The following is a 115343-nucleotide window of genomic DNA, read 5'->3' as shown; positions in this document are numbered from 1 at the left end:
GCTCGTCCTGTGGCATCGGCACTGTGAATGATACGCCTATGACTGTGGCCACCTTCGCGGGTGAGGTGGTAATCATCAGAATCTTGATTTTTGGTAAAATCGACGCCAATATCGATCAGCCACTTAATTGCTTCTTTACTATTGCGAACCGTGAATTCAACGGTATCGCGGTGGCATAGGCCACCACCTGCCGCCAAGGTATCTTGCACATGAGAGTCTATCGTATCCTCATCGTCTAATACGGCGGCGATTCCACCCTGTGCATGCCAGGTCGATCCCTCGGTAATCTCACCCTTACTTAGCACGGCAACTTTAAACTGTTGCGCTATATTTAGAGCGAGTGTCAGTCCGGCAGCGCCACTGCCGATGATGAGGACGTCAAAATTGTAGGCGTTTTTTTTCACGGACAAGATAGTTATCTCTAATGGCTTTAGAATTGATGTTCTTCAAAAGACAGTCGTTTAATCGTTGATGTTATAATGATTTGCTTGTCATAAAATTTCAATAAAGTATACATGCTTTTGTATGATCTTAGCAGCAAGCTATTGATTTTTATAAAATTGCCTACACTATATGGAACGGCATAAGAGCTTGTACCCTGAAGCCATTTCATAACTGCTGGACTTGTCGATACGGCGTTAAAAATAACCTCAAAATGCTCATTTACTTCATGTAAACTGCGTTTTCTCGGTTATCTTTGCCCTGTCTCGCCTGCGTTTGCCAGCGATGAAACTGCTTCTAGGAACTTTTCAAAAGTGTATATATCTATTAGAGCTAAATCGTGCTTGCCCAAATGGTAAGACAAACGATTATTTTTTTATTTCTTTTTTGGGGACAACTGGATGACGGCGCAACCGGCGCAAGATACGGATCATGAGTTAGTTAAGCGAGTACAAAAAGGGGACAAACGTGCGTTTGATCTTTTGGTTCTCAAATATCAACACAAGATCATTTCTATTATTGGCCGCTATATTAAAGATTCGTCTGAAGTTTACGATGTGGCTCAAGAAGCTTTTATCAAAGCTTATCGGGCTATCGGTAATTTTCGCGGCGATAGTGCTTTTTATACGTGGATCTATCGCATTGCGATTAACACTGCGAAAAATCATTTGGTTTCTCGAGGGCGACGTCCTCCTGCTAGTGGTGTTGAAGTAGAGGAGGCCGAATACTACTCTGGTAATGAGCAGTTGAGAGATTTGGCTTCGCCGGAAGGTCAGCTAATGCGCGATCAACTAGAAGGGGTGATCAACCGAGCTATTCGCGATTTGCCAGAAGATTTACGAACTGCGGTAACACTTCGGGAAATGGAAGGTCTTAGCTATGAAGAAATCGCGGCAGTCATGGATTGCCCGGTGGGAACCGTGCGTTCAAGAATTTTTCGTGCGCGCGAGGCCATTGAAAAGCAAATGACGGAAATTTCTTAGCTAAATCTAACTGTATACGTAAGTAATTTGAGAATTGTGCAAATAAAGTGAAGTTTTTGAGATAACTATGAAACAATTCTCGTTTTTACCGGTCAGACTAGTTGTAGCGAATGTAGCTTGCGATAAAGCGAACAATCTGGCACGATTTTGCACCAGATTGATCTTGCGAAAGTTTTGCGTAACTGTGTCGTTTATGCAATTTATAATTTATACACTTTATAAAAGTTCAAGGTAATAATTAGGCTGTTAATATATGACTCAAACTTCAAGTTCAACGCTTAAAGAATCCATTTCAGCATTGGTTGATGGTGAAAGTAACGATCTAGATCTACAGCGCGTATTAAAAGCTATGGATAGTGATGATGAAGCCAGGAAGAGCTGGTCTAATTATCACGCTATCGGTGCAGTTATGAGAAGCGAAGCACAGGTGGATATGTCAATTGATTTATCTGCTGCGATTAGTGAAGCTATCGCTGATGAAACACCTGAGAAAGTTGTCAACACTTACGGTGGTATGGGGCGTTTGTGGAGTGGACTTGGTAAAACAGCTATCGCTGCGACCGTTGCCTTTGGTATGGTCTTTTCTGTACAGCAGTTTTCCGGTGAAGCGGAAGTTGATAACACCATCGCAGCTGGCCAAGCAGATGAAGCTAGTAACGATGCCGTCAATGGTGCTGTTGTGCCTCAAGGTTTTGAATTGCCACCTCTGTCAGCCAGAACTGTCAGTACCAATACTTTTGCTCCGAAATCGAATCTGCCTCGCTCTTCAGTGAAGTTTGTTCCTCAAGGAACCGTAGTGTTGAACAGTAAGAGCGAGTTCCAAGAGCAAGTAAATCGGCTTATGTATAAGCATGCAGAACAGAATTCTTCTTCTAGTGCTATGGGAGTGATTCCTTTCGCTAGAGTTTCCGAGCTAAATGAAGAGGAAAAGGGTCAATAAAGAATGCCAGCCTTGTTACGAGGTTTCTTTTTAATACTGCCCATGTTCTTTGGGCAGTATTCCACCGCTCAATCTGAAGCCCCCAATGTTAAACAACTTCTCTCTAATGTTGCTCATGCTATGCGCAGTACTAGCTATCGTGGTCGTCTGACATATGAGCACTCCGGCAAGCTGGAAGTATTAGAAATTGCGCACAGTGTTATCGATGGTGTCGAATATGAGCGGGTGTTCTACTTAAATGGGCCCGACCGTGCGGTTGTGAGACAAGGACGCCGTCCTGACTGTGCAACTCATGGGGGAATTCTTCTCAGTGGCGGGCGTATTCAGCTGTCTGATGGCTCTTTGTCGAAATTGGAGACCCATTATAAATTTAATTTGATTGGCGCTGAACGTATTGCTGGCCGCGATTCTTGGATGGTGCAGTTGGCGCCGAAAGACCAGTATCGATACAGTGTTATCTTATCTATTGATATGGCTTCTTATCTGCCGACAAAGGCATTATTTGTCGGTAATGACAGAAAAGTACTCGAACGTTTGCATTTTGTTTCCCTTGAAACTGATGTAAGTTTTACACCGGAAGATTTCGAGCGACCATTGGCAGGATCTTATCTGGCTGGTGAGCACAATTGCAGTGATGGGAAGGCCTTGATGAAGGCATCCAGTTGGCAGCCTACTTGGACTCCTCCAGGTTTTGCACTTTCTGGATATCAGTATTCTGCTCAAGATGGTCATATGGAAACCTATACCGATGGTTTGGCCTCATTTTCTGTATTTGCTAAAGTCATTGGGGATGACGATGACAATGGCAATACCCCGCCGATATCTACTAATTACAAAAAGGGCGCTACGGTTGTTATGATGCGCTTGATTTCTTCTGAGTCCTCTAAAGCTGTGCATGTCTCAGTATTGGGGGAAATTCCGAGCAGCGCTGCCAGCCGCATTTTATCCTCCATAAAAGCGACACAGCTTTAAGGTGCACAATCCGTGTTGAAAGAGACAGGTCGAGTTGTTGCCGTCGAGGATGATGGTCTTTGGGTAGAAACATTAAAACAATCTACCTGTGGCGCTTGTGCAGCGAGGCATGGCTGTGGGCAAAAACTCCTTATGACAGCCGACAAATCTTCTAATATGACTTTCATTAAAGCTTTATTTGAGGGCCAATCACGAAGCCACGATTGGACTGTGGGTGATAATGCAATTTTGGGTATTAGTGAAAATGCTTTAGTATGGGCTGCACTCATTGCCTACGGTATACCGCTGCTATTTATGATAATCGGCGCTTATGCGGGAACCAATTTAGGGTCTGGCGGCTCTCATGAACTGATGTCTGCTGTTGGTGCCTTATCTGGACTTTTAGTAGGTGGTCTAAGTGTGAGAATCCATCAGCGCTTTTCACGAAAAAAATCTTTTTATCAGGCTTATGTTATCGGTAAAGCGCTAGCTTCCGACGCATAGATGTTTATGTGATTATGGAGAACATGCTCATATGATACGCGTTTCAGTATTTGCGACGATTTTTTTATTTTTGTTAACAATAAACTCTGCTCAAGCTGCCAGAGGTCTGCCGGATTTTACTGATCTAATTGAGAAGACCTCGCCTGCTGTGGTGAAAATTAACACAACAACCAAATCCCAAAGAGGCAATTTGCAGCTGCCACAGGGACAAGAAATCCCCGATATTTTTCGTCGCTTCTTTGAACCTCGTGGAGAATTGCCTGAACGCAACCTTCACTCTATGGGGTCCGGCTTTTTTATATCTGCAGATGGATATTTACTGACCAACAATCATGTGATTGAAAATGCCGATGAAGTTGTTGTGCGTCTAACTGATCGTCGAGAGTATGACGCGGTAGTGGTGGGTGTTGACCCTCTATCGGATCTCGCGCTTCTTAAAGTAGAAGAAAAAGGTCTGCCATTTTTAAAGCTTGCTGATGGTGACTCTTTGAAAGTAGGCGAATGGGTGGTGGCTATAGGTTCTCCTTTTGGTTTGGACTTCTCTGCTAGTGCAGGCATTGTCAGTGCGAAAGGTAGAAGCATCCCCAACGGTTCTAACGGTAATTATGTGCCTTTTATCCAAACAGATGTGGCGATTAACCCCGGTAATTCCGGCGGTCCCTTATTCAATATGGATGGCCAAGTAGTTGGTGTTAACTCTCAAATTTATACGCGTTCTGGCGGCTCGATAGGTCTATCTTTTGCGATTCCATCGAGTATGGCTATTAATGTTGTCAAGCAGCTTAAAAAGAAAGGGCGTGTGGATCGAGGTTGGTTGGGCGTTGTTATTCAAGAAGTGGATAAAGACCTGGCTAACTCTTTTGGTCTGAAGAACCCTCGTGGTGCTCTAATTGCCTCAATGGAAGAAGATGGGCCTGCTGCATCTTCTGGCTTAAGGGCGGGCGATATTATTATTCGCTTTGGCGATGATGAAATTATTGAGAGTGCTGATCTGCCTCACGCTGTGGGGATTACTGCGCCAGGTGAAAAAGTGAGTGTCATCGTTATGCGCGAAGGGAAGCGTAGAGAAATTATGGTTAAAGTTGGAACCCGTGGCGGCGAAGTCGATCTTGCTAGTACGTCTTCAGGTGATTCTAAGCCTAAGAGTGGTGCTAATGGCCGCTTGGGTATTTCTGTTGCTAAGGTGGAATCTGCTGAGCTTAAGCGTTTGGGTATCAAAGGTGGCGTTAGTGTCGTAGAAGTGGATGCGGATGGACCTGTTGGCAAGGCAGGGGTTAAAGTCGGCGATGTTATTGCTCAGTTGGGTTTCGAAGAAATTACTAGCGTCAAAAACTTTGAAAAAATCGTCAAAGACTTGCCTTCTGGCAGTCTTTTACCAATACGATTTTTCAGCAACGGCCTGCCGGTATTTAGAACCATTACTTTAGAATAATTTAAAACGCTCAAATCCTCTGCGATCGAAGGGGGTTTGGCTCATCACCACAGTATTAATGTATGTAAGGGGCTGTTATTGGCCCCAAAATTGATAAGATTCTAGCGCCTTTTTGCTGCCAATCACTTGATTCTTAAATACTTTGCTGAAATTGTTGATCTATAACGGGTATAATGCGCCGCTTTCGCGTAACTGCATTTGATCCAGTAAAGTACATCATCTTCCGATGATGCAGTTAGTGCTTATTTATATATTTATAAAAGGTGCTAACTAGGAATAACTGTTACGCTCATGGATAATGACATCCCATGATATGGCACTGTAAAGAGTAGTAGCGTTTTGACAGATAAAATCGACAACATTAGAAATTTTTCCATTATTGCCCACATCGACCATGGTAAGTCTACCCTGGCCGATCGTTTTATCCAGTATTGTGGTGGTCTTGAAGCACGTGAGATGGAAGCACAAGTGTTAGACTCAATGGATATTGAGCGTGAGCGCGGCATTACTATTAAAGCGCAGAGTGTCACCCTCGATTACAAAGCCAAAGACGGCAATGTCTATCAACTCAACTTTATCGATACGCCGGGTCACGTAGACTTTTCCTATGAAGTATCTCGCTCTTTAGCTGCTTGTGAAGGTGCGCTTCTGGTTGTGGATGCAGCACAGGGAGTAGAAGCTCAGTCGGTAGCCAATTGTTATACGGCTATTGAGCAAGGCTTGGAAGTGATTCCTATTTTAAACAAAATGGATTTGCCGCAGGCAGAGCCAGACCGGGTAGCACAAGAGATTGAAGATATTATCGGTATAGACGCTACTGATGCTGTTCATTGTAGTGCCAAATCGGGCCTTGGAATTGAAGACGTATTAGAGCGCCTAGTAGAAGCTGTACCAGCTCCTGCAGGTGATGCAGAAGCGCCTCTGCAAGCCCTTATTATTGACTCTTGGTTTGACAACTATCTTGGTGTTGTCTCTCTAGTGCGCGTCACTCAGGGGACGCTAAAAACTAAAGACAAAATTATTTCCAAATCTATTGGCAAGAGTCATATTGTGGATATTGTCGGTGTGTTCACCCCTAAACGCCATGACACTGGTATTCTCAAAGCCGGTGAGGTGGGTTTTGTTGTTGCTGGTATTAAGGATATTCATGGCGCTCCTGTAGGCGATACCCTTTGCCATACTTCCACTCCTGAAGTTACTGCACTTCCTGGCTTTCAGAAAGTTAAACCACAGGTTTATGCTGGCCTTTTCCCCATTAGCTCAGATGACTATGAGTCTTTTCGAGAAGCACTAGCCAAACTCACCCTCAATGATGCATCGTTATTCTATGAGCCAGAAAGCTCCGATGCTTTGGGCTTTGGTTTCCGCTGCGGTTTTTTGGGTATGCTACACATGGAAATTATCCAGGAGCGTCTGGAGCGGGAATACAACCTTGATTTGATCACTACAGCACCGACGGTGATATATGAAGTTGAAACCAAAAACGGTGAAGTAGTCTCGGTGGATAACCCCTCCAAACTGCCGGATTTAGGCATTATCGAAGAGATGCGCGAGCCGATTGTGGAAGCCAATATTCTGGTACCGCAAGACTACTTAGGTGCGGTGATCACCCTTTGTGTTGAAAAGCGTGGTGTTCAAAAAGATATTGTGTATTTGGGGTCTCAAGTCTCAGTGAAATATGAGCTTCCTATGAACGAAGTGGTGATGGATTTCTTTGACCGCTTGAAATCTGTTAGTCGCGGGTTTGCTTCATTGGACTATAGCTTTGTAAAATTTGAAGCAGCACGTCTAGTAAGATTGGATGTGCTTATAAACGGTGAAAAGGTAGATGCTCTAGCGTTGATTGTTCACCGCGACAATGCCCAATTTAAGGGGCGTGCTTTGGCTGAAAAGATGAAGGAATTGATTCCAAGGCAGATGTTCGATGTTGCAATTCAAGCCGCTATTGGTGGTCAGGTTGTAGCACGAACAACAGTTAAAGCATTGAGAAAGAACGTTACCGCCAAGTGTTATGGTGGTGATATTACTCGTAAGAAAAAGCTTTTAGAGAAGCAGAAAGCGGGTAAAAAACGTATGAAGCAAGTGGGCAGTGTGGAAATACCTCAAGAGGCTTTCCTGGCTGTGTTAAAAGTTGATAATTAGACGGTATAGTAAAAACAGTAAACATGGATATTAATCTACCTTTAATCTTATTTTTAGCTGTAGCCTCCACAGGTGTCATTTGGCTGGTTGATTTGGTGTTATGGCAGCGCAAGCGCCAGCTAGCGATCAACGCGGTCGATGCAGAATTTGCATCTTTGTCAGAAACTGAGCGCAATGAAAATCAAAAATATCAAGTGGCGATGGAAGCGGTGGCAACGGAACCGGCTATTGTCGAATATTCGAAATCGTTTTTCCCCGTGCTGTTACTGGTTTTTGTCTTCCGTTCATTTATTGTTGAGCCTTTTCAAATTCCTTCTGAATCTATGTATCCCACTTTAAAAGTTGGCGACTTTATTCTGGTGAACAAATTCTCCTATGGTATTCGCTTGCCTCTCATTCGCAATAAGGTTGTGGATATAGACGATCCAAAGAGAGGTGATGTGATGGTATTTTTTCCGCCTCATGAGGATCGATATTTTATTAAACGTGTTATTGGTTTGCCTGGAGACACGGTTCGCTATCGGGCCAATACTCTGTATATTAATGGTAAAGAAATGCCGCAAACAGCGGTTGCAGGGAATACTAAACTCGACCGCGAATGCATTAATAAATACGGTCAAAATGTTGTTGTTGATGAGCATTTTGGTGATCGCTCGCACAAGATGCGCAAATGTGAGTCTGAGACATCCAATGCTTCAGATCAAGAATGGGTGGTGCCGGCGGGCCATTACTTCATGATGGGCGACAATCGCGATAATAGCTTCGACAGCCGGTTCTGGGGGCCTGTGCCTGAAGAGCGAATTGTAGGTAAAGCTTTTGCTATCTGGATGCATTGGGAGAGGATATTAAGTATTCCTAGCTTTTCTCGTGTAGGCACGATATAAGCGTATCTGTGCGGTGGCAACGATGTCGTAATAATGTGAATCAGGGCTAGTGAAATAGGGTATACAGCCTTGTTCTTTTGCTGGAAAATAAATTGTCGGCGCAGTGTATTGTGTGCCGAATATTTTTAAGGTCTGTTCGCAGCGCTTAGAAACCATAAACACATTCTATCTCCGAGGGCAAAATGGCAACACATAAAAAACAATCAGGTTTTAGCACTATTGGCTGGTTAGTAGTGATATGTATAGTTGTTGCTTTTTCGACAGTAGCTATAGCGATTGTGCCTGCATACGTTGAGAATATTTATGTCCAAGAGGGTTTGAAGTTTCTCGTTAAGAACAATACAGACTTGCCAAATGTCAGTGCCTCAACGTTAAAAGGCCAGCTTGGAAAATATATGGCGATCAATGCTCTTGGTGATGTACAGAGCAAGAGTTTCAAAGTGAAGCGCTACGATGGGCGATTAATTGTCAATAGCATATATGAAGTACGAGAGAATATCGTCCACGATATTGATGTCGTAATATCCTTTAAAAATCAACTGGATACTAAGAATCCTGATGCCTGCTGTGAGTATTTGATAGAAATTTGGGATGAAGATAAAAAATAATCAACTTATCCGACGTCTAGGATATGAGTTTAAAGACCCCAGTCTTTTAAAAAGGGCGCTGTCTCATCGCAGTGTCGGCAAAGATAATAACGAGAGGCTGGAGTTTTTGGGTGACTCCCTTCTGAATTTTATTATTGCTGATGCACTTTGTAAGAAGTTTCCAAGCAGTCGGGAAGGTGATCTCAGCCGCTTACGTGCCACCTTGGTTCAAGGTAAAACCCTCGCTGAGCTGGCCCGTGAATTTTTGCTCGGAGACAATCTGATTCTTGGCGAAGGTGAGATGAAAAGTGGTGGTTTTCGCCGTGATTCGATTCTTGCCGATGCGGTTGAAGCTATAATCGGTGCGATCTATAGTGACAGCGATTTTATTAGGTGCCAACAAATAGTGCTTTCTTGGTTTGACTCTAGACTTGATAACATTACCTTAGAAAATACCGATAAAGACCCGAAAACGCGATTGCAGGAACACTTACAAGAAAACAAAAAACCATTGCCAATCTATACTGTTATAGAAACCCGTGGTGAAGCCCATGCTAAAGAATTTGTAATTGAGTGCAGGCTGGAGTCCGTCGCACAGGTCTTTGTTGCGGTCAGTTCAAGTAAACGAGCAGCAGAAAAACTTGCCGCTGAAAAAATGCTAAACCATCTTAAAATATAAATTGCCGGAAACGGCAATTAAGTGTGAGCTGTGATGTCAAACGATACCAACACCCGATGCGGCTATATTGCTATTGTAGGCCGCCCTAATGTAGGCAAATCGACCTTACTTAATCATATTGTTGAGCAGAAGATCAGTATTACCTCTCGTAAGCCTCAAACCACGCGCAATAACGTGATTGGTATCAAAACTCAAGATGCGGTACAAATGGTGTTTGTGGATACTCCAGGAATACACCAAGGCCATAAAAAAGCAATTAATCGTTTTATGAATCGCTCGGCTTCCTCTGCTCTACAGGGGGTTGATGTAATTATTTTTGTGGTCGATAAGGATCATTGGACACAAGAAGATGATGTGGTTTTGTCTCAAGTAGTTAATGAGTCTTGCCCTGTGATTATTGCCGTTAATAAATTGGATCAACTTCCAGATAAGAACGATATCCTCCCACATCTTGCTAGCCTTCAAGAAAAATTGCCAAAGGGTGAAATAGTACCGATTTCTGCACTAAGAAATCAGAATATCGACCGTCTGGAATCTCTTGTGTCTGACGCGTTGCCTCACTCTGAGTTTTTCTACCCTGAAGATCAAATTACTGATCGAAGCCTTCGTTTCATGGCGGCAGAGATTATAAGAGAAAAAATTACTCGGCAATTGGGCGCCGAGTTGCCTCATCAAATTGCTGTGGAAATCGAGGAATTCAATGAAGATCCGGATCTTATTACCATTAGTGCATTGATCTTAACCGAAAGAGAAGGGCAAAAGCGTATCTTAATTGGCGATAAAGGTGAAAAGGTTAAAAATATCGGCCAACAGGCAAGACAAGATATTGAAACATTAGTGGAATCGAAGGTAATGTTAAATCTCTGGGTGAAAGTGAAGTCAGGATGGTCTGATGATGAAAGAGCTCTGCGCAGTCTCGGCCTTGATGAGTAGAGCGAAGGTGCACTTTGATGTCCGTCGAAGAGCAAGCAGCCTATTTGCTGCACTCTCGTAAATATACCGATACGCGGATTATCGTTGAATTATTAACACAAGAATACGGTCGTGTTTCTGCTGTCTTTCGTAAAAGTAAAAAAAATGTAGCGAACCTGCAAGCCTTTACTCCGCTGTTAGTGAATTGGCGTGGTAAAGCTTCCCTTAAAACAATTACTCATATTGAACCCCAAGATAAACTTATTGTATTAAATGGAACCGCATTATACTGTGGCTTCTACTTGAACGAAATATTAATGCGTTGTTTGCCCCAGGAAGACGCTGTCGAGGCTATTTTCCATCTTTACAAAAAAACGCTGAGCAAACTTGGAGAGAATCGCGCCCCGAAAATTTCAATGACCTTGGAAAGGGAGCTTCGATTGTTTGAATTAACCTTACTTGAAACACTTGGTTTCGGTATTAACTTTTACCAGGATGCCGATGAGCAAACAATAGACAAGGCTAATAACTATTATTATCACTTTCAGGAAAGTATTGGCTTCATAAAAACTGAAAACATAACAGCAAAGTCTTTTCCCTCTGAGGTGATTATTGCTATTCGCGAAGGTGATTTACACGATCGTACTAACCTTAATTACGCTAAAAATCTTTGTCGTATTGCTTTAAAAAGTTTGCTCGGAGACAAACCCTTAAAATCTCGCGAGTTGTTTCGTTGAGCCCATAGGCTACTTCATAACTTGAGAATGTAGCAGTTATGAAATAGCTTCTAGTTACTCAAAGTGTAATAGCTTTATGTATTATTGGCTAACTTTTTTTGTAAAAGTTTCTCCTCGCTAATTTTAAACATTGTGATGACGGCTAAGTTGATTGAGTCTCCATTATTCCCATCTAGATTATCTTTTCTTGGGATACAGCAGATAACGCGAACATGTGTTTTTTCATCGCTATCCTCTTTTAATTTCAGTGTTCCATCGATACTAAATGTCGGTTTACGTTCACCGTGATGGTATTCGTTAAATGACGCATCAATGCTGATAGAGTGGTTTAGAATACTGTTAACTGTGGAAAATACTAAATGTTTATCACTATTTTTTCCTTTTGAAAACCCTCCACTTGTTAGACCTTCTTCTAGTTCTTCAATTAAATCTTCATGTCTATTTTCTACGTGTCGAGTTAAATTCTTTTTTTCAAAAGCTGGGTAAAATTTTATATTGTTATCGCCACCCAATAAAATTGGTGGTGTTTTCATATCGCACTCATACTTTTGTGTAAGCATAGATCTATTATCTTTTATCAGATTTTTTACTTGGGATATTTCTTTGTCTCTAGTGCTAGGTGAAGAGTTGTGCACAACAGAAGTGTCTAAGCCATCTGTGGGTTTTTTTAATGGTTTTTTCTCATTGCTCTTGGCTTTCCCTTTTTGTTCTTTAGGCTTTGTGCGATTAATTTTAGGTTTTTCTAATTTAATTTCGTTCTCAAGTTTTTTAGCCTGTTCTTCAGCTAATTTCTCTTTTTTTTGTAGTTTTATTTGTTCTTGTTGATCTACTTCACCTGTTTTTTCTTTCACTTCTTGCGCAAGCCTTGGGTAGTGTTTGGATCTAGGCCATTGTTCAGCCATCGAAGATAAATCTTCTTCTGAGAATTCACTATTCATATATTTTTTAATAAATTCCAGACGTTTATCTATTAATTTTCCCATCTCTTTATCTATGTCGGACACCTCTTTAGATAAGCCGGCTTTGCGAATCTGATGGGTAACTCTACTCATTGCTTTTGGGCTTGGCTCATAGCCCAACTTATCACTTACACTGTAATGAGTGTCCATTGTATTTGTTTCCATATCATACATAACCCTAACTTTTCCTTCCGGCAGATCTTTTTTCTTAACTTTCTTAGAAACAATATTGGACAGAGCACTTGAGTACTTTTCAACAATGCTATCGATTTCTTTCTCTATATTGCGGATTCTTATTTCTGCCATAACTTGTTTGGTTAAAAAAAGCTCACTTTCTAGCTTGGCATCTTGAGAATAACGAACTTGGTTCTCTGTGTTTAAGTTATTTGAAGAGTTACTATCTGTGTGTTCTTGGGAAAAACAATTCAAAAAATGATTAATACAGCGTAAGATATAATCCTTTCCGTTAAACTGTAGACTTTGCCTGTTATTATTTCCTACATGTTTTCTATAGATATCGCTTAAATTGTTTGCCGCTGAGTATGGGAACTCAGATGCTATTCTTTTTTCTAGCATAGCACAAAAGACTTTGTTACAGTTAGGTAAGCTTTTTAGTTCTTCCAGCTTTTTTTGATATTGTGTGATTTTTTGATATTGCATTTCCATATTTTCAAGCTCAGTTAGGAGCTGTCTACACATATCGTAGTAATTTATTTCTTCACGGCTAATAATTTTTTTTAGGCATTTAAGTACTTCCATATCACATGAAAATGCGCCGTAATTATCATGAGTGGAATGCACTTTCTCCAATTTTTGGAGTGATGTAGGCAAGCTTTTAGGCCTCGAAGCACTTGTTAACGATTGCTCGCACTTTCCACTTTCTGTCATTATTGGAGAAGCCGTAGTAGACGATGATGGTGAAGAGTTGTCCGCGTATCCTATTTTTATTCTGTCTTGAGAAGAAGATGGTAGTGTTAGGTTGTATTTGTTCATATATGTTATTTACGAAGATTTAATATGCTATATAACTACTAGACATTGCCGGCTTTAAGTATTCTGTCGATCGCAGGAATTTAGTAGCTGTGACAAGCAATTTGTTCAATTAGGAAATTCAACGCCGAAGACAATATGATTAGGCCGAGATTGTCGTTATTTCAGTGAAACTATTCACAATGATCTAGTCGGTCTGCGGATCTTTTTCAACATGGTCAGAGATTTATACATGGCTAATTATTATTGATAGCAAACAAAGCATTTATTACTTACATTTTAACCTCTAAAATTAGAAGAAGTTTGATATGCAAAATGCAATACGTGGGCCTTGGTCTGCGCGGGTTCTAGTTCCACTTATTCGTCTGGTTACCATCCTTATAATTACTGGGCGTTTGGTTGTTGAGCTATATTATAAAGTTGGGCCAACAGATAATGAAAAGGAACTTAGCTTCCTTAGATGAAAGTGTAAAAAATGATTTTATTGAAAAATTTATTTGAGGGTAGATTTTTTTAGCCCGTTATTTTATTTGTCAAGGATTAGCTTGATAGAAAAAATGTTGGAATCTGCTAACTAAATATAAAAACTATAGTTTTTTCCCTATTGGCGCTATCTATTTCGGTAAACGGTGCCACTTGCCTGCTCTAAGATACCCATTGATAGAGCCTTCCTATTATCAACAAATCTATTTATTGCGATTGGTTAGGCCGATAAAACTTGAAGGAAAGGCCGAACTCTATAGATGATTTAGCCACTATTAATCTTATATAAGTATGCGCAGTTTAATGTTCAATATGCCTATTGTTTGGGTAAGAGAATAATAGCTTTATCTTCAAGCTAAATAAACTTACATAAGAGATAAAAACATGCCGAGTATAGGCTTTCCGATAGTTGCCTTTTTGCATAAGTTAGGCAAAGTAGCTACTAAAACAATCGATGGGCTTTTAAATTCTGGGCTACCCAGCCGGCTGATGTTTCCTAGTGCTAGCCACAATATGGCATCGCCAGTTCATCAGGTTTTGACGCCGTTCCCTCCTATAACACAGCCCCTTCCAACTTATTCGCAACGTCTCCAAAATGGGAATTCTAGGTATTCTCAATATGAGTTAGCTAGGCTAGAACTTGAAGCGAGAATGAGCAAGCCCTTACCTGACTCAGGTAATCCTCTGGATGAGGCGCCAGATGCTCAAAAGAATCGTAGACTTCGATCCTAAACGTCCTTGAATTAGTCTTACCAAAAACTAGCAGTAGTCGCAGTTTTTTAGGCCAGAGGGTTCCCGGTGGTAACACAATGTAAACTTCAATTGATGGTAACGCATACTCATCGAGTATTTTCTCTAGGGATTCGCCATTTACTTTGGGGGTAGTGTCGTAATTGGGTATGCGGGAAAATCCGTGACTGTCTTCAATAAAGGCGGTAAAAGCGAACAGGCAATGAGAAGTAGATTGGTTAGTAGTGTGAACTGTTTGTGTTAAAGTAGGGGGCGAAAAAGGTATATATACTCATCAATAGTATGCTATCTATCTTCGATGAAAAATAAATACGGCGCATAAAGCACAGAATTCAATGATGTCATCTTAAATAATCCTTGAGGATAAAATAATGCACTATGATGTACGCGAGCCTTGGGAAGCATGGGCCTTAGTGCCTGCTGTTATTGGTGTAGTAGCTATACCAATAATAATCGGACATTTTATACTCGAGCTTTATTATAAAATTAGACCAGCACAAGAAAACGAAAAAGTGAGTTTGTCTACATTGGGTGATAACAATAAAAGCGACTTCTTTAAAAAGTTGCTTATCGGATGGTTGATTTGTGCTCCGATCTTTTATTGGGTGCATTCTCTAGTTTATTAGCGTTTATATTATCGTTAATAAAATACGTATTCAAAGAATGATGCGTGAATCTTTAAGGCGCTTTCCTTGTAATCATTATTGCCAGATTAAAAGAGTAAGAAGCGAATTAACACAACACTAGTGAATTCTCCTCATGATATAGGTAACCCTTTAGACTCAGCCTTAGGTACTTAATAGAACCTTAGATGTTAACCCTAAGCGATTGTATTAAGACTAGTTAGATAAATGTTAATACGCTCTAATCTTAATAAATACGTCTTAAATAGTCTTGCAAAAAATCTAGCAGTAGTCGCAGTTTTTTAGACGAGGCGGTTCCCGGTGGGAACACAGCGTAAACTTCAATTGATGGTAACGCATAATCATCGAGTATTTTTTCTAAGGTTCCGCTTTTTACTTTGGGGGTGGCGTCGTAGTCGGGGATGCGAGCTAATCCGTGGCCACCCTCGACAAAGGCAGTTCTTGCTGCGGCATTGTTGGTAGATACTGCCCCTTCTACTTTGATGCTGTAGGAACGTTCACCTTTAGTTAGTTCTAGCTGGTTGGAGCCTAATTTGTATATCACCCATTGGTGATTGTTAAGATCCGTGGGCTGTTTTGGTCTGTCGTGTTTTCTAAAGTAAGAGGGCGCACCATATAAACTTGTTGTCAGACTTGCTAAATGTTTGGCCTGCAAACCGGAATCCATTAGCGGCGCTCCACGAATCGCCAAATCAATACCCTCTTGCATAATATTAACTACATCATCTGTTAATTGTAGATCTAGTTGTATTTTGGGGTATAGATTTCTAAAGGTATTGAGTGAAGGCACAATCAGTTGCAGGCCTGCGTTTACCGGACACGTAATCGTTAGTTTGCCTTCGGGCTCGCTTCTTAGGCTGTCGATCTTTTGTTGCACCATCATCATTTGTTCTGTGATGATGTGGCAACTTTCATAGTATATTTTTCCTGCCTCAGTTAGTGTCAGCACTCTTGTGGATCTATTAAGTAGCTTTATACCCAAGCGCGATTCTAACTTTTTAACATGATAACTGACGACAGCTCGTGTTAACCCTAATTGTTTGGCGGCTGCATTAAAGTTACCTTGCTCGATAACTTGAGCAAACACCAGCATACTCCTCGCCTGTTCTAACGTCGCTTTCATTTATGGATCTTACATGGTGAATTTTGCCTATTGTATTAATAATTGATACACAATAGTAGAAAAAGTCATGATTGTCTGTTTATTTTGACTCCCTATAATATTGATACATCTAATCACTGGAGAATATCGATATGGTAGCGAAAAAAATACTTATGGTGTTGACCTCCCATAATGAGCTTGGCAGTACAGGAGAGAAAACAGGCTTTTGGGTAGAGGAATTTGCTGCGCCTTATTATACTTTTTTAGACGCTGGTGCTGAGATTGTTTTGGCTTCTCCAGCAGGCGGTCAACCACCTATTGATCCTAAGAGCGAATTACCTGATTTCCAAACTGATGCAACACGTCGCTTTGATGACGACAGTGCTGCAAAAGATAAATTAGCATCAACAATGCCCTTAGCACAGATAAATGCTGCTGATTATGATGCGGTATTTTATCCAGGTGGTCATGGGCCGCTGTGGGACCTTGCTGTAAATAAAGACTCTATTAACTTGATTAGCCAATTTTTACTAACCGATAAACCTGTTGGTGCGGTTTGTCATGCCAGTGCAGTATTTCTCAATGTTAATGATAGTGCTGGTAATCCAGTTGTCAAAGGTCGTGCAGTCACCGGTTTTAGTAATACTGAAGAAGCCGCTGTTGCGCTAACTGATATAGTGCCATTTCTGGTGGAAGATGAACTGGTTAACAAAGGTGGAGATTATCAGAAAGTTGAGGACTGGAATGCCTTTGCCATTCAGGATGGCCTGATCATAACCGGACAGAACCCGGCCAGTTCGGCATTGGCTGCTCAAAAGCTCATTGCACACTTAAGTAAGTAAAGTGAGGTAAGTAAAGTTAAGCAAGCAAAATTAAATAAGTAAAAGAGTGAGTGCGGTAGATGGGGTCTGCCCAAAACAACTACCGCGCTACAAATGTTACTCAGAGAATAACACATCTAAATCATGGGAGTCGTGCCACTTGATTAGGTCTCGGCAGTGAGTCATAAGGCAATTTAGCTGTGGCTCGCACACATCGTAGTGTTTATCTTTCAACGTTTTATCCAGTAGTGCACTCGACTCCAATAGTTTTGGGACACCGCTGTAACAGGCTCCACCATGGATTCTATGTACCACTTGATGCAAGGAGTCATAATCTTTATTTTGCCAATATTTTTCTATTTCCGTCACTTCATTTGTTAATGAATCAAGGAGCATTTCTAACATGTCCTTGGCAAGATCATGCTTGTTTTTGGCCAGCTCTAGGCACTTTGATATATTGACCGGTTGTGCGCCATTGCTCGCAGGTATGCTCTTAAGCTCCTGTTCTGGCTGGTGTTCAATCGTTGTTGGCGCTTCATGTGTTTGAGGCTTCTGTTCTGGTGAATATTTTGTCCACCTAGACATAAGCTCTTTAAGCTCAGTCTCTCCAATGGGCTTACTTAAAAAATCATCCATTCCTGATTTCAATAGTGTGGACTTTTCTTCCTCTACAGCGTGGGCTGTGAGCGCCACAATAGGGGTGCGAGCACCGTTGGTTTCCATATCTCGAAGACATTTGGTAGTTTCAAAGCCATCGAGCCCTGGCATTTGGATATCCATCAATATCAGTGAAAATGATTCCTGTTGGCATAGTTCTATAGCCTGCTCTCCAGAGCTGGCACTTTCGGTTTCTACGCCTATGTCCGCCAGTAGTTCGCATACCAAGCGGCGATTAGAGGGATTGTCGTCAACTACTAATATTTTGTTATGAAATCTTTCTCCCACATCAGCTTCGTTGTTATCTGTATTAGGTTGTCCTAGAAGGAGAGTGAAGCAAAATGAAGCCTCATGGGGTTTTATCACTAGAGCAATTTCGCCATACATACGATTGACCAGGCCCTTAGCGATAATGAGTCCCATATGATTTTTACTGGTAAGCTGTTCGTTATCAGGCGAAGGCGCGATCAGTATTTTTTGAGCGTCTGCGAGCCTTTGATTATCTTTAAATTGTCCTTTGGCTGTAATTGTGATTTTTAATGTGACTTGATTGTCATCGCGATCTTCAATATCCACATGTGTGGCAATACTATTTGTTGGGCATAGATCAATCGCATTAATAAGTAAATTGTTGTAAACCTGCTTAACTCGAAGTGGGTCGCCAAGTAATTTAAGGGGCGTGTTGTAGCTAAAGTTTATTGGCAGCTGGGTGTGGCACTCGGTATTGTTGGTCAGTACAAACCCTTGGGTCTCTTCGACAATGCTTCGTATGTCAACTGGTTTATAGTCAAGGTTTAGTTTGCCAATTTCCAAACGCGAATAGTCTAAGATGTCGTTAATATTAAGTAGCAATATATTGGCTGACTCTTCTATTGTGTCAATATATTCTCGCTGTTTATCGTTGATTTGAGTTTTGCGAAGTAAGTTTGCAAAGCCAATAATACCATTAAGCGGCGTGCGGATTTCATGACTTGTACTGGCTAAAAATTCAGATTTAGCCTGGTTAGCTTTAACTGCATTTTTACGGGCAAGATCAATTTCAATATTTTGTATTTCTACTGTTTCTAATGTTTCTCGCAATTCCGTTATCGATTGATCAATGGTGTTTTTTAAATCTTGATTTGATATATCAAGTTCTTTGGATAATTGATTAATTTCATTTATCAGCGGTGAGAATATACTTGTCCCATTTTCTATGGTGCTGTGCCCGTAGTTTTTTTGGCGTAATTGGCGAATATTTTCTGACACTATTTGAGTTGGTCGTAACAATTGTTCTCTAAATTTTTTGGTTAGAAAATTAATAAGTACTAGGATGCATACACATAAAATGACGAGATAAATAAAGCACTGATAAAGCCAAATTGTATCGTTGTGGGACGATCTCCCAATAAGCAGTTTGCCCGAGAAATGTTGTTTACCATCAAAATAATTAACTGGAATGGAAAAAAATAGTTTATCCCCTAGATTTACTGTTTGACCATCATCGATAGAAATATGATTGATTTGCTCAGAGTTAACAGGTGTACCTCGCGAAGCAATTAATGTTTTATCAGAATCAAAAAGAGTAATAGAATAATAAGCGCCTGAAACCAAGAGGGCATCAGAAATAAGATTAAAGGCGTCTTTATCTTGTAGCTGAATATTATTGTAGATCGACTTGATGAAGTTTTTTTGGCGCGAATTTTCTCTTTCGTAGAGAAGGTTGTAAAGCACTAACGATATCAATACGGTGACAATACAGCTTACTAATGGTGGTAAAAAACCGAGCAAAAAGAGATGTTTATTCATCAACTTTTTATCGATAAGCATATTTATTCCTTTATATTTATTTACTATTCCTAGCTGTTTGATTCTCAGCAGCTACTTACTTGTTAAAATCTATACCGTTACAATTAATACACCAACCTTTCATCGCGGAAGAGTGCTACTGTCACAAGGTCAATAAGTACAAAGCACTTTACTTTAGATAAAACTTATCAATAAGTACAAACTATTGGCGAATAAATCTATCACAGGTTAATGATTGATTGAAGTCTAACGAGGGCCTGAATAGGCTTAAATGTTTATTAGATGAGATGAGTGTCATCTAATATATTATTTAGCTTAGTTATAGCAGGTAGATTCTATGTAACATCTTTGTTGTCATGGTTGCATGACAAATAATGAGTAGTACCTTAAAACCGCTTTTTTTATAGAAAACACTATAATCGTTGCTGGTGTTGTTATTCTCATACTATCATTGTTTATAACTATCTATCGCTTTATCACCATTATCGATATCAAGCTGTTATTTGGCATTCATAGTCAAGCAGAAAACAGTTGGAGATCTAGGGCCTGTATGTGGACGGAACGCCTGACGATAATGTTTGTCTCTAAATCGTATAGCTCGTTACTTAGTTGATGATGTGGTGTGCTCAATGTCGCTTGGTTGATAGTTGACCAGAGCATTGTTTTAGCACTTAAAGAAGTAGTTTTATTCGCTAATCTATTAACGAAGGAATTTATTTAGCTGTTAGAATAACGATTATGGTAGTAGTTAGTATCTGTCTTTGAGTCGAGCGAGGTTGATTTGCATACAAACCCGCATTGAAACTCTTTACTGTTAAGCTATGCCTATAGCTGAAATTAGGCAACAATAAAATAAATACGTAGTTGTTCACTGTAGCTGGCAAATTAAGCGCTATGGATGATAACTGCCTCAATGGTACTGCTGCTATAACAATTATAATGGAGCAAACAAGTCTTACATGAATTTTCCGACAATCGAATCTTTTATTGGCAATACTCCCCTGGTGAGATTGCAGCGTCTGCCAGGTACTGAGCGCAATACTATTTTGGCGAAATTAGAAGGTAATAACCCCGCCGGCTCGGTCAAAGATCGCCCCGCACTGTCAATGATTTTGCGTGCAGAAGCCCGTGGAGACCTTAAGTCTGGTGATCGCTTGATCGAAGCCACTAGTGGTAATACGGGAATCGCGCTAGCGATGGCTGCTGCCATTAAAGGTTACAAAATGACTTTAATTATGCCGGATAATTCTACCGAAGAACGTAAAGCTGCCATGATTGCTTACGGTGCTGAACTTATTTTGGTTAGTAAAGAAGAAGGTATGGAAGGGGCGCGAGATCTCGCCAAGGAAATGGAGCGCCAAGGTAAAGGCCGGGTACTGGATCAATTTGGTAATGGTGATAATCCACTTGCACACTATCATGGCACAGGGCCAGAGCTATGGCAGCAAACCCAGGGAGAGATTACACATTTTGTCAGTTCTATGGGAACAACTGGCACTATTGTTGGTACTTCCCGCTTTCTTAAAGAGAAAAACCCCGACATCCAAGTTGTTGGTTTGCAGCCTGAAGACGGTGCGCGTATCCCAGGTATTAGACGTTGGCCAAAAGAGTATATGCCCGGTATTTTTGACGATAGTAATATTGATCGTGTCGTTAACATGAGTCAGGACAAGGCTGAAAATACAATGCGTGCTATGGCACAAAAGGAAGGAATTTTTTGTGGTGTCTCTTCAGGTGGCTCGATTGCTGCAGCGTTGGACATCGCTCAAGAAGTTGAGGGTGCGGTTATCGTGGCGATTGTCTGTGACCGAGGTGATCGCTATTTATCTTCTGGAGTTTTTAACCCTTAAGTACTTGTTCTACGATAATTAAAACCTAGGCGATAGCATGGTTAAAGTTCGCGAAGACCGTCCACTTGATGTGCATGGTGCATTAGATATTTCTAGCTGGTTGGACAAGATTTGTTCGACCTCTCATTTAGATGATTCCGCTAAGCCGATCCTAGAGAAAGCGTGCAATATCGCTAACCAAGTTGAGCGTGAAGAGGGCAATAATCTTACTGGTTGGGGAGAAGGTTATACGACTTACTCAGCTGGCTTGGAAATGGCGGAAATTTTGGCCGACCTGCAAATGGATAAATACACCCTTGCAGCGGCAATTTTATATCGCAGTGTGCGTGAGAATAAAGTTGAAGTAAGTGATTTTGCCGAACAGATAGGGGACACAGTAGTTAGCCTCATCGATGGTGTGCAGAAGATGGCCTCTATTAGCGCTATCTCTAATCACACCGATGAGGCGGTATTTGGACTGCAAACGCAAGAGCAAGCCGAGAATGTACGTAAGATGCTTGTCGCTATGGTCGATGATGTGCGTATTGCGCTGATTAAACTTGCCGAGCGAACCTGTGCTATCCGCGCGGTGAAAAAGGCTGCGGTAGATAAGCGTAAAAAAGTCGCAAAAGAAGTGTCGGACATATATGCACCGCTGGCTCACCGGCTCGGTATAGGCCATATCAAGTGGGAATTAGAAGACCTTGCGTTTCGCTATCTCAAGCCCTATGACTACAAGTATATTGCCAAGCTTCTGGATGAGAAACGCCTTAATCGGCAGACTTACATTGAAGATGTAATTGATATTATTCAGGGCAAACTACGGCAGGATAGTATCGAAGCAGAAGTTTATGGTCGCGCAAAGCATATCTATAGTATTTGGCGCAAAATGCACCGTAAAAATATTGGCTTCTCCGAAGTATATGATATCCGTGCCGTGCGAGTATTAGTGGGCTCTGAGCGTGATTGCTATGCCGTTTTGGGCCTTATACATGCGTTGTGGCGCAATATCCCTCATGAGTTTGACGATTATATCGCCAACCCTAAAGAGAATGGCTATCGTTCCTTACACACCGCCGTGGTTGGTCCTTATAACCGTGTATTGGAAATTCAAATACGTACACACCAAATGCATGAGGAAGCCGAGTTCGGTGTTTGTGCCCACTGGCGCTACAAAGATACAGACAGTGATAATGGCAGTGATAGTCGCGACAGCTATGAGAAGAAGATCGAGTGGCTGCGACAGGTGCTTGAATGGCATGATGAAGTTGGTGGCAGTCCGTGGGAAGATGAGATGCCAAAAGGCATTGCTCAGGATCGTATCTACGTGTTTACGCCAGATGGGCATGTGGTGGATCTTCCTGAAAATGCCACACCGGTAGATTTTGCCTTTCGCATACACTCAGATGTCGGTATTCACTGCCGTGGCGCTAAAGTTAATGGCCGTATTGTGCCGCTTAATCATGCTTTGAAGACTGCGGATCAGGTTGAAGTATTAACCGGTAAACGCGCTTCTCCCAGTCGTGATTGGCTCAACCCTGCTTTAGGTTATGTCACCACTTCCAAAGGTCGAAGCCGTCTGCACCAATGGTTTAAAGAGCAGGATTGGGATCAAAATGTTGCCGACGGACGGGCCATGCTTGATCATGAATTTAAGCGTTTAGCGGTAAAATCTCTCGACTATGAAGCACTCGCTAAAAAACTCAACTTGAAAAGCTTAGAAGATCTCTATGCCGCAGTAGGGACTGCGGATATGAGTGTAGAAAAGGCTATTGGGGCCGCCCAGCGCTTGATTAGCGATAATGATACTTCGCGCACAGTGAGTTCACTAGTGGGGCGTGCTTCGGTTGAAGATAATGATGCAGAAGTCTATATCAACGGTGTTGGTAATCTATTATCTCATCTAGCCCAGTGCTGTAAGCCGATACCTGGCGATAGTATTTCAGGTTATATCACTGTTGGTCGAGGCGTCTCTATTCATCGTAAGGATTGCCCTAGCATACTGCAGCGGCAGAACGAAGAACCAGAGCGCATTATCGCAGTAGATTGGGCGGAAAAACCTAATAGCTTATATGCTGTGGTGATTCAGATTGAGGCCTTCGACCGTCACGGTTTGCTGCGCGATGTTTCTACTTTGCTCGACCGCGAGAAAGTTAACGTAACCTCCATGCTTTCCCAGTCCAATAAGGAGCGTAATACTGTGGACATGAAGCTCACCATCGAAATTGCGGATTTGGGAACCTTGAGCCGAGTATTTGCCAAGCTTAATCAGTTGCCTAATATTTCATCAGTTAGGCGCGATGGATAAGTTGTGCTGCCCCTTATATTTTGTTTCCAGCCACTGCTATCTTTAGGCACTTCTACTTCAAGTGCCTTCATTTCAAATACTTTCATTGCTAGGTAATCAGCATTATGTCAACACGCTCTTATAGTCTTGAGGATCTTCTATACCTTATGCAACGTCTGCGTGACCCTGATACCGGTTGCCCATGGGATATTAAGCAAGATTATTTGTCTATCACGCCTTCTACAGTGGAGGAAGCTTATGAAGTTGTCGATGCCATTGAGCGAGAAGATTATCAGCATTTAAAAGAAGAACTAGGGGATTTACTCTTTCAAGTCATCTTTTACGGGCAGCTTGCCAATGAAGAAAACCGTTTTTCTTTTGCCGATGTTGTCGACGAACTGACAGCAAAATTGATTCGTCGCCACCCTCATGTTTTTCCACAGGGCACACTGGAAAGCAAACGTGAAGCAGGGCAGGTGGCGGACGATACGAGCATTAACGCCTCATGGGAAGCGATCAAGCAACAAGAACGAAAAAATAAGGGCAGTGGTGGTATTTTCGACGATGTTCCAAGATCCTTACCAGCGCTAACACGAGGCGTAAAGTTACAAAAACGTGCAGCAAAAGTAGGCTTTGATTGGGCCTGTAGCGAGCAGGTGTTGGATAAAATCAAAGAAGAAGTGGATGAGTTGCAAGAGGCCATGGCTAAACAAGACAGTGCTGAAATAGCTAATGAGTTAGGCGATGTAATGTTCAGCTGTGTCAATCTTGCTCGCCATTTAGGGCAAGACCCTGAAGCCCTCATGAGGGTGGCTAACAGTAAATTTGAGCGACGCTTCAATCAAGTACATAAGCAGATGGGGGCGCAAGGTAAAAGCCAATACAGCGCCGAGGAGCTCGAAGGCTTTTGGCAGCTAGCGAAAGACAGTGAGTAAGCTGGCTGATCGAGCCGTATAGTTTTTGTGTAGAGAGCGCCCGCCGTACAAGTAAACTTTAGATATTGTTACCTAACTTACAACTAAGTTACGTTGCGAAAACGTTATGATCGATCCTGTTAGCATACACTATTGGTCTTAGGCCCTAAGTAAATCCTTGTTTATCCTCTGTTGGATGTGTATCGTATGCCGCCCATATGTTACAGACGAAAATCGAGCTGGCATCGTCAGTTCGCCTAACATCCGTTATCAGTGCTAAATATATATAATTAGAGGAATTTTCATGCGTGTAATTTTGTTAGGAGCTCCCGGAGCCGGTAAAGGAACCCAGGCTAAGTTTATTATGGAAGCTTTTGGCATTCCGCAGATCTCCACAGGAGACATGCTCAGAGCTGCAGTTAAGGCTGGGACTCCGCTGGGCCTTAAAGTTAAGGATGTTATGGCTTCAGGAGCATTGGTGTCCGACGACCTTATGATTGACTTGGTCAAAGAGCGAATTGCTCAAGACGATTGCAAAGACGGGTTCTTGTTCGACGGCTTTCCTCGCACTCTTCCTCAAGCCGAAGCATTAACAGCTTCAGGTATTCCTATTGATCATGTACTGGAAATTTTTGTCGAAGACGAAGAAATCATCTCTCGCTTAAGTGGGCGGCGTATGCATGAAGCATCTGGACGGGTTTATCATATTGTTCATAATCCGCCACGTGAAGAAGGCATTGACGACGAGACTGGTGAACCTCTTATATTACGTGACGATGACAAAGAAGAAACTGTTCGCAATCGTTTAGATATCTATCACACACAAACTGAACCTTTAGTTGAGTACTACAAAAATGCTGAAGGTATTGTTTTCCGTCAGGTGGGTGGTGTTGGTGCCCTCGATGAAATCCGTACAAAAGTTGTAGAAGCACTCAAATCATAGTGCTCACATGACGGGCATATACTCCTTAAGTATTGCTAGTTAAATATCATGGATAGCCTCAACCGAATATTGGCAATTGACGCGTCAACAGAGCATTGTTCTGTGGCGCTTTGTGTTGACGGGCAGCGCCTGGCTGATGTCTGCGAGACGCCAAAATCCCATGCTAATGTGCTATTGCCGATGGTAGATAATATCCTGTCTGAGGCTGGTATTTCATTGCCTGAGCTCCAGGCCATAGTGGTTTCTCTTGGGCCGGGGTCGTTTACCGGAATACGTATCGGTATCGGTGTTGTGCAAGGCTTGGCCTATGGTGCAAAGCTACCCGTTATCGGCTTTTCCTCTCTTGAAACATTGGCTTGGCGTGCTATCGCCAGTACTCAATCTACTAGTGGCAAACCAGATCATGGGACGATTATCTTGCCCTGCCTTGATGCCCGAATGGATGAGGTTTATTGGGCGGCATATGTTTATGGTATCGATACTATTAGTGAAGTGTTGCGTCCTAGAGTCAGCAGTATTGATGAGCTGAATACATATATACAGCAGCTCGATACTTCTTGTATTGGTGCCGGCCATGGTTGGCTGGTGCCTAACGCAGTTAATGTAGAGGTTTGTGATTCAAAATTGTTACCAAATGCGGCAGCTATGCTCGATTTGGTTGAGCAGTATCAGCATCATCAAAAGCCTTTATCAGAGTTCAGTGCTGCCAGTATTGAGCCTTTATATTTACGTAACGAAGTCACCTGGGTGAAACGAACACGCATTCGAAAAGAGCAACCCATTTAATCAGGATTTGATTAAACCATGGATCTTATTCACGTTATTATCCTTGCCTTGATTCAAGGTATTACAGAATTCTTGCCTATCTCTAGTTCAGCCCACTTAATCTTGCCCAAGGAAGTTCTCGGCTGGCCTGATCAGGGATTAGCATTTGATGTGGCTGTACATGTGGGAACGTTAATGGCGGTTATCGTCTATTTTCGGAAAGATGTACTCGATTTATTATCCGGCTGGTCGTTGTCACTCGTGGGCAAAGGTTTGAATGACGATGGGCGTTTGGCGTGGATGATTGCCTTGGCCACCGTGCCCGCCTGTCTTTTTGGCTTGCTGATGAACGATATTATTGAGGCGCATTTGCGTTCCATTAGCGTCATCGCTGCAACTACCATAGTCTTTGGTATTCTCTTGGCTTTGGCTGACAAGCGATCGGATAGGGCGAATAAAACACTGGTATCGATGACGCTCACGGCTGCTTTGGTGGTTGGTTTTGCCCAAGCTTTAGCACTAATTCCCGGTACTTCGCGCTCAGGTATTACTATCACAGCAGCTTTATTTCTTGGGTTTTCAAGAACAGATGCTGCGCGTTTTTCATTTCTACTTTCTATTCCTATTATTTTGATCAGTGGCGCTTATAAAGGTATTGGTTTAGTAGAGCAAAGCGCCGTTGACTGGCAAAGCATCTTTATTGGTATTGCTGTGTCAGCCGTCAGTGCTTATCTTTGTATTTACTATTTTTTGAGCTTTATTAACCGTTTGGGCATGATGCCATTTGTTATATATCGGATAATACTCGGAGCTATTCTTATAGTGTTAATCATTTAAGAGCGATTGATTGAATGAGTGAACAATATATTCGTGATGCCTTAATAGACTTTTTAAATGCGTCTCCAACACCTTATCATGCGACCGCTCAAATAGCGCAAATGCTTGTAGATAAGGGTTTTTCTGAGTTAAAAGAAGATGAATTCTGGGATTTGACGCTAGGCCAGCGTTACTATTTTGTGCGTTCAGATTCTACCATTGTGGGCTTTGTTTGGGGCTTAGATAATTCAGTAAGTAAAGGTATTCGCTTAGTTGGTGCCCATACCGATAGTCCCTGTATCAAGCTAAAGCCTCAGCCTGAAAAAAATATCAAAGGCTATCAGCAGTTGGGCATTGAGGTATACGGTGGCGCCTTACTTAACCCTTGGTTTGATCGTGATTTGTCTTTAGCTGGTAAAGTGTGTTTCTTACGAGATAGTGGCGAATTGACCTGTACTTGTATTAATTATCGTGATCCCATTGCCGTCATACCAAGCTTAGCGATACATCTAGATCGTGAAGCGAATAAAAAGCGCAGCATTAATCCTCAAACAGATATGAATCCTATTTTGTTCCAAGGGAGTAACGATTTTTCTTTGCGCACAATGCTACTTGAAAAGCTGCATGAGGATGGTATCAGCGATGCTAAAGAAGTATTAGATTTTGACTTGAGTTTTTATGATACACAAGGAGCTAATACCATTGGTCTTCACCAAGAGTTTCTTGCCAGTGCCAGGCTTGATAATTTGTTAAGCAGCTTTGTTGGTATGCATGCCCTTGCCAATGCGGACAATCAATATACATCTATTATGGTATGTAATGACCATGAAGAAGTAGGTAGCCAATCGGACATCGGAGCACTAGGGACTGTTGTAAAAGATCTACTCGCCCGGCTTTATCCCCAAGAGCAAGAGCGCCAAGTGGCAATAAGACGCTCGTTGATGCTGTCGGTAGATAATGCCCATGGAATTCACCCCAATTATGTGAATAGACACGATGAAAATCATGGCCCACAGCTGAATGCTGGGCCCGTACTTAAGTTCGACGCTAATCAAAGCTATGCGACTTCGTCTCACAGTGCTGCTTTTGTCAAGCAACTAGCTAGCATGGAACCGAAAGTGCCAGTGCAAACTTATGTTACGCGGGCTGATATGCGATGTGGTAGTACTATTGGGCCTTTAACATCTTCACAAATAGGTATAAAAACTCTAGACCTCGGTGTTGCCACCTTTGCCATGCACTCAATTAGGGAATTAGCTGGAAAAGATGATATTAATTATCTACACCGTCTATTGAGTCGCTTTTATAACGCTGAAAAAGTCGCAATATCGGGGTAAAATAAATAGCGTCTTAGATGTATGGATATTATTGCAATTGAAGGAGTCTTATCTGTTTTGTTAATTTTAGTTTCATAATAACGTCGATTAGACAAGAGGTTGTTGACATTGGATATTAATGCACTTAAGAAATTTGTTCCGTTTAGTGAAATAGAGGACAAATATCTCGAGGATGCGCTCAAACACATATCCCTCAAGACTTTCAATAAAGGTGATATGTTATTTAAACGCAACCGCTCTGTAGCGGAACGTTACTATTTGATTTCAGGGCGGGTTGATCTTATCGATGCTCGTTTCGAATCCACTCCTGTAGAAGCTAATACCGCTAAAGTGACTAATGCGCTAAATCTTGAGTCGCCAACGGTGTGTTCCTGTATTGCTAAGTCAGGCGTTGAAGCTTTCACCATAGAGTTGGAAATGCTCGATCGTATTGTTTCTTGGCGGGAATCTGCTGCCTACGCCAATGAAAGCGACGACACTGAAATGGTGACAGGTGAGATTGAGGTTAGCAATATTGCCGATCATGATGCTACCGACTGGATGTCCTCACTGTTGCAATCCCCCTTATTTACAAAAATTCCCTTAACACAAGTACAAGATTTATTTTTGCGCTTCAAGGATGTGCCCGCTGAAGCTAAAGAGGTCGTGATTAAAGAGGGTGAAAAGGGCGACTTCTTCTATGTGTTAGCCTCCGGTCGTGCCAGGGTGACAAATCGCTCCGAGAGTGTGGATGTGGTATTAGAACCCGGAAGTTATTTTGGCGAAGAAGCTCTACTTGGTAATACGCCGAGAAATGCCACGATTACTATGACTGAATCTGGCCACTTAAAAAAACTCGACGCACAAGATTTTGAGGCGCTTTTAAAAGAGCCTGTCTTGCAATATGTTGAGCAAGATGAGCTTGGAACACTAGGTAAGCCGCATAAAATGCTCGATGTTAAAATGCCTATGGAATACAGAATGAATCATGTTCCAGGTAGCATTAACGTTCCCCTTGCGCGTTTGCGCTCATCGATTAATGAGTTGGCGAAGTCGTGTGCTTATGTGGTGCCTGATGATGCTGGTAGCCGCGCAGATATTGCCGCACACTTACTCTGCCAAGCTGGTTTTGATGCCTATATCCTAAGGGCGCAAAGCGAGAATCGATAAGCATTTTGTTGTAGTTTTGAATGATTTTTCTTTGATCGACTAACATAAGAAGTGAAAATCCTTCTTTTATCTCCTTATGATGCCAATAGCCACCAATATTGGTGGCGTTTATTAAAAGCGCATTTTAGTGGCTATAACTGGACTGTGCTCACCTTGCCCGCCCGCTATTTTAATTGGCGTATTCGCAGCAATAGCCTGACTTGGTCGCAGCAACAGCAGCACGTCTTGCAGCAGGAGTATGATCTTTGCATCGCCACGTCCATGACGGATCTCGCTACTCTAAGAGGTTTATTGCCCTCTCTGGCGGCTATTCCTACACTATTGTACTTTCATGAGAATCAAGTTGCCTATCCATTGTCTAATAAAGCCGAACAGCGTCAAAACATTGAGCCGATCATGGTGCAAATATACAGCAGCTTGGCGGCTAATCATCTGAGCTTTAATAGTTGTTACAATCGTGATTCTTTTTTTAGCGGATTAAAACAACTATTAAAAAGATTCCCTGATGCTGTACCACCGAATTTGCTTGTTAAGTTAGAGAAAAAATCCAGCGTGTTAGCAGTGCCAATTGCTTACCGAGGCACCATATTGGTTAATCCAGGGTTGGTTAATCCAAGATCGATTAACACCAGCTCGGTTAATAAAATGCCGGCTAATAATAGAAGCCTTAACATGCTAACTAATCACGGGCAAAAACAATATCAGTTAGTATGGAACCATCGCTGGGAATATGACAAGGGCTGTCAACGGCTGCTGGCTTTTATACAAGCAATGCCTGCGCAAACCGCGTTGACTTTACATGTAGTTGGGCAAAGTTTTAGGCAAGTTCCTCCGGAGTTTGAAAAGATCAAAGCCGAGTTATCCAAGCGCGGTTGGTTGGGGCAGTGGGGCTATCTTAAGGATATTAAGGAGTACCACCAGCTTCTTGAGCAGAGCCATTTCGTGCTCTCCACTGCTGAGCATGATTTTCAAGGGCTCTCTGTATTAGAGGCTGTCGCCCGAGAATGTATCCCCATTGTTCCTGATCGCTTGGCATATTGTGAGATGTTTGATGATCGTTACCGCTATGCCAGTGATAGTGACCTTACAGTAGAGGCGCAATCCATGGCACAAAAAGTTCAATATTTTCTTGCGTCTGAAAATATTCCTCATGCCGATGTGAGTAGATTTTATATGGATAACTTAGCGACAGAATATGAGCAACTGTTTGCCAGTTTAGTGAACAGTGCATGAGTTTAGCCATAGTAAGTTGCTGCCATGGCATGTCATAACAAAGTCCCCATTGTTTGATGGCAGCACTATTGGAAATTGCGGCCTATGCATTTCCAATAGTGTTGTGGAAAGGTATTATGCCTGCACTAGCGTTTTGCTCTAGTGAATTACGGATCATGGGTGAATAAATGACAAAAGAACGAATTTTAACAGGCATTACTACCACAGGTACGCCGCATCTGGGGAATTATGTGGGTGCTATTCGACCAGCAATTGCATCGAGTAAAAATGACAATGTGGAGTCATTTTTGTTTCTTGCTGACTTGCATGCCTTGATCAAGTGCCAGCAGCCTGAGCAAATTAATCAATCCACTAAAGAAATTGCAGCCACTTGGCTAGCTCTAGGCCTCGACCCTGATAAAACGGTTTTTTATCGTCAATCCGATGTTCCAGAAATCAGTGAATTGTGTTGGATTCTCACTTGTATGACTGCTAAAGGTTTGATGAATCGTGCCCATGCTTATAAAGATGCGGTTGATAACAATGCTAATAATGGGGAAGATGCTGACTTTGGTATTACCATGGGGCTGTTTAGCTATCCGGTGTTAATGGCTGCTGATATTCTTATGTTCAATGCAGATAAGGTGCCTGTCGGTCGAGACCAAACGCAACACTTGGAAATTGCCCGAGATATTGCACAACGCTTCAATCATACTTACGGGGAAGTTTTTAAGCTTCCAGAAACAGTGGTTGATGATAGTGTTGCTCTGCTAAATGGTTTAGATGGCCGTAAAATGAGTAAAAGTTACAATAATACTATTCCTCTTTTTTTAGGCCAAAAGCAGCTCAAAAAGCATATTAATAAAATTAAAACGAATTTACTTGAACCCGGCGAGCCTAAAGATACAAGCGATTCAACGGTTTTTCAGATTTGGGAGGCCTTTGCCGATACATCCCAAACCGACTATATGCGCAAAGAATTTGCTAACGGGATTGCATGGGGCGAAGCGAAAAAACAGCTATTTGAATTAATCGATGCAGAATTGAGTGAACCTAGAGAGCGCTACAACAGCTTAATGGATGATCCTGCTGCAATTGAGAAGATTCTAAAAGCCGGCGCTGAAAAAGCTCGTGAGCATGCCAGACCCTTGCTGGCCAAAGTTAAAAAAGCGGTGGGAATTGGCGCACTATCGTGATGGCAACATCTATCCATCAATAGCCATTTGTTTGTTAACTTTTATTTTCTAAATTAACGCTCCTTTAAAATCGCTAGTATTTTCGGGGAGCGTCAAATCATTTTTAGCTATCCTTAGTAATTATTTCCCTTAAACCTGCGGTGACTAACCAAGTCGCAGTTGTTTATGATGTGTTTTGGCACATATTTCAATCTATCCGAGCTTGAGATGTTAACTGGCGAAGCGAGACATACGCGACTAGTCTATAAGTGTGTGTGACTTATGCTGTTATCGTATCTTCGGGGTGGTGAGTGAGTAGTTTTTTGTCGAATATTGGTGTGCTGTTAGGTATAGCCCTGGCTGGAATTGGTATCTCATATTGGGCGGACTCCCTCTTCATCGCTTACGCCACTATGCTGGTGTTAGTGGCTGTAGCTGCCTTTATTCTACTTCGCACCAACCAGGGTGACAGTAGTAACGAGGATATTGACTATACCACCCATACCTCTTTAAAAAGCAGTACGGAAAAAATAGACGGAACCTTATCTCCCTTGTTTGACGAAGTGGATGGTATGTCTAAAGAAATTCGTCATCTGGCAGAAGACTCAAGTATTCGTTTGCATGCAAGTTTCCAAGGCCTTACCGATTCTGCAAAAGCAGGCAAAGACTTAATGATGGGCATCGCTAACCAGCTGACACCTGATGGATCTGATCCAAATAACGTCTCCCTTAAAGGTTTTGCCAAGGAAGTTGGCACCATATTAGATGACTATGTCAGTTTATTTGTCGATATAAGCCAAAAAAGTGTGCAAGCCGTTCACAACATCCAAGATATGGTGACCCATCTAGATGGTATGTTTGGCCTAATTAACGACATACGTGGCATTGCTGATCAGACTAACCTGTTGGCTCTTAATGCTGCGATTGAAGCTGCGAGAGCTGGTGAAGCAGGCCGAGGCTTCGCTGTTGTTGCCGATGAGGTTCGTAAGCTTTCTCAAGACTCAAATGACTTAAACGAGCAAATTCGTAAAAAAGCGGAAACAGCTAAAGAAACAGTAACAAATGTCGAAAAAGTAGTAGGTGAAATCGCATCTCTTGATATGAATATTGCTATAGACGCGAGAGGACACTTAGACGGCATGTTAAATGAATTGGAGTCGGTAAATTCAAAGGTTTCCGAGAGTGTTGTCCGAGGCGCTGAAATTGGAGAAGAAATAAAAAATGAAGTGGCTCGTGCGGTCACTGCGTTGCAGTCTGCCGACAGAGTTTCTCAATTTGCCGAACAAATTATAGCAACGACGGAACATCTCACAGAGGTGTTGACCAAGTACCGCACCACCATAACAGGTCATAATAATGCGCATGCAGCACTGTTAGCCTCGATATCAGAGCTCGATAATACGGAAGAATTTAAACCTGCGCTCTCTGGGTTGGTGGCTAATACGGGAGACGATGTTGATCTATTTTAACAAAGTTCCTGATCACATTTTCTTTAAATATATGAAACCTTAGTTAATCTGAGGAGGGGTTATTTTGCCTATTCAAGTTGAACGTAGTAATGATAATCATATGTCGGTAGTTTTAGATGAACGTTTTGACTTTGAGTCAGTTGATCCCTTTCGGCGTAGTTATGAAAGTTTAGAGAACGTTAGAAATAAGTTTATTGTTATTGATTTTAGAAATACACGTTATATTGATAGCTCCGCACTTGGTATGTTGATAAATGCTAAAAATCATTTCGATGACCTAGGCGCTAAAATGAAATTAATAAATACCAATGATCAAATTAAGAAGATCTTTAGTATTTCAAGGTTTGATAAAAAGTTTGATATTTCTTAATACGTAAGAGTCAAATTATGAAGCTTCTCGTTGTCGATGACCATGAATATAATCGCGAGCTGTTATCTTTTATACTAGAAGATGAAGGTTATGATGTTGTCTACGCAGAAAATGGAGAAGAAGCCTGCGAACAGGCTCGCAATGACTCTGATATTAATCTTATTCTCATGGATGTCACTATGCCTGTCATGGACGGCATTGAGGCAACACGTATTATAAAAGAGGAATATGGCGAAAAACTAGTGCCTATTATTTTTGTCACAGCACTTGATGATAGCGAAGTTTTAGCAAAGTGCCTCGACGCTGGTGGTGACGATTTTGTACCTAAACCCATTAATGAAAGTATACTTCTGGCAAAAATTAAAGCCCACGCTCGAACTCAGGAAATTTATCGAAATTTAGAAAAAGCGAATGAAAGGTTGCAGTATCATAAGAAAGTCATGGATCGAGAACATCTTATTGTTGAGCGGATCTTCGAGCGCGGTGGTAATAGAGTTAAAACAGACTGCTTAAATGTAAAAAAATATACGTCACCTATGTCCATGTTTAACGGTGATATTATTTTGGAAGCTCCCTCTCCAACGGGTGGTATTTATAATTTAGTTGGAGATTTTACTGGTCATGGATTAGCTGCCTCGATCGGTACATTGCCGGTAACAGAGATTTTCTATCGCTTGTCTGAGCAACAGGTGAATATTGGTTTGTTTGCTAAAGAGATCAATAAATCTCTGGTTGATCTTTTGCCTGGAAACATGTTTTTTTGCTGTGCTATTACCTATCTTGATAGTAAAGGGAAAACCTTATCACTTTGGGCCGGCGGTATGAATGATGTGCTAAGAGTCTTAAACAATGCTGAGCGCGAAATCATTAAAGTCCCCTCGGAGCATATGCCCCTTGGCATACTTAAAGAGGAGGAATTTGATGAAACGCCGCTCTCTATTGAAGTGACTCAAGGGGAAAGAATTTATATTTATAGTGACGGTATTAATGAAGCCACTAACGAGAAAGACGAGGAGTTTGGTCTTGAGCGTATAGAAGCAATTGTCAGACAAGATAAAGACAATTGCATGCAGATTCTTATTGATGAAGTACATGATTATCAAAGTGGTGATGGCCAAAGTGATGACATATCACTTATTGAGATTACTATCGATAAGCCTGTTCATGTAGATAAGAAAACACAAGAAAAAATAGATATATTAGAGCGAGATAATTCGTCCGAAGCTTTTGCTTGGAATTTTTCCATGAAATTACAGGGCGAAGAACTAAGAATTAATAGTATTGTTGATCAGCTTATGGTTTTCGTAGGTGGAATCCAGGGTGTTGAGTTACATAGAGAGAAGATTTTTACTATTGTTAGTGAGTTATACAGTAATTCACTTGAGCACGGAGTTCTAGGTTTAAAGTCTAGTTTAAAAGATACTGCTGATGGATTTAGTCAATATTATAAATTGAGAAAAGAAAATCTGGAGAAGGTTGGAAAAGAGGATTTTATTGACTTGGAGTTTTGCTTTTGTAAGAGTGATTCTAATTCGATAATATTAAAAATTACCGACAGTGGTAAGGGGTTTGATTTTGAGCATACTATGAAGCGACTAGCTGAAAATGAAGATTCTCATGGTAGAGGTTTGCCCTTACTCTATGACTTATGCTCTTCCTTGGAATATTCCAGCCAAGGAAGAACCGTAACGGCAGAATATAGCCTCAAGCTTTAGCGCTGCATTTTAAGCGTGTTTTTCGTAGTTGATTTTTTAGTTATGAGTAACACTCTCTGAGCACCGCCTCAATTTTGGAGGTTAGCATAGTAATATCATCTTGCGTTGAGATAAATGGCGGCATCGTATAAATTAATTTCCCAAAAGGACGCAGCCAAATACCATGTTTAACAAAAAGTGGCTGGATCTTTTTCATGTCTACAGGCTGGTGTAATTCCACTACACCAATTGCACCCAATACTCTAACATTATTCACACATTTAAAATCTTCGCAGGTGCTTAATCCTTCTTTTAGCCAGCGAGAAATATTCATAACTTGTTGTTGCCAATTATTTTCTAGCAATAGCGTAATGCTTGCGTTAGCCACAGAACATGCCAAAGGGTTCGCCATAAAGGTAGGGCCGTGCATAAAAACACCAGCTTCCCCCTGACTGATAATATTTGCCACAGTGCTATTGCATAAAGTGGCAGCCATGCTCATATACCCTCCGGTTAAAGCTTTGCCCAAGCACATAATATCAGGCGAAATATCGGCATATTCGCAGGCGAATAATTTTCCTGCACGGCCAAAGCCGGTAGCAATTTCATCGGCAATTAATAATATTCCATAGTCATCGCACAGCTGCCGTACTTTTTTAAGAAAGTTAGGTGAGTAGAATCGCATACCGCCAGTGCCTTGTACAATTGGCTCAAGAATGACAGCAGCAATTGAATCCTTGTGTGCCTGTGCCTTGTGTAAAAAATTTTCAAAAAAGCTATCGTCCCAGGTTTGTTCGAAGCCACATTGTGGCGCTTCAGCAAAAATATTTTCTTGCAAGAATCCAGAAAATAACTGATGCATTCCCGTTACTGGATCACATACTGACATTGCACCAAAGGTATCACCGTGATAACCATTCTTAATTGTTAAAAAGTGACTGCGTTGTTGCCCTTGTGAATTCCAATATTGAATTGCCATTTTGAGGGCAACTTCCACTGCGACAGAACCTGAGTCGCAGAGAAAAACCTTATCTAAACCTGCTGGTGTTAACTGGGTGAGTCTAACGGCTAAGTCAACGGCAGGTTGATGTGTGAGTCCACCAAACATAACATGCGACATAGTGTCGATTTGTTGATGTAAGGCTTGGTTTAAACGGGGGTGGTTGTAGCCATGAATGGTGCTCCACCAGGACGACATGCCGTCGAAGAGTTTTTCACCTGAATGTAGGTTTAGGTAACACCCTTTTGCTGAAGCCACAGGAAATAGCGGCATATCGCTATTAACACGAGAATAGGGGTGCCATACGTACTGCCGATCTTTCTCCAACAGTTGCTGGGTGAAAAGTTTATCGCTATCTTTCACAGGGTTACCTATATTTAAAAGCTGCTATTGTACATTGATCTATTAACCTGGCAATCAAATAGTTCTTTCACAACTATGTGATTAATCTGTAGGTTAAGGTTTTCCTACTTTACGCTATGACTCAAGAAAACATAGAAAGCAATTTTGCCCTATTAATAGTAATATGTGGTCAAATCATCGCTTAAAAAATAAGGTATACGATCTTTGATCGACGATATATTTAACTATGGATGTGGAACAAACAAAACAGTATTGCCGAGCCTTCCAAGGAGTTTTAGAGCAGAATACGGGACACCCGTCTAATGTGTTAGTTTTTCGAGTGGATAAAAAAAATTCGCCTATTTTAAGACAAGTGCACCGGAACAATGGCGATTTAGCATACGTGTTGATCCTGATTTGTATCTAGGCCTTACCGATCAGCCTGGTATCAAACCCGCCCGTTATATGCATCGTTATCACTGGGTGACAATAATCAACGTACAAGCCGTTGATGAGCACTTTTTAAAAGAATTAATTTGCTGGTCATATGAAAAAGCGTTAGTGAGCTTGTCAAAGAAAACACAAAAAAATCTTTTAGAGAGTAGTTCCAGTAACATTAACCGACATTAAAATACGTGATTTCTTGCTTTATATGTTCGAGTTTCTTTCGAGTTTATATAATTATTATAGGTTTTTGGTGATTGTGTGCAGAGGCTATAGCAACTGCTATCTTCTTTTAGCGCATTGATAAAACTATCGAGTTGGACAAAATATTTATTATCGTGTGAGGCGATAGTAAAACGTATAAGTGAGTGACAGGATGGACTGCGTTCAAAACTCACTCTCCTTATTTCACATTTAAGCTGCATGCGAAATGCTTTATTGAATTCCAGATAACATTGACAACGCTCAATATTTGCCAACATAGGCCTAATATCTGGGCCATAAAATTCGGCCAGTGCACCATGTGCACTCAAGTTCTTGATATACCCAACAATGGGGATTTGGTGGGGTACAGTCACTGAAATTTTTGGCCCGCGCCTGTTCTCAAAGTAGATACGGGAAAACCACCGTTGGTTGTTGCTAAACCTGTGATCTAAAAGTCTGAGAGTATATAAATCGTAGAGATTATCAGCGATCTCACATTGGAGGTTTAAAAACTCTTCGCCAGTTTTTAATTGTAACCAGAACGGTGAACTCTCAAGAGACTTGAGTACCTTATGACAGACAGGCGGGTGTAAGCCGTCAATGAGTATTGAATTTTCGTAATAATTAAAACCTAATAGTACGCTGTGGTGAATCTGTGGGCTGTTGTTTAAATAAATTGTGAGTTTGGCATGTTCTTGTTGTGCATCTAATAACGCTCTTAGCAGCTTCTCATTGCCTTGGTGAACTCGATCGAATTGTGATGATGAATTAGTTTGATTCCCCACGATGCACACTCTCCTAGGATAGTTTGAACTCGGATAGATTAAATGAGAGCCTGCTAATACGGTTTGAATTGCACCTGCCAGTAGCCCCTTGATTATGCTCTGAGACAGTAGCTCTCATAAACTCTTACAATTACTTCAGCAAAAGCTATGCCCACAGTCTCTGTTTTATGCATTTTTAAGGATGTCTATTAGCTTTCAATGGCTAAAACCTATGTAACATACGCGCGAAATAGGCATAGAGCGCAGCCTTGTATGATTTGTGTTTAGGTGGTTGTTGGCTCGTAATATTGTGCTTTGTCGCCTATTTTTCTTGGAGGGGAGCTTATCTTACGGAAGCTTACTGCCTTTATTGCCGCTAGATGATTGCTATTATCGGGCTGCAGGCAGATAATTTCCTCTTCGATTGCATTTCATCATAGGTGTGAAAACCGTACAATGTGCGCCTTTATATATTGTACAAAGGTAAATACTCGTGGTACCCGATCGCGACCAAAGAAAACCCAGGCTTGAATTTAACAAATTGCACAAACGCTTACGCCGTAATGTGGGCAAGGCCATCTTAGACTATAACATGGTCGAAGAGGGTGACCGTGTTATGGTCTGTTTGTCAGGTGGTAAAGACTCCTATGGCATGCTCGATATATTATTGAGTCTCAAAAAATCTTCCCCTGTAAAATTTGAGGTTATTGCCGTCAATATGGATCAAAAGCAACCAGGCTTTCCCGAACATGTCTTGCCTGAGTACTTGGATTCTTTAGGGGTGGAGTACCATATTGTAGAAAAAGACACCTATAGTGTGGTGAAATCTGTTATTCCTGAAGGTAAGACCACATGCGGGTTATGCTCCAGGCTAAGGCGGGGTACCCTCTATGGTTTCGCCGAGAAAATTGGCGCCACCAAAATAGCCTTAGGCCATCATCGCGATGATGTGGTTGAGACCTTATTTCTCAACTTATTTTACGCCGGCCGCTTAAAAGGGATGCCCCCTAAGTTATTGTCCGATGACAAGCGTAACATTGTTATTAGGCCACTGTTTTACTGCTCGGAAAAGGACTTACAGAGCTATGCAGATTATAAAGAATTCCCCATTATTCCCTGTAACCTCTGTGGCTCTCAAGAAAACCTCCAGCGTCAGGTGATCAAGCAAATGCTTGCCACATGGGAGCGTGAGCACCCCGGCCGTGTGGAAACGATCTTTTCTTCCTTGCAACGAATATCCTTGTCACAGCTGGCAGATAACGAGCGTTTTGACTTTAAAGGTCTTACCCTTGACCGCACTGCGCCGCTTGAGGATAGTATCGGGATACCGGCAATAGATGATAGTGTCGCCTCGCAATTGGTTAAGGCGATCAATATTTAGGGCTTGTTGTTCTATGAATATGCTGCAAAAACAGGAATATTAGTATAAAGAAGCTAAGATTAAGTATTAGGGTCTATCCATATTCATTTTTAATATCACTGTTTGGCAGCAAATACGCCACCTGTTTGAGCTTAAGGCGTTAGTATAAATGGTGGTAATAAAGCCAGTATTAATAGCTTCTCGGGGCTTGCTAAAACAACGCTGAAAAGGCCCAAGTTCTATGGTTTGCTTGTTAACAGGGAAAACCATGTCGACATAGGTTCTACAACTAACTATAAGGTATGACGTGCAAGGTTTCGCTCAAGGAATATCATTCAGATTAGCAAAAGTTGGTGTTGTTATCGCGTTTATTGTTGGTATTTTGATGAGCGCTGTGCAAATGTATATCGATTACCAAGTACAGTCTACTGAAATTACTAGTCTTATTTCTCGTATTACGGAAGTATCAACACCTCCGGCTGTGCGTGCGGTGCATACCCTTGATGATAAACTTGCACGTGAAGTTGCCACAGGCTTGATGCGTTATGACTTTATTATTGCGGTAACAATTGAAGATGAGGAGGCCAACGAGCTTGCCTCTGCCAGTAAGCCGCGACAAGAGTCTAATACCCATTGGTTTACGCAGTTTTTCACTGATGATCTAAAACTATACAGTTCGTCTTTATTTATTCCTGGTGAGGTCAATGTTAGTGGCCATATGCTTTTTGTGGTGGATTTAGATATTGCCTACCGACCTTTCTATCAACAGTCTGTCGTACTTATCAGTTCGGGCTTAATTCGCAGCTTTTTTTTAGTGTTATTTTTGTTCATTGCCTTCCACTACATGCTCACTAAGCCTCTGATTAACTTGTCTGTTCAGATGAAGCAGATTAATCCTGGTAGTCCCGGTGAACAGCGCCTTAATCGCCCTCATCAGACAGATGATGAACTGAATCAACTGGTGCAGAGTGCTAACCAACTTCTGGATACTGTAGATTTGGCGCTGGCGAAGCGGCGTGCGGTGGAAGTGGTATTGCGTAAGAGTGAAGAGCATGTACGCCAAATTATCGATAGCTTGCCCGTCTGGGTAGGGGCGCGTAATTGCGACGGTTATTACATTTTTGCCAATAAAGCGCTATCGGGTTTTCTGGGGACAACACCCGATCAGATGCGCGGCTCTCACATCGGTGAGTTTGAACAGTATTCGGCTATGTCGCCGTCGGAGATTGTTGCCCTTGATGCGGAAGTCATTAAAAACCGCCGTCCTGCCCAAATATGGGAAGAAAAGTGGGTGGATATCAACGGCAAACCCCATCAAATGCACACCTACATCATGCCCATGGAATTTTATGATGAGGTAGTCGCCTTAGTTGTATCATCAGACATCACTGAGTTGAAGAATACCCAAGAGCTGATGGAACATATGGCCTACCATGATCCGCTGACAGACTTGCCAAATCGCAGCTATCTTCTAGAGCGTCTGGAAGAAGAACTGTCTCGCGCCACCATGCAGAAGGTTATTGGCGCTTTGTTGTTTATCGACCTGGATCAGTTTAAAAATATCAACGACTCGTTGGGCCACCCTGTGGGCGATGTAGTACTTAAACGTGTGGCTGAGCGCTTAACCTCAGTCACCGGTGACAATGATGTGGTGGTACGTCTAAGTGGCGATGAGTTTGTAATAATTCTCACAGGCTTAGGGGATCATCTGGATGATGCAGTGCTGCGTGCGGAAGCTGCTGGGGAGCGAATTAAAACCTCGATTGCAGAGCCTTATTACCACAATGATTTTGAGCTACACGTTACTTGTAGTGTAGGCGTTGTTATGTTTCCTGATGATGATGCTGGCGTACATGAGCTTTTACAATATGCCGATACAGCCATGTATCAAGTCAAAGATCATGGGCGCAATGCGATTCAATTTTTTAATCGCAACATGGCTGACAATGCACGCAATGTCTTAGTGATGGAAGGGGATTTGCACAAAGCCTTGGAAAACAAGCGTTTTAGCTTGCATTTTCAACCTCGTGCAGACTCTCAAAGCTCAGAAATTGTGGGTGCTGAAGCCTTGTTGCGATGGTATCACCCTGAACGAGGCATGGTATCGCCCGCTGAATTTATTCCCGTCTTGGAAACCTCTGGTCTCATTGTAGAAGTGGGACAATGGGTCATTAGTGAGGCAATTAAACAAGTGAAGCAGTGGCAAGCGCAGGGGCTTTGGCACGAAAATATGCGTATCGGTGTTAATATTAGTCCTCGTCAATTCCGCGCCGCTAATTTCGTTGATGATGTTATTAAAATCTGCACCCGAGAATCCTTCCCTCCAAATTTAATTGAGATGGAAATCACTGAAGGCATTGTAATCCAAAACCTTGATGAAACCGTCGGTACGATGGCCGCTTTATGCGCCGAGGGTATTAATTTCGCTTTGGATGATTTTGGTACGGGGTATTCTTCTATTAGCTATCTTAAACAGTTACCTGTTTCGATTTTAAAAATAGATAAGAGTTTTGTGCGAGATCTTACGGTAGATCGTAACGATAGGGTGCTTGTGGAAACTATTAGCGCAATGGGTAATATGTTAAAGCTAGACGTGGTAGCTGAAGGGGTAGAAACTGCTGAACAGCTAAAGTGTGTACAGCAATATAAGTGTCGATATTATCAAGGCTATTTTTGCAGTAAACCATTATCTCCACGAGATTTCGAGCGCTTACTGGTTAAAGGGAAAACCGCTGTACAGTTAGTTTAAGTGATCGTCGCCAACGATATTTAAAATTTAAATAACTTTGCCAACAGTACTGGCACAGCTGTTTCAACTTTCAAGATGCGTGCACCTAAATGGACAGGTGTAAATTCCCGCTCAACAAAATACGCCACTTCTTTTTCTGTAAATCCGCCTTCTGGGCCTACTACAAGACACGTATTTTTCTCATCACTCACCTGTGGACAAGACTGTTGGGTACCTGGGTGAGCAATAAAACGGTTAGAATTAGCCGCCAGTGTCGCTAAGTTATCTTCTACAAAAGGCCTAAAACGTAAGTGTTTTTCCACAATTGGCAGCTGGGTGGCCATGCCTTGTTCCAAACCTAATAACAACTGTTCGCGAATTGCCGTATCACTTGCAGCAGGAGATTGCCAAAAGCTTTTTTCCACTTTTCCCGTCTGTAGAAAACATAATTTTTGTGCGCCCATGGTTGCTACAGTCTGTAAAATACGTTTTAGCATTTGCGGGCGCGGCATGGCGAGAATTAATGTTAGAGGTAAATTCTTTGGCGGTTGCGTAATTAAATCGATATCTTTAATTGTCACCTCTTTACCAGTTTCATCTATAACGCCACTACCCATTAAGCCGTTAATTTTTCCCAGTTGAATTCTTTGTCCCGGGGAAAATTTAAGAATCTCACAAATATGACGACTTTGGCGCAAGTTTGCTATAGCTGTTGTTGGCGAGGTAAATTGATGGTCTTCAAGTAACAATAAATTCATGAAATTATAATGGCACGCAAAGCAAGTTATTGTAGCGCTTATCACTTTGTCTGTTAATAAAAATCTTAAGCAAGTATATGTTAGGAGGGGTTGTTAACATGCTCTGGCAAAAAGTAAGTGGTTTTTTTCATCGTTGAAGCTATGATACTCGTAAAAACTAAGCGGTACTTCTAACAGGAGTGACAGCGGTGACATCTTACAACTTAGAAGGGCGATAGATTTGAGCAGTAAAGAGTTAGCAGATGAAACAATTTTAGCCGGTGGCTTGGGCTTTATGGATGACAGTTATCGAGGTGTTATTCCAGGCGTTTATCCAAGTACTACTTATGAAAGAGCAGAGGATAATTCTTATCCTAGCGGCAAAATTTATACACGTGATCACAACCCTAATTATCAACAACCAGAAGCTGTACTGGCCGCTCTAGAACATGGCGAACAGGCCATGCTTTTTTCGTCGGGAATGGCCGCCGCCACAAGTGTTATAATGGCGCTTAAACCTGGGGATCATATCGTTGTACCAAAAGTGATCTACTGGTCTTTTAGAAATTGGCTGCAAACCTATGCTAGTGATTGGGGTATCGAAACCACCTTTGTTGATAATGGCGACCTTTCTGAACTGAAAGCTGCCATCAAGCCCGGTAAAACAAAATTGCTTTGGTTAGAAACGCCAGCGAACCCTACCTGGGTTGTAGACGATATTGCTGCATGGGCAGATATCGCTCGTGAAGTTGGTGCTAGATTGGCAGTGGACAACACCGTGGCTACACCCCTGTTGTGTAACCCTTTAGATTTGGGTGCGGATATTGTCATGCACTCTGCTACTAAATATCTCAATGGCCATTCTGACGTATTAGCTGGTGCGTTGGTGACTAAAGTCGTTGACGATCATTGGCACCGTATGGCAAATATTCGCGCCTCCGGTGGTGCGGTGTTGGGGCCGTTTGAAGCGTGGTTATTAATGCGTGGTATGCGTACCTTAGCGGTAAGAGTGAAACAAGCCTCGAACAACGCGTTAGCCTTTGCAAAGGCGATAGAAACCCATCCCAAAATACATGCGGTTATGTATCCTGGCTTAGAAAGCAGTGCTGGCCATCGTATTGCCAAAAAGCAAATGAAAGGTGCCTATGGCGGTATGCTCAGTATTCGGGTAAGAGGTGGAGAATCAGCAGCTATTGCCTGTGCAGCTAAACTGGCTATTTTTAAAAGAGCCACCTCTTTGGGTGGGATTGAGAGTTTGGTCGAGCACCGTGCGAGTGTTGAGGGTGAAGGGACACCATGTCCGGCCGACTTATTGCGTTTGTCGATCGGCATTGAAGATGTTAATGATTTAATTAACGATATGAAACAAGCGTTAGAAGGAAGTTAACGACTTATCTTTATATCTCTATCTTTGTTTCTTTAAATGAGTGCCTACTTATTAGCGGGGCGAAAATAAAGAGTACACATCAGTACCAGACCTTCAGAGGCAGGACGCCGACGTAGAGCGTACAAGGATGTATTCACAGCGTGTCTGGTAATGATGTGTCTTCTTTTCAAGTACCTTGGTAGTAAATAGGCGCTCATTTACATTAATTTTATAGTGTCCACTGAAACCCAACACGGTACACTGCGCCTCTTTGTTCATAGTAGCGCAAGAGGTTTGGCATTCCTTGAAAAAAAACAAATTCATTTTCGCCAGTAATATTGTCGCCCTCAAGATATATATCCAGGTTTTTTGTTACGGAAAACTTTGAAGAGAAACCGAGTTGACCATAGTCGTCGGTGACTTCTACCAATCCACCTCTGCCTCGGTTTGCCCGCACAAATCCTTCTCTAAAGTTGTAATGGAAACCCAAATAAAAATGATTTTTTTCGTAGAAAACAGAAAGGTTGTAGATATTATTCGAAAGGTTTTCTAAGGCTTGTTTAGTATTCATTGCATTGCTAGAAAGTATATCGGTATATGTATAGTTCATCTGATATCCTAGACCTGATTCGAACACATATTGCCAAGCTAACTCCACACCACCTATTTTTGCCGCAGCAAGATTTTCTGGACGGCGCACGTTGATGCTTGGTGAGGTGTTAGCTTTTGTCAGATGATCGGTTAATATCCTATCTGAAATTACATCCTTAATATCTTTAATAAAAATAGCCGCACTAGCGTGAGCAACATCCCCATACCATTCCAAAGATAAATCTGTATTCGTCGAGCGCATCGGCCGAAGTTTTGTGTTACGCACTCGGTTAAACATAGAATTACCATCAAACAAAGTGATCTCGACTGTGCTTAGTTCCAGAGGATCGGGGCGGGCAATAGTTTTTGATGCGGCAATGCGAAAGCTAATATTTTCAGAAAATTTAAAGCGAGTATTAAACGCCGGTAAAATATTCCTATATCTGTGCTGATCAGATATTGGCAACAAGTTTTCAGTATTTCTTTGTGATGGATTGGGCGCCGCTGTAAAAGGTCTTAGTTTCGCACCAACAGATTGTAATCTTGTGTCAGCAATACGAATCCCGATATTGGTATTCCACGAGGTATTTTTCCAATTTCCATTAGTATTTAATTGCAGGTAGATAGCATTTATCGTTTCCGTCAATTCATTAGACAAATGCTCCCGTAGCAAGGGTGTAAATATGCCAAGTTCTTCTATCCTGGAATGTTCTGAAAAAGAATGGAAGTTACCTGTAGGGTTGCCTTCGGCATCGCGTACCGAGTCACCTTGTTGGATATTGGCAAATATATCTTTAAAACGTTCTGTATCAAAAGCAATAAAATCTGCTGGCACATTGGCGCCACTATCTTGTAAGAAGTTGTGCGCGGGAAAATCAACTAAAGCACTATCGAATACCTGAGGACTAAAACCTCGTATAGAATATTCGTAACCACAAAATAGGCATTCACGATCGGAATTGTCAAACACCAAAACATGCTTAGTGCGAGTAATATGATCCAAGCCTAGCTCTAGGGAAGTATTATTATTAAATGACCTCGAGCCATCAAGTTTAATGGTGTTTACCGTATCGGTAATTTTATTAAAAGAAACTTTCATAAAATGCGCACCAAAACTGCGCGGATTTAATCCTCGTCCTGTTTGATCAGCGCCAATATGGGGTAAAGTCGAGTCGGCACTGGCAAGGGAGGAGTTATAGGGTGCTAGTGCTATACTGACATCCGGCACTACACGTCCAGTGTGTTGATAGAATTGCTGAGTATTTGTTTGTGAGCCAATAACAAAAAAATTCCCTTCTAAAGAACGGTGATCTGTATCATCTCGGCGACCATAGGCTTTAGAGTAGGAGATATCTGCTGTAAGTTTAAGCGACGAAGTTGCTTGCCACTGAGTATTGCTACCAAATTGCCAGGTTTTCGTATTGGATTCTAGCCCGCGCGATACAAAATCGGTATTTCCATCCCAAGCATACTGGCTTAATACTTTATTTTCTGCGACAACAATATTAGTCAAATCTCCATTACAGGTACAGGGAAAGTGGGAGCTACTATAAGCCATTCCTGGGCTTGCAAAATCGGAGTACAAAAAGTCAACCGTTGTTTCAAAACTTCTGTTGGGTTTAAATTGGAAAACTAGGTTTCCTCCAGTGCGTTCATGTTGCTCGATAAATGTGCCAAAGTTTACTGAGCTGTGAATAGCCGTTCCAAGTAAACGAGCTTCTGCGGGTAAGTTGATAATATTATTCTGCGAGTCTATTTCTGCCCGAGCTTGCCAAGTCTGTAATGGTGACTCGCCTTCCCGAACTAAACCGGTATTTGTCATATCGTAAATGTCGCTGGTAAATGTACCAATAGACTCAGCGACGTCTACTCTAAAGTTTGTTTTCGAATAATTAAATCCTGCTGATATACCAAGGCTATTATTTAAAAATAAACCATGGGTGAGTCCCGACGAATTGACACTATTATCTTGAATTAAGTTATTACGCGAAACCTCGAATAAAAACTTTGATTGCACTGGCTTTTCATCGAAGGGTTTATACGGTACTAAGTTAATTTGCCCCCCGATACTTCCATCTCCCAGTGAGGTAAGTGATGTTTTGTACACTTCCATACGAGAGAAAGAATCATTTGAAAAATTATCAAAGCTCAACTCTCGACTGCGATTTTCGGTGGCTAACAAACGTCCGTTGTATCTCACCGTATTGAAAGAGTGACTGATGCCTCTTAGTGAAATAAAACGGCCACTACCCCCACGACTTCGACTTACGGAGACTCCCGGAGCATTAGTTAGAGCTTCTGCAGGATTAGTCGCTAAAGACCTCCCTTTATCCTGTGTATAGACAACATCAATAACACTTTTATCGAACTGTTGTTTGAAATTAATATTGTTTATAGAATTATTACGAGATCCTCTGACAAGGACCTCTTCTTCTTGTAATTGCTCGCTTTCTCTAGGGGTGGGGGTAGGTTTTATATATATTTCACTAAGATCATTGATAATAGGTGGTCGGATAACGATTATATCGCCGGGAGTGATCGTATAAACAAGGCCTGTGTTCTCTAGCATCAACTCAAGTGCTCTCAGTACCGAAATTTTTCCTGAAATTGAATGTGATATTTTATTTTGAAGATACTCTGGGAGGGCTGTTATTGATTCATTACTTTTTTCGGAAAGGACAAGTATCGCTTTATCTAATGATTGAGCGGGGATATCCAGTTGAATAGTAGATTTTTTTCCTGTTATCTTATCAATCCTATTTTGAATGTGAGATTCTGCGTATATTTTATTCGTAATAAGTAAAAAAACACACAGATAAAGAGAATAAAGGAAGTAGGTGTAATTTTTATCTTTGACAATTACAAGGTTTTTACTGCTAGAAGCTCGATCTACTATATTCATGGTTAGACAACACATATCCTTATGTAACATGGTATCAGCCGTTTACAGCTCTGAAGCAATAATTATCCTGTCTGCCCGCTCTTTATATACTTTTACCGGTAACAGCAAGGGGAGGGATTCTAGCATTTGACCAATCTGAGCAGCGTTAAAAGAGGCGGTAATTTTCATATCGCCTAAGGCTTCTTCATTCAAGAATATCTGGCCATTGAAAAATCGATTAGCGTCCTCTATAACGTCACGAAGGTATGCATCACGGTAGCTTAGACGTCCAGCCAGCCAGTCGCTTAATAAGCGTGTATCTACTTTTGTTTTTTTACTTAATCTGAGTTCTTTTTCTTCAGAAACGATAGTTATCTGATCGCCGCCAGAAAGATGCTTGCCTGAAGTAGAATCGGTATCGGATATATTAACATTAACATCGCCTTCGACAACGCTAACTCGGATGTTTCGATGTCCAAGTCTGATATCAAATTTAGTGCCTAATACCCGGGTATCAATGCCACCTGCTGATACAACGAAGGGACGCGAAGGACTTGAGGTGACATCAAAAAAAGCCTGGCCGCGCTGTAGCTGAAGTTTTCTCATACGCTCTGTGTAGATCACCTCTATAGAAGACGCTCCACTAAGTGTCACAATGCTGCCGTCTACAAGTATCACTTCTTGAATTTGTCCGACTTCAGTTTGGTAGTGTAAGGGAGCCTTGTTGTCGTAAAACACACCTACAGTGATAAGGGTAAGACATAATATAGTTGTCCCTATTCCTGCCCAAAGCTGTGTTCTTAAATTAGCTTGCCAAAACTGAAAAATAAAAGGCCAGCGGAAATTGCCAGAGCTTTTTTCATTTCTAGATAGCGCTTTATCTTCAGCAAGATCCTGTGTTGGTATATATTGAAGCTCACTTATTTCATACCATATTTCATCAAGGTCTAGGCAGGCTTGTTGATGTCGAAGGTCTGCCAGTTTCCAAGCATCAAATGCTTTTAGATCTTTATCACTTACATTGCCACCGTAAATAAGCGCAAACCATTGGCAGGCTTCTGTATCAATGCGATTTTTATCAGTGGTTTCAGCATCTTTTAGCATAGTTATCACTCATATGATTCCGCATCCAGTGCTTGTTTACATTCCAGTAAAGCCTTGGCGATATGTTTTCTCACTGCTGCTTCGGATATTCCCGATCTTTTTGCAGCTTCAACATTTGTGACTTCATCAAAGCGATTCATTAGTAGAAAGTTGCGTCGTTTTTCAGGCATACGGCTAAGTGTATCTGACAGTACCTGTAAACGCCTCGACGCCAGCAATATACGTTCTGGATCTATCTCGTGATATTCTTCATCTGCCTCTTCATTTATATAGCCTTGTTCTTCTATATAACGTTGTCTTACTGTTGAACGCCGTTTCCTGTCAAGTGCAACATTTTGCGCAATCTTATAAATAAAAGCGCCAGGATTATCGATAGAGTTAGCATTGGGTAAGGCGGCAAATTTAGCAAATGCGGTTTGTGCTGTGTCTTCCGAATCCATACGTGAAAAGCTAAACTTTTTGCATAAATATCCCGTCAACTGATGATAGTAACGGCGATAAATTTCACTCAGGGTTTGTTGCTCAGACTTCATGTTCTGTTAACATCCCAGTACGTAATTGAATAGTGCTGATGTCGCTTAATTGTTATTTTTTATACCGTCTATGGCGCTATATTTATAAGGCTATATCTATAAAGCGGTAGCAATAAATTACTTTCCCAATGATGTTATTAGGCATTTTATCTAGAGCCTAGTAATAATGCCTTCTAATAGAGCACAATCACCCTGTAGTATAACAACCCCAGCAACAACTTTAGTAATAACAGTTTTGCAATTAACTAAACGAACCTTGCACATTAATTAAATGGCAATTAGTTATATTTATAATACTTATACTGTAAAAAACAATAACAAATTAGACTTAGACAAACAAGCTTGTTTTATCAAGTGCTAATATTTGGTGGGTTTTCTTAGAGGTTCGATTTTAGATACATCATACGTTTTAGATATGGCTTTAAAAACAGCCGGTCATTTTAGATACATTGCCTTAAAGATTAATAATTTTTATAAGTACGAAACCAATTTGTAAGAACGTGTATAGATATAACATTAAATGCTTACAATACAGCGTATCACCCAATGGAGTGTTTATATGCCAATTCTAGTTGTTGTGTTTTGATCAAGCTTATCTACCAAGCACATTATTATTTTATTTTGGAGGGCTTATGGAAAAGTATTGCGCTGATACTTTACTTGTAGATGTTAATAGTAAACTTCTAGAAGAAGTAAACACTAATGATTATACAGTATATAAACGCAGATGCTTTCATACAAACTGTGCGCAAATAGTATCGACTGTTCAGCTAGAGAAGCTGGTAAAAGAATTAAAACATATAAGGCAAGAAAATTTACGTTTAAAAAAAGAGCTTAGTCAAACCCAAGAAGATAGAGATATTTTGATAAAAGCTGCCACATATTTGGCAAAGTCCTATAGGTAAAGTTCGAATTTATTTCTTCCTTACGTTTAAGGTAAGACATTTCATATCTATAGGAAAATAATTATGAGCGGTTTAGCTAAACATATAAGTACATTATTGTTATCGTTACTAGTTGTAATGTTATTGATTTTGTTATTATTTACGGCAAAAACTTATGCAGCTTCACAGGTATACGATATGGAGGCTGGGGCGAGTTATAGTGATGTTGATGGAGAATATCAGCTGGATTTAACAGGCTTATGGGAGAGTAACGGGCCTATTTCGGATCGCTCAGGTAAATTACATTATGTTTATACTACCCCAGATGGTAATGTTCGCAAAGGCGAGTACTCTGTAAGGTATAACTCAATCGCGAGGTCAGCAGATATCTCTTACAGTGGCACCTATCGTTACCAAATAGAATTGTGTTACGAGTATATGAACCAAACGATGACCTGTGAATTGCAAAACTGGTCTACAACGGTTTATGTTACTAACGGTACTGTACCTACCCCAACACCCTTACCATCACCTATAGATGATCCAACACAAACATTCAGTATTAATCAAGGTGCTTTTTATTCTTCAGATAAAAACTCATATTTTATTCAAGCACCATTCTCATTATGGCCAGGTAGCAACGGGCCAGTTGTGCGTATTACAGGCGATCTATATGAAACCTACTATGGATCTGCAGGACAATCATCCACCCACTATGAAATTGATAGAAATGCCAAGATCACATTAAAAAACAAGCCAGATGGTGTATATAAGTATACGTTAAAGGCTTGTGTTTATTGGTATGGTGGAGCAAGAGAATGTAATGGCCCCGGATATGCTACCCATGTGATTGTTGATAGAAAATAGCCTCTTATTAGTAGGACGTACAAGGATGTACTCACAGCATGTCTGTTACGGATTTTTATTCTTTCCATATATATCTATATTAATTTCACTTATTTTTTATAAGAAAACTATTTGTAGGTAATACAAAGGGATTTTTTTACAGGCGAAAAAATATTGTTGCACAGTAATTGGCGGTGCGAATTTTATCTTAAAACGCGTTAACACAGAGACATTATTAACTTTTTATTAATGTCGATAAAAAAATATTTTAATAAATAATGGACGCCTGTCTGTAATTAAAACAACGTTGTTAATGGAGAAAAAATGTATAATAAGAATAAAATTTTAACGCTATGTGTTAGTTGTATGACTTTTTCTGCAGCCATTTCTGATGCTCAGGAAAATAAGTATGCCCGAGAAGAAGTTGAAGAAATGATTATCAGAGGTCCTATCGAGGGTAGTTTAAAATCTGCTTCTCAAATTAAAAAAAATGGTTCTGGTGTTCTCGATGCAATCTCTTCAGAAGAGTTAGGTAAATTTCCTGATGCCAATGTTGCCGAGTCTCTACAACGTATCACAGGAGTGGCTATTACACGCAGTCGCGGAGGAGAGGGGCAGTTTGTTACAGTGCGTGGCTTGGGTGAAGAATTTAATAGTGTGACCTTTAATAATCGAGTACTAGCCACCGAGAGTGGAGGCCGGGAGTTTAGCTTTGATGTTGTTGCTTCAGAACTTGTGTCCGAGGCGCAGATATATAAAACCTCCCAGGCAGCATTAACAGACGGAAGTATTGGTGGGCTGGTAAATATTAAAACCGCGAAGCCCTTTGATAAAATAGGGCTTCGCATGGCAGGTTCCATATCAGGGATTTACGATGATCTGGCTGATGATACTGGATTGAAAGTCTCTGGAATAATAAGCAATACTTTTGGCGAAAATGATGACTGGGGTATTCTAGCTTCATTTTCCCATTCAGATAGAAACGTTCGCACGGATGTGGTTGAGGGGGTAAATTTTTTTAATATTAATGTTGATGCAAATAATCAAGCCGATGACCCTAATGACAATATTCCCCTTGTACATAACAATGCGCGCTACTCTTCGATGACAGTACTCAATAGCACAGAGGAGAGGACACGCACAGGTGGCACATTAACGTTACAAGTACAGCCTTCAGAAAACAGTGAGTTGACATTCGATATACTCTATTCAGCCTTCGAAAGCCCCTCAGAATCTGCCGGAGTCTCTTTTTTTCCTGGCAATCCAATGCAATTAAGACCAGGCTCAATTAGTGTTAATGACAATAATTTTGTCGAATCTTTTGAGGCCGAAGTGCAAGTAGACTTACTTTCCAGGTCTACCGATAATGATACACAAACCATTCAATACGGTATTAATGGAATACTGGATATTAATGACCAGCTGAAACTAGAAGGCGATATAGCATATTCTAAAGCCGATGGTGTGCGTAATAATACTGGGCCGGCAACAAACAGCGGTTCTTTTTATGTGATCCAAATACCCAATGCTATTGCATCTACACATGCACAACCATTTGCTGTGCCAGATTTTCAGTTTACTGGCCCCAACCCTAATTTTGATCCTGTAAATGGTGGGGATATTCTTGCCCCTGAAAATCAGGAGCCATTAGACCAGCTACTTCCCAGTCAACTAAGCACCCATTTTGCACGCAACGATTCAAATAACATTAAAGATGAGGTGCTTTCTTTAAAACTTTCGGGAGAATATGTATTTCAAGACGAGATAGCGCTTAAGTTCGGTGTTGACTATACTAATCGTCAAAAAGATACCTTGGTATTTAATAACCTCAACCCCTCCACGGACTGTCCAGTATCACTTTGCAGTAGTGCTCGTACCCTACAAAGTATCGATCCTAATTTTTCTGCAACAAATCTTAATCTAGGCGATTTCCTCAGCGATACCAGTGCTAATTTGCCGCGTAATTTTCCTGTTATTTCCACTTCAGAGGTGGAGAGAATTTATCAACTGTTCGCATCGCAAAACAATATGGCAAATCCGCTCACATCGAGATTGCAGTTGGCCAATTCCAATAGCATTGAAGAATATATTATCGGTGGTTTTGTACAGCTTGATCTCGCCGGAGAAATTGCACAGAAAACATGGCGATCCAACGCTGGACTTCGTTTAGTGGAAACAAACCTCGATTCAAGTGGCCATATTAATGACATACTTTCCATTACTGGCACTGGACAAGGTAACCAGGAATTTGCATTTAGCGATGACATTCCAATTACATTATCACACAACTATTTTAAAGTTTTACCTTCTTTCAACCTTGCCATTGATATTTCAGATAAATTCATCATACGCAGTGCGTTTTCAAAAACGATTTCCAGGCCAACTATCTCAGATCTATCCACTGCAATCACAGTGACTAGGAAAAATGAGTTTACCGAAGCCACTTCCTCTGGCCGGCCACAATTGGACCCACCTGAATCTAATAATGTCGATCTTTCTATCGAGTGGTATGGTGAAAGTGCTTCGGCATCGGCGGCTATTTTTTACAAGGAATTATCGAATTTTATTGCCAATGTGAGCACCGTCGAACCAAGGCCTATTCAATATTTCGACGATTCAGATGGCGATAGCAGCACAGCGCCAATAGATCAAGGTATTCGTACAATTAACTTTACAAACTCACGACCGACCAATGGCGATTCCGCTGAAATCACAGGACTGGAGCTTGCTTACCAAGTAATTTTTGAATCAAACTTTGGTTTTCTGACAAATGTGACACTCACCGATAGCAGGGCAACGGTAGTGGGTGTCAGTAATTCTTTTGAAAATATTTCAGACCTGTCGTACAACCTATCCGCTTTTTACGAGAATGAGATCTGGCAAGCGAGAATCTCGTTTAATCACCGTAGTGATTATGTCAGAACCACCATTGGTTTACAGGGGCTAACACAAATCGTCGACGATTATAGTCAGGTTGATGCCTCGTTGAGTTACAGCCCTATAGATCAACTCACGTTTTTTCTTGAAGGTATCAACTTAACTGGAGAAGACTATTTCGAGTATTCAGAAATACCAGAGGCGCTAGTCACCTATGAAGATAATGAACCACGTATAACTTTTGGCCTGCGCGCTTCTTTTTAATTACTAGATTATCGAGGCACTAATAGAATTATAGGCAGTTCATCATGATGTCAATCCTTTGACAACTGTGCCTATAGACAGCCATAGCAGCTTTTAGGTGTTTTACCAATTTAGGGCCCTTTAATCACTGGGGCCTGCTTTTTGCCGGTAGAAGTTGCTTAGAAAAGTTACTTAAGTGTATTGTTGTGACTTCTTGAACCTGTTAGAGTTTTGTCAACAACATTCTTCGGGAAGCTGTTGTGAATAAGTGAAATAAACGGAAATTCCGACTAATCTACTGTCTACTATTAGAAGAGAAGGAAAATCATGCTGTCTGAGCTAAAGAAAATGGGAGCAAAGCACACAAGCTACGATTGGATACACTGAAGTATACGAGATATCAATTATGGTTTTCTTGTATTTGAAAACAGGTATCGCATATTGAACCGTCTAACTTGACGAATCGGACAAACGCTATCTTTCTAGAACCCTAGTAGCAATTTTTGGTAATAAATACATTGGCCTCCTAAGGCTGGTAAATTTGATGGAAGCACATCATAAATCTACGCTCAGAAAAGTCGATGTACTCGCAAACATTCTCGGTAGGATTATTGATGGTAGTATAATCACAAATGTAACGTGGCGAGATATATAAAGAATCCGTCCTAGAAAGTGTTGTGGGTAGTAGCTCAGGTATTACGGCGTATTTTTCTAACAAGGCGCGGCTGTCGGACAATTTTTTCACTGCGCTCCAAATTTGCCGTAGAACGCAGTATTAAGAATGTGTAATTTCAAAAAAGAGTTCATAGATGATGAAAATAAAAATTATAGTTAATGTGCTTGTTTTTCTTATGGCTGTGCTTCAAGGCGTATATGCTATTTACGCATTCTTCGATCCAGTAGCATTTTCAGAACTCAGAGGCACTGAGCTTTTTTCTGCCAGCGATTCAGATTGGATCGTTATATATGCTTCAAGAACTTTATTCGTCGCATTAGTTGTCGGCTTTCTGCTTTTCAAAAAACAATACAAATTATTGGTATGGATTTCACTTTTTGGTACGGTTATGCCAATAACTGATGCTTGGCTTGCTTATCAAGCAGGGGCACCGAGTGTAGTCGTTTATAAACACGTAGCCACAGTGATTTATCTTATAGTGACTCTTGTAGCGTTAAAGTTGGTGTTACGTAGTGAAAATAATGCTTAATAAGCTGTTTAAACATCACCCATTGCTTTTTTTGGCGATGTTGCGAACTCAACACTACGTGTTTCGTCGGGCAGTAACTTTAGTCACGAATCAAACATTAAGAGAGGGAGATTAAAATACTTCCAAAAGAGTTCTATACTTTACCAGAAGAGTCATTTCGTTTAGAGAATTCAAGCAACTTTAAGCTTTCTATGTGTGGTCAAGGGATGTTGATATAACTTTAATTAACGGGATTATTATTGTCCGCACAATTTCTCCATTACACTCCAAAATTACCACAGAGCGACTTTATATTCCTCCAAGTTTTATCCCTGCCTCTCGTCGGCATGCTGTTAATAAACTCTCAATCGCATCTTGATCCTGAAGTGTTCTAGCTATCGCTACTGCTCCAATAATCATTGCTGTTACCGACAAAATATCTTGTTCGTCACAGTCAGTGTAACTTTTCGCATAATGCATAATTGCTGTATTCATGCCATGGTAAGTGTCGGCGTAGGCGATATTTGCCTCGCTATTCTTTATATTGATGTCTGTAGCTAAGAATGCTAACGGGCAAGAATTCTTTCCTTCCACGTGCTCTACACTTAGGTATTCGTTTAATAGCAAACATAACCATTGTTTTTCAGGCATGTTATCTGGCTTAAGGTTAGCAAGTTTAGTACTACTAGCAGCGAATTCTAATGCTTCGCGATAAAGTTGCGCTTTGCTAGTGAAATGAGCATAAAAACCACCTCTTGTAAGCCCACACTCGCTCATTAGGTCGTCGATTGTAACGCCTTCGAAACCTTTTATCGCAAATAATCTGAAGGCGTTAGCAAGGATTCTTTCACGAATTTTATTCTTGTGTGCTTTTGTATAGGGCATAAGGCAGAATCCTAATATATTTATATATGATCTTTATCATATATAAAATCCGCTCTAAGATGAAGTCTCATCTTTGATAAGGAAACTTAAATATGAATATTATTTACCCTATGTTTGCTCTGATTGTTCTAACCTCTGTAGTTGGTTTTAGTGTGGGGGTGTCTCGACTAGTCAGTGTTAAAAGAAGACAAGTTGATCCTCGATATTACCAGTTGTTATCAGGGTATACGCCACCTGAATATGTTATAAAGTTAAGTAATAATTTTAGCAACCTCTTAGAAGTGCCAATTTTATTTTATACTTTGGGTGTTTTACTGGTTGCATTAAATATTAGTAGTCCAATTATTGTTACTTTGGCATGGTGTTTTGTAGTTTTACGTACAGTTCATTCTGTTATTCACGTTACATACAATTATCCAAAACATAGGTTTTATGCTTTTTTAGCATCTTACTTAATTGTACTAATAATGTGGGCTCAGCTAATAATCCTAATTAACAAATGAATATAATAAGGTCATCAATCCTACAGCTTTCCTGTTACTGGTTTTCGTATTTAATTAGAGAAAATAAATTAACTTTTTGTGCTGGTTACTGAAAAATTCGAAGCAATTCGTAAATTAAATAAAAGTTCTAACAATGTAGTCCAGCCCACCGCTAACTCGGCGACTGATTGTATAAATCATGGATCAAGGCAAACCAATAACGAAAGGCGTTATGATCATCATGAGCTCGATAACGGCATCATTATTAGGCATCGTCCTATCTATAGATTATATAACCGCAATCTGTTTAATACTTAGCATTATAGTAGCTATAATAAGTATCATGTGTGACAAAACACATACCAAAACCATCTTGCTTGTTCAGCAAGCTGAGCTGGGGAGAGTTACCGCAAATGGCGGCATTATGCTTATAAGAAATCGGAGACAAACATGAATGAAAAATTATTCGGTTTTGACGTTGATCAACAATGGGATTACGAAAATGGCTTTTACATTACGAGTCATTTAACAAGACTTCCAAAAGTGCTCGCACAATATGAGCTGTACAAGTCAATAGTTAACCTACCAGGTCACATTGTAGAGTGTGGAGTCTTCAAGGGAGCATCTTTCATAAGGTTTTGCACATACAGGGAAATATTAGAAAGCCCGTATAGTAGAAAAATCATAGGGTTCGATGCTTTCGGTAAATTTCCGGTTCAGGAAAATACAGTTGATCAGGCATTTGTGGAAAGGTTTGAAGGTTCGGCAGGGGAAGGAATATCTGCCGATGAATTAAAGAGAGTATTGTTGCGAAAGGGTTTTGATAATTATGAACTTATTCAAGGTGATATTGAGAATACAATTCCTGATTACGTTTCAAATCATCCAGAGTTAAAAATAGCACTTCTACACATTGATGTGGATGTCTATAAGCCATCGGTTGTTATTCTTGAACAACTATTTGAAAAGGTGGTGAGTGGCGGTCTTGTTGTCTTCGATGACTATGCAACAGTTGCCGGAGAGACGATGGCTGTAGACGAGTTTTTTTCGAAGAAAGATGCTCGCATTGAAAAACTACCAATTTCACATATTCCATCGTTCATACGAAAGAGCTGATGGCATAACAAGGCGTTACATCGTAAGCGGTGAATTCCCCACAAAATAGTGATACCTCTAGATAATGCATCTAGAGGAAAAAAGGCAAGATTTAACAATTCGTCCTACCTTGTAAGCTCTGCGTCGGCATCCTTCCTATGATGGCCTTGTACTGGTGAGTACTCTTTATTTCTGTCCCGCTAATAATCGAGGAAAATAAATAAATTACAAAGGCATACCTAATTTAGGCGTTACTGGAAATGCATAGCCAATGGAAGTTTTACAATCGAAATATATTGCTTATATAGTTAACTATGTTTTATCCGAATGTCAATGCAGTAATGGCTTGCTATACAAAGACGTCCTATTTTATTATGGAATATGCTGAATTTATTAATTAAGATGGAACAGAGATCAATTGTGCTGGATCTCATTATGCTTATCTTGCAAAAACATAAGCTGCATATCACTCTGTAATGTCAGTAGTTCTATTTTTGGCGTCAAAATACAACAGCTAATATAATTGTTAACGAAAACTAAAGATTAGTGGTGCTATTAGAGTGAAGTATTATCTTAAACCTCGATTCATACAATCGATAGAGTAGGTCAAAGGTGCACCTTCGGTGCTGAACCTGATAACGACCACTTTTGCTGTTGGTGTTACGCCTAAGGACTGAATGGAAGGAAAAGTAGTCAAAACAATCGTGGGATTCGCTGAGTGTGTTATAGGGAGCTTATTTCTTATTGCCGCGCTTTGGTCTTTGAGCAATATTTTCTCGTGCCCAAAGGATTCCTCGGACTGTGAAGGTTGGGCTATCCTTGGGGCTTATATGACAGCTCCAATAGGTATATCGTTATTAATCGCTGGCGTTGCCCTACTAAAATCTAAGTCGTTGTACTCTCAGCTAGCGGTGCTGCCGGCACTAGGTTGGTTAGTATACTGGTGGTTAGGTTGAGAGTCCGCATAACACCGTAATTCCCTTACAATTCAGGCTAGAGAAACAGGTGAAGTAATATTTAGCCGCCAGATTGATAGTTACAAAACCAATGTTGTGGCTTGAAAATACTACTGAGCTTCAGGTAATAAAATTTAAAACTAATATATGGTTTGATGGTCATAGATACACTATAACCGAGCCGGCGTTAGGAAAAAATGGAAACCACTTTGTAAGGTAGAACGATGTATAACATGCATATTAAAAATCACCTGCAGCAAACGTTGTCTAAACTTGCTACCGCTCGTCTTTTGTTTGGACAGTAATACCCCAAAAAAGGCCATGAACTACATACAGGAAAATACACCAGAGGTTGTTTTTTATACGAGCATGAATGATGTAGCTCATTGGCTTGAAATTGATCTTAAAAATTATGATTGGCATATTTCTGATATCGAGGGAGCTTGGCCAGAGCTGGATGACCCCTCATGGGTGCGTGGTGAAACGCTATCTGAAAAGCTTAAGGCGTTTGACTATCAGTTTGTATGGTCTGTTATTTCAGCTTTTCCAAAAGGTACAGAACCATTTACTACAGACAAACCATTTGCCGATGGAAACCCTGAGTTCTGGGTAGGGAAGCCAGAAAAACAACTCCAAGATTCCCTGTTTGAAATTGTATGTTGGGATAGTAGCGCAACTCTATTCATTGGATTGCCCTATGCCTTAGGTAAAAAGCTTGTTGCTAATGCTCCTAACATCAAAGATCTTAGCAAAGAAAATAGGCGGCGCTAGAGCTAACAATCAATGGCGCGGGCCTCAAACTCAACGAAGTACTACGATATGAATATTGAGTATATATTGTAATGGAAATATTTTTAGAATGGGTTTGGGAGAGACATCATAGTATTCTGAGTTGGTATGTCCGCCCATTATTTATTTTTCCGTTTTGCTATTTTGCATACAAACAAAAGCTAAGCTATTTGTTATTGGTGCTTTTCATCTTTCCAACCACATTATTTTGGTTTCCTGCACCTGAGGAGCCTTCACAGAAAGTACTCGAGTATCTATCTTGGGAGCGCGAGTTTCTCACTCAAGGCATACTATGGCAAAAAGTATTATTGGCATTTTTAGTAATTCTATTTCTTTTTCTTCTCGCGCTTTCGTTTTGGAAGCGTAGCTTACTTTATGGTGCCATCGTTTTAAATATTGGTACCTTGCTTAAGGTAGTATGGAGCATATATTTTGGGGGAAGTATAGGTAATGCTGCTATATTGCCATCAATAGTTACCCTTACAATATGCAACATAGTGTTTTGGTTAATATATAGGTATAAAGTTAAAAATGCCTAAGCGGGTTCAAAGTATAAGCGGGAACAAAGTATAGTGTTGGGCATCAACTAGATCGGAGATAACATGGAAAAATATATTGGAAATTGTAGTTGTGGCGACATTGAATTTCGCTTTGATAACGATCCGATAAATTCTATTTTTTGCTATTGTAAAGAGTGTCAGGCGCTCACCGGTTCAGACAAATGGTTTGGGCTTTGGGTGCCAAGAGATAATTTTAAATTTACAAAAGGCACACCATTGGTTTACACGCGTGTTGGTAGTTCAGGAAAAGAGGTAAATTATCACTTCTGTGGTATGTGTAGCACTGTTTTATGCGCCGAAGTAACTGCAGGTAATTTTTATTCAGTGTCAGCAACTTCATTAAAGGACAATAAGTTCACCCCAAAAATGTCAATTTATGCGTCCTCAGCACCATCATGGGCTGTCTTCCCTGGAGGGCTGCCAAAATTTGACAAGCTACCGCCAGGGATGGGAGGCTAGATGCTTAACGAGGCAAGCAAATCGACAGCTATTAGCTATGATGGAAAAATGTTAAAAATGCCAAGAAAAGCAGCTTCTAATGAATCATTTTAATGTATCTAAAGACAAAAGTGATATGGCGTTGCTATTTAAATTTATCGGAGACAAGCAGCGCTAACAGGGTAACACCAGCGGAACAACTTACGCTTTGCTCCAGTTGCCGCAGTGTTAGGCTTCAAACCCTGAGTTTAAATTTTTAGATATATTTACCGCCTTGTTGCACTTCTAAATTAAATGTTCATGCTTCTACATTTTCACACCTCTAAATTTAAACATATGCCCGTTAGGGAATGGAGGTGTGGTGCGTGTTTTAGTCATCCACAATGCTGTTAAGTTGTTGGATTTTTTCGATTAAGCGCACACGTAAACTTTTAGAGGCGTCGGAGGCGAGTGTTATAAACATACTGGTGAGTACTTGTTTTCGATAGGTGTTAAGGTTGATATAGCCGTGCACCCAGTCGTGCCTAGCAAGGCGTTGATGGTCAAACAATTGTCTAGCAAGAACGCTTGCTTCTATTGATCCTTGCAAATCACCTCGTTGAATCGCTTCTTGGCAAACGTGTGTGGCAACTTCTAAGGAGCGAGCAAATATACCATGCGGTGATTGGTGATCGAAAAGGTTGATGCGTTCTCCGGCGACAAAAGCAGCTTTGTATAGTGCTTCGTCAGCGGCGAATAATGCCATTAGGTTATCGATAAACGTTTCTGCTGCGTTGATCGGGTCTCCGTTGTTTTCAGGGCCGGAGAGTGCTTGTTCTATTTTGGTGATCATTTCATCCACCAAACGCTGAAAAATATCTGATTTTTTACCGATAAGGTTGTGTATGGTGGGGATGGTAACGTCGGCCTTCGCCGCTAATTTATTGAGTGTCAGAGCGTCTAGACCCTCTTTGGCGATAATGTGACCGGCGCAAGAGAGGATATAATCTCTGCGCTTATTCATGTTAGCTGTTCGTGTTGCACTGCCGCGTGCCATGGACTTTGGTGCTGGTGTAGCAGAGACTTGATTCGACATTCAGTAGTTTTCCTCTCTTTGCCCGCTTTGGTACATTTTCTCGCCCTGAGACATTTTTTCTGCCCCGTTTCTATCTCGTTCCTGTTTTGAGGCATCAAAAAGCCCTTGACCACATTTTTTATTATGTATTAAATTTAATTAATAATAAAAAGTGTGAAGCGAGAATTTTATGACAAACAATAGTAATAAATCCATAGATGCTTGCGCAAATCACTATGGTGAAAATGCAGACGCCATGCGCCATTACCTAACACAAGGCCAAGAGCGAGCATTGGCGTTAAATAATCGAGGCCCAATAACATTTGACGCTAGCGGTAGACTCAGCCGTACCATATGTGATGCCTACTCGGCATATGGTTTTTATATCTTTGAAAATGTTCTACAAAGCGACGAGCTGGAGGATATTAAAGCAGATTTAGCGCAAATGCGAGAACGTTTTCCAGCATCGAGTGAGCTATCCGTCACAGCCAACGGCGAACCTGCTCTGGGGGCGGGATATCGCGCACCGAACCTCATTTGGTCAAAACCTCTGGGTGATCCCCTAGGGGGAACAAGCATTGCCAACGGTCGTCATCAAGTCAAGTTATTTGAACCAGAAGCCGCACTGGATGCCCCCAATGAAGCCGTATTCGTGATTCTTGGTTCGTTACAGTTTTCTGATGCTTGTTTACGTGTATACGGTCACCCGAGGCTGTTGCAAGTGGCTGCACACATCAATGGTGAAGATTTTACTCCTTTTCACGAGTGTCTTTTTATTAAAGATCCAGGACTTGGCGCTGCTGTTTCTTGGCATCAAGATGGCGATACCCATTGGCAAAACCCTGCCTTTGACGAAGATATTCACGGTTTTAATTTTATGGCGCAGGTATATGGCAGTACCGCAGTGAACGGTGTCTGGGTGCTACCAGGTACCCACAAGCAAGGGAAGATCGATATTAAAAACATGGTGGCTGACGCTGGAAGTGAAAGGCTACCCGGTGCAATTCCTATTATCTGTAACGCTGGTGATGTGGTTATCTGCAACCGGCAGCTTGTTCACGGTTCTTTTGCCAATAGTGGTTTTGAACCCAGAGTGACCGTTAATTTTGGCTTCCACAAACGTTCCTCTGTATTAAATGTAAAAGGGGCGGGTATCCATAGTGAGGCGGTGCATTACGATAATGATATGATTCGACAACGATCACGTTTGATTGGGTACGCGATTGATGCAAGGCGCCAGCGTTTCGCCAATGAGACCCCTTATACTTACAAGCCATTTGCTGAGCAAAACCAACGTTACCATTGGGATGCCAAGGCAAAGCTTGATATTAAAGATTATAACTTGCAAGATTTGAGCATTTAATTGCTTGGCGTTTTTATATTTTATGTTGCTGTTAGCTCATTGAGCGTCAGCTAACAGCCTTTTCGGCGCCTAAAGCACCAACAAATACACGTCGCCAAACATGTTCTAATTATCAATATTGATAAGCCCTGGATCCTGTTGAATGAGGCAGCTGGTATTTATATCTGCCTTAATTCATATACTGCTTTGGCGATTTTCTTTTTTTGGTCAGTTGTTCGAAGGCGTATCCCATTTTTAATAAATCTGCTTCGGATAAAGATTTGTTAATAAAAGTAAGACCTTCAGGGGAGCCATTTTTTGAATAACCCATGGGGACGGTGATCGCAGGATATCTAGCTGCAGCGGCATAGGCTGCTGATGCGTTATTAATGGATAAAATCGCATTTAACTGATTTTTATCAAGCAATGAATCGAGCATATCTCGCGATAGTTTTTCCAGCACGTTTTTGGTGTCCATTAGTTGCTTATCTGTTGTTGTATCATTGACAATATCCTCTAGCAACTGTTGGCCATAGGGGATTCTCTTAGTCTGATCCTGTGTGTTGAAACTGACAATATCTTTAACTGTCTTGACCTTTACTTGATCGCTTGCATGAGTTCTTAAATATTTCGCTAGGTCATACTTCATGTCAGCGGTTAAAACTTGCTTAATCGAACTCAAATCTAGGCTTTGTATTTCCACTTCAACAAGAACACCACCTGCTTTTTTAATTTTTTTGGTGGCTTTTTTGTAAAGGGGGTCGTCTAGAAAGCTTGTGATAACACCGAATCGCTTACCTTTTAAGTATTTTTGCGTCACTGTCTGTAAGGTATCCGCAAAACCGCCATTAACAGCCATAGAAGCAGTGTCAGCAGAATCTTTACCTACCATCGCATCCATTAAAATCGCATTGTCCATAGCATTTTTGGTGATTGGTCCGGGAGTGTCTAGGGAGCTTGAGATGGGTACAATACCGTTGCGACTAAGTACGCCTACTGTTGGCTTCAAACCCACCACTGAATTCTGTCCCGAAGGTGATAGAATAGAACCTGATGTTTCTGTACCCACCGCAGCGACAGCATAGTTAGCAGCTACAGCAGCAGCACTCCCAGAGCTTGAGCCTCCAGAGTGGATAGTCATGCGCCCATAAGGGTTTAGTGTTTGGCCTCCTATAGCACTGTAGCCGACAGGACACTGGCTGCAAAAAAAGTACGCCCACTCACTTAAGTTTGCTTTACCCAATATAATGGCATTATTTTCAATTAACCTGTTGGTAATAAACGCGTTGTTGGCATAATTATCCTGCAATGCAATTGCGCCAGCTGTGGTGGGCATGTCGATAGCGCCGATATTGTCTTTCAGTAAAATCGGCATACCAAAAATACTATTATTATCAATTGTTCTTCTGTTAACTTTATCTAACGCACTGGCTTGCTCGATGACCTTGGGATTAATGGAAATAACACTGTTTAATGCTAGCTTATTATCACTTTCGTATTTTCTAATTCTGTAAAGGAAAAATAAGCTTAGGTCTTTGTAACTAAAATTTCCCAGCTTAATATTATTTTGAATGGTTGGAATATCTTGATCGAGTATAAGAGGTTTAAGCTTTTGATATTTTCTCTCAGAAAACTTAGCTAATTCACTTTCGAACTTTTGCCAAAGCTTATTTTTATCTGAAACCTTTGAGTTAATAAGTTGAAAATGTAAAAAAGGGTCTTCTTGTTTTTGAGCAAAATCTAGATCTGCGGTTTCATCGTAGGGCTGCCAAAAAAAGTCAGCGCCTGTTTCCCCCTGCTGTGCATAATTAAGGCTAGAGTACAATATTCCTGCTAACAGAAAAAATGATTTGCTCAGTATTCTCTTCATAGATATTACTCTAAATCAAAGTTCTTTTATTAGCCCAGTATAAAGTGTACCGGGCCAATAAGTCGGTGGTTGAGCCCATTCGGGCCCTTATTTTTAAAATGTCATTAAATAATTATTGACCGAATTTAGCTCCCGTTGACGTAAGCTAATACAGTCATTAACACTTTCACTTACCTTAGCTAAGGATCGCTCCGTTCCTTCCACTTTATTCCCGCTTTTACTAAAAAAACTATTGAGTGCTGCTAGCTGTTCTTTTTCACAGGCGCTACTTAAAAACAGGGGAATGCTTGGAACAATGAACGGCGGCGCTTTCTCGCTCAGGGCTTCATAGTTCGATAAAATCCATTTTTGCAACTCTGATCGCCGTTTATGGCCGACGCCGTTCAGACTCAATAGATAACGAACATCTGATGCTGTAATGCTGTCATCTAAAATAATATCCATTGCTTTGCGTTGAACCGATGCTTGGCCAAAGCGGCCTAAAGTATTTAAAAGCTTAGTTTTACGCTGTGGGTCTGACGACTTAGATAAAGCGGTTTTGACCTGGTTCAGTAGGTCTTCATCACCATAGTGCGCAGCAATACTTAGATAGGCTTCCACCAATGAGGCCGGAACTTTTTCTGGTGTTTTAAAATATACTTCGGTTTGTGCAAGCGCCGTTTTGATGATGGCTTTATCTTGACCATCTTTGCCTAGTAAATTAAGAATATCTGGTCGTAAACTTGTAACATGCGCAGCTTCATTCTGTTTAGGCGTTAAGCCAAAGCGATCTGCCGCCGGAGTAACAGTTTTGATGATAAAATTTTGCCACTGTTTTTGATTTTGTTGTCGAATAAAAGGTTTTTTCATTAGTTCTAATAAGTCGAGGGCCTCTTTTACAACCAATGGGTGTGTATCCGCAATAAATTTTCCCGCTGAGGCCATGACATCGCCTGCAGTTAGGGTTCCTGCTTTTAATAAGGCATCGACATTATTAAGTACAGCAAGTTTTTCTCGGTCATTTAACTTGTTAGTGTGATTAAGTAGTTTATCTAAGCCTGTTTTTGATAGCTGCCAGCGGTAGTAACCGCTACCGTTATCATCTGGTAATATCCAATCAGGCTTAAATTTTAAAGTCAGTTCTGTTGAAAGACTATTTAATAGTAAGCTAGTGCTGGCTTGCTTGTTACCTTTGCCATAGCGGATTGAAACCGGAAGTGACCACAGTTGAGCTGGAGCTTGCACATTGGCATTGCTAAAGCGCCGTTGTTGTATTGTCAGTTTTTTGCCTTCTAACTGCAGTGAAAGTAGCGGATATCCCGATTGCTCGGTAAAAGACTTAAGTACTGACTTAACATCCTTTCCAGAAGCCTTACCTAGACTGTCCCATAAGTCGGCGGCCTCTGCATTGCGCCATTTAAAATCCTGCATATATTGGCGAATCCCTTTTTTAAAAGCCTCTTCGCCAATCCATTGTTCCACCATAGTTAACACTGCACTGCCTTTGGAGTAAGCCAAACCTAGGCCATCCATGATATCGGCTTCAGTTTTAATTGGTTTGCGAATGGGTTTTGTAGAAAGGCGTGCGTCACTGGTCATGACTTGATTTTGTGGTAGCACCAAATTGTATTCCAACTCAGGATAGAGTTGCTGTGTTATTTTTGACGCCATCCAACTTGCAAAGGCTTCATTTAACCAAAGATCATTCCACCACTTCATGGTGACAAGGTTGCCATACCATTGATGCGCTAGTTCATGGGCAATCACCATGGTTGTTCTGGTTTTATTACGTATTTGTGCCCGTTTTTCATCAAGTAGAAGAATATCTTCACGGTATGTGACTAAACCTGCGTTCTCCATAGCGCCAAAAGGAAATTCGGGTAAGGCAACTTGGTCGAGCTTTTGATAAGGGTAGGGGATGGCGAAATACTCTTCCAAAGCTTTCAGAATTTGAGGGCTGATGCGCGCTGCATAATGTGCTTGATCTATCTTCCCTTTGGGCGTGAGGATTAAACCGTCCACGGACATACCGTCTACCGGAATTTTTTCAAAAGGGCCTACTGCCATTGCCACGAGATAGGAGGGGATAGGAGGGGTTTTTGCGAATTTGTAAGTTATCCAACCATTATCCTTAACACGTTCAAGTTCTGGTGTATTGTTGTACACATTCTGAGTTTCTGGTGCCGATATGCTCAGTTGAAATGGAATCTTAAACGCGGGCTCATCGAATACTGGAAATGCACGCCGGGCGTCACTCATCTCAAACTGAGTAAAAAGATAGGGGATACCTTGGTCTATAGTCTTATATAGCCCAACAGATTTTGTGTTATAGCGCGCCGTAAAATCCATTTCCAGAGTATATTTACCTGGCTTAAGAACAGTTTTAGACCTTGCCTCCTGGATGGCTTGCTCCATTGCATGAAGTTGCAGAGATAATGTTCCTTGTTTACTTTCAAGTTTGGCGTTTGTTATCGAAATACCGAGGGCATGAAAGCGAATAACACTGGTTTTTTTTTTGATTTCTAAAAGGATTTTAGTTGACCCGGAAAAGTCTTCTTTACTCGGATCGAGCTTGAGGGAAACGTATTGCTCTTTGGGTGAAACCTGATTACCCAATCTATGCTGCTCTGCGTTAACCATGAAGCTTAGGCAGGTTATTAGAGATGTAAATAAAAACCTGTAAATATAAGCAAACATGCTATCTTATTCCTGTAGTTGTGAATCGAAAGTGCAATATGAAGGCGCAATCGGCGCGATATAATAGTGCAACAAATATAACGATTGTGTCTGACAAATCTTCAAGGGTTTTCGTCGTTAAAATGTCAACTGTACCTTCTATCTCACAGTCTCTCCATTAACAGGTTTAGTGATTATCGGCATATTGTTTAAAGGCTTAGCAGTAGCAGGCTTAAAATTTAATGCTTTCAATGTTTATTGTCTCTAAATATTTGTTTTTGCTTATTTGTTGAACACCTCCTTGTTCTCCGCATATAGTTAGATATCTTTCGCACATTTAACCGGCTAAGCGGAGATTAAAAAATATACACGCATTGGTGAAAATCCGTCGAGCTGGCATTGATATTAACAGAATGAATTTATGTGGGTATTATATACTCACAAAAATTGACGCAATAATTTTCTGTTTGGCGCATTATTTTGGTTATTTGCAGAGTTAATTATTTAAAGTAATTTGCATGTTAACTTTCTGCATTTTTCACGAGTATTAAAAAGTTAAAGCTTAGGTTTTATTACTATCTTTTTTTAATTTATTCATATTAGTATTATCACTTCGTTGACCCATATCAACCAAATGATAAATTTGCTGCCAATAGTGTGATGACGGTTACCGTTACATCCCTTAAATACTTTATATGTTCACTAATCAATAGATTGCTCATATCTAGTGTAATAGCGTAATTTTATTTTGGCGTCTCATAAACATTATTTTGGTTAAAACAAATACATCTTTTTTTCTTTTTTTTGCGGCTTATTAAAGCCAAAATATTAATTGTTCACGCTTAATGAGTAAACCAGTCTGGAGTTTCAAACGGCGGAGGTGAATTGATTATAACCTCTGAATATTCGCCTTTAAGTATGACTTTATCTTCATCCAACAAGCGAAAGTTTCGAGGCCACATAATACCATTGCCAAGATCTTGATAATCTGACTCAATTACATAAGCTCCACTATCAAGAAGTATCTTTTGAATACGTCCCGATTGACGATCGAGACCTATGGCTGGGGATACATGTTTGCCCGCTTTCATTAACCACCAACTTTGATCTCTGTGCTCTGGTATATCCAAAGGCCCCAATAGTTGTAATTTATTATTACGCAGTAAGCTAAAAAAGTTTAAATGCATATTTTCCAGTAATTGTTTTTTCTTGTTCTCGTCGATTGGAACAATCTCTGTTTTTTGGTCACGCTTAACTATATGCCGTTGCGAACGTGTTTCGCTAACTAGGTATAATTCTTTTTGTTGCGGTTGTAATTGAGCGATACGATTATTGGAAAAATCTAAGTAGCTTAAAGTAGTTTTAGTGTTATTGGATTGCCTCGTTATGTTTAGCTTTGCTGAAAATTGATTGATGCTTTCTAATAAGTGTTTACCACCAAAAGCATTCTTTAATTTTGCCAGCATCTGCTTGGCGCTAGGTTCTTGTTCTACACGTTGTTGGTGGCGAACAATAGGTTTGCCTGCTAAAAGCCCGGTTACTTCGCCATTTGCAAGTGCTATCTGACCATTCACAAAAACATAATCTAGGCCTTCGGAGTATTGTTGCGAGTTATTGTAAGTAGCTTTATCTCTAATCTTAGCTAAATCAAAGATATTAATATCTGCGTATTGACCAACAGCGATTTCCCCTCTACTCGCAAGACCTAGAAAACGTGCAGGTAGTGACGTCATTGTTCTGATTGCAAAAGCTAGAGAAATAATCTTTTCCTCAACGACAAATTGCCTTATTTTCTTACTAAAGGCACCAAAATTACGGGGGTGTCCTTGCTGTTGCCCCGCAGGTTCTGAACCGCCATCGGTACTGTTCATCATCCACTCTTGTTGGGCTAGCAAACGTATATTATTCATATCGTAAAGCCCAATATTCATAACATTAGCATCGCCTTGTTCTTTGGCGATCTCAATCACAGTCTCAAATACTGATGTGTCCTTTTCTTTTGCTACAGATGCTAACGTTTTACCATTTAAGCTTATATTGTTGTCGACAAACACTAACTTATCCGCACCACCACGAATTTCCAGCATGCGCACACTATCTTTTTCTATTTCGGTTTTAATTTTTGTATGTTTAATTCTTTTGAATAGTTCTTCTGTCCCATCCGCTAATGCCCAATCCGGGAGCGTATATGCCAGCAAAGAGCTTTGAGTGGCGGTATAAGGATGCTGCGCGGCGACCACATTCACGCCGCGATCACGGGCCTTATTAATAAGCTCGATGCCAACGTTAGCGTGACCATAATTATGCTTTCCCTGCGGTGTGAAATGACTAAAGATAACGCGGTTGCCGCTTTTCTCGCCAATTTCTATCGCTTCTGCAACGGAAGCATCGTAGCCTATACCATCGAGCGCAGCTCCCATATCTCGATCGTGTGTGTCGTAAATACCGTTGAATGGGTGAGTCGAGGAGGCGACATCAATAACTTCTTGAGTCGACGCGTAAGAAGCGGGCCGATAAAATAATCCCGACGATATGCCAAAGGCGCCTTGTTGCATTCCTTTTCTGATGAAATGCTGCATCTGTTCTATTTGTTCTGACGTGGCCGCTTGATTACTCATGCCCATTACTTCATGGCGAGCAGCATTAAAACCGACATAAGATGCCACATTGACGCCGATACCTTGTTTGCGATATGTATGGTATTTAGTCGTCAAATCATTATCTCCTTGACCATCGACACCGAGAACTACGGTGGTGATACCCTGATATAATTGAGGCAGCATCATGCGTGCTTCATCTTGATCAGGATTTGCATGGCTATGCATATCGATAAACCCTGGTGTCAAGTAAAGGCCCTTAGCATTTATTATTTTCTTAGCGGCAATATCATGCTGTTTAGCCTTGCCGATAAAGGTAATTTTCTCTCCTTTGATCCCTACATCCTGATAAGTCCATGGATTGCCACTTCCGTCCAGTACTCTAGCACCAGTGATTAATGTATCGACTGCTAGTTGTTTTAGATGTTGCTTTTTTGCCTGTACGATAGAGGGTACGAGACAAACAATAGTAATATATAGGAGGATAATTCTCTTTAACATATTTGGCTCTTTTAAATGCCTATAACCTGTTCTCTATTATATACTTTTTGCATAACTTATGAACTATCTGCAAGCCCCTGAAGTAAATCCAAGGTGGGTCATTTTCCTGCTTTTTAAGTAGATTGTTCTGGCCTTATGAGCGAAGCTAGAAATACCTAGTATTATGTTCGGGCCAATATTCTTCTAACACGCCTAAATTTTAGCAACTAAAAATTAAAGGAAACCCCACTCACATTAAATAAATATAATTTAATTAATGTGAGTGGGGTTTAGCGCTTATTAGTTGGTTTTTGTTGTCGGTTATATGGATGGCTTTATTTATTATTAATTGTTTTTTGTTAACAGTTTTCTTTCTGTCGGATTTGATGTTGATATTGATTGAGCGATTTTCTTATCTAGAACGGTTTATTTTTTATAACAATACTAATTAAAAATGTGAATAGGTTTTTGTTTTTGATATTTATTATTTTTAATTTGCAAAATCCATAAAAACACCATATTTTTTAATATCGATATTTTTGATTTCGTTAAACCGATAATTAAATTCAATATTCACTGAGTTTCATAGCAAAGTTTGCTATGCGAAAACATCTACAAGTTCTCTATTTTAATAACAATATAACAACTTAAAAGTGATATGCGCTATTTGCGATTAGCTACACTTAAAATATAAATTTGTTTACTATTAACAGTATAGATAATTTAGTAGACAAGAAGTTTTGCTTTCGTTTATTTGTGTGTATGCATTTGGCTTTGAGTTGATTTCTACCCTAAAGCTCATGTTCAAAATTATTTGATTAATGTCATTTACATAAACCTAAACTCCAATACGCTTATTTAATTGCATTCTTACAACTCACAGTAACAACCCACGAGGTTCATATGAAACTCAGTTATTCCTTTATGCTTGTGAATACCTTATGTTCGCTGGCCACATATGTTAGTGCAGCGCCTGAAGCTCCGATTATTGATAGGGATGTACATATGACAGAGCAGCGACAGTATACAAGGCCTACCATTCCTACCTTGCAAACCAGTGCCGATGGTAGGGTTGGATTGTCAAATGAAAGAGAAAACGGAAGAGTAGCGTTACGCCTACAAGTACCAGAAAAAATTGACAAGCCTTTTATGAACTCGTCCAATGGAACAAAAATATTAAGCTCAGCAGATGCTTTTGCTCCCAGTGAAGCTACTCTTAGTTTTCGAGATGTTATTAGTACAGGAGGTGCACATATGACATTATGTGACCCTTCGTTTGATCCAAATTCAAATATAAAAAACCCGCGTAACTGCGGCGGCGATGATTGCTACGATTTATCTATTATTTCCGCTAAATCAGACTCAAATAATAATACTCGTCGGACCTTGGTAAGCACTCCCATTACCGTTAGGGTGGATAAACCTAAGACAAGGAATGCAAAAATCGTCGAAGTTACAGCTAAACAACCAATTTTTGGTAAAACCTTCACTTTATATACATTTTTTGAACCCATGACCACTGGCGATGGACGCTTACTAATGGCGCGACAATCTGGCCAAGCTAATGGTGCAACGTCAATTACATGGCGCGACAGTAAAGGCAATAACAAGACATCACGCCCTGATGCTATTTATTTTGTTAATGATAATCCAGATAACTTCGAAGCATGTGATGTGCGCCAATGGAATAAAGTATACCCTCTAACACATGCTCCTTATGATCAGACGATTAACAAACGCTATGGCTTTGCGATGCAGGAATTTAGAGACCCGCTTGGGAAAATCATTCCTGAAGGTACCTCTTTGCGTTCTTATCCCTGGATTGATAAAGGAGGAGACAATATTTCTCTTACAGTAGTTAATACTAATTTATTTGATCCCAAGAAAGGTTATCGCGCAAATTATCAAACAGAGTGTGTGACGAGTAGCTGTGTGTCTGCTCGCGATAGCCAGCAACCTTCTGGCACTATGGGGCGAGTTATTATGGGCCTATGGACTAAAGGTAAAATGGTGTTGTTAGATAATCTTATAAACAATGTCGATTTTACCATTCGTGCTGACGATAAACACCAGCGTAATATAAGGCTGTATGATGCAAATTCTAGAAATGGTGGCTTTGTAAGAGTGGGTAATGGCCGCGATAATACTAACGAACACCTCCCCAAAGGCAGTTCTGGTAATACCTCATTCTTTGATAGTAATGAACACCGTTTTAACTATTTTAAGAATATGTTTCCTGTAAGTCCTTATGATGTTTCTTGGCTAATGAGTTCTGGACGCGGTACTACGGAAGTCCCTTTTGACGACTACCTTAACCCTAATAGCTTTTTAAACGCTAATATGGCACAAGCGCTACGTATTGAATCTAGCGGAAGAAATGCTCAGTTACTAGGTGAGGTGCAAAATGCGGCCACCGCAACACGTTGGAATATTCCCGCCAGCGGTAAAATTTTGGGGCAAGGTAGAATCGAACCCGTTGCATTAGGTGGTATTAAAGGTAAGGGATTCTGGCTCGATGGTAATGGCTCTGCACTGGAGTTTAATATTGATCGTCAGCCTAGAAACACCTTAAATAGTGATTGGTATTACAGCATCTTTGTGGATACTCGAACTACTTCTGGGGTGCGAACGCTATTAACTTTTCCTGATGACAGCAAAATAAAAGTCAGAGGGCAGGGGGAGCTTATGTTTGTTGATTCAAGTAATAGAACGGTTCGCACTATTAATCGATTCTTCACTATGAAAAATAAACAATGGCGCCACTTAGGGTTTCAATTAGAAAATGGTAATAAAACTATAAGTACCTATCTTGATGGCTATAAGATAGATTCATTCACTCATAACGCAGCGCTATTTCATTTGAGACCAGGTAAACTCACTGTAGGTATTAATCCTGATAATAATAGAGAAAACTTTAAGGGTTGGATTGACGATTTTAAAATATTTGCTGAAAAAGTAAATGTTGAGGTGGCCTGTAACCATGCTAGGGGAACTCTTGTTGGTGTTACTAACAATGCTGGTACCTATTGGAACAATATTGTTAGCGCTTATCCTCATAGCTCTCATGTAGAGATCAGCGATGAGTTATTATTAAATGGTAAGCGCAAGTTTGGTAGTTATGCATGTTATCACAATTATAATACAGATTTTGCTGCACACTTGGGCAACATTCCTGGTGGGGTTGTTTCGATACGAGACAATATTAATTTCCCTGAAGGGCCATTAGTGCATAATAAGCCCAGGCCAGATTCGAGCAATAATGAGTTTTGCCTTAGCTGTCACACAAGTGATGGTAAAGCCGGCTTAGATATCGATGCCTTAGTGCTTAAGAGTGGATTGCAAGCAAAAGACGATAAGCGACGTCAACCATTACAACCTGATCCTCTAGTTTTTGGCAATATTCCTGCCAACTGGTTAGGAAAAGGTTTGCCCGCTAGGCATATGGTTGCAGATGCGAGAAGAGGATTCAAAATAGACACACTACTACTCACTTCTAGTAGCTCTGCCGGCAACGGTGGTGGCAATTCGGGTATTTCAGTCCCCACTGGAACTACATCCTTAGCCGCGCAACATAGCAGTAAATGTATAGATTTAGACTCAGGCTCTTCTGCAAATGGCGCCAATATTCATCAATGGGCTTGTAATGCCAACAATCGAAATCAAGATTTTACTCTTAAATCTACTAGTAATGGATTTTACGAAATTCGTACTAAAAATGATAAGTGTATAGGAATTGGTGGCGGATCAATGGCAAATGGTGCTAACGCAGTTCAGTGGAATTGTGTTGGAGCACAAGATCAGCAGTATCGACTTGATGATCGAGGTAATGGCTGGTTCCGTATAGTCGCCCGTCATAGCAACAAGTGTTTAGATGTATCCAGTGCATCTGGAGCGAATGGCACTAATATCCAGCAGTGGAATTGTAGTAACGGCGATAATCAGCGTTTTAAATTTCAGTAGTAGCAAGAGCTTATAAGATAACAATTATTAGCTAGATATTCTTATTACTAGAGCGTTACAAGTAGAATGATAAAAAAGCCGGAACCTATGGGTTCTGGCTTTTTTTATGCTTTAACTTAGACGTAGATGTATAGACCTACGATAATTTCTCGTGATGAACGTATTATCAAGAACCCATTAACATGTTCTTTTTTATTCTTTTATCTTTTGCAGTGATAAGGAGTTCTAAAAAGTGCATCATCAGCGGTTTTATGAATGAATTGCCAACGATGCTTACTTTACCTATGTGGTGTAAATTTAGCGATTGGGTAAAAATTTAAACTCCTGCCACTTTGCATTAGCGCATGAAAATTGATTAATTTCACCACCATTTTCTTTACTGATACCCGCTTGGTTTATACAGCGGTTACCAACTCTTGCTCTAATTTCAAATCTACCCTGTCCTTTATCGACTATACGCCATTGCAAATTCTTATGTTTATTGCAGTTGAATTTGGCTAATGCGGCATTATTAGTAGATCGTCCTTTCATATCGATACATTTATTACTAGCTTGATTTCGAATTTGATAGTATTCGCCTTCGACATGTTCAAATCTAAAATTACGGTTTGGGTGTGCACCACAAGTCCATTGATGCCAGCCTGAATTATTCGCTGTTTGTGCTTTTGAGTCCATGCATTTGCCGCCGTTATGTTGAAATTGAAGTTGAGTCCAACCTACTGGAGGAAGCTGTGAACCGGAAACTTGAAATTTAGTTCTAGAATCAAATAACAAATGCCCTTGGCCATTAGCTTTGCCAGTAGCGACAACACGTAACATATGTTCTCCTGAACTTAAGTTACTATTATTCAGTGTAAATGGAGCTTTATTTTCGACGTGTACTTGTTTACCATCTAGGTAAAAGGTGATTGAGCCAATATTATAATCTTTACTCGATACTTCAATATGACTTAGTTCATTTGCATCGTAGGTGTGGAGATGCCTGAGAGGTGCCTGTTTTGCTAGAATTTTAAATGGCGTGTAGTTAGCTGGTGTCTCAGCGAGCGAAGGGCCAAATCCAGGTTCTTCTTTATTTCGGATCGCATTATTCTTACCCATAAAAATATAGAAAAGACCATCATCATCTCCATCATATTTTTTCCCGTCGTTGATAGTATAATAGAAAAATGCACCGCCGGTAGCATTTACGTTGTCAGTTGTTGCTGTAGCGAGACCTTCGTGATCCAGTCGCATATCGATAGATGCATTACCTGAACTACGATAAACCGCAGTTAGAAAAAGGGGGTCGCCGTTAGCATCATGATCGTTTGATATTGGGTTGGCAATAACGGAGGTGCGACCTTTCTTAATAATTTCTCTGTTTTGAATGGCGATAGGTTGAATATTTTTATTGAGTGCCTGGGTGAATTCACCTGGATCAGACCAGCGAATTTCCCGTGCCTGTGGAATAGCCCCTGATCCTACACGAATAGCCACCTCTCCGCGGGTAATGTTGCCTTCCTCATCACGTATCCAGTAACTAAAACTATCGTTTCCTTCAAATCCAAAGTCTGGCACATATTTGACCTGATTATTACCAACTAAATAGAGCTCGCCATGTGTAGGTTGAATAACTCCATCTAGCCATATACTACCTCCATCTGGATCATCGTCGTTGCTTATAATATCCAAAATCTTGGGGCTGTCGATGTTAACTCTAAATGTATCAGCGTTAGCAACAGGTGCGGGGGCTGCAAACGTCAGCCGGCCATTATCTTTATATTTTGCTAACTCCTGTGAAGTAAAATTAAGAGTAATGGGTAAAAGAACTTTCTGAATTTCTCCTGTTGCCCGATCTGCAATCAAATCATCCACAAGTATAAAAGGTTTTCCGTTGGTGTCTCTAAAATAACCGGATTTACGTAACAGATTATTTGTAGAGTGCTTCCAGACTAAGCTTGGATGGTCAAACTCCCATGCACGACCGATAACTCCAATCGAATCTATTTTTAACCAATCGAGCCTGACACTTTGTTCTGGAGAAATTGCTGGAATTTTACTGTAGCTAACAGCGAGTCGATCCGCGACTAAATCCTTAGAATCATAGAAATGGTGACCCTGTGTTGTAATCTTCTTATATTCTTGGCCCACATCATAGAATTTCATGTCGATAAAGTTAATGCCGACACGATTATCGCTAGCTCTTCCTTCGTCGTGTCCGTGAGTATCTACGCCCACTGGCATATTTTCGATAGTTGCTCTATTGATAGTCCAATCAAATGATTTACGTTCGAATAAAATTCCTGCAGGGTTATTGCTACCGTTGTTATGAGGGGTGTCAGTACCAATTACGCGGAGATCAACGATAGTATAGTGAGGTGAATAACGTCCGGTAACACCGCGAAAAACTTCCCAGGCAGTAAATCGCTCAATCATACTGCGCAAGTCATGATTTTGTGAGGGGTTAGTGCGAATTACTTGGAACGCCACCTGATTGCCAAACGACTCGTTATCTCGAAATTCTGTCAAGGCTGGTGTAATTGGGTGTGCATTATTACCGCCGCGTAAAATCTCGGGTTGATCCAGCACCACTACAGGAATTGGGGCACTCGCGTTATCAGCCTGAATGCCATTTCGGCTAACATAGGTATAACCATGAGTTGTATTGGCTGCTATATTTTCTGATGCTTCTACCATTCGGCTACTAAACCAGAAACCATCGCCGCCACGACCCGCGTCTCGTTCATTAACAGAATCCTGAGCCGCAACAATACCCCACTGAATACCTTGAGATTTAATAGCAATATTGCGGAGCCAGTTACCTATATCATTACCGCTTTCAGCAACGTAAGCAGCACCAAATGCATTGTAAACAGCATTGTCGACAAAAATAGCATTAGACGAATGCTGTACCATCCCCCAACCTGGCGAACCGTTAATTGCATTACCTACAAGGTAAACAGGGTTTTTAAGATTACCTATTCCCGTGCGATGCAGGTGAATAGCATAACGCCCCTGCACGTTACTGTTCGCTGCAATAGATGAAAATGACGAGGCCGCCGCTGATTTAAAGGATTTATCGGTACGACCAAGTTCATTAAATGCCGCGTAGCGGATATCCACTGTATCGCGCATAAACATAGTATGCCCGCGCTGGTGCACAGGTAGTGCGTCACCGCCCTCATTAGAAAAGGTTATATTACGTGATAGGTTTGCCACATATGTTTTAAGATCTGATGCTGGAGTATCATGGTTGAACTTAAGAGCTTGTGTTAGCTGAACTGTTTTGCCGTTTATGTTTGATATAGTGGCAATCTCGTCTTCGGTATCACGCCAATGTTTTGCAGGATTAAGCTTCCACTTTTCAGGTCCGTCAAAACCCTGTTTGTGGGTTCCAGTAATTACAATTTTGTCACCTTTTTGCCAGCCTTGCGGTGTTTTTGAAAATACTAGTGTGCGCGCACCAGCCATTGGATTCTGCGCTACTTTTAAAAAGCTGTCTTTTTTAGCACCGTGAATACTCACTCTACCCATACTAATTAGGCCGCGAGAAATTAGTTCTTTATCCCAGTCTGTATCAATATCTCCATTATTGGCGAATAGTATTTTAGTGGTAAAATCCTTTTTTATTGGTCGGTTTTTATCACCAACAATAAGCTGACCATCACTAGTTACAACGATAGTATCTACTACCAATTTAGTATTCTTCCAATAGGCAAAAGTAAGTAAGCCATCAATACGTATGGTATCTAGTCTAGCGTTGCTTGATCCTTGATAGGTGATGCTAATACCTGCTGGAATATGTACATTCGCATCCCTCCCCGGAACTTGTCCATTATGCCATATTGCAGGGTCAAACCATTTTCCACTTTCCAACGCTATATGAGTTGAATTTTCTTTTTCCACCAGAGCAAGCACGGAGTGATGTTCATGATTAGTTGCCATATTGGCGATAACATTGCTGGAATATATCGTTGTGGCGACAGAAGTAAGTACTATTAAAACAAAACTATTAATCACGGATAATGGAGATGTATTATGTTTTTTAATACTTATGTAAAAGTCGTATAGGAGTTTTTGAATTATCATGTTTTTTCACTTTTTGTGAGTTTTTTTTACCTAAATACAGGCATGCGATTACTCATGGAATAACCTATAGTCTGAATAGATAGTTAGGCGTTCGTCTGCTAATGGAAGATTGTCGAATGAATCTGTTATTGGTGAGTGTGCCACCACTAAAAATATTTAAATATTTTTTATTTATAATTCTTTTATCCAAAAATCGTAGCACTTATATTCTCTTGCCTCAATTGAGTTTTAGGCAAATTGTGGGTTGTGTATCGATTCTATGAAAGTTTTTTTGATTGTGTCGAGATGAATAGATTTATCGAAATTAAAAAATCATAAAATTTATGAGTTTAACTCATCTGGTTTTTAGTTACATATAATTGGTTTTTGTATAAGTGTTATGTAGGTGTTATGTAGGTGTTATATTAAGTGTTATATAAGTTGAGATTGAAAATAATATTTTTTTGTAAAAAAACGCTAAATATCCATGATGATATTAGTATAAGAAATATCGTTTATTAATATTGCTGATTGTCTTTGTGATCGCTTATATCGGAGATTTGTTTTCTACCTAGAAAGAATTATTTTTTTATTTTTGGTTTTACCACTTATTAATTGTTATGTGTTAAATTTTTATTGTTTTACAGAACTACAAAATAATTTTTGACTAATAAGAAAATTTACGTAAATAAAAAATTGAGGAAACGATATGAGTTGTAAAAAAAAGTTTCTTTTCGGTGTGTTATTTTCTATCGCAGGGAGTAAAGCTCTTGCTTTGCCCGAAGCCCCAGCATTTGTACGTGATGTGCATATGTCTGAAAACAAAAAATATACGCGCCCTACATTACCTCCAACACAAACCTCCGCCGATGGTCGTGTTGCTTTATCTCATAAAAGCGCTACGTTTTTCCGTTTACATGTTCCAGAAAAACTAAATACTCCTTTTGTTAGATCGCCAGCTGGCACTTATATTTATAGCTCACCTGATGCTATGCCCGATCCCACCACCCGAGCGCCAATTCCATCACAAAATAGAAATGGCCATGTGGCGTTGTGTGATCCATCTTTCGATCCACAATCTGATGTTAAAAACCCTCGGGTCTGTGGTAATGATGATTGCTATGATATGTATGTCGTCAGTTTTCGAAAAGATCAACAAAGGGGAAAAGAAACCAAACGTCTAGTGAGTACAGAAGTGACGGTACGTGTCGCCAATCCCAAAACTCGAAATGCCAAAATAGTCGATGTGGATTTAGGGAATGTTGTGATAAGTCCAACTCACCTCCCGATCGATGATACGTTTTTTGAACCTATGGTGGTGGGCGAGGGGCGTTTATTGGTTGGCCGCACAGGCGCGGGGGGCACTTTTATGCCTTGGACTAATAGTAAAGGTGTGACCAAAACATCATTCACCAATGTCGTTTATATGACAAACGATAGGCCAGATAATTTTAAGGCATGTGATGTGCGTCAATGGAATAAGGTATTTCCCTTATCCCATGCGCCATATGACAATACAATCAATCAACGTTATGGATTTGCTATGCAGAAGTTTAAAGATACTGCAGGCAAGGTAATAAAAGAAGATACGACTTTTTGGGGTAGCTATCCCTGGATGGATAAAGATGCTGACAATATCTCGCTAACCACGTTTGATGATTCCTTATTAGATCGCAGGACGTTTACCTCAGAATATGATTTTCGTTGTCCCAGAGGCGTTACGTGCTCAAGTGATAGTGAAGTGGATAGCTTTGGCAATCAAGGCCGAGTGATTATGGGGCTGTGGACACGAGGCAAAATGGTGCACTTGGACGGGATTCTCAATCATGTTAACTACTCGATAAACTCTGAAGATCATAATCATAGAGAAGTACGTTATTACGATCGAGCCAACGACCATAATGGGTATATCCGAGTGGGTAATGGTCGCGAAAACCAGATTGCGCTCATGCCGCTTGGTTCTTCTGGAAATACAGATTTCCTTGATTCTAATGAACATCGATTTAACTATTTAGAGAATATGAGGCCCGTCACACCACGCGATGTAGTATGGACGATGAGTACAGGCTCGGCAACGGCTGAAGTGCATTTTGATGACTATCTGAATGTTAACACATTCATTAATGCCAATATGAATAATATGATCGAAGTTTTACCTGACTCTGAAAGGTTTTATACCAGGGGCGTTAAGAGGCATGACGACCGTATACAAAATGCTTCAACATCACCTCTCTGGAACGTGCCAAGGTACGGAAGAGTATTAGGTAATGGCCGTATTGAAGAAACAGCAAATGGTGGTATCGAAGGGCGTGGTTTCTGGTTAGATGGTGAAGGCAGTGCCATAGAGTTTGATGTGCCTCGACAGTCGCGTAACATCTCTAACAAAAGCTGGTATTACAGCGTATTTGTTGATGTGCGCAATACTGGGAATAACGATAAGACATTAATTTCATTCCCTGATGGCAGTAAAGTAAAATTACGAGGTACAAATTATTTACGTTATTACGATACCATAGGTGATTTAATAGCTAATATTGATATCAGTCAAGGTGTCAGACGTAATCGATGGGCGCATATAGGAATTCAACGTCTTCCCAACAACAATAAAATTAAGACTTTCATTAACGGTATGCATATTCATAACTATAGCCATCATGAGGAAGTGTTTCAGATGGTGCCAGGGAAGCTAACTTTAGGTATGAACCCGGAAGATGATAACGAAAATTTTCGAGGTTGGATTGATGACTTTAAAGTCTTTTCCGAAAATATAAACCGTGAAGTGGCGTGTAATCATGCGAACGGTACTTTAGTGGGTGTTAATGGGCGTTTAGGTAAATGGTGGCAAGGCATCGCAGACAGGACTCCTGAGTGGGTGAACAATGAAATATCCAACCATTTAAGACGTGTAAATGCACCAGACTACCCACAATACTTTTGTTTTCATAATTACAGTGGCGATAATAAGGCTGATCTTGGCAACGTTCCGGTGGGAGCAGTCTCGGTACGAGATGATTTTGTTTTTCCAGAAGGCCCAATTAAGCGCAATGCTCCTCGCCCTGAATCACGTAATAATGCCTTTTGTTTAACTTGTCATACTTCAGATGGAAAAGAAGGTCTATCATTACAAGCATTAGCACTAAGACCGGGAGTTAATGCAATTAATGACCCTCGGCGTCAACCTATGCAACCTGATCCGCGTATATTTGGTAACATTCCTGAAAACTGGTTAGGAAATGATTTGCCTGCACGTAGAATTTATGCAGACCCCATATCAGGTTATCCTATTGATAGGTTGGTATTGCCTAAAAATTAATAAAGAATTAATTTTAGAGATAAATATAATTTAATCAAAAAATATCACTATTTCTAATAATATACTTTTTTAACGATAAGAAAGGCCATGTTTATATCATGGCCTTTCTTTATTTTGTTGTGAATAAAAAATAAATATTAATCTAATGACGGTAATGTATAGGTTTCATCGGCAAAATTTTAGTCAACTCATCTAATGACTTCTGTTACCGTATCCATGTGTAATTTTTTTGAATTATTTGATAGAGAGTCTTTATTTATAGGTGTTCTTTCTTTAAGTAATTTCGTTGCTATTACATATGCTTTAGGGTCATTTATTGCGTCCACAGCTAATAATTCATCATCTCTAAAATACCAAATGGACATCCGAAGTTTGTCGCTATGAGATTTTCTCACGATTATATTATTGTACCCTTTCGATAGTCCTACTATTTGTAACTTAGTTTGGAATTGATCAGACCAGAACCAGGGGAGGATGTTATAACTACATGTTTTGTTGCATATCGCCTTTGCCGCTGTTTTAGCTTGTTCAATTGCATTTTGCACTGACTCCAGTCGTAAATCACGATTATAATAAGAATTATAGTGGTAGGTGCAATCTCCAATGGCGAAAATATTTTGATTATTGGTACGCATCTGATTATCCACAATAATTCCATCATCGAAATCTAAATTTGCTTGCATAGGCAAATCATTTTCTACCTTAACTCCAACCCCTAAAATTATGATATTTGCATCGTAGCATGAGCCATCGGTGCAAAGTACTTGACTAAGAGTTTCCTTATGTTCTATTGCTTTAACTGTTTTTTTTGTCAATACATTAATTCCGCCACGCTCATGCAGATCATGAAAGAAAGCGGCTGTTTCAGCTGATGCTACTCGCTTTAAAATATGCGTTTCTTTTTCTAAAATAGTAACACTTTTTCCCAAACTTCTAATAGATGCTGCGACCTCAAGACCGATATATCCTCCACCTATAACTACCACGCTTTTAGTTTTGATATTATTGATCGCCTTTTTAATATTGAATGCATGTTCGTAATTTCGCAAAGAATAAACTCTACGATGCTCCGTTATACCTTTAATTGGTGGCACAATAGGGCTAGCACCTATTGAAAAAACTAAGAAATCATAGTGATATTTAGTCCCATTCACTAGAGTGACATATCTATCTTCACTATTCACAGAAACTACTTTTTTTCCCAATAGTAAATTGATATTATTTTCTTCGTAGGCTGTGATAGGCTTAAGAAGTTGTATTTCTTCAGCAGCATCTGGGGAAAAATATTTCTTCGATAGCGGAGGGCGATGATAGGGGGCTATTTCGCTACTCTCTAACAATATAACTTCACCTATCCATCCCTCTTTGCGTAAGTAAAAGGCTAGATTAACACCAGCGTGACTTGCGCCAATGATAATGCATATTTTATTATCTAGAGATGTATCGTATATCATATCACCTATCATTCTAGCTGGGTATTTTAAATGTCACGCCATCTAATTGTTCTGATATTTCTATTTGGCAACATAAGCGACTAAATTTCGTTGTTTTTTCATCAAGCTCCAACATATCTTTTTCAATTTCCTGGCCTTCTCCCACTTTAGAAAAGTATTCAGGCAATACTTGCACGTGACAGGTAGCACAAGAACAAACACCACCACAATCTCCATCTATCCCGGGAATCGAATGTTTAACCGCTAAGGCCATAATAGACCCGTCGTGGCCTTCAACAGTAATTTCTTGGTTCTCATCAGTTATAAATGTTATTTTTGCCATTACTATGCCTTTATTTTATTATCCGATAAATTCCAGGTTAAGAGTGTTGTAACCTACTTTCCTGGAAAATCGCCCCCATTGTTCGATGTTTTCTTTACCACTTAAAAAAACGATGGACGATATATGTTGAGTAAGTAGCGATAGAAGTGTTTGCATAATCTGCCTAGTATGAGTTGCGCCCAGGCAATTATGGGTGCCAAAACCGAATGCCATATGAGGGTTTATCTTTCTATTAACTTTAACTGTATCAGCATCCTCGAAGACGTTCTCGTCTCTATTTGCAGAAGCCCAACATAGTGACACTCTAGTGTTATTTCTAGCCATGTGGTGGCATATTTCGGAATCTTCTTTTACGACTCTTCCCATATGAGTTAACGGGGAGAAATATCGAATAAACTCTTCTGTAGCCACCGGTATTAGCCCAGAATCTTTTTTAATCTCTCTTAAGATATCTGGATGCTCAGCTATATAAGCCAAGGTGTTAGATACTAAATTAATGACAGTATCTCTTCCTCCTGCAAATGTGAGCATGGCAATGCCTTTAACTTCTTCTCGAGTAAGCTTTCTGCCTTTATATTCACTATTTAATAATGTAGAAAAAAAATTATCGCTGGGCTCGACTATTGCTATATCCATTTGTTTGTCAATATAGTCATATAAGATGGAGGCTTTATTTCTGTCTAATGTATCTCCTTCGCCCCTAAAAACGTGTGTCCCCCAGCCGATCCATAACTCAGCTTCCTCTGGAGGCATATTTAATAAAAGTGTTAAGGCTTTAGACTGTAAGGGTAACGAAAACTCACTTATAACCTCTATAGATTTTTTTTGGGTAGCAAATTTAATAAGCGCTTCTATTTGGTTTTTCAGTTGTTCTTTAAATTCTTTATGTAACGGTCGTTTGAATATGGGCTCAACAATTCTACGATAATGTGTATGATCTGGCGGGTCTACCTCAAAAGGAATCTGTCGAGTCGTTCGAATATTAACTTCAGAAGGTACCGGTATTCGCCCAGGAGCATCAGATGAAAAACAGCGCCAATTGTGTGCAACTTTTCTAACGTCCTTATGCCTCAGTATCATCGTGACGGGATCACCATGGTCGTCGATTTCTTCATGGCCTATTTCAGATCTCACCTTTTTAAAAGGATCTATATGTTCTGACTTATTCATTAAATTTATTTCTCTTCTCAGATAAACAAAGGTACTAAAATTTCTAAAGTCTATAAAATAAGTGTGCGTTACATTCCAAATGTGGGGGAATAAAATATTACCTTAAAGGTATTTTTACTAAAGAAATATACAGTTTTCGACGTAAAATATCAGATCTATGCTATTTGCTTGGAACTGCTGGTATATCGAACCAAGATGTTTTAGGATCCAACTCTGATTAATAAATTAGTCAACCTTGTTACATGAGTTTGTTGCTGTCCGATATTTTTTTGGTGTTTGGCCAAATTTTTTTTTAAATAAAGTAATGAAATGAGAAGGGCTAGAGAAATTAAGTGAGTAGCTGATTTCTGTGATCGAAGTATTTTCTTGAGAGAGTATACGTGCGGCATTATAAAGCTTATGATGAATAATATATTCAGAGAAGGGTTGGCGGAATACATTTTTAAATAAGCGAGAGAAATATGATGCCGAAAGATTACAAAGATCAGCAGCCTGTTGAAGGCTTATGTCTACCACCTGCTGTGTTCTAAAGAGGTTTACTACAGGGTAGATTTTGTCAAAATTTGAATTTTTATTTTGTATATGGACTTGATGTGCTTTTAATGGTTGTGAGTGTTCAGTTAGTATAATAATTGCTAACTTTAGTAGCGCTAAACTTTTATGAGAAAAGGGCGATTCGACAAAGCTCTCATGTGACCACTTTATAATTTGCTGCAATTGAGCAATATATTTTTTGTCAAGTCTAAAATGTGTTCCAGTTTGAAATATTGATGCTCCGTTTTTAAGCCCTTCTGATTCAAGTATTTTTGATGAAAACTGTACGATAAACCACGACTTTTCTTTACTTTTTAAAGAGAAATCATGAGTTTCCATAGCGGGAGTAAAAACTATATCGTAGTCTTGCAACGAAGATTGACCCTGATGATAATAAAATGTCCCTTCGACTTTTTCAAAAAAAATAAGCTCATGAACTTCATGGAAATGCGTAAAACATGAGTAATTATCGTGTTCACCATACATCACGTGGTGAATTTCGAAGTCATATCCGTCTTTAATACAAAACGGTTCACAATATACTTTGGATTTTTGCGCCATATACGGCCTCAGCACTCAAATGGGTTTTCATATTATTTTTATTGGAGCTCGTTAAGTTAAGGTAAACAAGTTTTAGCTTAATTACTCTTTCGTCGAGCATTGTTAATTTATTCTACAACATAATTACGGGAAATAAAGTATGGTTATTTCAAGAGCCGCAGTTGCGGATGGTAAGGGTGCCTTTTGTGTTGAAAATATTGAAGTAGGTGATCCCATAGGGGATGAAATTTTAGTTGAGTTAAGAGCTTCTGGTATTTGTCATACAGACTGGGACTCTATTCGCACATGGCGCAACCCTTTTATCATTGGACATGAGGGCGCAGGTATCGTTAGAAATATCGGGCCAGAGGTAACTAAAGTAAAGCCTGGTGACAACGTGATACTGAATTGGGCGATTCCTTGCGGTAATTGTTTTCAATGTCAGCATGGAAACTTGCACATTTGTCACAATAATAATGCAGTGATAAGTTCCAGTAAAAATGGACATGCCCATCCTGGTGCATCTATGTTAAACGGAAAGCCTATTGAGCGTTCTTTTCATCTAGGTACTTTATGTGAATTTACTGTTGTTAAAGAAGCTGCTGTGGTTAAGTCTTCGATTGATATCCCTTATACTAGTGCATCGATTATAGGTTGTGGTGTGATGACCGGCTACGGTTCGGTTGTGAATGCCGCTAATGTAAAAGCAGGATCAAGTATCTGTGTAGTGGGATGCGGCGGTGTTGGCTTAAATGTTATTCAAGCCGCTAAAATTTCTGGTGCTGCAACAATTATAGCAATTGATTTAAAAGGGCAACGCCTAGAGCAGGCAAAGCTTTTTGGTGCTACTCATACCATCCTAGCAGATAAAAAAGATGCAGGCTTAATTCAGGCGATATCACAAGTTAAACAGATTACTAATAATATCGGGGCTGATTATGCTTTTGAATGCACTGCCGTGCCAACACTAGGGGCAGTACCTTTGGCTTTAATTCGTAACGCAGGTATAGCTGTTCAGGTAAGTGGTATTGAACAAACAATTAATTTTGATTGTTCCTTGTTCGAATGGGATAAGTATTACATTAATCCGCTATATGGCCAATGTAAACCTGAAGTTGATTTTAGAAAAATACTATCTTTATACCAACAAGGTAGACTCAAACTAGATGAACTCGTTACAAAAACCTACACCTTAGATGAATTAAATCAAGGGTTTTCCGATATGCTAGAAGGCAAAGTAGCGAAAGCTGTTGTCGTTTTTAATGAAGCCAGTGAATAGAAATAGGAAACCAAAAAAATGGCAGTTATTAGAGTCGAAGCATCTAATCCAGAGTTCTCTCCTAATAATACAATGTATTATACTCTTCATTCATCTTTTCTTGATGGCCGCAGTGATGTATGCATTTATAATGTCCTAGCTGAGGGTAGTGATGTACCCATAATCTTTCTTCTCCATGGTGTTTATGGCAGTCAATGGGTGTGGATGCATCTTGGCGGTGTTCACCATGTCTACGAGCGTTTACGTCACCAGGGTTTAGGTGATTTTATTTTGGTTATGCCTTCAGATGGTGGTTATAAAGCGGGATCAGCCTATTTGCCGATTGCGACCTCTGAAGGCGTCAAAAACTATGAAGCGTGGATTATTGAAGATGTTAGAGCCTCAGTAATAGAGAATGTCTGTAACGTGAGTAATAAATCAAAAATTTACTTGTGTGGACTTTCTATGGGGGGATATGGTGCATTACGTTTAGGTGCTAAATACGTAGATCTTATCCATGGCATATCCGCTCACTCGGCGGTAACAAATCTAGATGATCTAGCACATTTCTTAGACTACTCTATAAATGTTTATATTGGTCAAGACCATATGGAAACGTCAATTATTCACTGGTTGTTATCTAACTCTGAGTGTTTACCCCCGATACGTTTTGACTGCGGCCTATCCGACCGCTTAATTCAAAGCAATATTAATCTGTCAAAAAAATTAACTGATGAAGGTATTTCCCATATTTTTGAGAAGAACAATGGGGGACATAATTGGAGTTATTGGCATACTAATATTGCTAAAACCTTGTGCTTCTTTAACAGGCTTCACTATGGATAGATCACATAGGCGCGCTATTTGAGTAATAAAAAAGCCGGCCAATAGGAAAAGCCGGCGAAGTTTACAGACCTACATACTATTTAAATCTAAATAATTGGTTGTTTCCTCCCGTACATTGCCACTGCTGTATATTGGTACCATTGGTTGATGAGCTTGCTTCTATATCAAGACACTTATCACTGTGTCTTGCACGTAACTCAAACCAATCACCTTGTTTCTTTATGGGTTTAAATTGTAAATTTCCACCTTCAAAGCATTCCCATTGTTGAATGTTAGCTCCGTTAGCATTAGAAGCATCTTTAACGCCAACACATTTGTTGTGTTTAGTTTTTATTTCATACCAATCGTCGGCTTTAGAAACGAATTCAAAATCCTGATTGTTATTATTTTCTCCGCATGCCCATTGTTGTATATTGGCTCCATTTAAAGATGAGCCTTCTTTTAAATCCACACATTTCTTACTACTACGAACTTCAAGTGATATTTTTCCATCTGGTGGTGTGGGACTACTACCATCATTTGAGGGTTTGTAAACACGCAACCAATCTATCCAAACAATACTTTTATCATCATCTGCCAGTTCTTCATCGGTAGGAGTAATACCTGCGTCTGAGCGCCAGTCTTGATCTTCTGTATTAATAATAATATGCATTGGCTTACTTAGTCCCGTACCATTTGTGTAGCCTTCAGGATCAATAATTGCTTCTCCGGAGACAGTACGAACTAATTCACCATCAATATAATATTCAAGGTGCCATGGATCTCTCCAATACACACCTATACGGTGAAAGTCATAGCGCCAGGGCGTTTCCATGAAATACCAACTTCCTTCATCTGTCGGTTGATAATCCTGAAAAGGATCACGAATAAAAACATGGTGGCTTAAGTGCATGCGGTGCGCAAACCATTCTTGACCCGGACGATCACTTCCATATGCTTCCATTATGTCGATTTCTTCCGTGGAGTCAGCACTTAGCATCCATACATTCGAAGCTAATACTAAATTACTAACCTTTGCCATTGCCTCGATATATAGGGGGTAGGTAAATGTTTCTTTTGAAGAGATAACACCGGTGTAAACTTTATCGGTGCCTTCTTTTCTGTTGGCTGCTATTCCTAGTGCTCCACCAGTGACAAAAGAATGGCCCGAATTGAACTCTGATAAGCCGGGTCCTAACCATGGGTTAATAAATGAGTCTACCCATTTCTTGGTAAATTCTTCAGGCTTGTCCGTAGGGCCTGCTGTGTAATTGAAACTCTCCGAGATAGTTTGAAGCTCCCATGATTCTCCATTATCTAAATCTACGGGTACTGGTATCCCATCCCAGTCTTCTGAGTATGACATATTAGAAAAACTAAGTGCCATTATGCTGGTAATTATCAAGCGATATATTTTCATTTCTTTACCTACTTATAGTTTTAGAAAGGTATAAACAGATATCTATGATTAAAGATTGATATTTCTTAACGCTATATCAAATTTCCTTTGCGCCACATTCCAAAGTTTTCCTGGTGAAAAGCAGATTGTATACAATTAACAATTTATTTTTCAATGGTTTGAAGTATGTTTTTATTGAAAGGTGAGCTGTGAAGCATTTTCAAATAATCGCGATTGATTTTTCAGATTAAATAATGGAATTTATTATTGTCTACATTTAACAATTTGGTTTTTTAGTTTAATTAAATGTCTGACAATTTTTTGATTTTCTACTAATAGGCAATATTTTAAGTTTTATTATTTTGTGATGTTGATTTTTTAGCGCATAAATTTTCTTTATTGTCGTTTATTAATTTTTTTCAATTTATATCTTATAAAACAGAGGAATGATAAATGTTAAACAAGCGTCCTTTAGCAGTTGCTATTGGCTTTGTGTCTGCAATTATTGCGAGTGGGCTATCTAATGTTGCTTTCTCACAAACAGTTAAAGTCGATATTAATGCTAATGTAAAACACTCTGTAAATGGTGTTTCCAACTTTGGAAGAGAGCGTCGTATTACCATTCATGCAAGTCCAATTGAAAATGAGTGGATTGGTGAAAAAGATAAATTAGATTATTTGATGAGCTTAGGCGTTCATTTTGGTCGTGATACCGGTACGCCGATGTATTATTTTGGACAAACAAAAGGTGATCGAAGTCGTTCTACACCACCAGGTCAAGGAGATCCTTTTCCATGGGGACACCCTGATCATGCCGATTTAAACCATGTAGAAGAATTGGCTGATGAATATCATTTTCTACTAACGGATAAATTTAAGGATGCGATACCTTATTATAATCGAACTGAATCGATGATAATGAGTTCTCAACCTCGACCTGCTTTTCCCAACTGGAGTTCTTATTCGTGGTTTGGCGGAGCTTTAGGTAGCGATGATCCCTGGCGACCACGCACGTTTGAGCAGGCTGGGGAATGGTACGCAAAATATCTAGAAGAATTTCATTTAAGAAATGAAGGTGATCCGCAAACTATCCCAATGCCAAAATATTGGGAGGTAGTTAACGAACCCGATATGCAAATGAATACAACAGGACCAGAAGGACACCTGTCTACTTGGGAAGAACTATTTCGTTATCACAATGTGGTTGCTGACGTTATCCGTGAAAAACTTGGTGATAAAGCTCCCAAGATAGGTGGAATGACATGGGGCTTGCATGATTTTCATTTGGGTGACTCTACTGCTTTTGGCGCGCCGCGCCTCGCTAATGACACATTGTTAAATGCATTTTATGGTAATGATGCTGGTAGTGTCGCGTTAAAAAATGTAATACGTGATGGTATTTTCGCTGAATCAGAGACGATGGGGATGACAACCTCGACACCTTGGTATCAGTGGGATGTAATTTGGAAACGATTTTTGGATGTTGCTGGTGCTAATATGGATTTTTATTCCATTCATATTTATGATTGGCCGAAATGGCAAACTGATGGAGCGCGGATAAGATCTGGGCTCCACAGTGAAGGTATGATAGATATGCTAGAGTGGTATGATGGAAAAATACTAGGACAAAGAAAAGAAGTTATAGTATCTGAATATGGTGCCGTTTCAGGAAAATATTTAACCCAAGGAACCGAACTTGATCGATCTAGAATGCGTTGGGAAAAATTAAAGCCTTTTTCGCAAATGCTAATGCAGTTCCTAGAGCGACCTGATTATATTGTTTCTTCACTACCTTTTATTGTAGTAAAAGGCCAATGGGGGGATGAAGGTAAAGAAGCGCCATATGCTCAGTCATTATTAGACCGTGATTATTCAACCTGTGATGAAACAGCAACAGCATATATCAATTGTACTTGGAACTTTAACCCGGCGATTAAATGGTATGAATTGTGGCAGGATGTAGAGGGTACACGTATTGATACTTATTCGACTGATCGCGATGTGCAAGTTGACGCCTACGTTAATAGTGATAATGGTGAGCATCATATGTACGTTATTGTAAATAGCTTACATACCGAATCTACTAATGTTGATTTGTCATTTGCGGGTGTCAATAATAACTCCATTAAAAGTATACGTATGCGTCATTTGTACTTAGACGAACAAATTGATGTTGACAATAATCCAAATAATGGCATGGGTAAACCTGTGCTTGCGGATGCTTACTTAAATTCATTACCCGAGAATGTTACAGTAGGTGGGGACGCTACGATAATTCTTGATATTGAATATGCTGATGCAGTATCGCTGCCCTTTGAAAGTAAAGAAACGAAATATCATGCAGAGCCTTTGACTAACCAGGAACCTTACCGTGTCTCTACACCAGCAGTTCTGATGACTCAGATAAATGGAGTTCATAAACCTGCCCAAGGTGAAGCCCAATTACGAATTACAGGAGCTTTCTTCCTCAACAATCAGTTCTATACCGATTCTTCAGATAGCCGCGTGTTTCTAAAAGTTAACGGTAATGATGTAGAGTTTGATGCAGATTGGCGTGGTGAAGATCAAGTGTATAATAAGCTTATGGGGACTATGGAAATTCCCGTTCCTATCGAGTACTTGAGTGACTCTAGCAATAACACTATAGAGTTTGCAACGCTCGCCGCAGGCGAGGCTGCTGCCATTAGTTTGCAAGTATGGGATATGGATACCCAAATTTCTCGTAGTGTAGAAGCGGATTGTGTATCCTGCATTAGCGTTTCTAGTTTTGCTATTAGCAAGTCGGGAACTCAAGATATAGGTATTGATAACTCTATCGCTTTGGTATCAAGCTTTTCTCCTATTAACGCATCTAATAAACAAGTTAATTGGACCTCATCTAATCCAAGTATTGCTAGTGTCGATGCTAACGGTTTAGTAACGGGAAATAACGAAGGTAATGTCACTATCACAGCTACGACAGTTGATGGTGCTCTCACTGATAGTATTAATATACGTATTCAGGGAAGCTCTACTCCGGCCCCGACACCTATTCCGACAATTCTCCCTACACCGACACCGACACCATCTCCAGTGGATACGGTGGTAGTAGAAATGGAATCTTTTACTGACACTAATAAACAAGGTGCTCCTGTATTTGGCGATACAGTGACGGGTTTTAGAATTAATGGTACCTATGTAGATTTTAATACCAGCGGTGACTGGGCTGAATACAGTGTAAACTTTAGTAATACCGGAACTTATCGTGCTGATATTTTTGCTGCCTCACCTATGACTGGAGATTTAGGTGTACGTTTGATGCTAAACAATACGGAAGTTGGATCTTCCGAGCTGACTAGTACGCAAGGTTGGACAGACTTTCAAAAGTTTAGTATTGGTAATATTACGGTACCAGCTCCTGGCCGATATACGCTAAGGGTGCAGAGTTTTGGCTCTTCTCCCTGGCAATGGAATGGAGATTCTATCGTTTTTGAATCTCAATAGTAAAATTAGATGTTAATAAGCTGATCATTGGCATACTTTTCTATGCGGGAGTGTTTTTATCAAAACTCCCGTATCTTTTTTGCCCCAAAAATTTACTTTTATACTTACGTTATGCTTCATTACGCTGATGCTAAATACTTGTTAACTACTATTTTTTATTTCGGATAAACTTTTAATTTGTCATCTCTAAATATAGAACTTCCAGCTACTATAGTGAATCTATATCGCGAACCTTATGGTTGCTTAATGCATTTCTTAAAAGCGCTTTGTTATTCAGGCGGAATTATACAAAAATAAACTAATTTATTTACTGTGAATCCTCTTCACGATTTTATCTACTTTTACGTTCATGCTAGCTCTTTAAATCATTATTTAACGATTGTGATTTGATCACTAAAATATTGCTTTATCTGAATTTTTATTCCTATCACACAATAACCGATTTATCCATCTTTAAATTTCTGGAGTTAACAAATATGTTAAGAAAGATGTATTATGTCTTGTTGCTTATATCTATAAGTTGCGCAGCTACTGCCAAAAATTATTATGTATCAAAAAATGGTAATGATAATAATTCAGGAGCCGTCAATTCTCCCTGGAAAACTATTCAAAAGGCGGCATCGTCAGTAAAAGCAGGTGACCAAGTGTATATTTCCAGAGGGACATATAGAGGAGATGTTTCTATTAAACATAGTGGTCGTTCTAACGCATGGATTAGTTTTGATGCAAAACCAGGTGACGAAAAGCGTGTGGTACTAGAAGGTGGAACTTTTAGAATTATTAAAAAAAGTTTTATTCGTGTATCGGGAATCAAAGTCCAAAAAACCCGTGCAGAGGGTTTTTATGTTGAAGGCCCTGCATCTCATATTACACTCTCGAATAACCATACCTTTGATACATATGGATCGGGCATAGGCGTATGGGGCGTAGGTTGGAGAAAAGACCCTGGCAAATATGAAAATATTCGTAATGTTAAGATATTAAATAACAAAATAGAGAAGGCTAATAATGGTGGTTATAATGAATGTATTACACTCTCTAATGGTGTGGTTAACTTTGAAATATCAGGTAATGAGGTATTTAATGGCGGTAATCCTATAAATGGAGGCGAAGGTATTGATGTTAAACTAGGCGCTAAAAATGGTGTTATTAAAAATAATCGTGTACACCATTTAACGCGCCGTGGAATTTATCTTGATGCAGCTGGGATTTTACCTGGGTATCCCAAACCATTTCTCAAAAATATAGAAATATTTAATAATCGTTCTTGGGAGAATGAAGGCCAGGGTATTGCTATTATGACTGAAGGTGAGGGTGATATACACGACATTCGAGTCTATAATAATCTACTTTATAATAACACTGAAGATGGTATTATGATTTATGATCACCCAGGTGGCCCTGGCGATGTTTACGATATTGAAGTTGTCAACAACACAATGTTTGGTAATCCTCGTTTTGGAATTTTATTAAATTTTCCCGACTCTCATCGTATGATATTCCGTAATAACATTGCCTATAATAACGGAACTGATTTGCGTTTTGAGCATGGTGCTTATGTTGCCTCTCATAATCTTAGTAACGTTAATCCACGCTTTGTTAATGCTGCAGCTGGAAATTTTAGGCTTAGACCTGATTCTCCTGCAATCAATGCGGGCACCTCACAAAATGCTCCTGCTAAAGATTTTGATGGCGATCGTCGTATTAACCCAGATATAGGGGCTTACGAATATCATGATCGTGATAGCTCGAATACAGAAGTTAAGCCTCCTATTGGTGTAACATCTTTAGAAATACGACATAGCAACAAATGTCTTGATTTGGACTCTGGTTCGCCTGCAAGAGGCACGAATATTCATCAATGGTCTTGTGTCGAGAAAAACGCTAATCAAAATTTTACTATAGTGTCGAAAAATGATGGGTTTTATGAAATCCGTACCAAAAACAATAAGTGTTTAGGGGTAGCCGGAGGTTCTAACACTAATGGGGCTAATGTAGTCCAGTGGGATTGTGTCGGTGCAAGAGATCAACAATTTAAACTTGATAACAGTAATAATGGCTGGTTTCGAATAATTGCTCGTCACAGTAATAAATGTTTAGATGTCGCAGGGGTATCAGAAAGAAATGGCGCTAATATTTATCAGTGGTCTTGTCATGGTGGAGACAATCAACGTTTTAAATTTCGTTAGTTGAACCTATATATAGATTGTTAGGTCATTACTTTCTACAAAGCAATGACCTAACTATTGGTGTGATAATTTAATTGTTTTTTTTACTTGATAACAATTCAGGAAGTTCTGAAAATCGCCGTTTATACATGTTACTATGGAGAGATTTTGCCGCATTGACCATTTCTGTGTAGGGGATATCGGCTACGGAGACAAAGCCTACATTATAGTTCTCACCATCGTAAGCACGTCCGGTAATTGGTGAATCTATATATTGAAACCAATGAGCCCCGACAAAATATGGGTTGTCTATTACTGAGTACATATAATCCGTATACATACGAGCTCTATCTTTTTGATCCGCCGCATGTATCAAGCCTGGATGATATAAGCCGCTGTCGGCGGCTCCGATATGAAATTCTCCAATTATACTAGGTTTATCTATCTTCTTTAAAAAATCCCATTTGTATTGAGGCAAACCTTCTTTATATGAATTGTAGCTTATCACATCTACATGTTTAGCCGATGCTTCAATAACTTCCATTGGCATTCCCCAATCGGGAAAACGAGCACCAAAATATAAATGATTTGGCATATATGACTTTATCGCTTCATTCACGATTTTAAAATATTGCTCAGCATATGCTTTAAGGAGTAAGGAGTAATCGGTCAGTTGAGGTTTTGTATTAATTGATGAATCAATGCCTTTATCAAACTCTTGCCAGTTTTTGAAAGACTTTTTCCAGGCACTATTAATCGCGCTAATAGTGCTGTATTTTTTTTTCATAAGACGCGTGAATTCTGATTTTGTAGGCACCGTTTTTCCATCACGTCTAAGTGTATGCAGAACAATACCATATCTACTCTCGTTTGTTTCCGGCCTACCAAAACTTTTTTCGTTATCGATAAATACTCCAACGCACCAAGGATTACCTTTCACTTCTTCAGCAACTTTTTTTGCTGTCGCAATTGCTCGTTTTTTGAATGCAGGATCAAATACATCGGGCATAGGGCTCCAAAAATCATTACCACTTGAAACCGTTTTAAAATCGCCAATAATCCAACCATTAGCAAAATAAGGAATTTTATTCTCGTGGTAATACATAGGATCTGTCCAATTACCTAAGGATGTGAATCCCCAGTGTAACATTCTATCAATGGTCACTCTTTTCCAGTCTTTTAAATATGACTGCGGGGATGTTTCACCATATTTACGCTCTAAGTTAGCACTATAAAAGCTAAAAGTTTCTCCTTGTTTTAATGGTCCAGAATGTGCCGAACGGCGATAGCCGAAATGATTCCCAAGAGGACTATTGTATGCAGGTAGCCACTCGAACATGTTTGTACGAATCGAAGCAATATTTTTCCTTGTGGACAGAACTTTCTCTGAAACCCTGTTCAAACCCGTGGAGTCCTCTGGAGTAATATCGTCATCACTACGCTGTTGGATTAATGAATTATCGAAATCGTAACCTGTCATGGTCGATGAGTTTGAAAGACGAATTATGTCAATACCTGTTGCAAAGTATAAATAGCCTTCTGGATCTACTAAGCTCCACTTCCCATTAATTTTCTCAGTACGAAAATATCCGCTAGCTTTTAGCTTCGGCCCGTTTTTCCAGCCACTAAATTTTGAACGTTCGGTAAATAGTGTTTTTTCTCTGAGCAATGCGAGTTCTCGATCGCGGTATTGTAAAAGCTCTTTCTTTGAGTGAATTTTACCATCGAAATCTATCTTAGCATTTTGTCCAAATTGATCGACAATATTAGTAAGGTAGTGTTTATCTTGTGTGGGATTTTCAATTAATCTAATATTATCGATAACTATCTCTTTATCATGAAGGTTACTCTGAACACTTAAGCTTATGCGAGTAATACCTTCAATGTTGAGATTTTTTTTACCCCACATTGAAATAAATGTAATATCCTTGCTTTGCCAGGTAGGAGGGTTGGAGCGTAGACCAGAACTTAAGTTTAAATCATTTTTATCATTGCTCAAATCATGCCCATGCATTTTCGCATAATACGTATGCTCAGATCCTACAGCGACATTAACGCTACGAGTGTATATATTGCCGTCTATATCTTCTATATCAAGGTAAAGGTGGCTGGAAAATTTACCTTGGTTGCCAATATCAAAAGCGATACTGAAATTTTTATATTGGCTCCAGTCCCATGGTTTTTTTGGTTGGAAATTAACGCTTGCATATGAATGTTGTTGTGAAGAATATTGTATGTTTAGCGCTTGTTTTCCGTGTGTGGCATATCTATCTGTTGTTTTTCCTTGGGCGTTTATAAATGATATCCCTTGTTCATTATTGTTTTTTTCAAAACTATAAAGTGGCTCTGGGAAAACATTTCTATATGTCATGTCACTATGTTGACATGAGGTTAATATACAAAAAACAGATAATATAGAGCAGGATATAACCGCTTTACCCATGATGATTCCTTTAGAATATTGTTGTTAGCTAATATTTTGATAAGTTCCCGAGTCGAGAATTTGTCGTTTAGTTTTGAAACGACAAATATAATTCCAGTTCCATGAACTATCATATTTATGACATAACCCCCAACTTATCCCGCTAAGAGGATCATTAGATATTTGAGCATTTTCGTCGCGAAATATACCTATGGCTTCTGGAGGAGTCTTGATATGAGACATAATGTCAAAATTTACGCCGTCTGCAGCCCACTGGCATGTGTTCTTTTCTGGGCCGTCGGTAGTGAGTAAGGAGGCAATTCCACCGTTATAATGCCATATCACAACCTCATGACCACTATTGGAAATGGGATTAAACTCAGACTTGATATATGGCCCTTCGATATTGTCGGCAATTGCGACGCCGTGTTTTATTTGTCGGCCGCCGAAGTTCATATTTTCACCCATCATTTCCCCCTTATAATAAAGGTAAAACTTATTTTTGTAGTACATAAGGCAAGGGTCGTGCACTTTATGGCTGTCGAAGTCACCACATTGTTTTACAATAAAACGATTATCTTGCTCGCCATACCAAATCCCATTATCAGTAGGGCTTAATATTGGTGTTTTAGATTTTTGCCATGGGCCATATGGCGATTGGCTCTTAGCCATAGCAATATATTCTTTAGTACGATTGAGGTACGGTGCTTTAACGGTTTGATAGACTAAATAATACGTACCTTTATAGACTAGTATTTCAGGTGTGAATACGGCTCTATCATCGTATTCCCCGTTCTCTCCGGCCTTTATTGCAGGCCCGCATTCCTTCCATATATACCCGTCACTTGATGTCGCATGCCATACTTCTGTTTTATCCCAAGGAAATACCTTATCTTCAGGATCACCACTACCAAAACCTATGGTTTCTCCTTCACCTCGTGTATACCAACAGTGGTATAGCCTGTCTATTTTTATGACCGACGAAGGATCTCGCCTGATTAAGTTTTCTTGATAGCAGAAGTCTCCGCCCAGTGTCTCAATTTCAAACTCGAACAGCCAATCAGCATTGGTATTATCATAACCACGTTCGATAGCCCTTAAAGATGCCTTGCTCAACTTATTTTTTTGCATTGCTAAACTTCTTCTTTATTATATATTTTTATTGTTTTTTCATGACTAACAGAGTCTAATTGATAGTGTAGTGATAATCTTCTTTTGGCAGTATTGCGCCTCTATGTTGTATCACCCTTCTTGCAATGTTAGTAGCATATTTCATTGCTTCTGTAATATCTTTATTACGTATGATCGCTGATATAAAGCTACCGTTGAATGAATCTCCGGCAGCTGTACTGTCTACAACTGCTTTGATCGGATTGATCGGGTACATAAAAGATACTTCTTCACTATGAAAAAAAATACTATTGGCTCCATTTTTCACAACCCATATTTTATTGTACTCAAATATACCGATAAACTTTTTCACTGCATCAAAATTACTAAGACTAAATAAATCCTTTAGATCATCCATGCCAGGGAGAATAATGTCGCTTAAGTTTATTGCCGTAGTAATACAGTCTTTTGCTTGTAACGGCGATCCCCATAATCTTTGACGATAATTCGGATCAAAAATTATTGTTGTACCTTGCTTTTTTAGTTGCTTTATTATTTTCCACAAAGATAACCTTGAACTCTTATTTAAAATTGCAAGTGAAATACCTGAAAAGAAAAAGTAATCGCAGTGTAAATTCTTCTGTAAATTAGTATTTTCCATGAGTAGCTCAATGGTATCTCGTGCAGCTGAGTTATCTCGCCAATAGGAGAAATAACGTTCACCATTGTCATCATTGGTAATATCATATAAGCCTAGGGTTTTATTGGGATGCTCAATTAGTAGATCGATAGTAATGTTTTCTTCTTTTAAAACACTCTTGAGCATCGCACTATGATGGTCGTTGCCAATAGCTGAAAGCAATAAGCAGTCTATGTATTCTCGTCCAGAACGCTTAAGATAGATCGCAGTGCTATGAGCGTCACCGGCAAATGATTTTCTATAGGTTTGCGAGTCTATCGCGCTTAGTTCTATCATACTTTCACCGAAAATGATAACGCGTTTCATATAAGTCTCTATAGTGTTGTCTATTATACTAAGGCAAATTTATATGACGTGATTAAAAATCTAGTCGTATTCCTAGACGGTAGATTATGCCTGTCTTAAACCGACTTACTGTTCGTGATTTGGTTGCTCCTCCATCAAGAGGGTCGCCTTCATTCCACGGTTGGTATCCCGTTAGCTGACCGGTATCATCAAATGTTGGTATGACGCTAAGTGTGCGACTAGTAAAATAAGTTCGTGACTCGGAGTCTGTAAGATTAATTGCTTGAAAAGTAATGCTAGCTATATCATTTAGCTGATAGGTAGCTGAAAGATCAAGCGTGTCGCGTCCTTCATTCCAAAGGGTACCTTGATTCCATGTTCTACCACTTAGTCCAGTATTGCCATCAATTCCAACTAAGCTATCACTTGTGCCGCGAAAAGATAGCCGTATTTGATGCCCACCTTGTTGCCAAAAAGCAGTAGCGTTATATGTATGTTCTGGGGTGTCAGCGACGGGTAGAGGAGCTATTTCCTGCGACGCGTCTATGGAAGATGTTTCCAACTCATATTCGCTGTCTTGATAGGTATAATTAAGACTAGTTCCCAACCCACTTAAAAAGTAGCCTGGCAAGAAATCATAGGTTTGACTGTATTGCAATTCGATGCCGGAAATTGTTGCTCCTGCACCATTGCGTACCGCATTGATATTGTAGATACCACATAAGACTCTATAGTCATTGCTCCAGTTTTCTGGGTCTGAGTCGAAGGCAAAGTCGGCAACTGTTCGATTGGGCATACAACCGTTCAAACCGTAGTTGTTTTCTGTATCATCGTTTGCAACAAGTACCAAATCATCAGATGTGAAGTTTTCACCGTTCCAGATATTTCTGATGTCTCGTATGTAGCCGCGCGTTGATTCTATGGTAGAGAAATTTTTCATATCTTTGTGGAAAAAAGCCGCTGATAGTATAGATGATTCATTAAAATACCACTCCAGTGCTATATCAAAGTTATTGGATTCCAGTGGTTCAAGATCAGTATCAAATAGCGTAACAGTATTAGTTGAACGTGGCCGCCATGCAGTTTCGGCCACTCTAAACCCTGGACGCAGTAAATCTAATTCAGGGCGAGCCATTGTTTTCGATAATGCTAACCGTCCGATTAGTTTATTATTAAATGTATAATTTACATTTAAGCTCGGTAAGACATTGCTGTATCGATGTTTATCATATGCTGGCGTTGAGGATAGAGTTCGATCTACACGATTTCTATCTGTATAAATATTGTTGCCATTAGCATCTACTTCCCAGTCGAGCCCAAAGTTATTACCCCATCCATATACATGTGTTGTGGAAATATCGGCATGGCGCCACATTGTGACCCAGTTGACATCAGGCCTTACCCCTGAAAAGTTCGGATCGGCCGCTAACGCATCATAATAAGCTTCTAAGCGCACCAGCTCTTGTTCATGGCAGGGGCCAACATCAGCAATGGGTGTCCAGCCAGAAGGATCAGCACCACTTGAGGTATCCCAGCCTAAACCATCTACACGCTGGTATTTGTTTTCATAGTCAGCAGGCATTATCCCATTTGCAGGTATGACGGTAGGGCAGGGAGGTAAATCTTGGTTGCGTAGTTGCGATAATGTAACTAAGTCAAATTCCCGCTCTAAATCAAAAGCTGTATGAGAGAAGAAATTAACACCGGAGGAACCAAAAGCTTCCACTTCTGTTTCAACATATCTGATACCTAAATCACCTGTTAATCGTTCGTCAAAAAATGAAAAATTTGCTTTTATATATCCCGCATTTGAAGTTAATTCACTACTTCGTGTTTCTGTCGCATCAGTGTTGCGAATCGTGTTTTCGTTATCTAATACTAAATTTAAAGCCCTGCGTGCTGAAACTAAATCCCACCCGATGGTGGCATTATCTCGACCATAACCTAAGGTGTGCATGAAATCATCGTATGGAAATGTTTCTCCAGAAAGAAGTAGAGGCGCGCGAATATCAATTAGCCCTTCTCCCGGCCGGCCGACGGGGTTTCCCTTGTCGTCACGTACTATTGTCGAGCGGGTCACATTTCCAAAGTCGAAGATCTGGTTATCCACGGCTTTGTCCCGCATTGAAACTTTAGTGCCAAACTCTAATGTCGTAATACCAAAAGTATCGATATGCCAGTCTAAATCAATATTGAAACTGGTATTTTTATCATCAACACTTTGGTCTGTTTCGGAGAGAAAACCAATATGTTGTGCTTCTATATCCTGAGGGTTAAAGCCTGTTGTCGCTGAATTATCCCACCACGCCACTCGAGGCACACCATTTTCGTCTGTATAATTAAGAATGTTTTCTCCAAGGTTCGCAAACCCCTCACCGAATTCCAAGTTACACGAGCCGCTGCTACAGTCATAACCGATTGGCTCGATGCCTCCAGGGGTGCCAACGGGGCCGGCATTATACAAAACATGACCATTAACGGTATTACCGTTCTGCATTGTCAGAAATCCGTTGGGTTTTGATTCTGACTTACTACGTGAGTAAGCGACGCCGAATTCAATGGTAAATGCATCGCTGATATCGTGGCTAAGTTTTAGTGATGCAATATCATTATCTACATCGCTACCACCTTCTGAACGCAGTAGATCTCCAAAACCACTTCGATTTAAATATTTTGTAAATGTTCTAGTGCGTGTATCAATAGTGTACCAATCTTCTTGTGGGTCGGTATAAGGTGCTGCGGGTTGAGTCGTCACTGTGTTGCGCCCCTCAACAAAATTAGGGTCATTCGGACGACGGGTTTTAACTGCATGCCAATTTTGTACGAGACTCTGTTTACTTTTACTTACATCTAAAAAGATATCGGTACTATCATCTGGCTGCCATTGAATACCAAAAGTGAAGCCCTTTCTATCACTTTCATTTTGATGTAGTTGATATGACATCCCCGTGGCAACGATGCCGTTAACATCCGAGATAATATTATCATTTTGATCGCGTGCTATTCTGACTGCGCTCTGACCTACGTGCGACGCCACGTAATCATCTACTAGAAATTGATCTTTGCGATAGGTATTGGTTTCGTCAAATGCAGTTAGAATAAATCCTAGAGAATCATCCAAGAGTTTTTGTGAAAAAGATAACGATAGTTTGTGATCATTTTGTTCAGCGAAGTTATTCCTTCTTCCTTGCAAGGTGATGGCACGAATATTTTTACTGGTTTCCAGTGGTCGTGTAGTCACTAAGTTGATATTTGCTCCCAGAGCGCCTTCATCGTGATCGGCACTGGGTGTTTTAACTACTTCAAGCTTAGACAATATGTCAGCAGAGAACGCACTTAAATCAACAGATTGATTAAAGTCTGTCGAAGTTAAGGTGACACCATTAAGGCTGATGTTGTTTTGATTCGAGCCGGCTCCCCGCACGGTTATAGTAGTTCCTTCGCCATCTCGTGTTTGTAAGGATACACCTGTTACTCTAGACAAAGCTTCGGCAATATTTTGGTCTGTGGTTTTACCAATATCTTCCGCATTAATAGTATCAATAATATTTTGAGCCTTCTTTTTATCCTCTATTGATCGCTCAATCGCTGCACGGATACCGGTTACCACCACCTCTTCAATTTCTAGATCTGCGTTTTTTTGTTGAGAATAGGTATTACCACTTAATGTTAAAACTGCTGTTGCAAGAGCAGTCAACCGAAAATAAACCGTGGTAGCCGACATAGTCGAACCCTCCATCTGTTATTATTATTTTTTATCTTCACGACAAGCTAACATGAAGGTGAGAATTAGAGTTTTTACCTTGATTTCCTTCATCAAATTTCTATTTTTTTACAAGGTGTTGCGCACTATAACAGAATATGAAATATTGTTAATAGTAAATTGTATACAATATTGGTGTGCATCAATAATATCTTGATTAGGTTTTTCAAATACTGAATGTTCATATTATTGCTTAAGTTTTAATGTAAATAAAATTTACAATTAATGGTTGTATTATTGAATACATGCCAGAATTTCATGGCTTATTAACTGCACTCTTGTTATTTTTGGCGACATTTTTTTCGACCCCATTATCTTAGTAAACGCTATTTGATGAAGATAAAAATAATGATTGTAGATTAATATTTTTTGTTAAGTGATTCACTAAAAAGCTGTGAAATATACTATTGTCAATATTTAAACTGTTAACAGTTTACTAAAAAAATATATAAATTTAGTTTAATAACTAAGAGTGTAAATATGAAAAACATTAAGCTTAACAAAGAGCAAATTTATGACTTTAACCGTAATGGGTATGTTATAGCGCGTAGCTACTACTCTAATGAAGAAATAAAGCGTTTGCAGTCTATCGCTTTTGAGGATGAAAGATTATATGAAAATGCGTGGCACAAGAAGGACGCCTCTGGAACTGTAAGTAAAGTTTGTATTTGGCAAAAAACTGGCGATGACTTTTATAGTATGTTTTCTCGCGGCCGACGACTTATTGATTCGTGTGAGGATATTATTGGCGAACCGGTTTATCATACTAGCACTAAAATTATGATGAAAGAGCCTCTGGTTGGCGGCGCTTGGGAATGGCATCAGGATTTTGGTTATTGGCATCGAGATAATTTTATGCTATATCCCAAAGCTGTTAGCTGTATGATAGCCATCAATGAAGCGACCATCGAAAATGGCTGCCTACAAGTATTAAAGGGGTCACATCATTTGGGTAGGCTTGACCATAGTAAAACTGGTGATCAAAAGGGCGCTCATGTATCTTTTGTCAATGAAGCAATAAAACATCATGAACTTGTTAATGTAGAATTATCTCCAGGTGATACATTATTTTTTCATTGTAATCTTTTACACAAATCTAATAAAAATAAATCTTCACAACCGAGGTGGTCGATGATTTGTGCGTATAATGCGATAAGTAACAAGCCTTTTCAAGAAAATGAAGCTATTTATTACCCCTTACGAAAAATTGATGACATGGCTATCTTGGAGTGGCAACAGGCATAAGAGCTAGTTACATCGACGGCTCAACGGCTTTGTTTGGCGCTCAAACTCTCTTTTTGTTTTGAGTTGTAAATTGTTAACAATATTGAGTGCTGTTACTATTAAGTCTTCAGTGGAATATAACAGTAGTACAATAATAATATTAATTCGGTAGTCTTCTATGGATGTATATTCTCGAACAGCACTCCGCTTTGCGATTATAGCTGCCTTTGGCGGTTTTATTTTTGGGTTAGACGCGGCACTTATTTCTGGTACTATTAAGTATATTACCCAGCAGTTCAGTTTGAGCGATATTCAGTTGGGTACTGTAGTGAGTGCTCCAGGCTTTGGAGTCATATTTGCATTACTTGCAACAGGCCCACTCTGTAACCGTTTGGGTAGAAAAAAAACATTACTTATTATATCCCTCATTTATCTCGCGTCGGCCATCGCTTCCATGTTGGCGCCAAACTATGAATTTCTTGTTTTTGCTCGATTCTTAGGCGGGCTTGCTTTTACGTCGTTGTCCCTTTCTTCTATGTATATTGGTGAAATAGCACCGCCTCAGATGCGTGGGAAGCTGGTGGCAATGAATCAGATAGTTATTGTTGTTGGCTTGTCGTCAGCGTATTTTTCTAATTATTTCCTAGTAAATCTTATTGAGCCCAGTTCATCTTTAGCTAGTAATATTTGGAGGCTGATGCTTGGCGTAGAAGTCTTACCGGCCGCTTTGTGGTTTCTTCTTATTTTAACGCTTCCTGAGAGCCCTCGTTGGTTAATTAGTCAAAGACGGATCGATGAGGCTAAACGGGTTATGGCTAAGCTAATGCCTATTGATAATATTCAGCCAACATTGACGGATATTCTCTCTAGTGCACCGGCAATGCAGAATCTAAATGAGAATTTTCATCAACAATTCAGAAGCTTGTTTGATTCCAAAGTAAGAACAGCACTTATTGTAGGTATTGTTTTTGCTATTGTGCAGCCTGTCACAGGTATCAATGCTATTTTATTTTACGCGCCTATGGTATTTGAACAAACTGGTATTGGTACCAATGCAGCTTTTCTACAGACCTTAACCATCGGTTTAGTAAGTATTGTATTTACCTTTCTGGCAATATTATTAATCGATAAAGTCGGTAGGCGGCCATTGGTTATTATTGGTTTATCGTCGTCTGCTGCATTTTTATTTCTATGCTTTTGGTCTTTTGATAATGCAACATACAGACTTAGTTTGAGAGAAGCAGACAGTTTACTTTCTAGTCCAGTATTTGCTAATTACTCATTTGATCATTTGATTGATATGACATTTCATAGTGATATCGAATTTAAAGCCGCTATGAATAATGTTTTGGGCGATGAGCTGGCTAGAAACTATGAGAGCGAGTTTATTAAAACTGCGGTAAGTATGAATGTTAATGCTGTCATGTTTGGTATCTTAGGATTTATTGGTTCTTTTCATTTTTCAGTAGGTCCGATCATGTGGGTCGTTTTTTCTGAGATAGTGCCCACTCGTATACGCGGTATTGCTATACCTTTTTTTGCTTTAATTAGTAGTATATTAAGTTTTTGTATTCAACAGTTTTTTCCTTGGCAACTGAATAACTTGGGGGCTGCAAATATATTTTTATTTTATTGCATTGCTGCCTTAATAGGGCTGTTCTTACTTTTTATTTTTCTTCCTGAAACAAAAAATAAGAGTATCGAAGAAATAGAAGTCATGTTGGCAAGCCATGATAAGCTAAAAACGCCTCGCACACTCAGCTAGTTTGGCACGTTTACTTGGGTGGACTAGATAAATATTATTGATATCAAATTGTAAACAATTTACAATTTGATAAAATTGCAAATGGGATTTTTATGCTGCAAGATGTAAATACTAAAAGTAGTAGCTTTTTTCATTATTCAACGATAAAAGCAATGCAAGTTGAATATTATCAGGTTCCTCTAGCTGAAGCTTTGGCTGATGCAAAGCATGGCGTCCATACGCACTTTGAACTCATTATATGTCGGATTATTTGTTCTGATGATATAGAAGGAGTCGGTTATACCTATACAGGTGGCTGTGGAGGCAAGGCTATTTATTCTCTTTTACAAGATGAGTTAAAAGATCATTTAATTGGCAAAGATAGTTCTAATATTAGGGCTATTTGGGAAGACATTAATTGGAAGTTACATTACATAGGGCGTGGGGGATTAGTTAGTTTTGCTCAATCAGCGATTGACATTGCCTTGTGGGATATTCGTTGCCAGCGAGCATGCTTACCGCTTTGGCGTATAGCGGGCGGTGCAGCTAGCAGTGTTCTCTGTTACGCCGGGGGTATCGATCTAAATTTTTCTCAGGAAAAATTGTTGACCAATATTTCAGGTTATTTAGATGCTGGGTTTGAAGCTGTTAAAATTAAAGTTGGTAAAGAAAACTACAAAGAGGATGTAACTCGAGTTGCCGCAGTGCGAGACTTAATTGGAGATGAAAGAACATTTATGGTAGATGCGAATTATTCTATGGGAGTTGAGCATGCTATTCGTTTTGGTAAAAAGATTGAAAAATACGATATTGCTTGGTTTGAAGAGCCTACTATTCCCGATGATTTCGAAGGTTATGGAAGGATTGCTCAAGCTATTGCTATCCCACTGGCAATGGGAGAAAACCTCCATACTATTCATGAATTTACTCATGCCATCAACTACTCCAAGCTCGGATTTCTACAGCCAGATGCATCAAATATAGGCGGAATTACCGGCTGGTTAAATATTGCCAATCTGGCTTATGCAAATAATTTATCCATATGTAGCCATGGAATGCACGAATTACATGTTTCTTTGATGGCATCTCAGCCTCATGCTGGCTTTTTGGAGGTACATTCTTTCCCAATAGACAAGTACACCACACAGCCGATACAGCTTGAAAATGGGAGGGCATTAGCCCCCAATTCTATTGGCACTGGAGTCACATTTGATCCTGATCTGTTAAATCAGCACCTTGTATTAAAAAAATAAGAGAGTGAATATGTTTGCGGCTAAATATGTTGGAGAAAGGAAGTTTTCTTTAGTTGAAGGGGAGAAAACCTCTCCCGAGCAAGACGAAGTAACTATTCAAGTTGGTTTTGTGGGTATTTGCGGAACAGATATGCATATTTATCATGGTGTAATGGATCAAAGAGTCGGCCCTCCGCAAATTATTGGTCACGAAATGTCAGGTACAATTGTACAGGTAGGAGAAAGTGTTAAGGGGTTTGATGTGGGAGACAGAGTGGTTGTACGACCACTCGATTATTGTGGCAGTTGCCCCGCATGTGAGCAGGGGCACTCTCATATTTGCCATAATCTAAAATTTATGGGTATTGACTCTCCAGGCGCTTTTCAAAATTATTGGACAGTTAAAGCTCGAACTTTGCATAAACTACCTAGTGCTATTTCTTTACAAGAAGGTGCACTAATTGAGCCTCTAGCAGTGGCCTGTCATGATGTTATTCGTGCAAGATTAGCAGCAGGTGAAAAAGCTGTAGTCATTGGAGGAGGGCCGATTGGTCAATTGGTGGCGTTAATGGCCAAAGCCATCGGAGCTGAGGTAATGTTATCGGAAGTTAATGCAAGCAGAAGAAGATTCGCTGCAAACCATCAAATTTTGACGGTAGATCCGCTTGCATCAGATCTTAAAAATGAAGTCGATGTATGGAGTCATGGCAAAGGTGCTGACGTTGTATTTGAAGTTTCCGGAGCCCAGGCGGCGGTTGATGTTATGACAGAAATTGCAGCTGTTCGAGGGCGTATTTGTCTTGTGGCTATTCATCCGGATAAACCTAAGGTCGATTTATTTAAATTCTTTTGGAAGGAGTTAGAGCTAGTTGGCGCTCGTGTATACGAAAGGAGTGACTTCGATACTGCGATTGAACTGGTTGCTTCCGGGAAAATACATTTATCTTCATTTATTACTTCAATTTCGTCTCTTAGGAATATTGAAGCGGCTTTTGCTTCGATGGACAATAATCCAGAAAGTATGAAAGCTATTGTGCGTTGTGCTGGGGAGAAAGCGTGATGACCTTATTCGATTTGACAGGAAAACTAGCATTAGTTACTGGCTGTAAGCGTGGTATAGGCAAGGCCATGGCCTTGGGATTGGCACAAGCTGGGGCGGATATCATAGGCGTTTCTGCCAGTCTTGAGCTATTTGATTCCGAGCTTGAAAAGGAGGTGAATGCCTTAGGGAGAAAGTTCTTTGCATACCAAGCTGACTTCTCTGAGCGAGATACACTTTATAAGTTTATTCACCAAGTTAATGCGGATCACCAACGTATTGATATTCTTGTAAATAATGCTGGCACCATTTTGCGCGCTCCCGTCGCTGAGCATAGTGATGAATATTGGGATAAAGTAATGGAAGTTAATCTGAATGCGCAATTTATTTTAAGCCGTGAAATTGGCAAAAGAATGTTGAGCCGTAAGCAAGGTAAGATAATATTTACTGCATCTTTACTTAGTTATCAAGGTGGTATTACCGTACCTGGTTATGCTGCGAGCAAGGGTGGTATCGCGCAACTAGTTATGGCGCTCTCTAATGAGTGGGCTGGTCACGGTATTAACGTTAATGGCATTGCGCCAGGATATATTGCTACTGACAATACTGAAGCATTGCGCGATGATGTTCAGAGATCTCAGGCAATACTGAATCGTATCCCTCAGGGACGTTGGGGCGAGCCCAAAGATTTTATGGGGCCAGCTGTATTTCTGTCGTCTTCGGCAGCAGACTATGTGAATGGCGCGATTTTATTAGTAGATGGTGGTTGGATGGGGAGATGAAAGATGTTGTTCAAAAATAATGTACATTTTATCAATGGTGAATACATATCATCCACTTCAGAAAACGCCGTCGATGTATTTAACCCTAGTAGTGGTGACAAGTTAGGTGAGGTACCCGAAGGTTGTCAGCAAGATGTAGATATAGCCTTAAACTCAGCAACTCATGCTCAAAAGTATTGGGCTAAAGTGCCTGCTCGTGAACGGGCTAGTGTTTTACGCAATTTTGCCAAGCTGATCCGCGAGAATACCGAACGTTTGGCCGAATCATTGGTGATGGAACAGGGTAAATTAATTTCTGTTGCTCGCATGGAAGTCGAAGCTACGTCGACATTTATTGAATATGCTTGTGATCATGCGTTGCAAATTGAGGGCGATATTCTGCCTTCTGATAACCCCGAAGAAAAAATATATATACACAAAGTGCCGAGGGGCGTTGTAGTTGCGATTACAGCTTGGAACTTTCCTTTGGCATTAGCCGGTAGAAAAATTGGGCCAGCATTAATAACAGGTAATTCTCTGGTGCTAAAACCTACAGAGGAGACGCCTCTAACGACTATGGAATTAGGAGAGATTGCCAACCTTGCAGGTATTCCCGCTGGAGTACTCAACCTTCTCAATGGTCGAGGCGATATTGTTGGTAAAGCTTTGTGTGAAAGTCCGATGACTAAAATGATCACAATGACAGGTAGTACTGAGGCCGGTACAAAAATCTATCAAGCAAGCGCAAAGCACATGACACCTGTGATGTTGGAACTTGGCGGAAAGGCACCGATGATTGTCATGGATGATGCAAATATTACCGATGCTGTTGAAGCTGCCCTGTGGGGTAGGTTTAGTAATTGTGGACAAGTTTGTACTTGTGTTGAGCGCCTGTATTTACATGAAAGTATTTACGATGATTTCATGGCTGACTTTTTACCTAAAGTTAAAGGGATAAAAATAGGCGACCCCATGGATATATTATCCCAAATGGGCCCTAAAATTAATCAGCTAGAAATTGATAACATAGATACACTTGTTAAAGAATCTGTAAATCAGGGAGCAGAAATAGCGACAGGAGGTAAAACAGCTTTAGTTACAGATTTTGAAAAAGGCTTTTGGTACCAACCAACGGTGTTAACTAATGTAAAACAGAGTAATATTTTAGTGCACCGAGAGACGTTCGGCCCGGTTTTGCCTGTTATAAAGATAGACAGCCTGGAACAAGCTATTGAATATGCAAATGATAGCCAATTTGGGCTTAGTGCTTACGTATTTACTCGTAGACACGCGGATATCCAGCAATGTATCAATGATATAGAAGTTGGTGAGATCTATGTGAACCGAGGCATGGGGGAACAGCACCAAGGCTTTCACAATGGCTGGAAAATGAGTGGATTTGGCGGCGAAGATGGCCGCTATGGCATCGAACAGTATTTAGAGAAGAAAACGGTCTACTTGAAAGAATTTTAATTGCTGTATGGGTAAATGGTTACAATTTGAGAAAGCTTATATTTGAAGGTTAAGTAGCCATGAATACTGGCTACTTAATATTTTCTTTGAGTGCTGCGGTTGCTTTACGCAATTCCTTTTTCTTCAAGGCATCTATAATGGCTTGATGTTCGTTAACACATGCTTTAGCTGAACCTAAGCGCTTATAGTTCATATGCATTCTCATGACGATAGGGTACCAAAGGTTGGTCAACTCATCACCTCCAGCCTGTTGCACAATGTACTGGTGGAAGGCGATATCTAATTTAGTTACCTCGGTAAAATCTTCATTTTTAAATGATTTAGCAAGTCTATGGAGAATTTGTTCAAGATTTTCAAAGTCGTCTTCACTGAGTTTCCCAATGACCTGTTTAATGGCATAAGTTTCGATTCTAATGCGCATATCGATCATAAGATCTTGTAAATCTGGCGACAAAGTGCTGTTAACTGATACTCCGCAGTTGCTTTTCGATACCAGCAGGCCCTCTTTAGTCAGTTGTAATAGAACGTCTCTGATAGGGCCTCGCGAGACGCCAAACCTATCGGCGAGAGCCTGTTCATTGAGTTTTGTGGTAGGAGCAAGGTCGCCTGCAATTATATCAGATCGGATCTGTTCTGCTATCTGATCCCTTATTGGGATGATTTTGTTACTTAACATAATAGAAGTAAAGTGTCCTCAGTGTGATATTGTATTTAGTTAACAATAAGAAGATGCTGTTTATGTTCATAGATAATATAACATCTTGCTTCACCAAGCCTAGAACATTTATACGGTAGTTTTGTATAATGCTTTTATATAGTGCTTTAGTGAGCAAGTACAATGCTTGAGTTCTTAGAAATGTGAGAAAAGCGTCGCACTTTTATACATGGTTAAGTTATACACGATTGAGTATTATTTTGTGTAACATACCCATAGGTGATACATAGTCTTTTTCCCATGCTTTTCTTTTCTAGGTCTTTGTATACCTTCCTATATTATCATTTATCACTATTGTCGTTATTAAGTTTTCTTAAATCTCGACTTGGTTGTTATTTTTAGCCACATGATTAGCTTTATATCAAGTTGGCTCTTACTCTATTAATCCTTTTCCTTCACTATTTTACTTTTCCTTACTATTGTCTTCTGTCTTTTATTAAACCTAATCTTTTAAGCCCAATCTGCCTTGGGTTTAAAAAGTAATCAGCCCAAAGCATGGTTATCACAGCAATAGCGCCCGCTAATTCTACCTTCTTTTTTCAAAAATATTAATATTTTTAAAGACATTAATTTTTTTTGGTATGACCAATCCAGGGTGTTATTGTATAGGCTGACAGATAAAAATGCTTTTTGTTAGCTAAGGTATATTTTAAATTATTTTTTGTATTTAAGTTAAATTCATATATTTAATTTATGTTGAGTTTATATATGCATCATTATTTTGAAGATGAAATCATAATTTAATTTACCGTTAAGCTATATTCTTTATTGTATTACAGGGATTACAACAAGAAATAGCCTATGAACTGCTAATTTTTAAGACCGGAATGTCTTTGAATTTTTAAAGGTGTTTTGTATCAGTAAGAGATATATTTTTGTTAACTTAATAATTTAACTGATTTGCTTGATACAAATAAATGGAAAAACAAGTAGATATTTTTGAAATTTTCCTAACCTCTAAATCCTGTACATAGTGTTACATTATTTTTTAGAAGATAATTAAAAGCTATATATAAGCTAGCTAGGGTATAGTGATTCGTTATACGAAAAAAGCAAAAAAACATATCCAGTGGTCTATGCTTGGGGTGAGATAGCTGCTGCGTGCTCAACTTTACGCATATAGCGTTAAACTATAATATGAGTGGAGTACAGTGATATGTATCGACTTATTTATCCTGTTATATGTCTTTCGCTTCTCTTTATTATGAACTCTGTAAATGCGAACGATTCGCACTATCCTGGGGGCGCAAGTTTACCAGCACCTAGTTCGATACCCATTCAAGATTATGAAAAAAAATTGTATAGATGGTTAATGACCAGGCAATACAAAAAACTGAATTGGCGCAGAGACAAGACTGTGCGAGATACCGGGCCATTTATTAATAGCGTATATTATGGTACACATCCGGCCGTACGTATTTTCTATTCACCAGAGGTCATTGCTTGGTTAGAGAACAATCGCGAAGGTGAATTACCTGATGGCAGTATCATAGTTAAAGAAATGTTTATGCCTCCCGCAGTTTTCTATCAAGATATGGCACACAATCCAAAATATAAAAATCCACAAGACTATAATGATTTTATCGACAGCATGGTTTTCTCGTGGACAGTTATGGTACGAGATAAAACCGCGTCAAAAGACGGTTGGTTCTGGGCAAATCCCGGAGCACCAAAAGAAAATGAGTCTATTAGAGCTGCGATTAAGCGTCAGCTAGATACACTGCAAAGCCCGCCCGCTTCCGAGTTTGGTGCTCCATGCTTGCGTTGTCATGCTTCCGCCTCGCATCAATCGACATTCAGCGATCTGAAAAATATTTTAGGTTTCTCCACCGATGAGGAGCCGTTACGGTTTCTTGTTGATACTTCTTGGCGCACAAGTTCTCATTTTTCGCAATTTCCTTTGAGTCTTGTAAAAGATGACCCTTACGTAAAGCAACATTTTATTTTGCCAGATAGCTTGTTGCCTTATAACTCCGCCCACTCAAAAGAAGCTAAAATGAATGGGCAACATATGGCAGCTAATAAACAGCAGAGTATTAGTAAGAAAGAAGCACTCCAAACTCCAAATCAAGCCTTCCTCACGACTTTCACCCAGGTCAAATTACAAAAAGAAAAAGATGTAGCAGTTTTTCCGTCCCAGTGGATGGATCAAGTATTACCCCAGTCACACAAGGCTCAAGCATTTATGACTTCTGATAACTGTTTAGGTTGTCATGGCGGACTAGGAGGGGAGCCTTATGGGGTTACTATGTTTGTAAAAACTGGCCCGAATTATGGAGATGGATACAATTTATCTGAATATGGCGAGTGGCGCTGGTCTCCAATGGGAGTAGCGGGTAGAGATCCTATTTTTCATGCGCAATTAGAAAGTGAAATGGCACTTTTAGCGTTGGATGAGAGACGTATACCTTCGCCTCTCAAAGCCTCATTAAGCGAGACTCAGTATGCAGTTACTAATACTTGTTTAAGTTGCCATGGTGCAATGGGCCAGCGCCAGTTATCAATCGACGCCGCCAATGACCCGACTCTTGATGCTAATTTCAAAGTGGAGTATTTCTATCTTAAAGAGCGTCTATCGAAACGAGAGAAAAAGCAAAAACATGAACGTTACATAAAATACGGTCAGCTCGCTCGCGAAGGCGTTAGTTGCGCCATATGCCATCACATCGATAGCCCCAGTGCAAAAGCTATCGAACAGTGGACGCCACCTTATCAATGGATAAATGCTAATACAGATAAAAATTTGGCCTACATGTTGTTCCATAACAACACAGGCCGCTATGTACAAGGCCCTAATGATGAATTCTTTGGCCCATTTAAAGAGGTTGCAGAAAAACCTATGCAACACACTTTAGGGGTAAAACCGGTATTCCATGATTTTATTTCCGATTCACAACTTTGTGGTACCTGCCACACGATTAATTTGCCTAATATTGGTGCCAAAACAGATGAATTTCCAATACTGACAGCATCTGAGACTAATCCCGTTTTTAAGGACTACCCTCACTCTACAGAACAAGCGACTTTTTTAGAATGGCAAAATAGCGCCTTTGCAAACAATAATGGCGGCAAGAATTCTCGATTTAAGAGCTGCCAGGATTGTCATATGCCTGGAGGTTTTGAAACTTTAGATAAAAGTGTGTCTATAAAACAGATAACAACTCAAATTGCAGCAATTCAAGATGTGAACTTTCCTGAGGCCGATAATCGGTTGCCTAATCACGATATTAATATTCCACTTCGAAGTAATTATAGACGCCATGAGCATGTCGGGCTAAATGTATTTCTATTAGAAATGTTTGATCAATTTCCTCAAATCTTAGGTGTTGATAAAAATGACTATATGACCAGTGCCGACAATGGTGTAGATACTGCAATAGAGAATATGATAAGGCAAGCACAACAAGAGTCCGTCACCATTGACCTTAAGATAAATAGTTTCAATAGAAGCAAAGTGAATGCTACAGTTGAGGTGAAAAATTTAGCAGGGCATAGATTTCCAAGCGGGGTAGCGTTCAGACGCGCCTTTATTGAATTTACAGTATTAGATGGTGATCGAGAAATTTGGGTTTCTGGAAAAACTAATAGTGTAGGAGTGATTCTAGATGGTGATGGCCAACCTTTGAAAACAGAGTTTTTACCCAATCGTGATTCGTTCCAGCCTCATTACCAAAAAATTTCGCAACAAGATCAAGTACAAATATATGAGGAGCTGACACAGAATGCACAACATGAATTTACTACTAGCTTTATTCATCGAGTGTT

At 40.1% G+C, this 115343-nt stretch carries 81 protein-coding genes and 1 pseudogene (2 of these 82 running past the window's edge); 55 read left to right on the top strand and 27 right to left on the bottom strand.

Annotated features, from left to right (window positions below; all coding sequences use genetic code 11):
* Positions 1–404: the beginning of an L-aspartate oxidase gene (gene nadB / locus BVC89_RS18895; protein ID WP_425428397.1), read on the bottom strand. Its footprint begins 1222 nt before the window's first position; the window shows 404 of its 1626 coding nt (coding positions 1–404); it begins with the start codon at positions 402–404; its stop codon lies off the left edge, out of view.
* A 438-nt stretch (positions 405–842) separates the two neighbouring features.
* On the opposite strand from nadB, the gene rpoE reads away from it, so the two are divergent.
* From rpoE to recO, 11 genes are all read left to right on the top strand, one after another.
* On the top strand, positions 843–1424 hold the full coding sequence (rpoE, locus tag BVC89_RS18890; protein WP_086932689.1) for an RNA polymerase sigma factor RpoE: 582 nt from the start codon (positions 843–845) through the stop codon (positions 1422–1424).
* Between the two features lie 253 nt (positions 1425–1677).
* Positions 1678–2364 (top strand): sigma-E factor negative regulatory protein, encoded by a 687-nt coding sequence (locus tag BVC89_RS18885; protein WP_086932688.1) that lies wholly within the window; start codon positions 1678–1680, stop codon positions 2362–2364.
* A gap of 3 nt (positions 2365–2367) precedes the next feature.
* Positions 2368–3336: a MucB/RseB C-terminal domain-containing protein gene (locus BVC89_RS18880; protein WP_086932687.1), complete on the top strand. Its 969-nt coding sequence runs from the start codon at positions 2368–2370 to the stop codon at positions 3334–3336.
* Between the two features lie 12 nt (positions 3337–3348).
* The gene (locus BVC89_RS18875; RefSeq protein ID WP_086932686.1) at positions 3349–3819 is read left to right on the top strand and encodes a SoxR reducing system RseC family protein; all 471 of its coding nucleotides are present in this window, start codon (positions 3349–3351) and stop codon (positions 3817–3819) included.
* 31 nt (positions 3820–3850) lie between these two features.
* Positions 3851–5251, top strand: a complete 1401-nt coding sequence (locus BVC89_RS18870) for a Do family serine endopeptidase (protein ID WP_086932685.1) — start codon at positions 3851–3853, stop codon at positions 5249–5251.
* Between the two features lie 339 nt (positions 5252–5590).
* Positions 5591–7393 (top strand): translation elongation factor 4, encoded by a 1803-nt coding sequence (gene lepA, locus BVC89_RS18865; RefSeq protein WP_086932684.1) that lies wholly within the window; start codon positions 5591–5593, stop codon positions 7391–7393.
* Positions 7394–7416: 23 nt separating this feature from the next.
* The gene (gene lepB / locus BVC89_RS18860; RefSeq protein WP_086932683.1) at positions 7417–8277 is read left to right on the top strand and encodes a signal peptidase I; all 861 of its coding nucleotides are present in this window, start codon (positions 7417–7419) and stop codon (positions 8275–8277) included.
* A 182-nt stretch (positions 8278–8459) separates the two neighbouring features.
* On the top strand, positions 8460–8885 hold the full coding sequence (locus BVC89_RS18855) for a DUF4845 domain-containing protein (protein WP_086932682.1): 426 nt from the start codon (positions 8460–8462) through the stop codon (positions 8883–8885).
* The gene (gene rnc / locus BVC89_RS18850) at positions 8869–9543 is read left to right on the top strand and encodes a ribonuclease III (protein ID WP_086932681.1); all 675 of its coding nucleotides are present in this window, start codon (positions 8869–8871) and stop codon (positions 9541–9543) included. The genes BVC89_RS18855 and rnc overlap by 17 nt, the downstream gene beginning before the upstream one ends.
* Positions 9544–9576: 33 nt before the next feature.
* Positions 9577–10476: a GTPase Era gene (era, locus tag BVC89_RS18845; RefSeq protein ID WP_086932680.1), complete on the top strand. Its 900-nt coding sequence runs from the start codon at positions 9577–9579 to the stop codon at positions 10474–10476.
* Between the two features lie 17 nt (positions 10477–10493).
* Positions 10494–11192 (top strand): DNA repair protein RecO, encoded by a 699-nt coding sequence (gene recO / locus BVC89_RS18840; protein ID WP_086932679.1) that lies wholly within the window; start codon positions 10494–10496, stop codon positions 11190–11192.
* Positions 11193–11266: 74 nt separating this feature from the next.
* Here recO and BVC89_RS18835 read toward each other — a convergent pair whose 3' ends face one another.
* Positions 11267–13039: a hypothetical protein gene (locus BVC89_RS18835; protein WP_086932678.1), complete on the bottom strand. Its 1773-nt coding sequence runs from the start codon at positions 13037–13039 to the stop codon at positions 11267–11269.
* Positions 13040–13449: 410 nt separating this feature from the next.
* Between BVC89_RS18835 and BVC89_RS29870 the strand changes: the two genes are divergently transcribed.
* From BVC89_RS29870 to BVC89_RS18825, 3 genes are all read left to right on the top strand, one after another.
* The gene (locus tag BVC89_RS29870; protein ID WP_158658026.1) at positions 13450–13605 is read left to right on the top strand and encodes a hypothetical protein; all 156 of its coding nucleotides are present in this window, start codon (positions 13450–13452) and stop codon (positions 13603–13605) included.
* A 403-nt stretch (positions 13606–14008) separates the two neighbouring features.
* Positions 14009–14356 (top strand): hypothetical protein, encoded by a 348-nt coding sequence (locus BVC89_RS18830; protein WP_086932677.1) that lies wholly within the window; start codon positions 14009–14011, stop codon positions 14354–14356.
* 389 nt (positions 14357–14745) lie between these two features.
* Positions 14746–15000, top strand: coding sequence for a hypothetical protein (locus BVC89_RS18825; RefSeq protein ID WP_086932676.1), 255 nt, complete (start codon positions 14746–14748; stop codon positions 14998–15000).
* Between the two features lie 244 nt (positions 15001–15244).
* Here BVC89_RS18825 and BVC89_RS18820 read toward each other — a convergent pair whose 3' ends face one another.
* Entirely contained in the window at positions 15245–16141 is an 897-nt protein-coding gene (locus BVC89_RS18820) for a LysR family transcriptional regulator (protein WP_086932675.1), read from the bottom strand.
* Between the two features lie 131 nt (positions 16142–16272).
* On the opposite strand from BVC89_RS18820, the gene BVC89_RS18815 reads away from it, so the two are divergent.
* Positions 16273–16962: a type 1 glutamine amidotransferase domain-containing protein gene (locus BVC89_RS18815; RefSeq protein WP_086932674.1), complete on the top strand. Its 690-nt coding sequence runs from the start codon at positions 16273–16275 to the stop codon at positions 16960–16962.
* Positions 16963–17058: 96 nt separating this feature from the next.
* On the opposite strand, the gene BVC89_RS18810 is transcribed toward BVC89_RS18815, so the two are convergent.
* Positions 17059–19407: a response regulator gene (locus BVC89_RS18810; protein WP_086932673.1), complete on the bottom strand. Its 2349-nt coding sequence runs from the start codon at positions 19405–19407 to the stop codon at positions 17059–17061.
* A 938-nt stretch (positions 19408–20345) separates the two neighbouring features.
* On the opposite strand from BVC89_RS18810, the gene cysM reads away from it, so the two are divergent.
* From cysM to BVC89_RS18745, 13 genes are all read left to right on the top strand, one after another.
* Complete coding sequence (gene cysM, locus BVC89_RS18805) at positions 20346–21236, top strand: cysteine synthase CysM (RefSeq protein ID WP_086932672.1); 891 nt, start codon at positions 20346–20348, stop codon at positions 21234–21236.
* Positions 21237–21273: 37 nt separating this feature from the next.
* Complete coding sequence (relA, locus tag BVC89_RS18800; protein WP_086932671.1) at positions 21274–23523, top strand: GTP diphosphokinase; 2250 nt, start codon at positions 21274–21276, stop codon at positions 23521–23523.
* A 104-nt stretch (positions 23524–23627) separates the two neighbouring features.
* Entirely contained in the window at positions 23628–24437 is an 810-nt protein-coding gene (gene mazG / locus BVC89_RS18795) for a nucleoside triphosphate pyrophosphohydrolase (RefSeq protein WP_086932670.1), read from the top strand.
* A gap of 283 nt (positions 24438–24720) precedes the next feature.
* The gene (gene adk / locus BVC89_RS18790) at positions 24721–25359 is read left to right on the top strand and encodes an adenylate kinase (RefSeq protein ID WP_086932669.1); all 639 of its coding nucleotides are present in this window, start codon (positions 24721–24723) and stop codon (positions 25357–25359) included.
* A 48-nt stretch (positions 25360–25407) separates the two neighbouring features.
* On the top strand, positions 25408–26145 hold the full coding sequence (gene tsaB, locus BVC89_RS18785; protein WP_086932668.1) for a tRNA (adenosine(37)-N6)-threonylcarbamoyltransferase complex dimerization subunit type 1 TsaB: 738 nt from the start codon (positions 25408–25410) through the stop codon (positions 26143–26145).
* Positions 26146–26163: 18 nt separating this feature from the next.
* Complete coding sequence (locus BVC89_RS18780) at positions 26164–26961, top strand: undecaprenyl-diphosphate phosphatase (RefSeq protein WP_086932667.1); 798 nt, start codon at positions 26164–26166, stop codon at positions 26959–26961.
* Positions 26962–26975: 14 nt separating this feature from the next.
* Positions 26976–28277, top strand: coding sequence for a M18 family aminopeptidase (locus BVC89_RS18775; protein ID WP_086932666.1), 1302 nt, complete (start codon positions 26976–26978; stop codon positions 28275–28277).
* Positions 28278–28385: 108 nt separating this feature from the next.
* Positions 28386–29426, top strand: coding sequence for a cyclic nucleotide-binding domain-containing protein (locus BVC89_RS18770; RefSeq protein WP_245929140.1), 1041 nt, complete (start codon positions 28386–28388; stop codon positions 29424–29426).
* Positions 29427–29477: 51 nt separating this feature from the next.
* Complete coding sequence (locus BVC89_RS18765; RefSeq protein ID WP_086932664.1) at positions 29478–30659, top strand: tRNA-queuosine alpha-mannosyltransferase domain-containing protein; 1182 nt, start codon at positions 29478–29480, stop codon at positions 30657–30659.
* 167 nt (positions 30660–30826) lie between these two features.
* The gene (locus tag BVC89_RS18760) at positions 30827–31834 is read left to right on the top strand and encodes a tryptophan--tRNA ligase (protein ID WP_086932663.1); all 1008 of its coding nucleotides are present in this window, start codon (positions 30827–30829) and stop codon (positions 31832–31834) included.
* 290 nt (positions 31835–32124) lie between these two features.
* Positions 32125–33282, top strand: coding sequence for a methyl-accepting chemotaxis protein (locus tag BVC89_RS30600; RefSeq protein ID WP_281260966.1), 1158 nt, complete (start codon positions 32125–32127; stop codon positions 33280–33282).
* Between the two features lie 64 nt (positions 33283–33346).
* Positions 33347–33652, top strand: a complete 306-nt coding sequence (locus BVC89_RS18750; RefSeq protein WP_342752190.1) for an STAS domain-containing protein — start codon at positions 33347–33349, stop codon at positions 33650–33652.
* A gap of 17 nt (positions 33653–33669) precedes the next feature.
* Positions 33670–35367, top strand: a complete 1698-nt coding sequence (locus BVC89_RS18745; protein ID WP_086932662.1) for an ATP-binding SpoIIE family protein phosphatase — start codon at positions 33670–33672, stop codon at positions 35365–35367.
* Positions 35368–35407: 40 nt separating this feature from the next.
* Here BVC89_RS18745 and bioA read toward each other — a convergent pair whose 3' ends face one another.
* Positions 35408–36709, bottom strand: a complete 1302-nt coding sequence (bioA, locus tag BVC89_RS18740; protein ID WP_216825008.1) for an adenosylmethionine--8-amino-7-oxononanoate transaminase — start codon at positions 36707–36709, stop codon at positions 35408–35410.
* Positions 36710–37048: 339 nt separating this feature from the next.
* On the opposite strand from bioA, the pseudogene BVC89_RS30755 reads away from it, so the two are divergent.
* A pseudogene (locus BVC89_RS30755) lies at positions 37049–37318 on the top strand (MmcQ/YjbR family DNA-binding protein); the annotation flags it as partial.
* Here BVC89_RS30755 and BVC89_RS18730 read toward each other — a convergent pair.
* Positions 37315–38121: a hypothetical protein gene (locus BVC89_RS18730; RefSeq protein ID WP_086932660.1), complete on the bottom strand. Its 807-nt coding sequence runs from the start codon at positions 38119–38121 to the stop codon at positions 37315–37317. The pseudogene BVC89_RS30755 and the gene BVC89_RS18730 overlap by 4 nt on opposite strands.
* A gap of 472 nt (positions 38122–38593) precedes the next feature.
* Between BVC89_RS18730 and ttcA the strand changes: the two genes are divergently transcribed.
* Both ttcA and BVC89_RS18720 read left to right on the top strand, forming a co-directional pair.
* A complete protein-coding gene (ttcA, locus tag BVC89_RS18725) occupies positions 38594–39481 on the top strand; it encodes a tRNA 2-thiocytidine(32) synthetase TtcA (RefSeq protein WP_086932659.1) in 888 nt (295 codons plus the stop codon).
* Positions 39482–39767: 286 nt separating this feature from the next.
* Positions 39768–42209, top strand: a complete 2442-nt coding sequence (locus BVC89_RS18720) for an EAL domain-containing protein (protein WP_086932658.1) — start codon at positions 39768–39770, stop codon at positions 42207–42209.
* A gap of 20 nt (positions 42210–42229) precedes the next feature.
* On the opposite strand, the gene BVC89_RS18715 is transcribed toward BVC89_RS18720, so the two are convergent.
* Positions 42230–42946, bottom strand: coding sequence for a 16S rRNA (uracil(1498)-N(3))-methyltransferase (locus BVC89_RS18715; RefSeq protein ID WP_086932657.1), 717 nt, complete (start codon positions 42944–42946; stop codon positions 42230–42232).
* Between the two features lie 220 nt (positions 42947–43166).
* Here BVC89_RS18715 and BVC89_RS18710 point away from each other — a divergent pair, with 220 nt between their 5' ends.
* Positions 43167–44312 carry a trans-sulfuration enzyme family protein gene (locus tag BVC89_RS18710; protein WP_086932656.1) on the top strand — a complete coding sequence of 382 codons (1146 nt, stop codon included), beginning with the start codon at positions 43167–43169 and terminating at the stop codon, positions 44310–44312.
* A 208-nt stretch (positions 44313–44520) separates the two neighbouring features.
* Here the strand turns inward: BVC89_RS18710 and BVC89_RS18705 are convergent, their stop codons facing one another.
* Genes BVC89_RS18705 through BVC89_RS18695 form a run of 3 tightly spaced genes read right to left on the bottom strand, consistent with a single transcriptional unit; the run spans position 44521 to position 49400 of the window.
* A complete protein-coding gene (locus tag BVC89_RS18705; RefSeq protein ID WP_158658025.1) occupies positions 44521–47784 on the bottom strand; it encodes a TonB-dependent receptor in 3264 nt (1087 codons plus the stop codon).
* A gap of 42 nt (positions 47785–47826) precedes the next feature.
* A complete protein-coding gene (locus BVC89_RS18700) occupies positions 47827–48867 on the bottom strand; it encodes a FecR family protein (RefSeq protein WP_086932654.1) in 1041 nt (346 codons plus the stop codon).
* Positions 48868–48872: 5 nt separating this feature from the next.
* Positions 48873–49400 (bottom strand): RNA polymerase sigma factor, encoded by a 528-nt coding sequence (locus tag BVC89_RS18695; protein ID WP_086932653.1) that lies wholly within the window; start codon positions 49398–49400, stop codon positions 48873–48875.
* 632 nt (positions 49401–50032) lie between these two features.
* Between BVC89_RS18695 and BVC89_RS18690 the strand changes: the two genes are divergently transcribed.
* The 3 genes from BVC89_RS18690 (at position 50033) to BVC89_RS18680 (ending at position 54271) form a co-directional block, all read left to right on the top strand.
* Complete coding sequence (locus BVC89_RS18690) at positions 50033–50305, top strand: hypothetical protein (protein WP_086932652.1); 273 nt, start codon at positions 50033–50035, stop codon at positions 50303–50305.
* Positions 50306–50368: 63 nt separating this feature from the next.
* Positions 50369–51151: a hypothetical protein gene (locus BVC89_RS18685; protein WP_086932651.1), complete on the top strand. Its 783-nt coding sequence runs from the start codon at positions 50369–50371 to the stop codon at positions 51149–51151.
* Between the two features lie 303 nt (positions 51152–51454).
* Positions 51455–54271, top strand: coding sequence for a TonB-dependent receptor (locus BVC89_RS18680; protein WP_086932650.1), 2817 nt, complete (start codon positions 51455–51457; stop codon positions 54269–54271).
* A 505-nt stretch (positions 54272–54776) separates the two neighbouring features.
* On the opposite strand, the gene BVC89_RS29865 is transcribed toward BVC89_RS18680, so the two are convergent.
* Positions 54777–54995, bottom strand: coding sequence for a hypothetical protein (locus tag BVC89_RS29865; RefSeq protein ID WP_158658023.1), 219 nt, complete (start codon positions 54993–54995; stop codon positions 54777–54779).
* Between the two features lie 64 nt (positions 54996–55059).
* Between BVC89_RS29865 and BVC89_RS18675 the strand changes: the two genes are divergently transcribed.
* A complete protein-coding gene (locus BVC89_RS18675) occupies positions 55060–55455 on the top strand; it encodes a DUF4267 domain-containing protein (protein ID WP_216825007.1) in 396 nt (131 codons plus the stop codon).
* A gap of 288 nt (positions 55456–55743) precedes the next feature.
* Here BVC89_RS18675 and BVC89_RS18670 read toward each other — a convergent pair whose 3' ends face one another.
* Positions 55744–56319, bottom strand: coding sequence for a TetR/AcrR family transcriptional regulator (locus BVC89_RS18670; protein ID WP_086932649.1), 576 nt, complete (start codon positions 56317–56319; stop codon positions 55744–55746).
* Between the two features lie 92 nt (positions 56320–56411).
* On the opposite strand from BVC89_RS18670, the gene BVC89_RS18665 reads away from it, so the two are divergent.
* The 5 genes from BVC89_RS18665 to BVC89_RS18635 all read left to right on the top strand — a co-directional run bounded on the left by BVC89_RS18665 (position 56412) and on the right by BVC89_RS18635 (position 60660).
* A complete protein-coding gene (locus tag BVC89_RS18665; RefSeq protein ID WP_086932648.1) occupies positions 56412–56822 on the top strand; it encodes an MAPEG family protein in 411 nt (136 codons plus the stop codon).
* Between the two features lie 429 nt (positions 56823–57251).
* A complete protein-coding gene (locus BVC89_RS18655; RefSeq protein WP_086932646.1) occupies positions 57252–57917 on the top strand; it encodes a TylF/MycF/NovP-related O-methyltransferase in 666 nt (221 codons plus the stop codon).
* 656 nt (positions 57918–58573) lie between these two features.
* Positions 58574–58852: a hypothetical protein gene (locus BVC89_RS18650; RefSeq protein WP_086932645.1), complete on the top strand. Its 279-nt coding sequence runs from the start codon at positions 58574–58576 to the stop codon at positions 58850–58852.
* Between the two features lie 321 nt (positions 58853–59173).
* A complete protein-coding gene (locus BVC89_RS18645; RefSeq protein WP_158658022.1) occupies positions 59174–59623 on the top strand; it encodes a hypothetical protein in 450 nt (149 codons plus the stop codon).
* 620 nt (positions 59624–60243) lie between these two features.
* On the top strand, positions 60244–60660 hold the full coding sequence (locus BVC89_RS18635) for a GFA family protein (RefSeq protein WP_086932642.1): 417 nt from the start codon (positions 60244–60246) through the stop codon (positions 60658–60660).
* A 349-nt stretch (positions 60661–61009) separates the two neighbouring features.
* Here the strand turns inward: BVC89_RS18635 and BVC89_RS18630 are convergent, their stop codons facing one another.
* On the bottom strand, positions 61010–61714 hold the full coding sequence (locus BVC89_RS18630; protein ID WP_086932641.1) for a TetR/AcrR family transcriptional regulator: 705 nt from the start codon (positions 61712–61714) through the stop codon (positions 61010–61012).
* Positions 61715–61883: 169 nt separating this feature from the next.
* Here BVC89_RS18630 and BVC89_RS18625 point away from each other — a divergent pair, with 169 nt between their 5' ends.
* Entirely contained in the window at positions 61884–63056 is a 1173-nt protein-coding gene (locus tag BVC89_RS18625; RefSeq protein ID WP_086932640.1) for a phytanoyl-CoA dioxygenase family protein, read from the top strand.
* Positions 63057–63225: 169 nt separating this feature from the next.
* Here the strand turns inward: BVC89_RS18625 and BVC89_RS18620 are convergent, their stop codons facing one another.
* From BVC89_RS18620 to BVC89_RS18610, 3 genes are all read right to left on the bottom strand, one after another.
* Entirely contained in the window at positions 63226–64905 is a 1680-nt protein-coding gene (locus BVC89_RS18620) for an amidase family protein (RefSeq protein ID WP_086932639.1), read from the bottom strand.
* Positions 64906–64998: 93 nt separating this feature from the next.
* The gene (locus BVC89_RS18615; protein WP_216825006.1) at positions 64999–67500 is read right to left on the bottom strand and encodes a M1 family metallopeptidase; all 2502 of its coding nucleotides are present in this window, start codon (positions 67498–67500) and stop codon (positions 64999–65001) included.
* Positions 67501–68402: 902 nt separating this feature from the next.
* Positions 68403–70658: an N-acyl-D-amino-acid deacylase family protein gene (locus BVC89_RS18610; RefSeq protein WP_086932638.1), complete on the bottom strand. Its 2256-nt coding sequence runs from the start codon at positions 70656–70658 to the stop codon at positions 68403–68405.
* A gap of 882 nt (positions 70659–71540) precedes the next feature.
* Here BVC89_RS18610 and BVC89_RS18605 point away from each other — a divergent pair.
* Positions 71541–74597: an RICIN domain-containing protein gene (locus tag BVC89_RS18605; protein WP_086932637.1), complete on the top strand. Its 3057-nt coding sequence runs from the start codon at positions 71541–71543 to the stop codon at positions 74595–74597.
* 297 nt (positions 74598–74894) lie between these two features.
* Here BVC89_RS18605 and BVC89_RS18600 read toward each other — a convergent pair whose 3' ends face one another.
* Positions 74895–78665 carry an RICIN domain-containing protein gene (locus BVC89_RS18600; RefSeq protein WP_086932636.1) on the bottom strand — a complete coding sequence of 1257 codons (3771 nt, stop codon included), beginning with the start codon at positions 78663–78665 and terminating at the stop codon, positions 74895–74897.
* 688 nt (positions 78666–79353) lie between these two features.
* Between BVC89_RS18600 and BVC89_RS18595 the strand changes: the two genes are divergently transcribed.
* The gene (locus BVC89_RS18595) at positions 79354–81957 is read left to right on the top strand and encodes a LamG-like jellyroll fold domain-containing protein (protein WP_086932635.1); all 2604 of its coding nucleotides are present in this window, start codon (positions 79354–79356) and stop codon (positions 81955–81957) included.
* 188 nt (positions 81958–82145) lie between these two features.
* Here the strand turns inward: BVC89_RS18595 and BVC89_RS18590 are convergent, their stop codons facing one another.
* The 4 genes from BVC89_RS18590 to BVC89_RS18575 all read right to left on the bottom strand — a co-directional run bounded on the left by BVC89_RS18590 (position 82146) and on the right by BVC89_RS18575 (position 85998).
* A complete protein-coding gene (locus BVC89_RS18590; RefSeq protein WP_086934672.1) occupies positions 82146–83411 on the bottom strand; it encodes an NAD(P)/FAD-dependent oxidoreductase in 1266 nt (421 codons plus the stop codon).
* Between the two features lie 13 nt (positions 83412–83424).
* Positions 83425–83733, bottom strand: a complete 309-nt coding sequence (locus BVC89_RS18585) for a 2Fe-2S iron-sulfur cluster-binding protein (protein WP_086932634.1) — start codon at positions 83731–83733, stop codon at positions 83425–83427.
* Between the two features lie 18 nt (positions 83734–83751).
* Positions 83752–84903: a cytochrome P450 gene (locus BVC89_RS18580; RefSeq protein ID WP_086932633.1), complete on the bottom strand. Its 1152-nt coding sequence runs from the start codon at positions 84901–84903 to the stop codon at positions 83752–83754.
* Positions 84904–85128: 225 nt separating this feature from the next.
* A complete protein-coding gene (locus BVC89_RS18575) occupies positions 85129–85998 on the bottom strand; it encodes an AraC family transcriptional regulator (RefSeq protein ID WP_086932632.1) in 870 nt (289 codons plus the stop codon).
* 139 nt (positions 85999–86137) lie between these two features.
* Here BVC89_RS18575 and BVC89_RS18570 point away from each other — a divergent pair, with 139 nt between their 5' ends.
* Positions 86138–87256 carry a Zn-dependent alcohol dehydrogenase gene (locus BVC89_RS18570; protein ID WP_086932631.1) on the top strand — a complete coding sequence of 373 codons (1119 nt, stop codon included), beginning with the start codon at positions 86138–86140 and terminating at the stop codon, positions 87254–87256.
* 18 nt (positions 87257–87274) lie between these two features.
* Positions 87275–88081 (top strand): alpha/beta hydrolase, encoded by an 807-nt coding sequence (locus BVC89_RS18565; protein WP_086932630.1) that lies wholly within the window; start codon positions 87275–87277, stop codon positions 88079–88081.
* Positions 88082–88157: 76 nt separating this feature from the next.
* On the opposite strand, the gene BVC89_RS18560 is transcribed toward BVC89_RS18565, so the two are convergent.
* On the bottom strand, positions 88158–89480 hold the full coding sequence (locus BVC89_RS18560) for an RICIN domain-containing protein (RefSeq protein WP_086932629.1): 1323 nt from the start codon (positions 89478–89480) through the stop codon (positions 88158–88160).
* Positions 89481–89912: 432 nt separating this feature from the next.
* Here BVC89_RS18560 and BVC89_RS18555 point away from each other — a divergent pair, with 432 nt between their 5' ends.
* Together BVC89_RS18555 and BVC89_RS18550 are read left to right on the top strand one after the other, a co-directional pair.
* Positions 89913–92942, top strand: coding sequence for an Ig-like domain-containing protein (locus tag BVC89_RS18555; protein ID WP_086932628.1), 3030 nt, complete (start codon positions 89913–89915; stop codon positions 92940–92942).
* A 476-nt stretch (positions 92943–93418) separates the two neighbouring features.
* Entirely contained in the window at positions 93419–95131 is a 1713-nt protein-coding gene (locus tag BVC89_RS18550; RefSeq protein WP_086932627.1) for an RICIN domain-containing protein, read from the top strand.
* Positions 95132–95201: 70 nt separating this feature from the next.
* Here the strand turns inward: BVC89_RS18550 and BVC89_RS18545 are convergent, their stop codons facing one another.
* The 4 genes from BVC89_RS18545 to BVC89_RS18530 all read right to left on the bottom strand — a co-directional run bounded on the left by BVC89_RS18545 (position 95202) and on the right by BVC89_RS18530 (position 103351).
* Positions 95202–97481, bottom strand: coding sequence for a beta-galactosidase (locus BVC89_RS18545; RefSeq protein WP_086934671.1), 2280 nt, complete (start codon positions 97479–97481; stop codon positions 95202–95204).
* A gap of 96 nt (positions 97482–97577) precedes the next feature.
* Positions 97578–98663, bottom strand: coding sequence for a glycoside hydrolase family 117 protein (locus tag BVC89_RS18540; protein WP_086932626.1), 1086 nt, complete (start codon positions 98661–98663; stop codon positions 97578–97580).
* Between the two features lie 55 nt (positions 98664–98718).
* Entirely contained in the window at positions 98719–99648 is a 930-nt protein-coding gene (locus BVC89_RS18535) for a sugar kinase (RefSeq protein ID WP_086932625.1), read from the bottom strand.
* 52 nt (positions 99649–99700) lie between these two features.
* Positions 99701–103351, bottom strand: a complete 3651-nt coding sequence (locus BVC89_RS18530; RefSeq protein WP_086932624.1) for a TonB-dependent receptor — start codon at positions 103349–103351, stop codon at positions 99701–99703.
* Between the two features lie 519 nt (positions 103352–103870).
* Here BVC89_RS18530 and BVC89_RS18525 point away from each other — a divergent pair.
* The 6 genes from BVC89_RS18525 (at position 103871) to aldA (ending at position 110863) form a co-directional block, all read left to right on the top strand.
* Positions 103871–104635: a phytanoyl-CoA dioxygenase family protein gene (locus BVC89_RS18525; RefSeq protein ID WP_086932623.1), complete on the top strand. Its 765-nt coding sequence runs from the start codon at positions 103871–103873 to the stop codon at positions 104633–104635.
* Between the two features lie 157 nt (positions 104636–104792).
* The gene (locus BVC89_RS18520) at positions 104793–106379 is read left to right on the top strand and encodes a sugar porter family MFS transporter (RefSeq protein WP_086932622.1); all 1587 of its coding nucleotides are present in this window, start codon (positions 104793–104795) and stop codon (positions 106377–106379) included.
* Between the two features lie 92 nt (positions 106380–106471).
* Complete coding sequence (locus BVC89_RS18515; protein WP_086932621.1) at positions 106472–107611, top strand: mandelate racemase/muconate lactonizing enzyme family protein; 1140 nt, start codon at positions 106472–106474, stop codon at positions 107609–107611.
* 10 nt (positions 107612–107621) lie between these two features.
* Positions 107622–108650, top strand: a complete 1029-nt coding sequence (locus tag BVC89_RS18510; protein WP_086932620.1) for a zinc-dependent alcohol dehydrogenase — start codon at positions 107622–107624, stop codon at positions 108648–108650.
* Positions 108650–109411 carry an SDR family NAD(P)-dependent oxidoreductase gene (locus BVC89_RS18505; RefSeq protein ID WP_425428319.1) on the top strand — a complete coding sequence of 254 codons (762 nt, stop codon included), beginning with the start codon at positions 108650–108652 and terminating at the stop codon, positions 109409–109411. The genes BVC89_RS18510 and BVC89_RS18505 overlap by 1 nt, the downstream gene beginning before the upstream one ends.
* A gap of 3 nt (positions 109412–109414) precedes the next feature.
* The gene (gene aldA / locus BVC89_RS18500; protein WP_086932618.1) at positions 109415–110863 is read left to right on the top strand and encodes an aldehyde dehydrogenase; all 1449 of its coding nucleotides are present in this window, start codon (positions 109415–109417) and stop codon (positions 110861–110863) included.
* A 70-nt stretch (positions 110864–110933) separates the two neighbouring features.
* Here the strand turns inward: aldA and BVC89_RS18495 are convergent, their stop codons facing one another.
* On the bottom strand, positions 110934–111539 hold the full coding sequence (locus BVC89_RS18495) for a GntR family transcriptional regulator (protein ID WP_086932617.1): 606 nt from the start codon (positions 111537–111539) through the stop codon (positions 110934–110936).
* 1351 nt (positions 111540–112890) lie between these two features.
* Here BVC89_RS18495 and BVC89_RS18490 point away from each other — a divergent pair.
* A protein-coding gene (locus BVC89_RS18490) for a hypothetical protein (protein ID WP_216825005.1) crosses the window boundary here: on the top strand, positions 112891–115343 show its 5' portion. 406 nt of this gene lie beyond the right edge of the window; the window shows 2453 of its 2859 coding nt (coding positions 1–2453); it begins with the start codon at positions 112891–112893; the stop codon falls past the right edge of the window.

It is taken from the genome of Agarilytica rhodophyticola, from assembly GCF_002157225.2.
Lineage (GTDB): Bacteria > Pseudomonadota > Gammaproteobacteria > Pseudomonadales > Cellvibrionaceae > Agarilytica > Agarilytica rhodophyticola.
The sequence above is the reverse complement of the archived record's forward strand: the minus strand, read 5'-3'. Positions and strand labels throughout refer to the sequence as shown.

Bases quoted from the DNA above. Each gene is read 5' to 3' on its own strand.
- BVC89_RS18575 (WP_086932632.1), bottom strand. From the start codon at position 85,998: ATGGCGCAAAAATCCAAAGTATATTGTGAACCGTTTTGTATTAAAGAC.
- BVC89_RS18810 (WP_086932673.1), bottom strand. From the start codon at position 19,407: ATGCTTATCGATAAAAAGTTGATGAATAAACATCTCTTTTTGCTCGGT.
- BVC89_RS18590 (WP_086934672.1), bottom strand. From the start codon at position 83,411: ATGATATACGATACATCTCTAGATAATAAAATATGCATTATCATTGGC.
- BVC89_RS18835 (WP_086932678.1), bottom strand. From the start codon at position 13,039: ATGACAGAAAGTGGAAAGTGCGAGCAATCGTTAACAAGTGCTTCGAGG.
- BVC89_RS18715 (WP_086932657.1), bottom strand. From the start codon at position 42,946: ATGAATTTATTGTTACTTGAAGACCATCAATTTACCTCGCCAACAACA.
- BVC89_RS18665 (WP_086932648.1), top strand. From the start codon at position 56,412: ATGAATATTATTTACCCTATGTTTGCTCTGATTGTTCTAACCTCTGTA.
- BVC89_RS18620 (WP_086932639.1), bottom strand. From the start codon at position 64,905: ATGAAGAGAATACTGAGCAAATCATTTTTTCTGTTAGCAGGAATATTG.
- BVC89_RS18745 (WP_086932662.1), top strand. From the start codon at position 33,670: ATGAAGCTTCTCGTTGTCGATGACCATGAATATAATCGCGAGCTGTTA.
- BVC89_RS18595 (WP_086932635.1), top strand. From the start codon at position 79,354: ATGAGTTGTAAAAAAAAGTTTCTTTTCGGTGTGTTATTTTCTATCGCA.
- BVC89_RS18820 (WP_086932675.1), bottom strand. From the start codon at position 16,141: ATGAAAGCGACGTTAGAACAGGCGAGGAGTATGCTGGTGTTTGCTCAA.
- BVC89_RS18880 (WP_086932687.1), top strand. From the start codon at position 2,368: ATGCCAGCCTTGTTACGAGGTTTCTTTTTAATACTGCCCATGTTCTTT.
- BVC89_RS18675 (WP_216825007.1), top strand. From the start codon at position 55,060: ATGATGAAAATAAAAATTATAGTTAATGTGCTTGTTTTTCTTATGGCT.
- BVC89_RS18830 (WP_086932677.1), top strand. From the start codon at position 14,009: ATGCCGAGTATAGGCTTTCCGATAGTTGCCTTTTTGCATAAGTTAGGC.
- rpoE (WP_086932689.1), top strand. From the start codon at position 843: ATGACGGCGCAACCGGCGCAAGATACGGATCATGAGTTAGTTAAGCGA.
- BVC89_RS29870 (WP_158658026.1), top strand. From the start codon at position 13,450: ATGCAAAATGCAATACGTGGGCCTTGGTCTGCGCGGGTTCTAGTTCCA.
- BVC89_RS18610 (WP_086932638.1), bottom strand. From the start codon at position 70,658: ATGTTAAAGAGAATTATCCTCCTATATATTACTATTGTTTGTCTCGTA.
- BVC89_RS18650 (WP_086932645.1), top strand. From the start codon at position 58,574: ATGGAAGGAAAAGTAGTCAAAACAATCGTGGGATTCGCTGAGTGTGTT.
- BVC89_RS18825 (WP_086932676.1), top strand. From the start codon at position 14,746: ATGCACTATGATGTACGCGAGCCTTGGGAAGCATGGGCCTTAGTGCCT.
- BVC89_RS18885 (WP_086932688.1), top strand. From the start codon at position 1,678: ATGACTCAAACTTCAAGTTCAACGCTTAAAGAATCCATTTCAGCATTG.
- aldA (WP_086932618.1), top strand. From the start codon at position 109,415: ATGTTGTTCAAAAATAATGTACATTTTATCAATGGTGAATACATATCA.
- BVC89_RS18625 (WP_086932640.1), top strand. From the start codon at position 61,884: ATGACAAACAATAGTAATAAATCCATAGATGCTTGCGCAAATCACTAT.
- adk (WP_086932669.1), top strand. From the start codon at position 24,721: ATGCGTGTAATTTTGTTAGGAGCTCCCGGAGCCGGTAAAGGAACCCAG.
- BVC89_RS18600 (WP_086932636.1), bottom strand. From the start codon at position 78,665: ATGATAATTCAAAAACTCCTATACGACTTTTACATAAGTATTAAAAAA.
- BVC89_RS18550 (WP_086932627.1), top strand. From the start codon at position 93,419: ATGTTAAGAAAGATGTATTATGTCTTGTTGCTTATATCTATAAGTTGC.
- BVC89_RS18705 (WP_158658025.1), bottom strand. From the start codon at position 47,784: ATGAATATAGTAGATCGAGCTTCTAGCAGTAAAAACCTTGTAATTGTC.
- BVC89_RS18635 (WP_086932642.1), top strand. From the start codon at position 60,244: ATGGAAAAATATATTGGAAATTGTAGTTGTGGCGACATTGAATTTCGC.
- recO (WP_086932679.1), top strand. From the start codon at position 10,494: ATGTCCGTCGAAGAGCAAGCAGCCTATTTGCTGCACTCTCGTAAATAT.
- BVC89_RS18565 (WP_086932630.1), top strand. From the start codon at position 87,275: ATGGCAGTTATTAGAGTCGAAGCATCTAATCCAGAGTTCTCTCCTAAT.
- BVC89_RS18510 (WP_086932620.1), top strand. From the start codon at position 107,622: ATGTTTGCGGCTAAATATGTTGGAGAAAGGAAGTTTTCTTTAGTTGAA.
- BVC89_RS18580 (WP_086932633.1), bottom strand. From the start codon at position 84,903: ATGAATAAGTCAGAACATATAGATCCTTTTAAAAAGGTGAGATCTGAA.
- BVC89_RS18655 (WP_086932646.1), top strand. From the start codon at position 57,252: ATGAATGAAAAATTATTCGGTTTTGACGTTGATCAACAATGGGATTAC.
- lepB (WP_086932683.1), top strand. From the start codon at position 7,417: ATGGATATTAATCTACCTTTAATCTTATTTTTAGCTGTAGCCTCCACA.
- BVC89_RS18505 (WP_425428319.1), top strand. From the start codon at position 108,650: ATGACCTTATTCGATTTGACAGGAAAACTAGCATTAGTTACTGGCTGT.
- mazG (WP_086932670.1), top strand. From the start codon at position 23,628: ATGTCAACACGCTCTTATAGTCTTGAGGATCTTCTATACCTTATGCAA.
- era (WP_086932680.1), top strand. From the start codon at position 9,577: ATGTCAAACGATACCAACACCCGATGCGGCTATATTGCTATTGTAGGC.
- BVC89_RS18670 (WP_086932649.1), bottom strand. From the start codon at position 56,319: ATGCCCTATACAAAAGCACACAAGAATAAAATTCGTGAAAGAATCCTT.
- BVC89_RS18555 (WP_086932628.1), top strand. From the start codon at position 89,913: ATGTTAAACAAGCGTCCTTTAGCAGTTGCTATTGGCTTTGTGTCTGCA.
- BVC89_RS18700 (WP_086932654.1), bottom strand. From the start codon at position 48,867: ATGCTAAAAGATGCTGAAACCACTGATAAAAATCGCATTGATACAGAA.
- BVC89_RS18520 (WP_086932622.1), top strand. From the start codon at position 104,793: ATGGATGTATATTCTCGAACAGCACTCCGCTTTGCGATTATAGCTGCC.
- BVC89_RS18540 (WP_086932626.1), bottom strand. From the start codon at position 98,663: ATGCAAAAAAATAAGTTGAGCAAGGCATCTTTAAGGGCTATCGAACGT.
- BVC89_RS18685 (WP_086932651.1), top strand. From the start codon at position 50,369: ATGAGCGGTTTAGCTAAACATATAAGTACATTATTGTTATCGTTACTA.
- BVC89_RS18855 (WP_086932682.1), top strand. From the start codon at position 8,460: ATGGCAACACATAAAAAACAATCAGGTTTTAGCACTATTGGCTGGTTA.
- BVC89_RS18530 (WP_086932624.1), bottom strand. From the start codon at position 103,351: ATGTCGGCTACCACGGTTTATTTTCGGTTGACTGCTCTTGCAACAGCA.
- BVC89_RS18760 (WP_086932663.1), top strand. From the start codon at position 30,827: ATGACAAAAGAACGAATTTTAACAGGCATTACTACCACAGGTACGCCG.
- BVC89_RS18775 (WP_086932666.1), top strand. From the start codon at position 26,976: ATGAGTGAACAATATATTCGTGATGCCTTAATAGACTTTTTAAATGCG.
- BVC89_RS18695 (WP_086932653.1), bottom strand. From the start codon at position 49,400: ATGAAGTCTGAGCAACAAACCCTGAGTGAAATTTATCGCCGTTACTAT.
- BVC89_RS18560 (WP_086932629.1), bottom strand. From the start codon at position 89,480: ATGAAAATATATCGCTTGATAATTACCAGCATAATGGCACTTAGTTTT.
- BVC89_RS18515 (WP_086932621.1), top strand. From the start codon at position 106,472: ATGCTGCAAGATGTAAATACTAAAAGTAGTAGCTTTTTTCATTATTCA.
- BVC89_RS18585 (WP_086932634.1), bottom strand. From the start codon at position 83,733: ATGGCAAAAATAACATTTATAACTGATGAGAACCAAGAAATTACTGTT.
- BVC89_RS18815 (WP_086932674.1), top strand. From the start codon at position 16,273: ATGGTAGCGAAAAAAATACTTATGGTGTTGACCTCCCATAATGAGCTT.
- BVC89_RS18680 (WP_086932650.1), top strand. From the start codon at position 51,455: ATGTATAATAAGAATAAAATTTTAACGCTATGTGTTAGTTGTATGACT.
- BVC89_RS18570 (WP_086932631.1), top strand. From the start codon at position 86,138: ATGGTTATTTCAAGAGCCGCAGTTGCGGATGGTAAGGGTGCCTTTTGT.
- BVC89_RS18780 (WP_086932667.1), top strand. From the start codon at position 26,164: ATGGATCTTATTCACGTTATTATCCTTGCCTTGATTCAAGGTATTACA.
- rnc (WP_086932681.1), top strand. From the start codon at position 8,869: ATGAAGATAAAAAATAATCAACTTATCCGACGTCTAGGATATGAGTTT.
- BVC89_RS18545 (WP_086934671.1), bottom strand. From the start codon at position 97,481: ATGACATATAGAAATGTTTTCCCAGAGCCACTTTATAGTTTTGAAAAA.
- BVC89_RS18630 (WP_086932641.1), bottom strand. From the start codon at position 61,714: ATGTCGAATCAAGTCTCTGCTACACCAGCACCAAAGTCCATGGCACGC.
- BVC89_RS18690 (WP_086932652.1), top strand. From the start codon at position 50,033: ATGGAAAAGTATTGCGCTGATACTTTACTTGTAGATGTTAATAGTAAA.
- BVC89_RS18495 (WP_086932617.1), bottom strand. From the start codon at position 111,539: ATGTTAAGTAACAAAATCATCCCAATAAGGGATCAGATAGCAGAACAG.
- cysM (WP_086932672.1), top strand. From the start codon at position 20,346: ATGAATTTTCCGACAATCGAATCTTTTATTGGCAATACTCCCCTGGTG.
- BVC89_RS18645 (WP_158658022.1), top strand. From the start codon at position 59,174: ATGAACTACATACAGGAAAATACACCAGAGGTTGTTTTTTATACGAGC.
- BVC89_RS18870 (WP_086932685.1), top strand. From the start codon at position 3,851: ATGATACGCGTTTCAGTATTTGCGACGATTTTTTTATTTTTGTTAACA.
- BVC89_RS18535 (WP_086932625.1), bottom strand. From the start codon at position 99,648: ATGAAACGCGTTATCATTTTCGGTGAAAGTATGATAGAACTAAGCGCG.
- relA (WP_086932671.1), top strand. From the start codon at position 21,274: ATGGTTAAAGTTCGCGAAGACCGTCCACTTGATGTGCATGGTGCATTA.
- BVC89_RS18525 (WP_086932623.1), top strand. From the start codon at position 103,871: ATGAAAAACATTAAGCTTAACAAAGAGCAAATTTATGACTTTAACCGT.
- BVC89_RS18605 (WP_086932637.1), top strand. From the start codon at position 71,541: ATGAAACTCAGTTATTCCTTTATGCTTGTGAATACCTTATGTTCGCTG.
- tsaB (WP_086932668.1), top strand. From the start codon at position 25,408: ATGGATAGCCTCAACCGAATATTGGCAATTGACGCGTCAACAGAGCAT.